A 115,343-nucleotide genomic window follows, 5' to 3' on the forward strand; every position below is an offset into this window, starting at 1 on the left:
GGCGTTTGATGCGTCTGCTGCCAGATCTGATGCAGTCAGATCCCATCTTCGCCCAGTTACAAAACTATGTCGCCGATGACAGTGATCAGCGCAAGCTGTTCCAGCTCAGCGATAAACTGGCCGACCTACTTGACCAGTACCAGGTCTACCGCGCTGAATGGCTCGACGCCTGGACCCGTGGTGACGACGTGTTGCTGGAAAAAGGGCAGGCATTGCCTTTAGACCAAAACCAACGCTGGCAACCCGCACTGTGGCGTGCGTTGGTTGCGGATATCGGCATTGAAGAAATCTGCAGCAACCGGGCCGCCTTGCACCGTCGCTTTATAGAACAGGCTCAGGCGCTGGATGCCTGTCCGGCGGGCTTGCCGCCGCGGGTGATTGTGTTTGGTATCTCCTCGCTGCCGCGGCAAACGCTGGAGGTGCTGCATGCGCTGAAAGGGGTCTGCCAGGTGATGCTGTGTGTGCATAACCCGTGTCAGTACCACTGGGCTGATATCATTGACGGCCGTGAGTTGTTTGGTAAAAACCTGCTGGCGCGGCATGCCAATAAAGGCGCCAGTTTAGATCAGGTGGAGGGTGACCAGTTGCATTTGCATGCGCACCCGCTGCTGGCATCCTGGGGTAAACAAGGGCGGGACTACATTCGCTTGCTTGATGAGTTCGACGAAACCCGTCAGGTTGAAGGCGAGTTTGCTGACTTGCGCTTTGATCTCTTTAGCGAAAGCGAACCGCAAAATCTATTGCAGCAATTGCAAAGCGACATTCTGCATTTACGTCCGTTGCATGAGACTCAACAAATGTGGGGCCAGCAACTGGCTGCTAACGACCGTTCGATCGCCTTCCATCGCTGCCATAGCCCGCAACGCGAGGTCGAGGTACTGCATGATCAGTTGCTTGCAGCCTTCGCCAGCGATCCGCAGTTACAACCACGTGATGTGATGGTGATGGTGCCGGACATCAATAACTACGCCCCCTATATTGATGCAGTGTTCGGTCGTTTGCAGCGTAACGATAAACGCTACATTCCGTATACCATTGCCGATCAGGGCCAGCGCCACCGTAACCCGATGTTGATTGCACTGGACCTGGTGCTGGCTGCGCCACAGCAACGCTTTACCCATAGTGATATTTTTGATTTGCTGCATGTACCGGCCTTGCAGCAACGCTTTGGCCTGCAGCACAAAGACGTCGAATTGTTGCAACAGTGGTCTGCTGAAGCTGGGGCACGCTGGGGCTTACAGGCTTTGCACCGACAGTCACTGGGACTTGAAATCAGCTATCAGGAAAACAGCTGGCTGTTTGCATTAAAACGTATGCTCTATGGCTATGCCGCTGGTGATGTCGAGGGTGAACCCTGGCAGGGCATTGAACCCTACAGCGAAGTGGCCGGAATGCAGGCCCAGGCCGCCGGGGCGCTGGCTGAATTAGTACGCGTGCTTGAGCATTACTGGCAGGCACTGGCGCAAAGTCGCAGTGCGGCAGAATGGCACCCGTTATTACAGGGCCTGCTGGATGATTTGTTCCGTGCCAATGAAGACAGCGAACGGCTGTTGCTGAACCGGCTGCGAGATGGCCTTGATAGCTGGCTGGAGAGCGTTAACGAGGCCAGTTTCAATGGCGACCTCAGGTACAACATTGTGCAGGAAGTGTGGTTGTCGGGCATCGATGAAGGCAGTCTCAATCAGCGTTTTATGGCCGGGGCGGTGAATTTTTCGACCCTGATGCCGATGCGCGCAATTCCCTTTAGCAAGGTCTGTCTGCTCGGTATGAACGATGCCGACTACCCACGCAGCGTGACTAAAGCCGACTTTGATCTGATGGTTGGCCATTATCAGCCAGGCGACCGGTCCCGTCGAGAGGACGACCGCTACCTCTTTTTAGAAGCCTTGTTGTCAGCCCGTGAACAGCTGTATATCAGCTGGGTCGGCATGAGCGCGCAGGACAATACTGAACTGCCGCCTTCGGTGCTGATAGGCCAGTTGCAGGACCATCTGGATCTGGGCTGGTCGACTGCGGCTGACGTAGGGGCGGACGGTGAGCAGTCATTGCCAAGCCAGCAACTGACGCAAAGCCATCGCTTGCAGCCGTTCTCGGCTGCTTATTTTGCGCGCACTGAGCCTGCCGGCGACTATTATTTTACCTACGCACGGGAATGGGCGGCTGTTCATATGACCGGTAATCAGAATCCTGCGTTAGTAAGCGACAACGCTGAGAAAATGCCAGTGCTACCGCCGTATCAGGCTGAATCATCGTTCAGTCTGTTCGAGCTGGAACTGCTCCTGAAACAACCTGCTGAGCTGTTTGCGCGCAAACGGCTCGGGGTGCGACTGGACAACTTAAGCAGTGAGTCATTTGATGATGAAACCTTTAGTTTTAACAAACTGGATGAGTGGAAAGTAAAGCACGAGCTGGTCACTACATTGCTGGCAACAACGCCGATGGGAGGCGAGAACAGCGAACACAGTGCGCAGGTGGTGCGCCAGTGTTTTAGCCGTATTCGTCGGCGCGCCCAGCTGCCACTCTCGTTTGAGGCCGATTTATTGCAACAGACGCTAAGTGACAAGGCAGACGCTATTGCTGAACGGTTGCGTGGGTACTGGCATGCGGGCTTTAAGCCCTTAGCCGCGCAGCCATTTGATATGATGCTGGGCAATTATCAGTTGCAGGGTGAATTGGGTCAGTTGTACCAGAATCCCGATCAACCCGCGCAGGTGACCCAACTGCTGGTGAAAGTCAGCAAAGTGGCGGATATCAAGAAAAAGAGTGCGACTGCAATACCACGCCATGCTTTGCCATTATGGCTGCAGCACTTAGTTGCTCAGGTTGTTGTGGGCGATAATGTGCAGCTTAGCAGTGTATTAATTGGCGATGGCGCCAGTATTAGCTTACCGGCTCAGTCTGCAGCGACTGCTCAGGCGCAATTGCAGGCTTTGGGTAAGCAATTGGACCAGGCGTTGCTGACGCCATTACCGGTTGCTTTATCGCTGGCCTGGCAGTGGCTGAATACGGAGCGGGAAGAGGAAAAGTTACCACTGGCCGAAAAAGCCTTGCTGCAAGCCTATGAGGGAGGTCGTTATAGCGCCGCCGAACGTGACAGCTTGCCCTATCTGGCGCGCTTTTTCCCGCAAGGTCAGGATTTGCTCGACGCGGGCTTTGCCAGCGTTGCCGAGGAACTTTATCTGCCCTTTATTGAAGCAATGCAAGGCGCGACGATCCAGGGGGATGCCGAATGAGTGCGACTGTGTCCAGCAAACAGCTTTCCAGCCCAATGCAGCTGCCATTAACTGGTAGCGCACTGATTGAGGCCAGTGCCGGAACCGGTAAAACCTACACCATTGCGGCGCTCTACGTGCGCTTTATTCTTGCTCATATTGACAGTAAAGACACGGCGGCGGTGCGGCCTGAACCCTTGCTTCCGCCGAATATTCTGGTGGTGACCTTTACCAAAGCGGCGACGGCAGAGCTGAAAGACCGTATTCGCCGGCGTCTGGTTGAATCGGCCCACTGGTTTCGTCAGTCGGCTGGTGGCAGCAGCGACGACCCGGTACTGGATGCGTTGCGTGACAGCTATGCGGAAGAAAAATGGCCGGCGTGTGCTCAGGCGTTGCAGGTGGCCAGTGAGTGGATGGACGAAGCGAGCGTTAAAACTATTCACAGCTGGTGTCAGACCTTGTTGCGCGAGCATGCCTTTAGCAGTGGTAGTTTGTTTAGCCAGGAGCTCACCACCGAGCTAAGTCAATTTAAACTGGATGCGGCCCGTGATTACTGGCGCAACTTTGTCTACCCACTACGCGAACAGGATTACCTGGCGGTGGCGGCGGTGGCGAACTCACCAGAGTCACTACTGAGTCTGATTTACAGTGTCTGGGGGCAGGTTGCTGATGGCCAGCCAGAGCCGATCGATATTACGGCGCTGCGGGGGCAAAAGCAGGCCGACTACGAGCGCGCGGTAGGCGAGGCCTATAAGGCGTGGCAACAGTATTTACCGGCCCTGTATGACTATGTCGACCAGGCCGAGGCCAATGGCTGGCTTACTAACAAGCGCAAGCTCAGTAGTAAACTGGTGCGGACGCGAATGCATGCCATTGAAAGCTGGCTGGACCTGGATGAACAGGAGGCATTGAACGCTTTGCCCCCGGTTAGTGATGCGCTGGTGACCAATTATTCGAGTGCGGGCTTTGCTGAACTGATCAGCGAGCCTGTGGCTGATTTGCCATTTCTGGACCAGACGGTGGCGCTGGCGGAATTAGCCAAAGGGGCGGCCGGCATTCGCGAAGAATTACTGAGCCATGCTGCACAGTGGGTCAAGCAGCGCTTTAGCGATAAGCTGCAGCAGCTGGCGCTGATGGGCTTTGATGACATTATCGAGCAGTGTCGCAAAGCATTGCAGCGGGACGCGGGTGACACCCTGGCGGACTTAGTCCGCACCCAGTATCCGGTGGCGATGATCGATGAATTTCAGGACACGGATCCGGATCAGTACGCGATTTTCAATGCGGTGTACCAGCTTCGTCAGCAACGCGAGGATGTTGCGGTGTACCTGATAGGCGACCCTAAACAAGCGATTTATGCGTTTCGGGGCGCTGACATTTTTACCTACCTGCAGGCACGGCGGGATACTGAAGGGCGCCACTTCACCTTGGCACGTAATTTTCGCTCGACCAGCAGCATGGTGGAGGCGAGCAATCAGATTTTTCTGGCGGCGGAGGAACGCCAACCGAAGAAGGCGTTCCTGTTTAATGGCGAACGCAACGGGAAACGAGATAACGAGGTGCCTTTTGTGGCGGTCGAGGCTCAGGGTCAGACATCACATCTGGTGATTGATGGGCAGCCTGCAGAAAAAGCGTTGACCCTGTGGACCAGTCTTAATAGCCAGAACGAGCAAAAGGCGTTAAGCAAAGAAGCCTACGGCACTACCCAGGCGGAAAGTTGTGCCAGCTATATTGTGCATTTGCTCAATAGTGCGAGCCAGGGACAGAGCGGCATTGAGGATGAAAGCAAAGGCTTTCGTCCGTTACGTAGTGCTGATATGGCGGTGCTGGTTAACAGTCGCGTGCAGGGCTACATGGTGCAACAGAGCCTGCGTCGTCGTGGCGTTGCCAGTGTATTTCTGTCCGATCGAAACTCAGTATTTGATACGGCGGTAGCCAAAGATGTGCTGAGCATTTTGCATGCCTGTGCCCATCCGGGTCAGCGCCAGGCACTGACGAATGCACTCTATAGCGGCTTGCTCGCGGTACCGTTGGAAGAGCTGGAACGGTTGCAACATGACGATCTGGCCTGGGACAGACGGGTCGAACAATGTTATCAGTTGGCGCAGGTGTGGCAGCAGCAAGGGGTCCTGGCCATGCTGCATCAGCTTATTCATGACTTCGATATTGCCAGCCGCCTATTGGCTCAGGTGGGCGGCGAGCGTGACACCACCGACCTGTTGCATCTTGCTGAGTTATTGCAGCAGGCTGCCAGTCGGTTAGACGGTGAACAAGCCTTGCTGCGTTACCTGCAGGATAAAATTTACCAAAGCGACGACGATGGTGCCGATGAGCAAACGGTGCGTTTGGAAAGTGATTCCGAGCTGGTCCAGATAGTCACCGTGCATAAGTCAAAAGGACTCGAATATCCACTGGTCTTTTTACCGTTCAGCAGTGACAGCAAGCCGATCAGCAAGAAACGGCCGGTGGTTCATTTTCACGATGACGACGGGCGGCGCCTGCACAGCAGCAAACCAACCGAGCAACAACTGGCTCGTGCCGACGAGGAGCGTTTAGGCGAAGAGATCCGCCACCTGTATGTGGCACTAACACGGTCAAAATATGCCTGCTGGGCTAGCTTGGCGCCGGTCAGTGAATGGCAGAAGAGTGCGTTGGCGTACCTGGCATTAGCAGATCAAGTAGATGCATCAGATGCGAACAGTCTACTGCAACAAGCGGCGAAAACCTGGGGGAAATCAGACGCAGTGGCCCTGATGACTCAACCTGAGGCTAGCAGTGAGCATTGGCAGGCACCGGCCGCAGAAATCAGTGCCCCTTCGTATTGCAGGATGCCAACCAATCATCGTTTCGAACCCTGGTGGATCGCCAGTTACTCGGCACTGAAATACGGCGCGTTGCGCGAGCCGGAAACCGCGCTCGAAGCAAATTTATTGGACGATGCCGATGACCTTGAGGGGGCAGGTTCGCTGGCAGGGCCGGTTCAGCCTGGTAGCGACCAGCGCCATGTTCAAATCCACGATTTACCGCGTGGAGCAGGGCCGGGGACCTTCCTGCATAACCTGTTCGAAGATGCCGCGGAGCTGGGGTTTGCCAATGTGGCGCAGAATGCAGAGGTGCGTGAAGCTTTGCTCGACAAACGTTGCAGACATGGTCAGTGGAAAGAGCGTCGTCAGCAGCTGGATGGCTGGTTGCAACAGTATTTGCAGCTTGAGTTTCCGTTACCCGCGGAAAGTACGTCGGTTTCTGCTGCATCGAGCGTACGACTGGCTGATTTAACAGCCTACAAAGCGGAACCTGAGTTTTGGTTTGGGGTGCGCGGGGTTAGTGCCGAGCGCCTCGATAACTTGGTCTCGAAACACGTACTAAGCGAATTTGCGCGCCCGGCGCTGCAGCCCAACTACCTCAACGGCATGCTAAAAGGCTTTATTGACCTGGTGTTTGAGCACGAGGGGCGTTATTACGTGGCTGATTACAAATCCAATTACCTTGGCGCGGATGACAGCGCCTACACCGACGAAGCGATGCGCGAGAAGATACTCGGGAGCCGTTATGATATGCAGTACGTGCTCTATAGCCTGGCTTTACACAAGCTGTTAAAAACCCGGCTAGGTGATGCCTATGATTACGACAGCCATGTTGGCGGTGTGCTTTACCTGTTCCTGCGTGGGCATAACGCATTATCGCGAGGGGCGTTTACCGACAAGCCGTCGCGGGAACTGATCGAAGAGCTGGAGCAGTATCTGCTGGCGGTTAATGAGACGGAGCCGACCTTATGAATAAGGTGGTAAGTAATGATGTATATAACGAGGGGACTGCGTTGACTGAGCTTGAAGCCTGGTACAACGCCGGCTGGATCCGCGCACTGGACTTGAATCTGGCGCGGTTTTTACAGTCTGAGCAGGTAGCGGATGAGCGCGTGCTGGTACTGGCTGTGTTGTTGTCGCATCAGGTCGGGCGAGGCCATGTTTGCCTGCCGCTCAAAGAACTATTCGGCAGTCCGCAGCTGTTATTAAATTTACCGCCCGCGCACAGCCGCTTCACTGATGAGGAGCACGAGCTTGTTTCGCCATTGCAGTTGTTGACCCGGCTAGGCGTGACCACCGAAGCCGACCTGGAGGGCGCACTTAGCGCATCTGAAGCCGTCGCAGATAGCCCGCAAACTGACGTGACACCGCTGGTTTATCAGCATGGTGCGCTGTATCTGCGTCGCTATTGGCATTATGAAGCGCGCATAGCGTCAGCGTTGCAGGAGCGTATGCAGCTATCCGGACAAGGATCGCGGGCCCCTGATATCGCTGCAGAAACCCTGCAACAGGCGCTGGATGAGCTGTTTCCGCACGCTGCTGATTCGACTACCAGCAGTCCGACAGGCATAGAGCGGGTTAACTGGCAGAAGCTGGCGTGTGCTAATACGTTGCGCAGTCGTTTCAGTGTAATCACTGGTGGCCCTGGTACCGGTAAAACCTATACTGTGGTGCGTTTGTTGGCGATGTTGCAGCGTTTGGCCGCCGAGCCATTACGGATCCGACTGGCAGCGCCGACCGGAAAAGCTGCGGCGCGCCTTAAAGAATCTATTAGTAACGCATTGCACGAGATGCAGCAAAGTACTGAACTGAGTGAGTGGCAACAGGTACTGCAGCGCATCGAGAGCGATAGCTCGACCTTGCATAAGTTGCTTGGCGTGCAGCAGGGTACGCGAAAATTTCGTCATCACCGGGGCAACCCGTTAAGCCTGGATGTACTGGTAGTCGATGAGGCGAGCATGGTCGATATCGAACTGATGGACGCGACTCTGGAGGCCTTACCGGCTCATGCTCAGCTTATTTTGCTTGGTGACAAAGACCAGCTGGCGTCAGTGGAAGCGGGAGCGGTGCTGGGCCAGCTTTGTCAGGGTGCCGAGCAGGGCGGTTACAACCAACAAAGCTTCGACTACCTGCAGTCATTCAGCGACACCCCGTTACCTGATTTTTTGCGTGCCGCTGACGGCCCGTCCTATCTGCAGCATGTCGTCATGTTGCGGGTCAGCCGGCGCTTCGATGGTCGTAGCGGCGTTGGCCATCTGGCGTATGCGATTAACGCTGGCGACAGTAAACGGGCGGCGCAGCTATTGCTGGGTTCGCAGGCGGCTGAGGCGGCAGGGGCTTCCCATGAGCAACAGACCGCCAACTCATTCAGTGACATTGCGGTATTGCAGAGCACGGGGACGGAAACTGTGAGTCAGCGACAACTTTTTGCTCAGCAGCAACCAGCATTGACTGAAGACCTGCGCCGTCTGTGTGTGCAAGGTTTCAGTGGTTATTTGCAGCAAATTAAACAGCGTCCGGATGCGCAGGCCAGCGACGATGACATCGACACCTGGGCGCGCTCAGTACTGGCCGGTTACAGCAATTTTCAACTGCTAACCCCGGTGCGCGAAGGTGAGTTTGGGGTGGCTGGTTTAAATGCGCAAATCGAACGCTGGTTAAAATCGGCATTGCAGACGCTTAAAAAGACAGCTGCCGGAGAATCTGAACCACTTCAGCCCGCACTAGCGACTGAGAAGGGGAATGGGGCTAACCAGGCGAGTGAGCAATGGTATGAAGGACGCCCGGTGATGATCACTGAAAATGACTATAGCCTCAATTTGCGTAACGGTGATATTGGCATGGTACTGGTGTCGCCGCGCGATGGACGAAAACGGGTGGTCTTTGTCGATAGCGACAACACCTTGCGCTGGATCCTGCCCAGTCGGTTACGCGAAGTGCAGACGGTGTTTGCGATGACAGTGCATAAGTCTCAGGGCTCGGAATTCACTCATACGGTGATGGTGTTACCAGAGCAGGACAACCCAGTGCTTTGTCGGGAGCTGGTCTACACCGGCGTCACCCGCGCCAAAAAGCAGCTGACCATGGTCGTGCCCGACTGGCACGTCTTCCACCAAAGCGTCCAACGCCGAACCCTCCGCGCTGGCCGTCTCCACCTCTGATTCAACATTCAAGCGCGGGGCTCGATCATTGAATGGTCTTACCAATTCAACGTTCAAGCCCCGCGCTTGAATGTTGAATGTGGTAAAATAGCGCGATGAAAACTTTGCCACCTACCTATTATCTTGACCATTTCTATGAATTTCTGGGCTATCTGGAAGGGCCCTGTGCGCACCTGTTAAATGCTGCTGATAAAGACTTTATTGCAGAATTCAAAGCGCTTAGTCACGATGCGCAGTTGGTCCTGGTGCGTATCTATAATCGACAGTCGGTGTATGTGCGGCGAGACTCGCTGAGCTATGAAGAGATTGATAACCCTCGCGCGGGTCTGAATGAGCTGTTTGCTGCCGGATTAGTCAATGATGTTTCTGAAACTGGTTTTGCACGCTTACTCGAACAGCTGAACAAAGCTGAACTGCAGAGTTTACTGGCTGAGAGCCCGCAAAAAGCACCAGCAAAGTCGGCGAAGAAAGCGCTCTGGTTTGAGTTTGCTCAGGCACATGCGGTGTTTAGTGCTAGTGAAGACTGGCTGAACGAACAGTATCTTGAGCAGCAGCAGGAACAACGGCTGGCCTATTTCCTGTTTCTGTATTTTGGCAATGTGCGGGCGCGGCTGAATCAGCTATCGATGCGCGATTTGGGCGTCATGCGTACCCGTCAACTGTCCCATGAGGCCCAGGCACGTTTTACTAGCGCTGACGAAGCGCGTGGTCAGTTTTATTATCGCTGGCTTGGGTTGAGTCTGAAAAACACCCAGGATCAAGCACTGGATGAATTCATTGCCATGCTGGAGGAAAATCCGGCAACGACGAATCGTATAGCCAGTGTACTGGAGGCGCGGGATCGTTTTTACTGGCAACTGGCAAAACGTCTGCTGCAAAGCCCGCTTGAGCAGCATGATGATCATTACTCAATTCAGATCCTCAAGCACTCGCGGGCGGCCGATGCAGTGGAAAAGCGGCTGCGTCTTGAATATCAGCAAGGTTGGAAAGAACAGGTCAAAAGCGAACTCGAAGCTATTATCGATGACCCCGACAGTGAAACGCTGTATGTGTTTGCGGTGGATTTTTATCAACGTAAGTTCCATCGCAAACGGACCAGCATGCTGACCGATATGCTGCGCGACAGCAGCGCGCCTATCCCGCTCGATGAAGCCTATGTCAGCCATGTCGAGCAAGGCGTTTGCGCCTATTACGAGCGTCAGGGCATCACAGCTCTGCGCAGTGAAAACGTGTTATGGCGGGCGTTGTTCGGACTGACCTTTTGGCCGGAGTTATATCAGAACCCGAAAGCGGGTGTCAGCAATGAATTCGACTGGCTGCCGCGGCTACTGAAACAGAATACCTTCTACGCTGAGCTGGAGCACGAGATAGAAGCCAGGCTGGCGCAGCTGCAAACGCCGCAACAGTGGCTTACCCATGTGCTGCAGGTTAGCACCCGGCATTATGGTCAGGTCAATGGTGTCTTTAGCTGGCACCAATCACTGCTTGAACTAATAAAGCCCTTACTGACGCAAGCACCTGTTGTGCAAACCCAGGCAGTGTTGCGCGCGATGGCTCGGGACTACCATCAACTCAGTGATGGCTTCGCGGATTTAATGGTGCTCGATGAGCAAGGTTTGCGTTTTGAAGAAATAAAAGCACCCGGCGACAGCTTACGACGCAATCAGCTGATTACGTTGCAGTGCCTGAAAAAGGCGGGCTTTGAGGTTGCGATCCGGCGGGTAGAGTGGATGTATAACCCCGACCAGGCTTACGTTGTGGTTGATGTGGAAACTACGGGTGGTAACCATAGCAGCCATCGGGTGACAGAAGTTGGCATGGTGAAGGTCATTAATGGTCAGGTGGTCGACCGCTGGCAATCGCTGGTCAATCCACAGCGTTACATTCCCGCACGGATTACTGAACTGACAGGCATCAGCAACGAGATGGTGGCGGATGCGCCGGTGTTTGAAGCCGTGGCTGAGGCGATCGATGAGTTCTGTCAGGACGCTATTTTTGTCGCCCATAATGTGAATTTTGATTACGGTTTTCTGAAGCGGGAAATGGAGCGGGCAGGACGCCGTCTTAATCTTCCGAAACTGTGCACGGTGCGAATGGCGCGAAAACAATTCCCAGGGTTAGCATCCTACTCACTGGGGCGCTTGTGTGAGCAGTTGGGAATCGAACTGGTTCGCCATCACCGTGCCTTAGACGACGCCTGCGCCGCGGCGGGAATACTGCGTTTGGTACAACAGAGTCAACTACAACAAAATCTGATACAACAAGCCAGAAGCTAATTCAGTAAGGTTATAAAAGACCCTAAGGCCTCGTTTGCCTGAGCATCTCGCATAAAAAGAACCAATGCGAGCAGAGTTAACATGCCATAGAGTACGTTACTCCATGATAACCAGCTTGAGCGAAGCCGTCCGTGTGTCATCTTCATGGTTAGTCTCCTTTCTGAACACCATTTGTGTTGCCAGAGCTACCATTGCTTTGAGCCGTGCGAAGGGTAAAAACAAGGGCACTCTACGGGGAAGTATAGGTGCCCTTGTGGGGATCAACTGTAAAGAAGTTGCGAAGGTTTGTATCTAACTGACAAGTCGCAAGAAATACTTCCCGCGTTTATTGTCAGCGTTTAACGACCCAGTCTCCATCGACTTCAATATAATGCCCCGCGGATGTGCGTTCGATCGCGCGTTTGCCCGCCATTGCCTCAACATCGGATACTGCAATGTTATTTTGCTCTGCGATGCGAGTATACTCGGCACGACGTGCATCATTAATCAAATCTGCTATCTGCTCCGCATTTTCGCCTGTTTGGACTACACCAAGATACCCATTTTGGCGTTCACCAAGGAAGCCCTGTTCTTTCGCTGCGCCCAGTTCAGACATTGCTTCCTGCAGGCTCATCTGGCCCTGTGCTGACGCAGACAAACTAGCCATCACTACTAATAGTGATAGGAAAAAAGTGCCAAACAGGCCGTATTTACTCGTGGTCATGACAAATGCTCCTTAAAATAACCCGCTTGAACCGCTGAAGATTGAATCCAGTTCTTCAGCTACACGAATATAAATCTCGTGTTCAATACGTACATTAAGATTGATATGAATGGGTTCGCTGGGGGCAGCAACCTGAACCGTGGGTGTGCAGCCTGACATCATCAGCACGCCCAGGCAGGCCGGGGCCAGACTTCCTAGTGCAAGTTTTTTCATGCGTCCTCTCTTGTGTAAACGCCAGTTAAAGCGGTGAGTGCTTAGCGCAGGCTTTCAATTAAGCGCTGTTGCACACGTTCCTGTATCAGGTTATTGAGCTGGTTGGTCAACTGCAGGCTGGCCAGCAGCGCCGGTAAATCCTCGGCAATCGTGATATCAAGGCGCACCGGGCGCCCACCTTCTAACTGAGGGTTCTGACCCTCAATCGATAAGGCAAGTTCCAGCGTTCCATCTTCATTGTAGCTAACGCCGCCTTCGAGCACAGAGTAATGGAAGTCATCCAGAGCGTCCATTACGATGCGCAACGCCTGGTTGGTTTCACGCAGCTGCTGCGCCCGTTCAGCACGGTACTGAATAACGCCCCCGGGTGCCAGCGCATGAATACGCCCGTCATCGACCATAAAGCCTTGCCCGGCACGCCAACGGATTGGAATAGCACCGGAAATCAGACCCTGACCGTGAATATCAGTAGCGGGGTACTCGCTTAGCAGCTGTTGCAGGTCAAGCTGAGTAATGTCTACCTGCAGCGTTATTTCATCACGGCTTAAATCGTAAATCCGGTTTTCAATGCCAATATCACCACTTAACAAGCTCAGCTGGTTGTCGGTGAGTTCGAGCTGACCAGCCAACAGCTGGTCAATTGAGGCACTGTAATTGAAGGCAAATCGCGCAGGTCCCATTGGCAGACCGAACTGAATGCGCTGCAGGGAAGCGTTGGAGAGGGCCACCTCAAGGGTCTCAAAATCGGTGCTTAGTTCAAGATCGGCATTGGCGCCGCCAAAGTCAATGGTGTCATAAATGCCGGCGGTGTCACTGAGCGCCGCAGTAGCGGTGAGCTGTGGCGCGCTGCCATCCAGTGGCAGGGTCAGCTGGCCAGCCGCACGGCCGCGTCCACGTTCGAGGCTAACCAGTTCTGGCCAGTCTGCAAGAGTCCCCGCAATCGGGTTGCCGGCGAGCCAGAATATATCGGTCAGCTGCCAGTCGACGACTAGATTCTCGGCAGCCAGATCAGATTGATTGCGCAGTACCAGGCCGGCGCTGTTGGTCAGGCGCCCGTCAAGGTTGGCTAAGGGAGCGGGCGCTAAAGGCTGGCTCTGCAGTGCGCCATACCAGCGCCAGTTAATCGCGTTGATACCCGGAGCAACCACAGCATCAGCATTGAGATCGATGTCAGACTGAAAGCTGCTCTGGCTCAGCCCTTCGGCGTCACCTAAGTCGCTACGCCAGATCCAGTTAGCGAGTTCAAGGCTCACCGCAGGTAATTCAATGTCATCGTCCTGCAAGGGAAGGCGCAGCGAAGTCGAGCCAGCGGCGGGTGTCTCGCTGCTCAGTTGCAATACCAGCTCAGGGCTAAGCTGCAGGGTAAAAGGAACGCGCAAGGTAAGCTCGGTTAGCTGTGCATCGCCTATTTGCATCGCGGCCTGACGCAGTGACAACAAACCATGCTCGCTATGGGCTGCCAGGGTACCATTGTCGCTATCAATATTAAGCAGCAGCCGGCTATCGAGGCTGACATCGGTAGCCCCTTGACTTTGCAGTTCCAGCAGCACCGGAAGAGCGTTTAGATCGAGCTGGTTTTCGCTTTGAGCATGCACACTCCAGTTCAGGGTACCGGGTTGCAGGCCTAGTTCAGCCAGGGCATCGGTCATCTCAGTCGCTTCAAATTTACCTTCAGCCAGTAAATCGAGGTGAGCCAGTTGGCCGGCGGTAAAATGGACTTCACCTGAGGCCTGCGGACGAATTCGACCGATATTATCCAGCTGCAACCAGTTAGCCGGGGTCAGGTTGAAATCTGCCTGACCATCGGCTTGCCGGTGCCAGCTGGCGGGTATGGTGCCCGGAGGAAACTCAAATTGCCAGCTAAACTCACCCCGCACCGGTTCGCTGAGCTGCGCGGCATAGCTATAGAAGGTGTCCCCCGGCGAATCGCCAAGTGAATCCGTAAGATAGCCGCGCAAGTTGGGGTACAGGTCGGGCAATAGCGTAAGCGTGGTGTCGCCACTGAACTGAATCTCAGCGCCGCGCTCAAGTCTGCTCTGGACGCCGATAATCACCTGGTTAGTCAGTTCCAGACTGCCTTGCAAAGCGCCAGTGAGTTCGTTTTGCCAGCGCGATAGCTGTGTATTGGGCAGCTCCGCCTGTATATCCAGATCAATGTTGACGCTGTCACTAAAAAGCTCAAGGGCGGGGGGCAGGGAATGCTCAAGCTCAGGATACCAGAGGCTCAGATGGTCGCTTATCCACACCGCCGAGGGCTCAAACTGTGCCTCGATTTCTCCCCGCAGGCGATTGGAGCGGTCAAGGTGCTGGGTCATGACCACCTGCAGGTGACCTGGACTATGTAGGTTGACTGCAAGTGAGGGCAGTTCTCCAGCTACCTCATAATTGATCAACAGGTCAAGCTGCTCCATTTCTGCGAAGTCCTGATACGGGCTTAGCTTGAGGCGCAGGTTGGTAACCTGAGGTTCATCGGGCACGATCAGGCGTTCTTTGTTGGTGCTTTCAAAATAGAGTTCGCCGCTATACTGACAGCGTTGTTCAGCACAGGGAAGATCCAGCGACAGTTGTTCAATTTGCAGCAGATGCGGGATGTCAGCGGTAATGCGCCAGTCATCCGGCAGCTGCCACTTTTCGAGTTCGAAACCATCTTCAGCATCTGTTTCCACGAGTTCGCCAACCACTTCATTGGCCAGGGTAGGCCACTGGTTCAGCGATGCTTGCAACTGACCGACTTCGATAATCTGGAAATTAGGCCTGAAGGCCTGCCACTCCCAGGTAATGAAGACATCGTCCAGCCGCACTGGGGCGCGCAGGGCCGGTTCCTGAGTGTTGTCGATATAGGTAAACTCGAGGTGATCAAGACGAACATGCTTATAGGCAAAGCCAGCGATGGAGAACTCTAAGTTTTCCACCGGCAGTTTGCTTAGCATCTGTTTTACATAGACATAGCCAACCCCGGCAGCAAGCGCTAACAGGGCAACTAAGATACTGATCACAATAAAAAATCGGCGCATGAGGTCAAGCATAATCAGGGTTGCCGCTAAGGGCAACGTGGTTTACGTAAAAGTTGGCAAAGGGTCATGAAGGGGCCACAATGGGCAAATGGGTTTGCGTCACTCGCTTTTGCATTATTTGCATGGCCTGATTTGCATGGCGTGATTTACATAGAAAGGTAAGCTGTTGAGTCGTTCAGAACATATCCCTCGGTACTGGCTGTCCCGCGCGCTAATTAGCACCGTAAGCAGTGCGGTCATCCTGTTTTTATTCGCCCTCTATCCGCTGGCGACGATGTCGGCGTGGGGCTTTGCGCTGGTGGCAGCGGCAGCGAGCTACTTAGTGTACTGGCATCTGGCCGATGTCATGTTGCTGCGGCGCCGAGCGTACCTGGGCTTTGTGACGCAGACCGACAGCCACTGGCGACAGCGGCTGTGGAGCAGTGTATGGGTACAGTTGCTGACCGCATTTGCCTCGGTGGCAGTAGCACTGGCTGCATTGAGTGCTGCAGCGCGGCTAAGCTGGCCGGAATGGGCGGTGCTCGGTGCGTCTATTCTAACTTTTCAGCTGATCCAACGCCTGGTACGCCCTTCGATTGAACGCCATATCACCAGCGAACACAGTGCCAGCGTATTACTGCGCCTGAGCCACCTGCTGAATATGGTACTGGTCGTGATTGCGATGCTGGCAGTCCACCTGTGGCTGACCGAAGTACCCGATACCCGCCATCTCAGTGTGGCGGAGGTTATGGCCCAGGCCTATCAGGTGGAAAGCGCCCGTGCAGACGTGCAGTTAATCGGATGGCTGCTGGGCATTAACGCCGCCTTGTATAGCCTGTTCTGGCATGCCATTCAGTTGCTTTCGCTTGGTGCCGCCTGGTGGCTGACGCTGGCTGTATGGCTGGTGGTGATGCTGGGCATCGCGGTGCAGGTGAGTTTTATCTGGCTGGTATTGCTGGGTAGTTACGCCTGGTTGAATCGATTTTTATATGTAAACGAACACAAAAAGACATACAAGCGAGCGCATTTAAGCTGGTTGTTTGTGGTGATAGCCGCAGGCATTGGCTGGTTTGCTCTCGAGCTCAACAGCGAAAATGCACAAAGCTGGTTTCAACAAAACGAACAGGCACGTCAGCAGTCGCGGGAGACTGTCGATCCGTGCGCCCCGGAGCGTTTAGCCGCCGCAGAAACGGCGGTACAGGGCCAGAGCGAGCGAGTTCGTAGTGAACAGGAACAGGCAGCATTGCTGCAAATTGAGCAAGATATTGACCGTATAGTTGATGATGCCTATGCCAATATCGGTCAGGCAGCGGACGACTTTTTAGACTGGAACTTCTCCCTGCTGGGCCAGTACACCCAATTGGCCTACTTAATGCGCGGCAGTTTTGGTGAACAGGGGTTTAATGAGCTGATGGCTGAGCAGATCAACAGCTTTGTCGCGCTGAGTCAAAGTGACGCCATGTTGGAAGCCGAAAATAGCCTCAATGCGGCCTTGTTGCGACGCATCGAGCAGGGCGCCCGGGCGTATCAACGTAGTTTAGGTCAGGAACTTGAGGCAGAGGGCCTTGGTGCACAGCGTTTTTGCCTGGCGTTGCAGCCGGTGTCAGTGGATGTCCCAGAACTGATGCAAAAATCAGGCGTTGGTGCTGGCGTGGCGCCCGGACTGCTATTAATGAGCCGAGCATTAGCCCCGGGCAGTGCGGTTGCTGCGCGAAGCGGTATGCGCCGTATGTTTGCCGCGATAATGGGACGCCTTACTGCCCGAGCTGGTACCGCAGGTAGTGCCGCTACTGTGGGCTCTGTGTGTGGACCGGGCTGTAGTCTGATTGCTGGTGGCTTGGTCTGGTTAGGCACTGATTTGGTGATCAACTATGGCGATGAGAAGCTAAATCGCGACGCCATGCGTGAAGCACTGCTGCTCTCGCTGCACGAACAGCGTGACACACTCAAAGCGCAGTTAAACAACGAGGCAGCAGTGCTGGTGTTAGCCAGTTTTGCCGAACTTGAAGCGCGCCAGCTGGAGCAGTTCAATTTGTACCGGGAACTGCAGCGGCAACAGTAATCAGTGCTCAGTCTGAATCGCGGCGAAACGGCAGATAGGTCGTAGCTTGTTGCAGCGCCTGTTGATGGGCAGTACGTTCGCGCTGACAGAAATCCTCTATGGCGAGGCGCAAGTCCCGTGATGTAGGATCAGACGCAGACAGTGCAAAACTGAAATAGCCATGCCGTAACATCGGCTCGAAGCCGCGCGCCAGTTTATGCTCACCCTGGGCTCCGGCGTCAAAGTAGCGCAGGCCATGCTCAATGCAATAATCGATGCCCTGATAATAGCAGCACTCGAAATGGAGGAAGTCGAACTCGTCTAAACAGCCCCAGTAGCGCCCGTACAGGGTGTCGCCGCCAACAAAAAAGAAGCTCATCGCCACTGGAGTCCGCGAATCACTCTCACTAAACGCCATCAGCACTCGAATGCTTGAGCCCATGGTTGCAAGCCAGCGGGCAAAGGTTTCCGGGGTTAAGTAGCCATGGTGACCGGAACGCTTTAAGTAGGTCAGCTGATAGAAAGCAACCAGATGCCGCTGCAACTGGCTTAGCGCTCCGTCTGAGCTATGAGTTGAGTTATCAGCCTGAAGCTCCTCACCGGTGAACCAGACACAATGGATGCCTTGTTCGCGCACTTTCGTGCGCTCTTTACGTAACTGTTTGCGTTTGCGCGAGGTGAGGGCAGCCAGAAAATCATCAAACTGACTGTAGCCGCGGTTGTGCCACAAAAATTGCAAATCGGTGCGGTGCAACCAGGGGGCTGCTTGGTTAGATTGAGAGCTTTGTGTGTCTTCAGCTGCTCTAATCGATGAAAACTCAGCGGGCGGCAAGTACATCAGCTGCTGCGAGGCAAAGGCATACTCATCCTGCAGCGCAGCCAGGGCTTCAGTGATTACCGGCCAGAAAGGCTCCAATTCCTGCCCGCCAGTGCCAAGCCGTGGCCCTTCGCAGGGGGTAAAAGGAATCGCGCAAATCAGCTTAGGGTAATAATTGAGACCAAGCTGGGCGTAGGCATCAGCGATACCCCAGTCAAAAAAGTACTCGCCATAGGAATGTAGCTTAATAAAGAAGGGCGCCGCGGCCACTAACCTGGCGTCAGTATCCTCATAAATACACAGGTACCGAGGCAGCCAGCCCGAACGTCCACCAATACTCGCGCCATCTTCCAGTGCCTGAAAGAACGCGTGGCGGGTAAACGGGTAATCATTGGGCGCAAATAGAGCGTCCCAGGCGAGCGGTTCAATGTCGCTAATACGGGTTACAAATTCAAAGCGGTGCGCCATGGATTAGCCTGATTCTCTACTAACGTCGCCCGTCCACTGTTAGCAATTGATTGCAATCGATTGATTGCTACCTACGAAGGGCGCTCTTAAAACGGGTTAAATCCACTGCCGGTTTGATATCGCCAGCACCCTCATCGGGTAACCAGTCGGCGGTTTCATCCGGCACTGCATAACGTAAGCGACCAAGTTTGCTGGTGCTGTGGTAGCCATCTAAACCTGAAATGGCGACTAAGTCCAGTGCTTCGATATCAACGAAGCCATCGGTTTGAATGACATCCCGGCGAATCTCCAGCCAGCTTAACTTACCAATGACAAAACGGGTCTGGTTGTGATGAACAGGTACAATCTCGACCAGTTCAATACCCATACTCAATGGTGATTCAGCCACTGCCGGCGCTGCAAAACCATGCAGCCAGTCTGCTGTCAGGCCCACTGCATCAAATTCAGACACATCGGCGTCATAGCTGGCCGAACTTTGGTGTGCTTGTTGCAGAATGGGCTGGCTCACCGAGTTCAGGGTCCATACGCCATGCTGTCGAATATTACTCAGGGTGTCACGGCGCACCGTCTCCGGCCGCATCACCATGCCGAACAAGGGTGGGGAAGCGCCCAGGTGAACCACAGAGCTAACCATCGCCAGATTCGCCACCCCAGCATCATCGGCAGTGCCAACCAGGTTGGCACTTTTAAAGCCGGACAGGCTATTGATCAAGCGGGCACGAAAGCGGCTCGGTAGCGTCTCAAGATCATCACGGGTAAAGGTGGAAACCGTCATACTGACATCAAATCCACAGTAAACCAGATGGCAGCCCCCACCGTCAGCGCCACATAGGCAATCTGACTCAGTGAAATGCGGTTTGCTTTGTGCTCGTTCTGCATGCTTTGCATGGGCAGGCTCCTTGTATCTCATTCCCTAACAGTCTCAGGATATACGCAGCAAATTGCAGAACAGATCGGTCATTCAAGCAGAGTATGTCTTGCGCTCAGATGAGCACGGCAAACCAACAGAACTTGACTAGTGTGCAATTTTCAGCCTTGCAGCAGGAAAGTAAATTTAGTAACGTCGATAACATAATATTAACGTTCGCCACGGGTATAGGCATAGCGACGCAGTAAAACGAGCACGCTCAGTTTGTTTTCCAAGGGAAAGAGCCACCTCAGTACGCTTCTGAATTGCCGCGAAGCGCGGCGAGACCCAGAGTAGAGGAAGGTAAAAACATGAATCCAATAGTTGCAAATAATATACCCACAAAAGTAGTTCTCTCGAAAGATACAGAGTATTACTTTTGCTCTTGTGGCCGCTCTGGCGCTCAACCATTTTGTGATGGTTCGCATGCAGGTACAGACTTTAAGCCTAAATCATTTATCGCTGAAAAAAGCGAAGATGCGTATTTATGTCAATGCAAGCATTCTGCGAATTTGCCTTTTTGTGATGGCACTCATAAACAGTTTGATGATACTGCGATTGGAAAAGAAGGCCCTGGGATCCAAACTAATGCGGACAATATTCCCGTTGCGAGTGCAACGAAGGAAGAACCCACCGTTGAATTCATTCACCAGTTAGCCCGGGACGGCTTATCCAGGATGGGGCACCATGGTCCGATGACGTCAATGGGCGTGCCACGTTATCAGTTGCCGCTCTGGGATGATATTCAGGTGATGGTGGCACAAATGGCAACCAAACCATTGTTTGAAGATGCGATGGTTAATACCGAACTGGTGATAGGACCGAAAGCCAGAAAGCCTCTGACATTAAAGATCCCACTATTTGTTTCTGACATGAGTTTTGGGGCGTTATCTGAAGAAGCTAAATTGGCTTTGGCGAAAGGTGCCGAATTAGCTGGTACAGGTATTTGTTCCGGTGAGGGCGGCATGCTGCCTGAGGAGCAGCAGGCTAATTCTCGCTACTTTTATGAACTTGCCAGCGCTCAGTTTGGCTATGAGGAATCGAAACTGAGAGATGTTCAGGCTTTTCATTTTAAGGGAGGCCAAGGTGCTAAAACCGGAACAGGCGGGCATCTTCCTGGCAATAAAAACATCGGGAAAATTTCTGAAGTTCGTGGCATTCCGGAGGGAGAGGCAGCGATATCGCCGCCAACCTTTAAAGACTTGCATACCGCTGAAGATTTTAAAAAATTTGCTGATCGCGTTCGCGAAGTGACTGGCGGCATCCCTATCGGTTTTAAGCTGAGTGCCAACCATATTGAAAAGGATATTCAGTTCGCTTTGGATGCGAGCGCAGACTATATCATTTTGGATGGTCGCGGCGGTGGTACTGGTGCTGCGCCCGAAATGTTTCGGGACCATATTAGTGTGCCAACTATCCCCGCTCTGGCGCGTGCAAGACGCTACCTTGACGCACAAGGCATAGGTAATGAAGTCACTCTTATTATTACTGGCGGTCTGCGTGTACCGATGGATTTTGTGAAAGCAATGGCATTAGGAGCTGACGGCGTTGCTATATCAAACAGCGCCATGCAATCCATAGGCTGTGTAGCTGCACGCATGTGCAACACAAACAACTGCCCGGTGGGAATTGCCACCCAAAAAGCAGATTTGCGTCAGCGACTCAATGTGGATAAATCGGCAGGACAACTGAAAAATTTCTTTGCAGCCTCAGTTGAGCTTATGCAAGTAATGGCGCGGGCCTGTGGCCATGACGCTTTGGCCCGTTTCAATAAAGAAGATCTGGCCACGTTCAATCGCGAGATGGCACTCTTGTCTGGGATAAAATATTCAGGTTTTTCGGACCTGGAGAAATAGGCTGATGTCTTTGAGGTTGATTCAAACAAAGCGTTTCACGAAGGGCATTGTGCGAGCTGACTACGTTAGTGCCTAAAAATCGCAATTGCTTATAAAATTTTCTGAAGCCTTTAAATTAAGCTTTAAGAGCCGCAAGGACAACTTTCAGAGAAGTTTTTTATGCTGGCATGCTATTGGTGTTGCTGGAAATAAGCCGGGCGAAAGCGCAGAACATTCAATTTCGGAGACATACTATGGAATTCGAAGGCCGAGTGGTATTGGTAACGGGAGCTGGCACTGGAAACGGCGAGGCAATAGCAGAGCGTCTATATGCTGATGGGGCGTCAGTTGTACTGGTGAACCGTCGCCTTGAACCTGTTGAAATGGTTTGTAAAAGAATTGATCCAAAAGGTACGCGGACGTTGGCGCTGACGGCAGATGTGCGTGATCCGGAAGCTATGGAAACCGCAGTAAAGCGTGCAGTTGATCAATTCGGAAAGCTCGACATGGCTGTGAACAATGCCGGTGTAACTGGTCCAGCCGGAGTGCCTGTCCAGGACGTCGAAGCAGAGACATGGCGCGAGGTCGTTGATACCGATCTGACTGGTATCTTCTACTCCATGAAATATGAAATACCAGCCATGCTTACCAATGGTTCGGGGGCGATCGTTAATATGTCGTCAGCGAATGGCGTAGTCGGCTTACCGGGCATGGCTGCATACACCGCCGCGAAACATGGAGTCATCGGGTTGACTCGATCCGCCGCCCTGGAGCTGGCAGAGTCAAATGTCCGTGTATGTGCAGTTGCGCCCGGCTACGTGGCAACCCCTAGGATTATGGACGCTGGAAAAGAGGTTACGCACTGGATGGCGAGCGTACATCCTATGCAGCGCCTCGCCAGCCGGGAAGAAGTTGCTGATTTGGTTGCATATCTGCTAAGTGACCGTGCGGCCTTTATGACCGGGAGCGTTCATTCAATCGATGGTGGTTATACTGCACAATAATGAGATTGCGTATGGCACAGCCTTGACTGACGATGTTAAGCATACTCGAGTGGCTCACCCTGGTCTCTAAGGTAAATATTGTGGCAGCGCTTTGCAGCCTTTGAATAAAGCGTTTACCTTTAATAGGGCGCTTAATCGGAAGGGAGTACAGCATTGCAGCATGCCTTGTTAATTGTCAATCCGCAGAGCCGGAATGGCCAGTCTGAGGCGCTAAATGAAGCCATCGACTTGCTTAGAAGCTCAGGTATTGAGGTCGACGTTTGTGTGTCTGAAAGCGCATCTCAGATGGCTTCAAGGATTGCGGATTACCATCAGCAAGATGGGGTGGTTATTGTTGCCGGGGGCGATGGAACCATTAGCTCGGCGTTGGAGTCGGTTTATGAGAACCAGCAAAGCTTAGCAATTTTACCGATGGGAACGGCAAACGACCTGGCTCGTTCGCTGGGGGTTCCGCAGGATATTGTCGAAGCCGCGCAGATTATTGTTGATGATAAGCGAGAACAGATAAACCTGGCGAAGGTGAATGGTAAGTACTTTGTGAATGTTGCTCATGTCGGCTTAGGGGTCGATGTAACTCATGAACTGACGTCAGAAACGAAAAAGTACTTTGGCGTGTTTGCGTATCTGGGCGCTTTTATAAGTGTATTCAAGCGTAACAAAAGCTTTAGAGTTGATATAAAAGCCGATGATTGGGGCTGCTCTGTGAGAGCCATTCATCTGGCAATCGGTAATGGGCGCTACTATGGTGGCGGAAATATTGTGGATGACGACTCCACGTTACTGGATGGACAACTGAACCTATTTTGCTTAAAACCACAACGGTGGTGGCAGTTGCTCTTACTGGGCGCGAACTTGCGCAGCGGTAACTTACGCACTGCAGAGCGGGTGATATGTAAAACTGCCAAAAAGATTAGTATTAAAACCTCTAAACCAAGGCAACTTCATGCTGATGGTGAATTTAAAACGGATACGCCAGCTGAGTTCGAAGTGATACCGAAAGCGATAGAAGTGATCGTTGGTGATATGCCTCTGCCAAACATAAAGAAGGATTAATATGTCGATAATGCGCACAGACAATGAAGCCGATGCTGTGGAAATTCTAAAGTTAGTCATGGAGACAACGGATTACTATCGCGAGATGGCGAACGTGGTCGAAGACGATAGTCTTGCTGGTAAGCTCGATAACATCGCCAGCGAACGAGCCACTTATATTGAGCCATGTCGAAACATGGTCAAAGAGCTCGGCGAGCTGCCAGCTAAACCAGATCCTGATAAAGAACTCCTGCAAAAAATCGGCGGCGAGCTTACTCAGTTTTTTTCCGCTGATTCGAAGAACGCTATTCTGGATAAATGTCTGCAGGAAGATGAGAAGCTCGCTGAGTTGGTCAAAGAGACTAAGCTGGGTGAGAAGTCAGCGGAGTTTCAAAAACTACTGGACGCACTGGCTGAAAATCTTAGCACCACCCAGAAATCAGTTCAGGCGTTAAAGGATTAGTAAACCAAGGAGATAACGATGAAAGGACTACTACTAGGCCTTACCGCTGCGCTCGCAGCAACTGCCGTCAATGCGCAAACGGCCAGTACCACCGCCGAACTGGATGCTAACTTAACGGACAATACTAAGTACTGTTACTACGCAAACGAAGAGTACTCTGAAGGTTCGCTCATGGAGCAGGAAGATAGCTTGATGCAGTGCGTCGATACGACGGATAGCGAGAGTCTGGTGTGGCGGGCATATGAGCCTGAACAGTCGTAGAGCGCTATGAAATGGATCTCAAAAGGAGCTCAAAATGAAACTTTATATTCTCATCTTAGCCACGTTGGTATTCGCGGTTGGTTGTACAGCAACTCCTGAAAAGCACTTAACCCAGGAGCCGGTGGAGATTTCGGGGCCTGAGCTAGATGAATACTGGGTGCTGGAGAATAATCAACTTAGTTTTAGGACAGGTAACGTGGATGAGCCGACTGAGCCTGGCGTTGTCACGGTCCGGTATTTAATCGATTCGAATGGCCGCGTGTTTGAACGCGAAATCGTCGAGTCGACCCCGGCAAGAATGTGGGATAAGTTTGCGTTAAACGCGATGCAGGCCGCCAGCTATCGCCCGGCAGCGAGCAACCCTAACAGCACACCAGTCTACGTCACAGTAGATTTTGAGTTTAGGAACCCTTTGCAAGAGACCCGTTAACCGACCATTGTAAAAATCTCACTAGGTAATTCTAGCTGTCGATTGCGGCACGACGCGAACGACTATGCTGTCAGAGCGCGCCGTATTGGTTGCGCCAAATTAACCAATTGAGGAGAAGACAATGGATTACGTAGACGGTTTTGTGGCCGCAGTGCCCAATGAAAACAAAGAAAAGTTTATCCAGCATGCCCGTGATGCGGCGAAGATCTTCAAGGAGCATGGCGCAACCCGGGTGGTGGAGTGCTGGGGTGATGATGTACCGGACGGCACAGTGACTTCGTTTCCGATGGCGGTGAAATGCGAGAAAGGGGAAACGGTAGTGTTTTCCTGGATTATCTGGCCATCGAAAGAGGCGCGCAAAGCGGGCATGGAAAAATCAATGAATGATCCGCGCCTGAGCAAGGAGAATAATCCGATGCCATTTGACGGCAAGCGGGTTATTTTCGGCGGTTTTCAGATAGTGCTTGAGGAATAGCGATTTTAGCTTAAAGTTAAATGTGCATGCCATAAACTAAGGACAGTCATATGAAACCCCGCGTAATAGTATCAATGCTCGCTATGGCGTGCACATTTCCTCTACTTGGTTGCAACTCGTCTGACGACCCGGCTGTATCACCTAATATTGCTGATACAAAAGACCTTGTCGAACAGGCCCAGCTTGACTGGCAAGCTGCAGGATTGCAGAACTATGCATTTACCCGCACCTTTATGGTTGGCGAGTGTGATGGAGGGATTGTCGCGGATGCTCCGCCTCCCATGGTTAACGTGGTACTGGACACAGGCGAACCCTACGCGATCTCACCTTGGTATAATGAAGCCCGGTTGATTGGTGACAACTATCGCTACGATGGCTATGAGCGCCTGCATGAAGCGCTGATGGATATTCTTGATGAAGGACCTGTGTTGCTGGGCCGCAACCGCAATAACATCGACGAACTGCCTACTTTTGATGATCGCGGCGTGGTCACTGAATGGTTTCATAAAGAGAATAGTCGAGAGAATAATGGCTGTACCTATACGGCATCGACCCGGCGCCTGGTAGGCCTTGATGAATTGAGCTACCCGCTGACTAACTATGTTCATGAATTCAACCAGGGTGCGCAAACCTGGATTGAGGCAGATCTGCAGGACTACACTTACCGGGTGCGTTTTATTCGCGGCAGCTGTGCAGAGCCGCAGACGTCGTCGCTGACCACTATTCGGGTTGTTGATGGTAGGGTCGATGAATCAGCGACTGAGTGGGACGGCGATGAAGATCGAGACTTGTTCGAGGCTACTCTGGGGATGGTATTTTACGAGCTAACCTATGCTATGGCACAACTGCCGGACACCCTGGTTGCAGCGGCTGAAAGTGATACTCCTATTGCTTATGACCCCAACTTTGGTTTCCCGCTGAGTTTCTATGCTGAATATGGTTCTGAATCAACAGAATCCTGCGGTGCTACCGGAATAATTGTTGAGTCGTTTGAGTAAGTAGGTCCCTGAATCAGGAAACAGAAAGGAGGCATTATGCGTCCTCAGCATATTCCGTGGCTGGTATTCTGGGTGCCGGTGATTGCGGTACACGGCGCCTACGGTATTGGTTGGTGGGAAGGGGTAGCCTACCAGTGTAACCCGTATATTCAGGGGTGCACTACGATCAGCCGTGCCGCCCGTGAGGGCAATGCTATTTTCTTCTTTCGTGCGCTGATGATGCCTCTGGCGGCGGTGTTGGTATTGTTTTGGTGCCTGCAGTCGGTGTGGCTACATCGGATCACGGGCAAGTCGCACTGGCTGATTTTTATTCTGGGCAGTATCGGTGCGCTTTTCCTGATCCTCTATGTTGACTTCCTGGGTACCGACGGCGATTTTAATCGCTTTTTGCGGCGTTATGGAGTGATTTTCTATTTTGGCCTCACGGTGCTTGCTCAAGTTATGAGCATTGCTTCCCTGCATAAAGTACGCAACACGCTAGAGCCCGCTATTCAGCGTTATATGCAGCTGCAACTGGCGCTGATTATGCTCTGTTGGGTGCTGGCGATGGCGAATCTGGTGATTAAAGGCATCGGCTTCAGTTGGGCCGACATGATGGAAAATAACATCGAGTGGTTCTTCGCCCTGTGCATGTCTCTGCATTTTCCGTTTGTAGCGCTTATGTGGAAGCGCACAGGGTTTCGCTGGCACTTCAGCAACGAAGCCTGACTTAACGGTCAGGCTTCGTTGCTTTGTGTTTACTTATGTTCGTGTTTTTTCAATGATGGATGTTTAGGCTTATTTTCCTCAGTTACCCGTCTCCGTTTATCTGTCTTGCCGGTAGATTCTGCTTTGGGTTTTGGACCTGGTTTTATTGTCATAACTAGCTCCTTGATTTTATCAATGTGCATGTTTAGATTAGTTGCTAATATCAGAAAGTGATAATTTTTAAGTTGAGTTTTTGCCTTGGCGGATTGAAACGGGCCGATCTGACCGTTTGCTGAGCGGGATGCCTGATGACATGGAAAATAATGAAAGGGATTTATGCAAGCAGTAAGCCAGCGGACGCTAGATGTTAACGGCACAGCTATCGAAGTCAGCTACAACAAGCTGACCTCGAAACTTACGATTAGCAGTGGTGGCATTCAGATATACAGAAAGTATTTGTGGTTGCCCTATGGCAACTACCGCTTTGAGCTTGCTAATGAGCGTTACACCCTGAGGGTTTGGATGCTGCCGTTCTGTCAGTTTTCCCTGTATGGCCCAGACGGGGTAGTCTGCAACAATGTCTTTCCCAAGCTAAAACGCTACTCATTGGTAATGATGGCGATGTCGCCCGTGCGACACACATTGATGCTGCTGGCCTGGGCGATTTCATAGAGGTGTAGGATCTGATGAAGAACAAAGATCATTGGGAAGATGTTTATTCTACCAAAGCGGCGGACGAGGTTAGTTGGTTTCAGCCGCAGGCTGAGCGTTCACTGGCGTTGATCCATGCGTGTGTTTGCGAGGGGCCACGACGGATTATTGATATTGGTGGCGGCGCCTCGCGGCTGGTGGATGATTTAATTGAGGATGCGGATAACCAGATCACGGTGCTGGACTTATCCTCTGCTGCGCTGAGAACAGCGCAAGCTCGTCTGTCGAAATCTGGTGAGCCAGCACAGGCGATAGAGTGGGTTGAGGCGGATGTGCTGGATATCGATCTGACCACACTGAAAGGTGCGCCGTTTGATATCTGGCATGACCGTGCAGTCTTTCATTTTCTTACCAATGCCTCTGACCGTGTGCGCTACGTAGAGCAGCTTAAAAGTGCGCTTAAGCCGGGTGGCTGGTTGATTATTGCAACCTTCGCTGATGATGGCCCCAGTAAATGCAGCGGCCTGCCGGTTGAGCGTTATGACGCCGACAAGCTGGCACAGGTTTTCGCCGAGGGCTTCACTCTGTTGCAGCAGCAACGCGAAACACATCTTACCCCAGCTGGCGCAGAGCAGAAGTTCATTTATTGTGTATTTAAACGTGACTGAATTGAAACCTTCCTAGGCTGACTTTGCTCTGTTTTTCTCTCACTTGTTAATATTTTGTCAACGTGCTTTTATAGGCGTAACTTGCTATTGCAGTGCGACGCAGGTCCACATAAGCGGTTAATTGACTCAATCATTAAGTGAGGCGGGTATGGTTCGAACAATGTTCATCTCTATAGCAATGGGAATTCTGTTAATAACAGCAATGCCGGCAGCAGCCGATTCAGGCTATCCGGTGGTATTAATTCATGGCTTCCAGCCGCATCAGTTGCAGGCGCAGCCAAATGCAGATCAGGTCGAGTTGGACGGCGCTGCGTACTGGGACGAGTATTGGGGCCCACGGGCAGCGGCGCGGATTGACTGGCCGTCGCATCAGCGGGTTACCCAGCAGATTTCTACGCAGTATGTTTGGCCGAAGCTACAGGAACTTTCTAGCAGCGGTCTCTGCCGCGATGGTTGCTTATTGGTGACCCACTCAACAGGCGATCTTATTGCACGCCATATCCTTGAGAATCAGCGTAACTGGCTCGAAAATGCAGGACTTGAGCCGCTTAACTTTGTCGCCACGATTGATTTTGCAGGTGCGGGTGGTGGCTCTGAACTGGCCGATATTGCTATTAATGTCGCCGAAGGCGGTGGTTTAACCAATGCAGCCATGCGTTATGCCATTTCGCTCTGGCTTGGAATTACTCCTACTCAGGGCAACCTTGGTGTGCTAAGTGATTTGCGTGTTGCTAACGCGCGTCAACTTGCCCGTTTACCTGACGAACGGGTACCACGGCTGCGCTTTGTGGGCGATGCCACCGACTTCTGGAGTGTTACAGCGCCATTTTTACCGGGCCATGATGACGGTGTGGTGTCTGCTCATTCGACCTGTGGTGCGGCGGATGTCAGTAACTTTAATAGTTGTTCACCAACCATGAACTTCAGTGGTCGCCTGACCAGCATGTCGAATGGTGTTGAGCAATTTATGCCATACCATTATCCGATTGCGATGGGCTCCGGTTACAGTCATAGCGGTACAATCGCGGCGCAGCACGAGGGCCCCTTAGGCTCGGTGCAGCGTTTACTGAATTTGGCCAACGGCGAAACTCTGTCGGTGGCCTATGAACGCGAGTCGGGCTGGTTTGGGCGTCGCTTTGAATACATTCAGGGGTCGCAGCAACAAACCATGTCGGAAGTGGCGCAAGGCTTGTTGCGTTAAGTCCAAAGCAACCTAGCAGGTAACTCGAACAGTGAAAAAGTATTGGTTGATAGGGGCGGCGTTCGCTGCCCTTTTGATTATCGGGTTGACCACTTGGTCAGCCCGCTTAGATATCGCCGTAGATGCTGACGAACCGCTTGCGACCGAGCCAAAGCTTGCTCAGGTCTTATCTGTTCAGGCGCAACCCGCAGCGACCCCTGGGTCGATAAATACCGCGTCGACGGATGACGATCCAGCCTACGATGGCGGTTATGACGATATTGCAGAAACCCCAGCCGCGGAAGCGATGCAGGCAATGGCCTCGCAGCAGCAGGCTATTTTGCAGTACCCTTCGTATTCACAGCCTTATGAGTATATTGGCGCGGCGCACCGCAACTGGAATCGAAGCTATCCGGTGGACATTCCAGTTCTCGACGGTGACGAAACGCTGTCTTTGCAGTTACAGCGTTATCACCATATCTACCCGCAAGCTCTTGAGGGCCAGTTGGTAGCTAGTATGGCGATTGATGTGATGCGGCTGGAGCTTGTAGATGCCGATAGCGGTACGCTGCTGTACAGCGAGAGTAGCGACGAGCAGTCATTTGCAATTGCGCTTGAGGCGGATTGGCCGCGTAACCTGCGTTTACGTGCGGAAGTAAGTTTTGCCGGTGGTCGAGAGCAGCTCAGCACTGATTTAACCTTTCATTATCCGGCCGCCAGGGTAACCGCGGTGGGTCAAGCGAGAGTAGAGGGCGCTGATGTAGTCGCAGAGGTCACGGCTGAAGTAGAGCAGGCCGGCATTTACCGTTTACGAGCGGTGTTGTCCAAAGACGAAAGCCAGCCTTTGGCTGTGTTAACAGCACGGGAGAAGCTGGCCAGAGGGCAGCAGCGATTCCTAACCAGGGCTCACCATAGTGTCTTGCCTGAGCACGCAGCGGAGCTGTATTTAACTGACCTTGTGCTCGAGCGAATGTCGTCCCACCCGGGGGATGAACAGGGCTTTGGGCAAAGTAATCGTACTAGCTGGCCTCTTGGTATAGTTAATCCTGCCGATATAGATACCAGTCCCTATCAACCGGACGCTCAGGAACAACGTCAAATCGAGTTCCTGCGCAACTGGCAGGGATAGTGACCGTTCGAAAAATTAACAAAACTTAATACTAGTCAAGCGTATTTAACCGTGTTAATTATTTGTAAATGAGCGGTGTAGAGTATAGAAAAATCGTTAGAAGTAGAGAGGGAAGCCCATGAGTGAATTTATGAAATCGGTTGATGCCAGAACCAATCTGGCTGGTCGAAACCGGTTGGAAATGTTGATGTTTCGCTTACGGGGCCAGCAACGATTTGGTATCAACGTGTTTAAAGTACGTGAGGTCATTCCTACAGTCGCATTGGCAGAAATGCCAGGGGCCAGTAAACAAATTAAGGGGGTGGCACACTTACGCGGTGAAAGTGTTCCAGTCATTGATTTGGATTACGCCATGGGTGGTGCCGGGATTCCTGATGATGCGCCGTCATTCATTATTGTGAGTGAGTATAACCGCCATGTGCAGGGTTTCCTTGTGGGCGGTGTCGAGCGAATAGTGAACCTTAACTGGGAAGAGGTGATGAGCCCACCAAGTGGTGCAGGGCGCGGCCATTACTTAACGGCGGTGGTTAAAGTCGACGACCAGCTGGTTCAGATTATCGATGTCGAGAAAGTCTTTTCTGAGGTTTCAGGTGAAGAAGCCCATGTCAGCGATGAAGCGCGGGCCCGCCATTCTGAAATTGATAAAGACAGTATTGTTGTGCTGGCGGTGGATGATTCCATGGTGGCCCGCAAACAGGTCGAACGGGCGCTGAAAGAGGTGGGTTTGAAATGTCACCTCGCCAATGACGGCAAGCAAGCATTGGAATGGCTTGAGCAGCAGCTCGAAAACAACGATGACTTGGTGCAAAAAGTACCGGTGGTACTTTCTGACATTGAAATGCCGAAAATGGATGGCTACACCCTAACCGCTGAAATCAAGGCTCACCCTCAGTTGAAAGACCTTGCCGTGGTGCTGCATTCGTCATTGTCGGGTGTATTTAACGAAGCCATGGTGAAAAAGGTTGGGGCCGACCGTTTTATTGCCAAATTTCACCCCGATGAGCTGGTAGAAGCAATTCAAAGTGAAGTCGAACGCGTACTGGATGGGGTCGTCGTGCGAGACGAGTAGAAGGTGCGACTAAGTTTGCCACTTTTTGCTAAGGCAAGCTCACAAAAAATTTATTCTACAAACGGCCTTGGGGGAAACTATGGCTAAATACTCTCTTCGACAGAAGCTGATAGTCGGTTCAGCGTTGTCGCTAACGCTTAGTATGCTAATCATGACATGGTTTAGTTGGTCGTCAATGTCACGTAATGGACAACAGGCGGTAAGCGATATTTCACAGCCGTTCGAGAGCCTAATCTTTGAGTCAATGCAGGAAAATGCGGCATTGATAAGCCTGGATACTCAGCTACTGATCGAGCGGGGTTTTGATATCGCTCGTTCCCTTTCTTCTATGGCGGCTTCTACCGCGCATGATGTTAGTGACCAGACGTTGTCCCGTCAGGAACTGCGCACGCTGTTAGGCGCCACATTACGTGCTAATCCGCATTTATCGTCTGTTTATAGTCATTTTGAGCCAAATGGTTACGATGCTCTTGATGCTGAATATGAGCAAACCGATGCATTGCATAGTTCTCTCGAAGGTTCCCTGGAACTCTATTGGGTACGTGAGCAAGGGCAGATTAACTTTCATAGAATGGAAGACCCGTCAGAAAAGTATTCTGAAGCACTGGATGAGAATCAAATTCGAGAATCTGAATGGTACCTTTGCAGCAGAGAGAGTCGTCGGCCGTGCCTGATTGAACCGTATCTTTATGAAGTATCAGAAGGTTATGAAGAGTTACTAACGTCATTGGTATACCCAATTGTGGTGAATAATCAGTTTCGCGGGGTGACTGGAGTTGATATTAATTTGCCAGTGTTGCAAGAGCGGCTAAGTGAGCGTAGCGAGCAGTTTTTTGATGGTCGCGGGCAAATGCATTTGTTGAGCGCCAGTAACATTTTGGTCGCCAGCAGTGAATATGCTCGGCAACTGGGGCAGCACGCTGGGGAAGTTAATGCAGATTTGGCTCGACTTACCAATGGCAATCGCTCGATTGAAGTGATTGGTGATCAGATTGTGCTTACCTATCCAATAGAAATACGCAGTGTGGGTACATCCTGGACGCTAGTTATGACGGTACCTCAGAGCGTGGCTATGGCTCCGCGCGATAATCTGGCGCAAACATTAGAGGATAGTAGTCAGGCAACAGGGATGATGATGATTGTCATCGCGTTGCTTTTAGTTGCCGTGTTCGTTGCGATAACTGTGGTATTTGTTCGTTCCTCGACGAATCCACTAGTCCGTTTACGTGATTTAATGCAAGAACTTGCTACCTCTGAGGGAGACTTAACCCGTCAATTGGAGTCTTCCAACCATAAGGAACTGAATGAGCTTGCTGAAGGCTTTAATGCTTTTACCGGCAAGCTTCGTGAAATGGTTCGAACGCTTAAACGGGTGGCTGATTCGCTCGGCAAAGATAGCCAGCAGATGTTGGCGGCATCTGCAGATGCATCCAGTTCAACACAGGTGCAAAGTGAGCAGGTACAGCAGGTGGCTACGGCAGTTACAGAAATGAGCGCAGCCGCTAGTGAGGTCGCAAACCTAGCTGAGAGTACTGCGCGTGGTGCAGAAGAGTCTGCGGATTCACTCAGTATTGCTAACGGTATGGTTTTAAAAGCGGTGGAAGAGTTTCGAGAGGTAAGTACCCGGATTGGCGATGTCGCTCAGCAGATAGAAGCCGTTGCGGAAAGTACGCAACGAATTAGCACCATCACTCAAACCATTGACGCCATCTCAGAGCAAACTAATTTACTTGCTTTGAACGCAGCTATTGAAGCTGCGCGGGCCGGTGACCAGGGGCGAGGTTTTGCTGTCGTTGCTGATGAAGTCAGGGCGTTGGCTCAGCGCACGAGCCAGTCGACTGAGGAGATCAATGAGCTGATTGTGACTCTTCAGAAGCAAGTGCAGGGTGCGGTTGGACAAATGAATGACAGTGCTTCCCGAGTTAGTGAGACACTGAAACAGGCGGAAGAGGCATCAGGACAGTTAGGTGTGGTGACAACAACAGTCAACTCAATAAAAGATAATGCGTTTCAGGTTGCATCGGCTGCCGAAGAGCAGAACCAGGTTACGGAGGAAATCACGCGCAATATTAACGCGATTAGTGATGCGACCTTAGAGTTAGAACAGCTTGCTGTGAAAACAACTGGTATTAGTGAGGCATTAGACCGCGCGACACAAACGATGAGCAAGGAGTTAGGAGGGCTGAAATGTGACTAAGGTAAGCTATTTAGTGTTAGGCCTCTCGTCGCTTTGCTACGGCTCACCTTTGTTGGCAGGGACAGCTCCTGTCACGTGGGACAATTCGGTGACGGTGACTAGTGACTATTTATTTAATGGTGTATCACAAACATCAGGCAACCCGGCTTTCCAACTTGAGAGTACAGTATCCGCTGAATATGGTGGCTATGTTGGTATCTTCGCTTCCAATGTCGATTTTGGTGATGAAACTGACCTTGAGTTTGACGCCTATGCTGGTTGGTTTACTCAGCTAAACGAGTCATGGTCGTTTGATGTGACTGCGCTATATTACACTTACCATGGGGCGAACTATAGCTCTGATGGCAACTACCCTGAAGTCATGATGGCACTTGGTTACCATAACCTGCGCTTTGCGACTTGGTATAGCTGGGATTACTTTGGCACTGGTGCTGGTCATATGATTGGCTCGGTTTCCTACCATATTGCAGTGAGCGAGCCAGTATCGATTGAGGTTGGCTATACTCGTTCAACCAGCCTGGACAGTACAGACTATCAATGGGACGACAGCCGGGGATATGATCATGTGTATGCTCAGTTGAGCCGAGACTGGGAGCAGTTTAGTATCGGTGGGAGTATTAATCATGCCACGTTGAGTTCTCAATTGGAGGGCGGTACCCGACTGAATGTTTATGCAAACTACCAGTTTTGAATCAATGGTCGACTGTCAGAGTTGTATTAATGTGAGCAGAAAAGACTCAAAGCACTTGTCTGCTCTCTTTACTCTTCCCCTTTACGTCAAAGTCAGCTAGCCTCTTTGTCAGAAAAATTAGAATAAGGACGACAGCGTTTTGACTTCCCGCAGTAAAACTATTGGCAGTATTTTTATTCTTGCCGGTACCACTATTGGTGCCGGTATGTTGGCCCTTCCGTTAACGTCAGCTGGATTAGGCTTTGGTACTTCGGTCGCGATTATGGTCGGGATCTGGATCTTGATGGCCTATACTGGTTTGTTGATGCTTGAATTGCACCAGCATGTGCCGATTACCGCGACACTGCACGGCCTGGCGGAGCAGTTTCTGGGCTGGAAAGGGCGGGCGACTGCGACCGTGGCGATGCTGTTTTTGCTCTATGCGCTGTGTGCGGCTTATATTGCCGGTGGAGGCGCCTTGATGCAGGAGCGCATAATTGGCCATCTGCCAGGCATGCCCGCCTTTAGTGGCGCACTGGTATTTACCTTAATTATTGGTCTGGTGGTATCACTGGGAACCAGCAAGGTCGATTTTATTAATCGCATTTTGTTTGTGCTTAAGTTGATTGTGCTGGTTGTGACTATGGTTATGCTGACTCCTCAGGTCAGTGGGGGTTACCTGCTGAATTTGCCAGTCGAGCAAGGCCTTCTGGTTGCCGCATTGCCAGTTATTTTTACCTCGTTTGGTTTTCATAGCTGCATTCCCTCGCTGGTTCGTTATACCAATAAAGATATGGCGTCGCTGCGTAAAATAGTACTGATTGGCTCGAGCCTGCCGTTGGTGATTTATATCATTTGGCAAGGGTTAAGCTTTGGCGCGGTTGGCCAGGCTGGACTGATGCAAAATAATGACCTGCCTGACTTTGTTAACTCGATTGCTGCTGTGGTGCAGTCAGAGTGGGTAGTTGCGGCTATTACTCTGTTTGCCGATCTGGCTTTGGCAACTTCATTTCTAGGGGTCAGCCTGGGCCTGTTTGATTTCCTGGCTGATAAATTCCAACGTCCGAACAATAAACGCGGACGGATGCAAACGGGTTTGATTACCTTTCTGCCGCCTTTGGTGTTTGCGCTTTTCTATCCGCAGGGCTTTATCATTGCGCTCGGCTATGCAGCGATAGCGCTGGTGGTGATTGCGATTATTCTGCCGGTATTGATGGTGCGCAAAGCTCGTTTAGACTACGACGAGGCGAGCTATCAGGTTGCCGGTGGTAACCTTGGCTTGTATCTGGCGATGTTTATCGGTGGGCTGGTCATTCTGGCTCAGTTGGCGGTCGCCTTTAAGCTGGTGTAAGCAGATAGCACTTTATCTCCCGACTCAGGACCAGGCGCTGCTCTTCTGGCAGCCCTGGTCGCGGTCGTTGTTACCCTGATGGTATTTTTCATACTCCCTCATATAAACATCTCTACTACTAATGAACCCAGACGGGCCGCGGTCTCAATACTTGAGTGAAATACTCGGGTACTATATAATCAGGGCATGTTTAGAATAAACCGAGTGAGTTTGTCATGAGTGAACAAATCGAGCAGGCGATAGCACGTAAGTACGATGCCGGTTTCGTGTCCGAAGTTGAGTCAGACACCTTTGCGGTGGGTCTGGACGAGTCGGTTATTCGTCGTATTTCAGCCATGAAGAATGAGCCTGAATGGATGCTGGAATGGCGTCTGAAGGCATACCGTAGCTGGCTGAAAATGGATGAGCCGGATTGGGCCCATGTCGATTACCCGAAAATTGACTTCCAGTCGATCTCTTATTATTCAGCGCCGAAGAGCATGAAAGACAAGCCGAAGTCGCTGGATGAAGTTGATCCTGAATTACTGCGCACCTATGAAAAACTTGGCATTCCACTGCACGAGCAGGAAATGCTGGCTGGTGTTGCGGTTGACGCGGTTTTTGATTCAGTCTCAGTAGTGACCACCTTCCGCGCTAAACTTGAAGAAGCGGGAGTCATATTCTGCCCGATCTCAGAAGCAATTCAAAAGTACCCGGACCTGGTAAAAAAATACCTGGGTACTGTGGTGCCGCAACGCGATAACTACTTCGCTGCGCTGAACAGTGCTGTGTTTACGGATGGCTCCTTTGTATACATTCCAAAAGGCACCCGCTGTCCGATGGAGCTTTCAACGTACTTCCGTATTAACGAGCTTAATACTGGTCAGTTTGAGCGTACGCTAATTGTGGCTGAAGAGGGTAGTTACGTAAGCTATCTGGAAGGCTGTACCGCCCCGCAACGCGATGAAAACCAGCTCCACGCCGCTGTGGTTGAACTGGTGGCGATGGATGACTCAGAGATTAAATACTCAACAGTGCAGAACTGGTATCCGGGCGACGAAAATGGCAAAGGTGGTATTTACAACTTTGTGACCAAACGTGGCTTAGCAGAAACCAATGCGAAGATTTCCTGGACCCAGGTTGAAACCGGTTCGGCGATTACCTGGAAGTATCCAAGCTGTATTTTAAAAGGGGACAACAGTGTCGGTGAGTTTTACTCAGTCGCACTGACCCGTGGTCGCCAGCAGGCGGACACCGGGACCAAAATGATTCATATGGGCAAGAACACCCGTTCGACCATTATTTCCAAAGGGATCTCCGCCGGGCATAGCAGCAATGCCTACCGTGGTCTGGTGCGGATGGGGCCAAATGCCGATGGCGCGCGGAACTTCACCGAGTGTGATTCGTTGCTGATTGGCGATAAGTGTGGCGCACACACCTTCCCGTATATTGAAAGCCGCAACCCGTCAGCCATTGTTGAGCACGAAGCAACAACCTCGAAGGTTAGTGATGACCAGTTGTTCCTGTGTCGTCAACGTGGTCTTGATCCGGAGAAAGCGGTGTCGATGATTGTGAACGGCTTCTGCAAAGAAGTGTTTAAAGAATTGCCAATGGAATTCGCTGTGGAAGCGGGCAAATTGCTAGAAATTAGTCTTGAAGGTTCAGTGGGGTAATGATGTTAAGTATTAAAGATTTACATGCCAGTATTGACGGCAAAGAGATTCTTAAAGGGCTGAACCTGGACATTAAACCTGGCGAAGTGCATGCCATCATGGGGCCGAACGGCGCCGGTAAAAGTACTCTGGGTTATGTCTTGTCAGGTCGTGACGGCTACGAAGCCGATAGCGGTACTGCCCAGTTCAATGGTGCAGATCTATTTGATTTAGAAGTTGAAGAGCGCGCCCAGGCGGGTCTGTTTCTGGCGTTTCAGTACCCGGTAGAGATACCTGGCGTTAGCAACATGGAATTTATGAAAGAGTCGGTCAACGCCATTCGCGAAAAGCGCGGCGATGATCCACTCAGTGCCTCAGAATTTTTAAAGAAAGCCAAGGAAGCCTGTAAGCAGGTGGACTTGCCATTGGCGTTCCTAAAGCGCGGTGTCAACGAAGGTTTTTCTGGTGGCGAGAAAAAGCGCAACGAAATCATGCAGATGATCTTGCTTGAGCCAAACCTGTGTATTCTTGATGAGTCCGACTCCGGGCTGGACGTGGACGCGCTGCAGGTTGTGGCCAATGGTGTCAACAGCCAGCGTGACGGCAAGCGCAGCTTTATCGTGGTAACTCACTACCAGCGTTTGCTGGATTACATCGAACCGGATTACGTACATATTCTGGCGGACGGAAAAATTGTTAAAAGTGGCGATGCGTCACTGGCCAAAGAAGTGGAAAAAACCGGCTATGCCTGGTTGGGCGCAAAAGCCGAGGAGGCGGATGCATGAGCCAGTGGTTAGCAGATGTTATTGACCGTGCCGGCTCAGTTCAGGATTGGTTAAGCCCGGTTCGCGGCGAAGCCCTGGCCACGCTGCAGAACCAGCAGTGGCCGGGACGGCGCACTGAAGCCTGGCGTTATACCTCGCTGCACCCGTTTGATGCGTTGCTGGCTCAACCTGGCAGCACATCAGCGCAGGTGGATAGCAGAGAGTTTGCGATTGAAGGTTTAGACAGTTTAGACCTGGTGTTTGTAAACGGTGAACTGCAAACCGATATTAGCAGCTTGTCATTGCCTACCGGGCTGAGTATCAGTGCTCTGGACGAACCGACTGACAATGCACGCAGTGTCGCCGGTCAGGTCTTTACTCAGGTAAAACCAGAGCGCCATTTGTTTGGTCTGGTCAACGATGTATTAGCCACCTCAGGCGTGATCATCGATATCGCTGACGGTGCCAGCATTGAGACGCCAGTGCGGGTGATTAACCTGGTAACGGATAAAGTTGAGTCACACAACCGTGTACTGGTGCGTTTAGGTAAACAGGCAACGGCGACTGTGATTGAACATGGCAGCGGTGACGGCGCGAGCATGAACACGGCCTTTGCTGAATATCAGCTGGGCTATGAAGCCAGGCTTGAGCATTATCGCTTTGCTTTGCACAGTGCGGATGCCATTCATATAGGTGGCAGTCACTTTCAGATGGGCGAGAAGTCACGTCTGAATAGTACTCTGGTGGGCTATGGTAGCCAGCTATCGCGGCTGGATGTCGATATTCACCATGCCGGTGAGCATGCCTTTGCCAAGTTTAACAACATTTACCTGTTGGCTGAAAACGAACACTTTGATCTGCACAGTACTATTGAGCACGCGGTGCCCAATGGCACGACTGAAGAAAACGCGCGCGGTATTGTTGGTGATAATGCCAAAGCGGTATTTAACGGTCGGATTCACATTCACCCGGATGCACAGAAAACACTGGCTGAACTGAATAACCGCAATTTGTTGCTCTCGCGTCGTGGTCAGATCAATACCAAGCCTGAGCTCGAAATCTATGCCGACGATGTTCAGTGTGCGCACGGTGCTACGGTCGCTGAGATAGACGACGAAGCTCTGTACTACATGCTGTCACGTGGTATTAGCCGTTCTCAGGCCTTGGTCATGCTGAATTTCGGATTTGTTCAGGAACTGATTGAACAAATGCCAAATAAGGCATTGCGCGACTGGTTACAGCCTAAGCTGAAGACTCGCTTTGAAGGCATGGAGGTCAAATGAGCGACCAGCCAGTGGCATTTGATGTAAACCATATCCGCGAGCAGTTTCCGATACTGAAGCGTGAGGTTAGCGGTAACCCGTTGGTGTATCTGGATAACGCAGCAACGACGCAAAAGCCGCAGGCGGTGATTGACGCTATTGTCGAGTTTTATACTCAGTGCAATTCCAATGTTCACCGTGGCGCGCATCAGCTGTCTGACGAAGCGACTCGTCGCTATGAAGAAGCGCGTGAGGTGGTTGCGGCCTTTATTAATGCGCCGGCGAAAGAAGAAGTGATCTGGACCAGCGGTACCACCGAAGGCATTAATATTGTTGCCAAAGGCATGGCGCAACAGCTACAAGCTGGTGACGAAGTGCTGGTTACCGAAATGGAACACCATGCCAACCTGGTGACCTGGCAACAGGCTTGTAAACTGTCAGGTGCAACCCTTAAGGTGGTACCTATTCACGATACTGGCGAGCTCAACGAGCAGGCGTTTACGGAATTGTTATCGGAACGCACACGGATTTTATCGATGCCGCATGTGTCTAATGCATTAGGTACGATTAACCCGATTCAGTCGCTTACCGCGCAGGCTAAAGCCAAAGGAGCGCTGGTTCTGATCGATGGCGCGCAGGGCGTTGCCCATGGTGATGTCGATGTGCAGGCGATTGGCTGTGATTTTTATGCCTTTTCCGGCCATAAGCTGTTTGGGCCTACCGGGATTGGTGTACTCTGGGGCCGTAAAGAGGTGCTGGAAAACTGGCCCGTGTGGTTGACCGGTGGCGAGATGATTGAAACGGTAACCTACCAGGATGCAACCTGGGGCGCGTTGCCGAACCGGCTTGAAGCCGGTACACCAAATATTGCTGGGGCTATTGGCATGGCCGCTGCGATTAAGTGGTTTCAGGCGCTCGATGTGGATGCGGTGAAAGCCCATGAGCAAGCCTTGCTAGATTATGCACTGGAGCTGGCGAAAGATATTCCGGGCATGCGTATCGTTGGCAATGCACCGAAAAAAATTGGTATTCTGAGTTTTGTAATTGAAGGTGCACATCCGGCCGATATTGGCTTTTTACTGGACCGCCAGGGCGTAGCTATTCGTACTGGCGACCATTGTGCGCAACCTCTGATGAAGCGTTTAGGTGTCCCCGGCACCGCACGCGCGTCGTTTTCCATTTACAACACATTTGAAGATGTTGAGGCGCTATTTAAAGGCCTCAAGAAAGCATCCATGATGTTAGCCTGAGGGCAGGAGGTCATTGTGTCTGTAGAAACATTTGTACCGCAATCGCAGGTCGTAAGCATGACAGATACGGCTCAACGCCATTTTGCGGCGAAACTGGCGGATCAGCCAGGTAAGATCATCCGCTTTTCAACTAAGCTTAGCGGCTGCACTGGTTTTGCCTATGTGCTTGATTATGCAGAAGCACCGGCTGAAAATGATGTAGTAGTGCCGATTAATGATGAGATCACAGTCGCGGTGGCGGGCGATGCACTGGATGTAGTCCGTAATACCGAAATTGACTATGTCAAAGAAGGTGTCAACGGGGTGGTTAAGTTTAACAACCCTAACGTGCTGGATGAGTGTGGCTGTGGCGAGAGCTTTAATGTGAAATCGGCGGTGTAGTTGATGTCGATGCAAAAAATGGTTAATACGACGCGGGAAGTGAAGTCGCGTCGTGTCCCAACCGGCGACGTTAAGATCATTCCCAAAGGCGAGTTTGTAACCATTACCCAGGACTTAGGTGGCAATTACACAGTCACCTGGCAGGGTAATATGTTGCGTATTGATGGCACTGATGCAGATGCACTGGGTCGCAAGCCGACTGAGCTTAGCTTCGAGGCGCCAAGCGATGGCCAGATCAATGAACAGCAGGTGTGGGATGCTCTGGAAACCGTGTATGACCCGGAAATTCCAATTAATCTGTTGTCACTTGGACTGATTTATAAAGTCGACATTGATCAGGCCGCGAAAACGGTGCGCATTGATATGACCCTGACGGCACCTGGCTGTGGCATGGGTCCGGTGCTGGTAGGTGACGTGGAATACCGCGTGGGTATGGTCCCAAACGTCGAAGAGGTGAAGGTCGAACTGGTATTTGATCCACCGTGGTCGCGCGAGATGATGAGCGAAGAAGCCCAGCTTGAAGCCGGCGTGTTTTTCTAGAAAATTGTAGTTAAAGGACAGAAGGTCACATGAGCCTGCCTAGCACTGAAGAAATTATCGATGACTTAGAGTTTCTTGATGACTGGGAGCAACGCTACCAGTACATCATTGATTTGGGTAAGCAATTACCTGGCTTGCCGGATGAGCAAAAGAAAGATGAGTATCTGGTACGTGGCTGTCAGAGCAGTGTATGGATGATTAGCGAAGCTCGTGGCGATAAACTGTTTTTCAAAGTTGATAGCGATGCGATCATAGTGCAGGGGCTACTTGCCCTGGTGCTGGCAGCCTACGATGGTAAAACCAGCAACGAAATCCAGCAGTTTGATATCGACGGCTACTTTAAGCAACTTGATTTAGAGCGTCATATTTCACCCACGCGGGGCAATGGCCTGCGCGCTATGGTAGCCAAGATTAAACAGCTGGCGTAGTGCCAGCTAGCAACTCTCTTTACGTCTCTTTCTATGTCACTTTGAGCTGCTGGAACAGCGATGATTCCTGACGGCTGGCAACTGCTTTGACGTCGCCTTTGGCCATCAGCTCACCGAGCGTGATGTTATCCAGAAAGTTAGAGATACGGTCGCTTAAGTCAGACCATAAGCTGTGGGTCAGGCAGCGTTCGCCTTGCTGACAGTTGGACTTACCCTGACAGCGGGTCGCATCGACTGACTCGTCGACGGCACGAATAACCTCACCTATCGCGATTAAGTCAGCACTGCGGCCAAGCCGATATCCACCACCCGGGCCTCGTACGCTGTCTACCAGCTGGTGGCGACGAAGACGAGAAAACAATTGTTCGAGGTAGGACAGGGAGATTTCCTGGCGCTCGGATATATCCGCCAGTGGTACCGGACCTTTGTCTGCATGTAAGGCCACATCAAGCATTGCGGTTACTGCATAACGTCCCTTCGATGTCAGTCTCATAGCCTTTACTCACCGTCAAATAACAGGTCAATACTATGGCATACCCGAGTGTTTTACTCAAGTATTGCCGCGTTGGCTTTGGCGCAAAAAAAAAGCCCTGGACCGGGTTGGGACGGTCCAGGGCAATGTTTAAGGCAAGTTGGTAACCTGCCGTTCGCCTAATTTGTGTTAGCTGCAAGCAAATCAATCATATTGAGGAGCCTGAAAGGATAACTAATAGTAACTCAAGCTTATTGATTATTAGCTATCTGATAATCACAGGGGTTATTATACGTGACTTGCTTAAGAGGTACAGAGAAGTTCGGATGAGAACTATTTATTCGAGCATGGCCTTTGCTAGGGCGATTCAAGCTTTGCAGGGGGATGTCGATACTATATATAGCGATTCATCAAATTGTCATCATACTGCCTGATAAGTGACATTTAACCTAGGTAGCATGTCTGACATTGAAGTTTGGCTCGCAAGCTTTTTAACTGTGTATCCCTAAATCTCACTTCCCTGGAATTTAGGATTTGCCCCCAGCGTACTTACACTGGGGGCTTTTTTTTTGCGCCAGACTTGAGCTGTACGCGTGCGCTGTCAGATGGCTATTGCTGGGGGTAATCAACCACCCAGTTAATAAATAGCTCAACGCCGACTTTGAGTGCGTCTTCGTCTGCGTAGAAATATGGCGAGTGGTTGCTTGGTGCGCTGGCGGCATCCTGATCCGGCGGAGTGATACCTAAGAACACAAACATGCCCGGTACTTCGTTGGCAAAGAATGAAAAGTCTTCGGCCCCGGTCACCAGTGCGTTCTCATGTACATTGTCTTCACCTGCTACGCGCAAGGTTGTTGGCATCAGTCGGTCCACTAAGGCGGCATCATTCGATGTTACCGGATACCCTTCATGAATGGTGACTTCAGCCGTTGCACCACTGGATTGGGCAGTGTGCTCTGCGGTGTGAGTCAGCTTTTCGAAGATCTGCTGGCGGTTATCCATGTCAAAGTTACGAATGGTGCCTTCCAGGTAAACTTCATCCGGGATAATGTTATTGCGTACACCACCTTCGACGATGCCAAAGCTAAGCACCGCTGGAGCTTTGGTAATATCAATCTGGCGACTGACGATGCTTTGCGAGTTGGTAATAATCTGACCAGCAGCGACAATAGGGTCAACCCCGCCCCATGGCCGCGAGCCATGAGTCTGTTGGCCCTGAACACGGATCTCAAAGCGGTCTGAGGATGCCATCAAGGGGCCACGACGATAACCAATCTGCCCGGTATTTCCGGCCGACCAAACGTGGATACCGAGCACGGCGTCCGGGGTATGCTCAGCGAAGATTCCTTCTTCGAGCATTAATTCTGCGCCACCTTCTTCGTCTCCCGGCGCGCCTTCTTCAGCAGGCTGGAAGATAAACATGATATTGCCTGCGAGATCGTCCTGAATACCAGCGAGGTACTCAGCCGCACCCATTAACATCGCGACGTGTAAATCATGACCACAGGCATGCATTACACCCACTTCATTACCACGGTATTCGCCCACAGCAGTCGACGCAAAGGGGACGTCAGTGCGTTCTGTGACCGGCAGTGCATCCATATCGGCGCGCAGCGCGATAGTCGGACCAGGTTTGCCACCGCGTAAGAAGCCAACAACACCGGTATGGGCTATTTCGGTCTGAACCTCCATGCCCAGTTCGCGCAGATGTTCAGCGACCAGGGCAGAGGTGCGAAATTCCCGGTTACTTAATTCAGGGTGTTGATGAAGGTCTCGTCGCCAGTCGATAACGCGTTGTTCTAACTGAGCTGAAATGGAATGGCTGGCGTTATTGGCGGATGCGGGCAGGCTGGCACTTAAGCCGACACTAAGACCTATAGTCAGGGCCAGTGTGCTGGTTAACGATTTAAACATGAACTACCTCGTGAGTGGCAAGAAAGCAACGGCGCGAGTGACTTAGCACTTACGCCATCCGGACTTTCACAATGATAAAGTTAACGGCATCTGTCAATCACTTGCTGAACTAGCAGCGGCAGAATGTTCAGAGCCAGTTAGTCAGGATAATACCGACGCCGATGCTTTGGGTATGGTAATCGTAATCGATCAGGGACTCGCCATAGCCGTTGAAGTATTGCACGTAGCCCTGGAAGTTCTCCCATAACGGAAAGCTGAAGCCGACGCGTAATGCTCCGCGATTGTCGTCGCTGCGAAAGTTGTTACGCAGCGTGACATCGACCGACAGTTCATCCCAGGTGTAAACAAAGCTGAAGTCACCATAACCTAGATACTTATGAATATCCGGGTTGTCGTCCTCACTGTTTTCGGGAATGCGCCACCAGGGACGGAAGGCGAAGACAAGGTCGTCTCGCTCAAAGACGAGTTCTGCAATTACCCGGTTCCAGGACCTGGAGCCTGGTTCGGAGCGTCCGTTTGACTGGTGATTGAGGCTAAGATTCAGAAACTTCGGGTTAACACCGAGGAAGGACCAGTCACCAAGGTCAAAAGCAACAAAGACTTCAGGTTCATAGTTGGTTTCACGAAACGGTCGTGATGCAGAACCATTGTAGGCCTGCCAGTAAGATTGCTGGGTATAAGCTACCCAGAGCGAGTGCTTGGTACCAAATAAATTGGTATCAATGGGGTATTTAAAGCTGAACTGCAGCTGCAGTTCAACATTTTCAATGTCACGGGCATTTGGAATACTATCAAATGCATCCGGGTTGGTGCGCGTGGTGTACTTCGCCGGCAGCACATAGTTTTGTCGGTGCGGGGTTAGTACATACGGATTGTCTGCACTGTCACGTTCTGCTTCAGCGCGTCTATCAACGCGGCTTTCTTCTTCGCCATTTTGCTGTCCGCGGCGGCTTTCCTCGTCCTGACTGTTCGAGTCGGCAGCGCTGGTTGACAAGCTGAACCCCAGTAACAAGGTAAACATGCCCAGTTGTACTGGGGGTAAACGGTTAATCATGGTGACTATCCTTTTTTACGAAAATAACGCTAAAGCCTCTATGGTGTTTGCTTAAGGCAGACCCAAGTGACCAGATACTAATCGGAATAGCGATCACGAAATTGCCTATCAGGGCGAGATTTTGCGCGCTTTCAGGGCTGTCACTGACGATCCCGAACACAACACCGGCAACTAGACCAATGGCTATGCTGATAACGGTAAAGCGCCAGGTAAACGACCACCAGATGGAAAGCACTATACCGAGGTTGTTATCAGCGTCTGTTCGTTCGACAGGTTGTGCCGCATGGTAATCAGTGGGTGGGGTAGGGGTACGCTCGTTCGAACTGCTGGCTTGTTGACTGACATACTCATGATCAGACATTTCAACTCCGTTTGGGCTACTTATTATTGTCGCTTAAGCCTAGGCTTAGTTGGCTATTTTCTCAAGTAAAAGAAAAGGCGCCTGCATGGCTGCAGACGCCTTATTGCTTGCTTTTTGGCTGAGTTCGCTGGCTATGAATTAGCCATTGGCGGGGTCAGTCCTCAGCGTGTTTGACGAACTCATCTAACCATTCAATGGTTTCCCATAGCATATGGAGCACGGACTCGCGTGCACGGTAGCCATGTGACTCCAACGGCAGCATAACCAAACGGGTGGTCCCGCCAAGCCCTTTAACCGCCTGGAAAAGACGCTCGCTTTGCATCGGAAAGGTTCCTGAGTTGTTGTCATTCTGGCCGTGGATTAACAACAGCGGAGTCTTAATCTGATGGGCCGAAAAGAATGGCGACATGGTCTGATACAGCGCCGGGTCATCCCATACGGTGCGCTCTTCACGCTGGAAACCAAAAGGTGTCAGGGTGCGGTTATAGGCACCACTGCGGGCGATACCAGCCTGAAAGAGATCAGAGTGAGCCAGCACATTGGCCGTCATGAAGGCACCGTAGGAATGCCCTCCAAGGGCGACCCGTTCTGGATCAGTAACGCCGCGCTCCACACCTGCCTGAATGGCTGCTTCAGAATTCATAATCAACTGGTCGATAAAGGTGTCGTTCGGCAATGCGTCGCCTTCACCAACAATTGGCATGGTCGCATTGTCCATCACGGCATACCCTTGGGTAGCCAGGAACTGCGGACGCCAGTAACTGATCCGGTTGAACTCGTAGGGCGAGCCGGAGACCTGAGCCGCATCGGCATTGCTGCGATATTCGCGCGGGTAAGCCCAGATTATGGTTGGCAGGGGCCCATCGCGCTCAGCGTCATAGCCATCGGGTAAAAACAGGGTCGCTGACATTGCAAGGCCATCTTCACGTTCGTAGTGAATCAGTTCACGACTGATGCCCAGGGTGTGTGGCATTGGATGCGCAGTTTCGGTGAGGGCAACCAGGCTGTCATTGGTAAGGCTGCGTTTGTAAAAATCAGCCGGTTGATCAACGGCCTCACGCTGGGTCAGAAAGGTCATGCTGGTGGCGTCGAGCAGAGCGCGAGGCATTTCGTAGTACGGCGCCTCTGAGCGCCATAAACGCTCACTACTGGAGTCCTGCAGTGAGAAGCGATCGATAAACGGCCGGTCACCTTGGTCTGAGGCACCGTCACCAATCATTAGCAGGTGACCGTCTTCAATGCGTAACACCGAACGACCAAACTCATTGCGGCGCATAACAGGGTCGCCCGGGTCACTGTATCTGTCCTGCCAGGAGCGTTCCCACAGCATTGTAGGATTCTCAGGATGGTTTGGGTTGAGGTGCCAGACCCGCTCTTCACGGCTGGCCCACCAGCGCTCGGAGATAATCGCGTTTTCATCATCACCAGCGTGTATACCGGCAAAACGGTTACGCAACTGAATAAGCTGCTCAGGGTCATCCTCAAAAGGTGCACTGAGCTGATAGACAGCGTCCCGATAGTCAGTCTCTTCGTTTGGGTTCCCGCTATCCAGAGCTTGTGCCCACACCAGAGTCGCTGCTGCATCATTGCGCCAGCTGATACTACGACGTTCGGGCACGACTGCGTCAAATGAAATTGGCAGATTGTCGGCTAATGCCTGATCAACGACCTGATAGACGCGTTCGCCATCGAGGTTCCAGACGTCACTGCGGCGAGCAAAACGAAAATGCGGAACCGAGTATGAATAAGGCCGCTGTAGCTCGGTCACCAACAGGTAATTGCTGTCTGGAGACAGAGCGAGATCATTGTAAACAGCTTCCTCACCCAGGTAACTTACGTCACCGTCTAGACTGATGCGGGCGATACGACTGCTAAAGTAATGGTCGAACAATGCTTCGTCGTGGCTGTTGGCGAGCAAGTCCTGATAGGTCCGGGCAGGGGCGGTACGGCCCCTGCTTTCGGTAATCACAGGTCCGCTGGGGACTGGACTGGCTGCCGGTTCGTCACCGCGTTCAGGGCTTACGGCCATGGTATAAACGGCATCACTACTACGGTTCCAGTGCACATTCGCTCCCCACACAGCATTCACTTGCACATCGCTCCAACGCGATGCCTCGCCGCTACTGGCATTAACGCGATAGAGCTCAACCTGTTCGTCTGCCATATTCAGTAGGGCAAGGTGTTCAGCGTTCGGTGACCAGCTACTGTCCACAATACGGGCGTCGTCAGGCAGCCCTGTGATCTCGACTCGTTCACCGGAATCAATGGTAAGAATTTCCAGCCGTTCGGCGTAACGTGCCTGACTGATGCTATTGTTCGCCGGGTTGATACGTCGCCCAGCTAAACGGTATTCGGGGGTCGCTAAATCAGTCAACGAGGGCAGGGCAGGAAGATGCTGGATCAGCATATAATCGCCGCCTGGCGCGACACTGGCATTTGGCGCGGGGGCTGCATCTACTATATCGATGACTGCCTGCGGTGGTTGTTGATAGCCGGAATCAGCCTGGCTGGCCAGGCTGACACTGCTGGCTGCGACGAGCAGCACACAGCAACTCAGGGTTGAACCCTGTATTGTATAATTCATGACATTGCCTCATTGGTTTTTGCTTTCACAGCAAGGTACTCCCTACAGATACACGGAGGAAGTAGTTGATTCATACTGATAGTGGCTGTCGGGGCAGGTAAGCTCAAGGGCAATGCGATGGAACGCCCAACAAAAAAGGCACCTTTCGGTGCCTTTTCGTGGATGCGGGGAGCAGATTAGTGCTCAACGCCTCCTTTACCGTGAACGTGACCATGGTCAAGTTCTTCAGCTGTTGCTTCACGAACGTCTACTACTTCGACGTCGAAGCTCAGGTTAACGCCTGCCAGAGGGTGGTTACCGTCAACCGTTACAGTGTCGTCATTGACTTCGACGACAAGCACTGATTGCTCACCCTGGTCGGTGCTGGCACGGAACTGCATGCCAGGCTCAACTTCATTTTCGCCAAACATTTGACGAGGAACAGCCTGGATTAGGCCGTCGTGACGCTCACCGTAGGCTTCTTCTGCTGCTACGTCCGCTGAGAAAGTGTCGCCCGCGGTCTTGCCTTCCAATGCTTTTTCCAGGCCTGGGATCAACATGCCACGGCCAAAAATAAAGGCCAAAGGCTGTTCTTCGCTGGATTTGTCTAACACCTCACCTGCTGGGTTTTTTACAGCATAATGGATGGTTACGGCTTTATCTGCGGTTATTGCTTCACTCATTAGAAATTTCCTGGTTGTCGAATTTTGGGCGCGGGGTCAGTCGACTCGCTTCATCGCCCTTGATGCGAAGGGTTGCGTCATTTTCCAGATCAGCCGGCAGAACGGCTAATACAGCAACTTCGCCACTATCATAACGCACTGCGTTAAGAACTGCACCCGCACGGCGCCAGCTTTCACCTAGACTACGTTCTAAGTCGGCGCCTGCTGCGGGAATTTTATCTGCTGAGCCGACCAGGTAGCGGGCGGCTCGTTTATTCTGCCCAAGGTAATGCATGCGGGCGATGGTTTCCTGGCCGATATAACAGCCTTTTTTATAATTAATGCCAGCAAGTCGGTCGAGCCCGACCATTTGTGGCACAAACTGCTGTACGGTAGCGTCCGTCAGGCAGGCGATACCATGTTCAATCTCATAACGGAGCCAGGCTTCGTCGTCGATTTCAAGCTCATCAGTTGTGGCATCGTCATCGGTATCGATGCTAACCGGTCGGATACGCAGCTGTGCATCGCCTAAGCCGAGACTGAAGTGAGCATCATCTGCTGTCTCCAGTGCAAACAACGGCGAACTGACGGGGCTTAGTTCAACCTCAAATTCACCACTTTGCTCAGCTAATTCGACCTTGCTGAAGACACTGAATTTTTTTAGTTGCCCGAGTGAATGTTCAATACTCGCCCGCGGCATCAGCAGGTAGAAATTCCCTCCGCTGCGCCATAGGCGCATCACCGCCAGCAGTTTACCTTTGGCGTCACAATGGCCGGCATAGCTCCACTGTTCAGGCGGCAATTTCTGCACATCAGCAGTTAACTGGCCCTGAAGAAAACTTTCGGCGTCGGCGCCGCTGGCGACAACAACAGCAAGCTGACTAACGAGGTATGATTGCATAGCGTTATAGTTACCTTGAGTTAGCGTTAAGCTAACAGCCTGAATATAAGTTATATCCCGCACCGAAGCGCAACGATATTGCGTATACAGCTCTAGTTTGGGGCAAAAATCTGAATTACAAGCTGCAGGGGAAATTTTTCCCATGGTATCATGGCGACACAAAATAGCGTCCAAACCAGGCACCAGCCTGGAGTGACATGAGGAGTACCCATGGAGTACATCAAACAATCTGCCGATCTGTTGATTGACAAAAAACGCCTGCGTTGGGCCTGCCGTCGCGGCATGCTTGAGCTGGATGTGCTTTTTCTGCCCTTTGTTGAAGAGGCGTATGACGAGCTGTCAGATGAGCAGAAGGCCGTCTTTCGTCGCTTGATTACCTGCGATGATCCGGATTTGTTCGGCTGGTTCATGGGCCACCAGGTGTGTGAGGATGCAGAGCTGGATGGAATGGTTAAGCTGATGCTAAGTCGGGTTAAAGTCTAATGTGGAGCCTGCGCATTCAACCTTCGGTGATGCGCAGGCAACTTATTCTGGGGTGTGCCGCCGTGACCGCGTGTACAGCAGCCTGGGTTTTCTGGCGAAGCCTGCAGACTTGGTGGCTGGACTGGTTATGGTGCTGGCCTTTGCTGTTGGTAAGTGCATTCTGTTGCTGGCGACAAAGCAGTCAGCCGCAGTACAGCGACACCTTGCGCCTCAGCGAGCAGGGCCGTGGTTACTACGTCTCTGATGCGCAGCAGCGGTTGCAACTTAAACAGGGCTTACTGACACCTTTTGTGGTGTTTGTTCAATTCAGTTGCGAGCAACAGCCATTGCCGTGGCACTGGCTGTATCGGGATCAACTGGATAACGCTGCCTGGGCTCGCCTGCGCCGGGTCTGTCTGAATTGCCAGCAGCAGGGTGTTAAGCCTTATGGCCCGGGGCAACGACCGTAGGTTGTGGGTTGGGCTGTAAATCCGGATAGTCGAGATTATAGTGCAGGCCGCGGCTTTCCTTACGCTGCATAGCACTCATCACAATTAACTCTGCAACCTGAACCAGGTTGCGCAATTCCAGCAGGTTGTTAGAGACGCGGAAATTGGCATAATAGTCGTGGATTTCCTGCTGCAACAGTTCAATCCGCCGTGCTGCGCGTTCCAGCCTTTTATTGGTGCGCACAATTCCGACATAATCCCACATAAACAGGCGCAGTTCGTGCCAGTTGTGCTGAATAATGACTTCTTCATCTGAGTCTGTGACCTTGCTTTCATCCCAGGGGGCCAGCTCAGGGGGCCGCGTAACGGTGGCATGCTCCGTTAACATATGTTCTGCCGCCGCATGAGCAAACACAATGCACTCCAGCAATGAGTTGCTGGCCATACGGTTGGCGCCATGCAGACCGGTGTAAGCCACTTCACCAATGGCATAAAGCCCGGCCAGATCAGTCTGGGCATTTTTATCGGCCATCACCCCGCCACAGGTGTAATGTGCAGCTGGCACCACCGGCATGGCTTCCTTGGTAATATCGATGCCTAAATCGAGGCAACGCTGATAAATAGTGGGGAAGTGTTGCTTAACAAAATCACTGTCCTGATGCGAAATATCGAGGAACATGCAGTCGGCGCCAAGTCGTTTCATTTCGTAATCGATAGCACGGGCGACCACATCCCGAGGGGCCAGCTCATTGTCCGGGTGAAAGTCGGCCATAAACGCTGAGCCATCCGGGCGTTTCAATATCGCACCTTCGCCACGCAAGGCTTCGGTCAGCAGAAAGTTCTGTGCTCTGGGGTGGTACAAACAGGTCGGGTGAAACTGATTAAATTCCATGTTAGCGACCCGACAGCCCGCACGCCACGCCATAGCTATGCCATCGCCGGAGGCGACATCCGGGTTGCTGGTGTACTGATACACTTTACTCGCACCGCCTGTGGCAAGGGTCACAAAGGGTGCACTGATGGTGTAGACCAGCCGTTCTTCACGGCTCCAGGCATAGGCCCCAACACAACGGCGTTGGTTGCCTTCGCCGGCACTAATCAGGTCGATGGCGTTGTACCCTTCGAGCACTTTGATTCTGGGGTGGCGTTCGATCTGACTGATCAGGGTGGTTTGTACAGCGCGCCCGGTGGCGTCGGCCGCATGCAGAATGCGGCGATGGCTGTGACCGCCTTCACGGGTGAGGTGAAAACGGGCTTCACCTTTGGCATCGGTTTCCTGATCAAACGGAGTGCCAAGTTCTATCAGCCACTGCAAAGCGGTTTTGGCACGCGATGCGGTAAAGTGCACGACCTCGGCGTCACACAGGCCTGCGCCAGCTTTTAAGGTATCGTTGACATGAGATTCAATGCTATCATTTTCATCGAATACCGCTGCGATACCGCCTTGCGCATAGTAGGTCGAGCCCTCGACCAGAGGACCTTTACTCAGTACTATTACGTTTAGGTGTTGGGCAAGTTTAAGAGCCAGTGACAGGCCGGCAGCGCCGCTGCCGATAATCAGCGCATCGCATTGGAACGCGTGACGAGAGGTCATAGTATCCATAGACTGTTGTGAAGATTGAAAATGAATTTTACCCTTGTTCGTGCAGTAAATGCGAACTTTTTAAAAGGCTGTCGGTCTAGGTAGGTGACACGCAGCTCGAGCCAGTGCTACTTGTAGTACGAGCAAGGGAACGGGAGAGATGGCTCGGATGAGCGAACAGGACATAGATCAACAACTTGTAGAACGAGTACAACAAGGTGATCAGGCTGCGTTTGATATTCTGGTAAAGAAATATCAGCACAAGATCATGAGTTTGATTTCGCGTTACGTAAAGCAGCAAGGTGATGTGCCAGATGTAGCGCAGGAAGCATTCATTAAGGCGTATCGTGCGTTGCCGAACTTTCGTGGTGATAGCGCATTTTATACCTGGCTGTATCGTATTGCGGTGAATACCGCGAAAAATTACCTGGTATCGCGTGGTCGTAAGCCACCTGGTACCGATATTGATGCTCAGGATGCAGAGTTTCTGGATGACGGTCATGGTCTGAAGGACATTGCTTCACCTGAGAGTCAGATGTTATCTGATGAAATTAAAGCCGTGGTGCTCGACGCCATCAATGCCTTGCCAGATGACCTTAAGCAGGCAATTACCCTGAGGGAGCTGGATGGCATGGGGTATGAAGAGATAGCAGTCACCATGGATTGTCCGATTGGTACCGTACGTTCTCGTATTTTCAGAGCACGCGAGGCCATCGATAAAAAGTTAAAACCCCTTTTAGAAGGTTAAACTGTTGAGGAAACGCGTATGACTGACAAGCATAATGAACATCTGTCAGCACTGCTGGACGGTGAAGATGTTAATCATAGTTTGCTTGATCGCATGCTGAAAGACGACGAACAGAAGTCGACTCTACAGCGTTACCAGCTGGCAAGCTCTATTATTCGTAACGATGTGCAACCGGGTATGGCCATTGATATCTCGGCGGCCGTTGCCGCTCAGGTAGCCGCTGAACCAGCTCACCGCAAAGCTGTGGCAGCTACAGCCAAGGCTGGCTGGTGGAAACCTGCCGCAAATGATGCCTGGTGGCGCCCTGCAGCAAGCTTTGCGGTCGCCGCAAGTGTTGCGTTAGTGACGGTGATTGGGGTAACCAATTACCAGCTCGAACCGGGCAATGATATTCCACAATCTGGTTCGTCGCCGGTGTTTGAAACTGCCCCTTTTGATGGCATGGCAAACCCGGTGAGTTTTAATGCAACGGAAGCGCCTGCGTTACCATCCAGTGGTAGTGATCAGCGCCGTCAGATCCAATCATTCTTCCTTGATCATCAACAGCAGACTCAGTTAAGTCAGCAGGAACAGGAAGAAGCCGAGGACGCGGCGTCGCAAGACCTGATACCAGACAATAACGGACGGTAGTGATGAAACAAGCGGTACAGTATGCGCTCGCATGTCTGGCGTTGACGCTGAGCATGCACGCAGTGCAGGCACAGACAAGTAACCAGAGTGACAGTAGCGAGAGTGCACAGGGTGCCGCGTTATTTGACCGTATGCAGCAGGCGTTGCGTGAATTAAATTTCGATGCCTCGTTTGTGCATGTTCGCGGGCAACGTATTGAGCCCTACCGCTGGTTACACAGCCGTTCAGAGAACGGCAATGAAATTGAAGTTCTGGCTGCGCTTAACGGACCTGAATACCGTGCGCTGCGTCACAATAATCACGTTTCCTACTATCACTCGCTTGGTTCCCCTTATAGTTTGCGCGCAACCGTGCTTAATGGTCCGTTGCCCGCCGGTTTTTTTCAGCCCTTTGAAAAAATAGCAGGGGCCTATAACGTGATGGCTGTCGGTGGTGGCCGGGTGATGGACCGCGCCGCAGACCATATTCGGGTGATTGCCCGGGATCGTCAGCGTTATGGCTACTCGATCTGGGTTGACCGCGAAACTGGCATGTTATTGCGTACGGCAACCTTGTCAGTTCATGGCGATGTTCTGGAGCAGGTGCAGTTAACCACATTATTTACCAGTGACAGCTTTCTGGATAACTTACGCGACGTAAGCGAGGTGTCACGGCCACCTCTGGTTGATGACAACTCGAATCGACGGCCTCTTGCCCAGCAGTGGCAGATAGGCTGGTTGCCACAGGGGTTTGAGCTGATCCGTTCAAATAATCATCGTATGGCGGTAACCGGACAGCCAGTGGATTACTACCTCTATACTGATGGTCTGGCCAAATTGTCTATCTATATCAGCGCCCGCAATCAGGCGACTTCGGCGATGCAGATAGAAGGTGCCGAATCACTGCATTCGACTGAGCTTGGTGAGTACCAGGTGACAGTGGTTGGCGGAGTACCGGCTGAGACCGCACAACGAATTGCGCAGTCAGTTCGTACGCCGCGATGAGGGGCTCACAATGATCCGTGAAATAGGCACAGTCACCGCAGTCAACGGACGCAGCGTTGACATTCACACCCAGTTAAAAAGCGGCTGTTCCGGCTGTAGTAAACAAAATACCTGTGGTGCAGGCTTGTTATCGAAAGCGTTGCCAGGGCGGCGTGGGCATTTCAGTGTGATGACGGATGAGCCGCTAAGCCCGGGGCAGGACGTCGAGCTGCAGTTGCCGGAAGAGGCGCTGACTCGTTTCTCACTGGCGGTTTACATGTTGCCACTGCTGGCGTTATTTGCCGGCGCTGTGCTTGGGCAATGGTGGTTTGCGGACCATGAAGGTGGTTCCATCGGGCTCGGGTTTGCCGCATTTGCCTTTAGTTTTTACCTTCTTCGTCGTTATTTACGTCACAAAGATGTCAAAGTTCAGGCCTTATTACAGGTTAGAGGATTGTCGACGACGCCTTAAGCCTGCCGACTTTCGTTGTATGGATGGTGAAAAGCGAGTAAAATTTCGCGTTATCACTATTTCTGGCGCCCCCATGACTGGCGCCAGAGGAACGAATTCAGCGGTTCTATAACGAGGTTTGAATGAGCCAGCCAGGCATTGCCAAGAAGAATATTCGCAACTTTTCCATTATTGCCCACATTGACCACGGAAAATCGACACTGTCGGATCGTCTGATCCAGCATTGTGGTGGTCTGGCTGATCGCGAAATGGCAGAACAGGTGCTTGATTCGATGGATATCGAACGCGAGCGCGGTATCACCATCAAAGCGCAAAGCGTTACCTTGTATTACGACGCCAGAGACGGTGAGCGTTACCAGTTAAACTTTATCGACACTCCAGGTCACGTCGACTTTTCCTACGAAGTTTCACGCAGCCTCGCCGGTTGTGAAGGTGCCTTATTGGTCGTTGACGCGGCACAAGGGGTGGAAGCGCAAACGCTGGCAAACTGCTATACCGCGATCGAAATGGATCTGGAAGTAGTTCCGGTCCTGAATAAAATCGATTTGCCGCAGGCGGACGCGATGCGCGTGGCGCAGGAAATTGAAGACATTGTCGGTATTGAAGCAATCGATGCGGTGCAATGTTCAGCGAAAACCGGGATTGGCATTGAAGAGGTGCTGGAGCGCATTGTTACTCAGATCCCTTCACCGCAAGCCGAAGCAGATGACGATGCGCCTGTGCAGGCACTGATTATTGATTCCTGGTTTGATAACTATCAGGGCGTAGTATCGCTGGTGCGGATTAAGAAAGGTGTGTTACGTGCCGGTGACAAAATGAAAGTGATGAGTACCGGCCAGGTTCACCAGATTGACAAGGTTGGTATTTTTACCCCGAAACCCCTTGATACTGGGGTGCTGCATGCGGGTGAAGTTGGTTTCGTGATTGCTGGTATTAAAGATATTTTGGGTGCACCGGTCGGTGATACGCTGACCCTGGCGAAAACCCCGGCTGAAAAACAATTGCCTGGCTTTAAAAAAGTGAAGCCACAGGTTTACGCCGGTATGTTCCCGATCAGCTCAGACGATTATGAGAACATGCGCGATGCGTTAGGTAAGCTTAGCTTGAATGACGCGTCACTGTTCTATGAACCGGAAAACTCGACCGCGCTTGGTTTCGGTTTCCGCTGTGGCTTTCTTGGTATGCTGCACATGGAAATCATTCAGGAGCGCCTCGAGCGCGAATATGATATCGATCTGATTACCACGGCACCAACGGTGATTTATAAAGTTACTACCACCAAAGGTGTTGAAGTTAAAGTCGACAACCCCTCTGCGTTACCACCGGTAAACGATATTGATACGATTTACGAGCCGATTGTTGAAGCCAATATTCTGGTGCCGCAGGAGCATTTGGGTAATGTTATTACGCTGTGCGTGGAAAAACGCGGCGTACAAACCAAAATGGAGTACCATGGCAATCAGGTAGCATTAACCTACGAATTGCCGATGGCGGAAGTGGTCATGGATTTCTTTGACCGTCTGAAGTCAACCAGTCGTGGTTACGCCTCGCTGGATTACCAGTTTAAACGTTTTGAGCCGTCACACATGGTTCGCGTTGATATTATGATTAACGGCGATCGGGTTGATGCGCTGGCATTAATTACGCACCGTGATAACGCAGAATTTCGCGGTCGTGAAGTGGTCGACAAGATGCGTGAGCTGATCCCGCGGCAGATGTTTGATATTGCTATTCAGGCGGCGATTGGAAACCACATCATTGCTCGTAGTACGGTCAAACAATTACGCAAAAACGTTACCGCGAAGTGCTATGGTGGTGACGTAAGTCGGAAGAAAAAGCTGTTGCAGAAGCAGAAAGAAGGTAAGAAACGGATGAAGCAGGTAGGTAACGTGGAAGTTCCTCAGGAAGCGTTTCTTGCAGTGTTAAAAACTAGCAAGTAGGGCAACAAGGATGACAGTATGACTGTGTATTTTTCCATTTTTCTGGTTTTGCTGACGTTAGCAACTGGTATTATTTGGGCCATCGACCATTTTGTCTGGAAGCCAAAACGGAACGACAAAATAACCGCGCTGGAATCGCAAACCGGCACCCCATTTACGGATGACCAGAAAGACCAGGCGGCACCGCAGTCAAGCATTGCGGAGTTTGCTCAGGCGGCATTCCCGATCCTGGCGTTTGTACTGATCATGCGTTCGTTTATTTATGAGCCATTTCGTATTCCGTCCGGTTCGATGATGCCGACCTTGCTTGAAGGCGATTTCATTCTGGTGGAAAAATTCCGCTACGGCCTGCGCGATCCCGTGTGGCGCAATGAATTTATCGAAACAGGTCGCCCTGAGCGTGGTGATATTGCAGTCTTCAAGTATCCGGAAGAACCGGATGTGGACTATATTAAACGTGTGGTAGGCCTACCCGGTGACCGGGTTATTTACCGTGAAAAGAAGGTCTATGTGCAGCCAGCACAGTGTGAAGCGCCTTGCGAGGAACCAGAGATTCTGGTCGCCGAGCGGGAAATGCTGAGCCAGGGTGAGTTTTTTAAAGACCGTTACCCGCTTACCCGGTACCGCGAAGCACTGGATGGGCGCGAGCATGATATTTTGATTAACCATGCCAGCCGTCCGCATTTGGGCATTTATGCGCGTCAGGACGGAACCCGTGATGACGAGTGGATTGTGCCGGAAGGGCATTATTTCATGCTTGGCGATAACCGTGATAACTCCATTGACAGCCGCTTTTGGGGCTTTGTGCATGAGGATTTACTAGTCGGCCGGGCAACCTTTATCTGGATGAGTTTCGAATTTGACCGTGATCGTAATAGCTGGATGCCTGATTGGGTGCCCAGCAAGGTCCGTTTTGACCGTCTGGGAGGCATTGAGTGAGTTTAACGGCAACAGCCATTCGCCAGTTAAATAACGTTATTGGTTATGAATTTAAAGACGTCGCGCTGCTTAAGCGTGCGTTGACGCACCGCAGTGCATCGACCAAGCATTATGAACGACTCGAATTTCTTGGCGACTCCATTTTAAGCATGGTTATTGCCGAGGTCCTGTTTCAGCGCTTTACCAAGCAGGATGAAGGTGACTTGAGCCGGATGCGGGCTACGCTGGTTTGTGGCCCAACACTGGCGAAATTGGCGCAGCAGTTTGAACTGGGTGACCATTTACAGCTTGGTCCCGGCGAATTGAAAAGTGGTGGTTTTCGGCGTGAGTCTATTTTATCGGACGCGGTGGAAGGCATTATTGGTGCGGTCTATTTAGACAGTGATCTGGATACCTGCAAGGCAATGATCCTTAACTGGTTTGAGCCGATGCTAGAGACGATTAAGCCAGGCGTTAGCCAAAAAGATCCGAAAACCCGTTTGCAAGAACATTTACAGGCAAGGCAGTTGCCGTTGCCGTTGTATGAAGTGGTGGCCCGGCAAGGCCAGGCACACAATCAGAAGTTTACCGTGAGTTGCAGTTTTGACGGTCTCGAGACGCCTGTAAAAGGCACCGGGACCAGTCGCCGCAAAGCGGAGCAATCAGCGGCCAGTGCCGCACTGCAACAGATAGAAGGTAATGTATCATGACAGAAGACACACGCAGTGGTTTCGTCGCCATTGTCGGCCGCCCGAACGTGGGTAAATCGACCCTGCTGAACCAGATCCTCAAGCAGAAAATCAGTATTACCTCGAAAAAGGCCCAGACTACACGCCACCGTATTCTTGGTATTGAGACCGAGGGTCAGGATCAGGTGGTGTATGTTGATACCCCTGGCTTACACAGCGACGAGAAAAAGGCGATAAACCGTCTGATGAACCGTGCTGCAAGCTCATCAATAGGGGATGTTGACCTGGTACTTTTTGTGGTCGAGGCAACCACCTGGGGGGAAGAAGATGAAATGGTGCTGCAAAAAATCCGCCGCAGCCAGCGACCCGTGGTACTTATCCTCAATAAAATTGATCAGCTGAAAGACAAATCCAGCTTGTTGCCGCATATTCAGATGCTGAGCGAAAAGCACCCCTTTGCTGACATTCTGCCGATGATTGCCCGTTCTGGTGAGCATATTCCGGTACTAAAAAAGATTGTTAAAGGCTTTCTTCAGGAAGGCGTTCACATGTTCCCGGACGATTATGTTACCGACCGTTCAGTGCGTTTTATGGCGGCTGAAGCGGTGCGCGAAAAGCTGATGCGCTTAACCGGTGACGAGTTGCCTTATTCAACGACCGTTGAAGTGGAAAAATATGAGACCCATGAGTCCGGCACCACCCATATTCATGCCTTGATTCTGGTTGAACGGGATTCGCAAAAGCGCATGGTTATCGGCCAGGGCGGCTCGAAATTGAAAGAAGTGGGTCAACAGGCGCGACGCGATATTGAGAAATTGATTGGTGGCAAAGTTCACCTGAACTTGTGGGTCAAAGTGAAGTCCGGTTGGGCTGACGATGAACGCGCATTACGAAGCCTAGGGTACGGCGAGGACTAAAAGGTGCAGCCAGCTTATGTCCTGCACCGCTGGCCGTATCAGGAACATAGCCTGATCGTCGAGTTATTCAGTGCAGAGCAGGGCCGCGTTCGCGTGGTTGCACGCGGCGCAAGACGCAGTAAGAAAGGCCAGGCAGCGTTGCTGCAGCCGTTTCGTCTGTTGCAGGTTGAATGGCGGGGGCGCAGCGACTTAAAAACGCTGACCAGCGTCGACACCGGTGAATACGTCGCTAACCTGGCTGGCGACTATCTTTACTGCGGCTTTTATATCAATGAACTGCTGCAACGTTTAATGCCGGAACACGCGGCGATCCCCGCCTTATTTAATGATTATCAGCACACCATTGATTTGTTGCGTCAGGGGCTTCCCATGGAGCCTGTGCTGCGTAAATTTGAATGGCGACTGTTGTGCCACCTGGAACTCGAGTTTGACTGGCAGCATGAGGTTGAACAGGGCGAGCCGATGGTCGCTGACGGAGTGTATTACTTTCGTCCCGGTGAAGGCTTTGCACGGGTCTGGCACGGACGCGAACCGACACCCCATTTTAGCGGTGCAGATATTGCCCGTATGGCCGATTTTGCCTTGCAGGACCCGCAGCTTCTTAACCAGTTCAAGTTTGTGATGCGCAGAGCGCTGGGCGCCTATTTAGGCAACAAACCATTGCGCAGCCGCGAACTTTTCCAGGGTAAACCGGCGCCAGGCAACTCCGGAATAACGCTCGAAAGCAATGCCGGAACAGCATCCGCGGACGATCAAACAACCGATACTAACAGCAAAGAATAAGAGGAGCATGCAGCATGCAGGGACCTTTATTAGGGGTAAATATTGATCATGTAGCGACACTGCGTAATGCACGTGGGGTAGCCTATCCTGATCCGGTGCAGGCAGCTGCGGTAGCCGAGCAGGGCGGCGCAGATGGAATTACCATTCATTTGCGTGAAGACCGTCGCCACATTGTTGACCGCGACGTTGAGATGTTGGCAGAAACCCTGCAAACCCGAATGAATCTGGAAATGGCGATGACCGATGAAATGGTTGCCATTGCTTGCCGGGTGAAGCCGGTTTATGTGTGTCTGGTACCGGAAAAACGCGAGGAGCTGACCACGGAAGGCGGGCTCGATGTGGCCGGTCAAATTTCCCGTACCCGCGATGTGGTAACCCAACTTACTGAGGCGGGTATTCAGGTGAGTCTGTTTATCGATGCTGACACCCGTCAACTGGAAGCCGCACGTGAAGTGGGTGCGCCGCTGGTTGAACTGCATACAGGCCATTACGCCGAGGTCTCAGGTCAGGCTCAGCAGGATGCTCTGATGCAACTGAGAAAATCGGCACGTGAAGCGAAAGCGCTGGGACTGACAGTGAATGCCGGGCATGGTTTGCATTATCACAACACTGCGGAAATAGCGGCGATCCCTGAGTTTTATGAACTGAATATCGGCCATGCTATCGTAGCCCGTTCTGTATTTACCGGACTGGAGCAGGCGGTGCGGGAAATGAAACACATTCTGCAAAGTGCGCGAGCTTAACCATGAGTGTGCTTGGGATCGGGACCGACATTGTCAGCATTGAACGAATTGCTGGGTTACTGGAACGCAACCCGGCATTTGCTGAGCGGGTACTGACCCCGACAGAGCGTGCAACTTTTGCTGAACACCGCCAGCCGGTAGCCTTCCTGGCCAAACGTTGGGCGGCAAAGGAAGCGACAGCGAAAGCGCTGGGGACTGGCATTGGGGAGGTTTCCTTTCAGCATATCGAAGTCACCCGCTTGCCGAGTGGGCAACCTCAGTTGCAGTTGCATGGTGCTGCTCAGGCGCAGGCGACCGCCCTTGGGGCGACCCAATTTCACCTTTCCCTCAGCGATGAACGCGAATTTGCCATAGCTTACGTGGTTTTGTCTGCTATTTGATTGACAGGGCAGGCCTGATTTCGCACATTGTAGCTACGGCAGTCGCTTTTTCAGATAGCAGGTAGGAATAACATGGTTCAGGTTCGCAGTATTCACGTCGACAAAGGGGTTCAGCAGCAGGGTGGCTGGCTGGCCGCGATTAAACGTGACAAGGTGCGCGACAACCTGAAAGCGCTGGCCGCAGCGTTGCAACGCCTTCCGGCGATTGAACAAAATCCTTCATTGTTGGTTAAAGGCGAAGAAATGGTTGAGATCCTGGCCGATCTCAACCTTGATAAGCTGGGGTTGCAGGCGGCGTTGTGCCTGCCGGCGTTTGAAGATGCAGCCATAGACAACGACTGGCTGCACGAGCAGGGCGGTGACAAGCTGGTGGCGATGGTCGATACCGTGCATCAGATGCAGAGTATCAGTGAGTTGCAACACTTCCAGCACGGTAAACCCAATGCCGCTCAGATCGACACCGTGCGCCGCATGTTACTGGCGATGGTGGAAGATGTCCGCGCGGTGCTGATTAAGCTGGCCGAACGTATTTGCCAGCTGCGCTTACTAAAAAATGCCGATGAAGAAGAGCGTGTACTGGCGGCGAAAGAATGCAGTGAAATCTATGCGCCGCTGGCCAACCGTTTAGGCATAGGTCAGCTTAAATGGGAGTTGGAAGACCTCGCGTTTCGTTACCTGCACCCGCAAACCTACAAACAGATCGCCAAACAGCTGGACGAAAAACGTCTGCAGCGGGAAGCCTATATCGATGAGTTTGTCACCGATTTACAGACCCACCTTGATGCAGAGCACGTCGATGCGAGCGTCTATGGGCGGCCCAAACATATCTACAGCATCTGGCGCAAGATGCAAAAAAAGAACCTCGGTTTTGATGAACTGTTCGATATTCGGGCGGTGCGGGTTGTCACTCAGTCATTGAAAGACTGCTATGGCGCGCTTGGGGTGGTCCACACCAGATGGCGCCATCTGGCGTCGGAGTTTGATGACTATGTGGCGACCCCGAAAGCAAACGGCTACCAGTCTATTCATACGGTGGTGATTGGGCCGGAAAGTAAGAATGTCGAGATCCAGATCCGTTCAGAGCAAATGCACGATGACGCCGAGATGGGGGTCGCTGCGCACTGGGTGTATAAAGAAGGCGCCCCTGGCGGTCGAGGTCAGGGCTACGAGGAGCGCATTGCCTGGCTGCGTAAGCTGTTAGCCTGGCATGAAGACATGGCGGAAAACGAGGATCTGGTGCAGGAGATTCGCAGTCAGGTTTTCGAAGACCGGGTCTATGTGTTTACCCCAAAAGGGGACGTGATTGATTTACCGGCAGGCTCGACGCCGCTGGATTTTGCCTATTACATTCATAGTCAGGTTGGGCACCGTTGTATTGGTGCCAAGGTCGACGGACGCATTGTGCCTTTTACCTATCATCTGCAAAACGGTGAACGGGTTGAAATACTGACGCAGAAAGAACCTTCTCCGCGGCGTGACTGGATGAACCCGGGTTTGGGCTATCTCAATTCCGGGCGGGCGCGGACCAAAGTTGCCACCTATTTTAAAAAGCTCGACCGCGATAAACATATTCATGCGGGCAAAGAACTGCTTGATGCGGAGCTGGCCCGACAGAAGCTGACCATGGCCGATGCGGATAAAGCGGTGTCGCGCTTTAATATGACCCATCCCGATGACCTTCTGGCAGCAATTGGTGCCGGTGATATAGGGTTGCACCAGGTGGTCAATTACCTCAAGCCGCCGTCGGAAACCGAAGACCAGTCGGCCGAACAGGTGCTAAAAAAGGTCATAAAACGGAAAACCTCGAACAAAAAAGGCAAAGAAGGGGTTCAGGTTGAAGGAATAGGCAACCTGATGATGAGCTTTGCCCGCTGTTGTCAGCCGTTGCCGGGCGATCCCATTATGGGCTATGTGACCCAGGGGCGAGGCGTTTCGGTGCACCAGAAACATTGTGAACAACTGCAACAGCTTCTCGAGATAAGCCCTGAACGGGGAATTGACGTGCACTGGTCAGGTGGCACGCAACAACAATATGAAGCACGCATTGAAGTGCAGGCGATGGACCGCAGTGGTTTACTGCATGAAATTACCACCATTATGTCGAATGAAAAAGTGAACGTCAGCGAGGTTAATTCTAAACTGGACCCGCGATCGTCGCAGGTAAGCCTGCTGCTGACACTGTTTGTTCGCGACCACGACGAGCTGCAGCGTGTGCTGGGGCGTATTCGCCAGTTAACCGACGTTATCAGCGTCCAACGGATGCAGTTATAACAGACCTGAGGAAAGGGTAATGCAGGTATCAGTACCGACCGATTCATCTCCACTACAACGCTTGCTGCAGATTATGGCGGCGTTGCGCGACCCAGAGTCCGGCTGCCCCTGGGATCTAAAGCAGGATTTTGCCAGCATAGTGCCGCACACCATTGAGGAAGCCTATGAAGTAGCGGATGCCATTGCCAAGGGCGAACCGCAGGCGATTCAGGATGAACTGGGTGATTTGCTATTTCAGGTGGTTTTTTATGCTCAGTTGGGGCGTGAACAAGGCTGGTTTGGCTTCGATGACATCGCCGCCGGTGTCGGCGATAAACTGATTCGACGTCATCCCCATGTCTTTGCCACGGGCGCTGATGGCATGACCGCCGAGGCGGTTAAAGAGCAATGGGAAGCGATTAAACGCGAAGAACGCGCAGAAAAAGACGCCTCGGCGAGTGTATTTACCGATGTGCCGGCCAACTTACCGGCACTGCTGCAGGCAGTGAAAATTCAGAAGCGCTGCCGCAGTGTTGGTTTTGACTGGGACGATATTCGGCCAGTGCTGGATAAAGTGCGTGAAGAGGTCGATGAAGTCCAGGCTGAGCTTGATGCAGCGCAGTTGGATGAGGACAAACTGGCGGAAGAAATTGGCGATTTGCTATTTTCAGTGGTCAACCTGGCGCGCCATGCCAAAGTGAACCCGGAATCAGCGTTACGGGCTGCGAACCAGAAGTTTATTCATCGGTTTAACGCGGTGGAGCGCCAGGCGGAGGCCGCGCAACGTTCTCTGGCCGACTTTTCTTTAGTTGAATTAGAGACTTTCTGGCAGCTGGCGAAACAATCGTGATTGTTGCGGGTGCGGATAACGGGTATACTATTTCCCCGTCTTAAGTACTTTTCCTAAAAATTCCCTGACTCTACAGGTTATGCATGGCAACAAAATATATTTTCGTCACCGGCGGTGTTGTATCCTCGCTGGGAAAAGGTATTGCGGCGGCTTCTCTAGCAGCAATTCTCGAGGCCCGTGGCCTTAACGTTACAATCCTTAAACTGGACCCGTACATCAACGTGGATCCGGGCACAATGAGCCCGATTCAGCACGGTGAAGTATTCGTCACCGTCGACGGTGCTGAAACGGATCTGGACCTTGGTCACTACGAACGTTTTATTCGTACCCGCATGACCAAGAAAAACAACTTCACTACCGGACGTGTGTACGAAGATGTTTTGCGTCGTGAGCGCCGCGGAGACTTCCTTGGTGCAACCATTCAGGTTATTCCGCATATTACCAATGACATTAAGCGTCGTGTTATTGAAGGCGCTGAAGGCTACGATGTCGCGTTGGTTGAAATCGGTGGTACGGTTGGTGATATCGAATCGCAGCCGTTCCTTGAAGCGATTCGTCAGTTAGGCACTGAAATAGGCCGTGAGCGGGCGATGTTTATTCATCTGACGCTGGTGCCATTTTTGGGTGCCGCCGGCGAAGTTAAAACCAAACCTACTCAGCATTCGGTAAAAGAACTGCGCAGCATCGGTATTCAGCCTGATGTGCTGATTTGTCGTTCAGACCGCACCGTGCCTGCGAATGAGCGTTCTAAAATTGCGCTGTTCACCAATGTACAGGAACGCGCGGTTATTTCACTGAAAGACGTCGATAGCATCTACAAGATCCCGGCGATTCTGAAAGCGCAAGGGCTTGATGAGCTGGTGATCGAACGCTTCGGGATTAAATGCAAAGAAGCGGACCTGGCGGAATGGGAGCGAGTGTTATACCTCGAGTCGAATCCTAGTGGTGAAGTGACAGTTGGTTTCGTAGGTAAGTACGTCGAGTTGCCGGATGCCTACAAGTCGGTCAACGAAGCACTGGCTCACGCCGGCTTGCATAACCGTTTAACGGTTAATATCCGCTATATTGATTCTCAGGATATTGAAAGCAAGGGCTTAACCAAACTGGAAGGCTGTGATGCGATTCTGGTGCCGGGTGGCTTTGGTGGCCGCGGCATTGAGGGCAAGATCATGGCGGCCCGCTATGCCCGTGAGAACGACATTCCTTATTTGGGTATTTGCCTGGGTATGCAAATTGCGCTGATTGAATATGCGCGCGATGTAGCAGGTCTGGAAGGCGCGAACAGCTCAGAATTTGATGAACAGTCAGCGCATCCGGTGGTCGGCTTAATTACTGAATGGATGTCCGAAAGCGGACAGACCGAAATGCGTGATGAAGGCTCTGATCTGGGTGGCACAATGCGCTTAGGTGCACAAAGCTGTCACCTGATCGCCGGAACTAAGATCCATGAGATGTACGGCAGCGAATTGATTGAAGAGCGCCATCGCCATCGCTATGAGGTCAATAATAACTACCGTGACCAGCTTGAAAAAGCAGGTTTGGTGGTGTCTGGCCTGTCCCACGACAAACGTCTGGTGGAAGCGATTGAAGTTAAAGATCACCCTTGGTTTATTGCTGTTCAGTTCCATCCGGAATTTACCTCAACGCCTCGCGATGGGCACCCGCTATTTAGTGGCTTTATTGCAGCGGCTGGTGATTATCAGAAAAAACAACGTAGTAAATAAACAGGACGTTCAAGATGAGCAAGATTGTAAAAGTTATTGGTCGTGAAATTATGGACTCCCGCGGAAACCCGACGGTTGAGGCCGATGTTTACCTTGAATGCGGTGCGATGGGTCGGGCCTGTGCACCAAGCGGTGCCTCGACCGGCAGCCGTGAGGCACTGGAACTGCGCGATGCAGACGCAGGTCGTTACCTGGGTAAGGGCGTATTAAAAGCGGTGGCTAACATCAACGGTGCTATTGCCGAAGCATTGAAGGGTCATGATGCGATGCATCAACAGGCCATCGATGATGTGATGCTGAAGCTGGACGGTACTGATAACAAAGAAAAGTTAGGCGCTAATGCGATTCTCGCGGTGTCTCTGGCAGTTGCCAAAGCGGCAGCGATTAGCAGCAATACACCGTTGTACGCGCATATCGCCAAACTCTATGGTCAGCAAGATACCTATAGCATGCCGCTACCTATGATGAATATTGTCAACGGTGGCGAACATGCTGATAACAACGTCGATATTCAGGAATTCATGATCCAGCCCGTCGGCGCGAAGAACTTCGCCGAAGGCCTGCGCATGGGCGCTGAAATTTTCCATGCGTTGAAAGCGGTGTTGCGCAGCCGTGGTTTAAGCACAGCGGTCGGTGACGAAGGCGGCTTTGCACCGAACCTGGCGTCGAATGAAGAAGCACTGCAGGTAATTGTTGAAGCGGTTAAAAACGCAGGTTATCGGATGGGTGACGATGTCACGTTGGCGCTTGATTGTGCCGCGTCTGAGTTTTATCAGGATGGTGTCTACAACCTCAAAGGCGAGGGCAAGACCTTCAATGCTGAAGAGTTTGCAGATTACCTTGCTGGCTTGTGTGAACGCTACCCAATTATCTCAATTGAAGACGGTCTCGATGAAAGTGACTGGGCGGGCTGGAAAGTATTGACCGAGAAACTGGGCGATCGCGTACAGTTGGTCGGAGACGATTTGTTTGTGACCAATACGGCGATTCTAAAACGCGGTATCGATGAGAAAATCGGTAACTCGATCCTGATTAAGTTCAACCAGATTGGCAGCCTGACCGAAACCTTAAATGCGATTCGTATGGCGCAGGATGCGGGCTTTACCGCGGTTATTTCACATCGCTCTGGTGAAACAGAAGATGCCACTATCGCTGATCTGGCGGTGGGTACCAGTGCCGGGCAGATAAAAACCGGTAGTCTGTGTCGCTCAGATCGTGTTGCTAAGTACAACCAGTTGCTACGGATTGAAGGTGAATTGGGTAATGCCGCGCCTTATAACGGCCGTAGCGAAGTGAAGGCGGCCAGTTAGGCCACCCGGCACCAGTGATGAATCAAGCGGACTTTCTCTCCGGTTATGGGCAAAGCCAGTTTGCTGAGCTTTGCAATGCGCTGTATGAGCGGGAGCTGCATGATTTAAGCTGGAATGGGCCAGACAACGCGGGCTTTTTGAAGCGCCGTCTGGCCAGTCTGCCTTCGTATGTAAAGCGTGCCTCGCACGCTTTACTTCGTTTAGAGCAAACGCGTGTGCAGCAGCACCAGGACGGCGGCTACCAGGGTTTGTTGTTGGATGTGCAGAATGCCAGCTGGCAAGGCAAACAAGCCGCCCACGCACCAGCCAGGAAGCATCAGGGCGAGAAACTGCAACACTGGTTGCAAAAAAATGCTGCCCTGGGTCTGGTGATGCCGGTGCAGGTTGAACACCAGCAGCTACAAAGTGTGTACCTGGATAGCATTGATCAGTTAGATCTGGAGACCAGTGAAGCGGGCCGCGTGCATCTGAACCGCTATGGATGGTTCTCACTTGATGGTAGACCGTTAGATGAAGCCGGGGCGCTGTTACTGAAACCGACCAGGCAGAGCATGACGGCGGCCTGTTGCGGTCATCAGTGGTCGGTGGCTGGACGTAAGCTGCCGCGTACATTAAGCTTGCGTGAGGTGTTGCTGGCCACCACATTACAGTGGCCGCGTTTTACTCAGGTTGTCCCGTTACCTGCTTAGGTTGAATATGCGTTTATTAACTTTGATTACTCTTGCCTTGTTGCTGGCATTGCAATATCGGTTCTGGGCTGGTGACAATGGCCTGGCTGAATTGCACGCAATGCAACAGGATATAGAACGTCAGCAGGCGTCCAACGAGCAGCTGGAACAACGCAATCAGCTATTACGAGCTGACATCCACGACTTGCGCAATGCGCAGGAAGCAGTTGAAGAGTTCGCCCGCAATGAGCTGGGACTGATTAAAGAAGACGAGACGTTTTTTCGCCTGGTTCGTTTGCAGCCCGATGAATCGTTGCAACCCGTTAATACCAATTAACTCCCCGCACTGAGCAGCATTATAATGACGACCCGACAAACCCCGGCGACATCCTATATCGCAGTGGTTCCGGCTGCCGGTATTGGTAGCCGAATGCAGTTGGAACAGCCTAAGCAGTACCTGCAACTGGCTGGGAAAACGATTCTTGAACACAGCATCGCGACTTTGCTCGCTGAGCCTCGCATTCAAGCGGTGGTAGTGGCCCTGCACGCCGATGATGATCAGTTCAGCCAACTTCCGCTGGCTCAGGACCCGCGCCTGCATACCGTCGTTGGCGGTGCCAGCAGAGCCAGTTCAGTAACCTCCGCTTTGCGCTATCTGGTGCAACACTGGCCGCATGCACATGCCGTGGTGCATGATGCGGCCCGGCCTTGCTTACAAGGTTCTGATCTGGCCTGCTTACTGGATACGGCGGCTGAGTATCCCGACGACGGAGCGCTGCTGGCGTATTCGGTGCGCGATACGATGAAGCGCAGTACGGTGCAACAACGGGTTCTGCAAACCGTGTCACGGGAGCATCTGTGGCATGCGTTAACGCCCCAGGTATTTTCAGCGACAGCATTGCTCGAGGTGTTACTAAAAGCCGAACTGGCAAAAGTTGAGATCACGGATGAAGCCTCTGCGATGGAATGGGCCGGGGGGCAGCCACATTTGGTTAGTGGGCGGTCGAGTAATATTAAAGTAACGCAACCTGACGACTTGGAATTTGTCGATCTATGGCTGCAACAATTCATTGGTAACCAGTAATCGTTTACCATCTGTAAGGTTTACTCAGTATGATGAGAATTGGTCAGGGCTTTGACGTTCATAAATTTGGTGGGGATGGCCCTGTATATTTAGGCGGCGTGGCGATTGAGCATGCACGCGGTTTGCTTGCGCATTCCGACGGTGACGTGCTGCTGCATGCGCTGTGTGATGCATTGCTCGGTGCGTTAGCCATGGGTGATATCGGTCATTTATTTCCGGATACCGATCCGGCTTACAAAGGGGCTGACAGCAAAGAACTGACCCGCGAGGTTTACCGTCGGGTGCAGGAGGCCGGTTATCAGCTGGTCAATGCTGATGTTACCGTGATGGCCGAAGTTCCCAAATTAAAACCGCATAACCTGGCGATACGCCAGTCGATTTGTGCCTTACTGGACTGTGCAGTGGATGCAGTGAGTGTGAAGGCGACGACAACTGAAAAACTTGGTTTCACCGGCCGTGAGGAAGGCATTGCCTGCTCTGCGGTGGTGCTCCTGGAAAAAATGGCGCTGCCTGATGACAATTAATTTTGATTTTGCCTATGCCGGTGGCGCGGCTCCGACCGCCCACGCATTGTTTAAACAGCAACCTGACGACTTTCAGGTGCGTGAAGTATTGGGTTTTGAGATTGAAGACGACCCGAAAGGTCAGCACCATTGGCTGTGGATCGAGAAAAGCGGTGCCAACACTGACTTTGTTGCCAAACAGCTAGCCCGCTTTGTTGATGTTCCGGCTCGTGAAGTGAGCTATTCCGGGATCAAAGATCGACAGGCACGGACCTGGCAATGGTTTTCGGTGCAGTTACCGGCGACTCGAGAAGTGGACTGGTCGGCACTGGTTGATGACGAATTTCGTATTGTTGAGGTCAAGCGTTGTGGGCGAAAGCTACGCCGCGGCAGCCACCAGAGCAATGAATTTGTCATCACCCTGCGCGATGTGTCAGATGCGGAGGCGGTCAACGAGGCATTGCAGCAGGTGAAGACGCAGGGGGCGCCGCATTATTTTGGCGAACAGCGTTTTGGCCATCAGGGCAATAATATTAGCAAGGCGCTGACCATGTTCGCTGGTAAGCGGATCAAAGACAGAAACCTGCGCAGCCTTTTAATTTCAGCGGCACGCTCCTATATATTTAACCATTATCTTAGCGAGCGGATCCGGCAGGGCATGTTACAAACGCCAATAGAGGGCGACGTGATGACGTTGCGCGGCAGCCACTCTTATTTTATTGCCGATGAACTCGATGATGCGTTACTGCAACGTTTTAGCGAAGGCGATATTGATATTGGCGGGCCATTATGGGGCCGTGGCGAGCGGCTCAGTCAGGCAAGCGCAGCAGACTTTGAGCAGCAGGCATTGATCGCGATGAGTGAATTGCAGGATGGCCTGGAAAAAGCAGGTTTAAAGCAGGAACGGCGGCCCTTGCGAGTCGTGCCGGCCGGGTTGCAGTGGCAGTGGTCAGGCGCGGATTGCGAAGTGCGCATGAACCTTCCAGCGGGCGCGTACGCCACCAGTGTCTTGCGTGAAGTCGCACAATTACGCTCAGCCCCCGTTAGCACAGGAGATGAATAGGTGAAAATACTCTTAAGTAATGACGATGGCGTGCGTGCGCCGGGTATTACGGTACTTTATAAAGCACTCAGTGAGATTGCAGATGTTCGCGTGATCGCACCGGAGCGCAACTGCAGTGGTGCCAGCAATTCATTGACCTTGCATGACCCGCTGCGGGTTGAACAACTTGAAAATGGTTTTATTTCGGTCAATGGGACGCCCACAGACTGTGTTCATTTAGGCACGAATTCGCCATTAGCGGAGATCCCTGATCTGGTCGTTTCAGGTATTAACGATGCGCCGAATATGGGTGACGATGTACTCTATTCCGGCACCGTTGCTGCGGCGACAGAGGGCCGTTTTATGGGCTTGCCGGCGATTGCGGTTTCGATGGGGGCGCCGGGTCATGACTACTACGAAACGGCAGCAAAAGTGGTCACTGATTTAGTCCTGCGTTTGCAGCAGAAACCGCTAAGCGCGGACTTTGTGCTCAACGTCAACGTGCCATATTGCAGCTTAAAAGGGATAAAAGGGACGCGGATTACCCGTCTTGGCCGTCGCCACCGCGCCGAAGGTATGGTTCGTGGGACTGACCCGCGGGGCCGCGAATTATTCTGGTATGGGCCAGTAGGCCAGCACCAGGATGATGGGCCGGATACCGACTTTGCTGCGATTCGCGACCACTATGTTTCGATTACACCATTGACCGTGGATATGACTGCGCCAGTGACTCAACAAGACAACGTCAGGGATTGGTTAACAAACGATTTATGATGGTAACAAACTTTCAAGGGGTCGCCCGCCGTTTAACCGAGCAGTTGCGCGCACTGGGTATTGACGATGAACAGGTACTGAAAGTCATTGAGCAGACGCCGCGGCATGCCTTTATGCCCGAATCGCTGGCACATAAAGCGTACGAGAATACGGCACTGCCGATTGGCAACGGGCAAACTATCTCACAGCCTTATATGGTTGCGGTGATGACCAGCGTACTGACCAAAGCAGGGGCTCGCAGCGTGCTTGAAATTGGTACCGGCTCCGGCTATCAGACTGCGGTTCTGGCGGCATTGGTCGATCAGGTTTACAGTGTCGAACGGATCTCACATTTGCAGTATCAGGCGAAACGTCGCTTTAAGCAGCTCGACTTGCACAACGTGCGCACCCGACTTGGCGATGGGTGGCAGGGCTGGGCCTCTAAGGCACCGTTTGATGGCATCATTGTCACTGCGGCGGCGGCCCGCATTCCGGAAGCCTTGCTCCACCAGTTGTCGCCGCAACATGGGGTGATGGTGATTCCAGTCGGTGAAGAACGGCAGCGTCTGTTAGTGATCGAACGAGACGGGGACGATTTCAGTTATCGGGAACTGGAAGACGTTCGCTTTGTCCCTTTAATTGAAGGTGACACTGAATAGTGTCATCCATTACGAGAAAAAGGTGATCAGACTGAGGGCAACGCTGTTTTTTTCAATTTTTGCCATGGTAACGCTGAGTGGATGCGCTCAGCGTGGTGAGCCTGCGCCAGTAGACGCTGTCTACCAGGGGCGCACGGTGCACGACTTTGCCCGTGGCTCACTCAGTAGTAACACCTATCAGGTGCAGCGTGGTGACACCTTGTACTCGATTGCTTTTCGCGCTGAAATGGATTTACGCGATGTCGCACGTTTGAATAGTTTGCAGGAGCCGTATCAAATTTTTCCAGGTCAGGTGCTGCGCCTTGACCGACAAGCTGCGTCCCGCCCGGTCGCGACTGCTCAGTCAGCGGGTCGCCAGACAACCAATAGTTCGAATAGTAGTAGTGAGCGTAAAAATAGCGTTAATAATGATCTAAACGGCTCCGTTGCCAGTAATATCGAACAGGAGTATGGTGAAAATCGAACAGTACAGCAAAATAATGCCGCTCAACGTTCGTCTTCTTCAGCTCAAACGCCTTCACGGCAAATGGCTGAAAATGGTGATATTGAATGGCAGTGGCCTTCACAAGGGCGCATTGTACAGCGATTTTCAACCAACCGACCCGGCGCCAATGGGATTCAATTTGCAGGACTTAAAGGCGATCCGGTGACAGCCGCGGCAGCGGGTAAAGTGGTTTATGTTGGGAGTGCTTTGCGTGGATTTGGCCGCTTAATCATTCTGAAACATAACGATGATTATATAACGGCATATGCTCACAATGATGAACTCATGGTTGAGGAACAACAATGGGTCTCAGCAGGGCAACAAATAGCCACAATGGGTGATTCAGACGCGGACGATGTTCGTTTACGCTTCGAGTTACGCTATCAAGGCAGTTCGGTTAACCCTGAGCAGTATTTACCGAGGTCTCGCTAGCGCTGTCATCCGGTCTCACAAGAAGGAGAAAGGTACATGCGTGAAGAACCTAAGAATATTATTAACGATATAGCATCAGTTGAAGAAGTTGAGTCAACAGAAAATGCGGAACGCGCGCAGGACGATGCAGAGTTAACTGACGCGCTGGCTAGTAGCAGTAGCAAGTCACAACGGAAGTTGGACGCCACGCAAATGTACTTGAGCGAGATTGGTTTCTCGCCACTGCTTAGTGCAGAAGAAGAAGTTTATTACGCGCGTAAAGCACTGCGCGGCGAAGAAGCGGCCCGCAAACGAATGATAGAAAGCAACCTTCGATTGGTTGTGAAAATAGCCCGCCGCTACAACAACCGCGGCCTTGCGCTGCTAGACCTGATTGAGGAAGGTAATTTAGGTCTAATCCGTGCTGTTGAAAAATTTGACCCGGAACGTGGTTTCCGTTTTTCAACTTATGCAACCTGGTGGATCCGCCAGACCATCGAACGTGCCATTATGAATCAGACACGGACTATTCGTCTGCCGATTCATGTGGTCAAAGAGTTAAACGTATACTTGCGTGCGGCGCGCGAACTGGCGCATAAGCTGGATCATGAGCCGACCGCTGAAGACATCGCAAAAAGCCTTGAAAAGCCGGTTGAAGATGTCACTAAAATGCTCCGTTTGAACGAGCGTATTTCCTCCGTTGACACTCCAATTGGTGGCGACTCTGATAAAGGTCTGCTGGACATTATTGCAGATGAAAAGGCCTCTGGACCTGAAGTAGAAGTGCAGGACGAGGACATGCGCGGAAATATTCTGCACTGGCTGGAGACCTTGAATTCAAAACAGCGTGAAGTACTGGCACGTCGTTTTGGCCTGCTCGGCTACGAACCTTCGACGTTAGAAGATGTCGGTCGTGAAATTGGTTTGACTCGCGAACGGGTGCGTCAGATCCAGGTCGAAGCGTTACGTAAGTTGCGTGAAACATTACGTCAGCAGGGACTGTCACTGGAATCTGTATTTGCTTCTGAGCAATAACAGCAGCATGGTTACAGAAAAACAGCGCCTTTTGGCGCTGTTTTTTTGTTTCACAAATTAGGTCTGGTTAAGTTTCTTCTTCCACCGATAGAGCAGGTCATGCGCTTGTCGCGGTGTTAGCTCATCAGCATCCAGCTCACGCAGTTCATCGGCAATTTGCACCGCTGCCTGGTCCGCTTCGCTCGGCACGGTTTCGGGTTGCGCGGCGAACAATGGTATTTGTTTGTCATTGCGGGCGGCAGACTTTTCCAGTTCGCTAAGTTTGACCTTGGCATTGCGGATTACTTCGTGCGGAACTCCAGCCAGACGCGCCACCTGTAAACCGAAACTACGGTTTGCTGCTCCGTCTCTGACATGGTGTAAAAAGGCGACGGTATCGCCGTGCTCTGAGGCATCCACATGCAGGTTTACGGTGGCTGGCAACTGCTCAGCTAATTCGGTCAGTTCAAAATAGTGGGTTGCAAACAGCGTCATACACTGACGATCCGAGGCTAAGGCATGGGCACAGGCCCAGGCCAGCGACAGCCCGTCGTAAGTGGAAGTACCGCGCCCGATTTCATCCATTAAAACCAGACTGCGGGCGTTGGCATTATTCAGAATATTAGCGGTTTCAGTCATTTCGACCATAAAGGTCGAGCGTCCTGAGGCCAGTTCATCCGAGGCGCCAATACGGGTAAAAATGCGTTCAATGACGCCAATTCTGGCCCTCTGTGCCGGCACGAAACAGCCGATATGAGCAAGTAGCGTAATCAGCGCTGCCTGGCGCATGTAGGTTGATTTACCACCCATGTTGGGGCCGGTGATTATATTCAGCCGACGCTGCTCATTTATTTGCAGATCATTGGCGATAAACGGACTCTCGCTATAGAACTCGACGACCGGATGGCGGCCTTGTTCGATCTGAATGCCCATGCCGCTATGCAGTTCAGGGCGGCAGTAGTTTTGTTCGTCGGCGTGCAGAGCAAAGGCAGCCAGGACATCGAGCTGGGCCAGCGCGGCGGCGCAGCGCTGCAGAGCCGGGACAAACGGCAGCAGATCTGTAAGTAGTTGTTGGTAGAGTTGTTTTTCCAACGCTAACGCCTGGCTTTGACTGCGCAGCACCTTGTCTTCAAACGCTTTTAGCTCTGGAATAATATAGCGTTCAGCATTTTTTAGCGTTTGCCGGCGCTGGTAATCTGCAGGCACATCCGCTTGTCTGGAGGTTTCAATATAAAAGCCATGGACCCGGTTGTAACCGACTTTGAGGCTGCTAATCCCGGTCCGCTGGCGTTCCCGTTCAGCCAATTGGTCCAGTTGATCGGTCGCGCCCTGGCTTAACGCCCGCAGTTCGTCCAGCTCAGCATGATAGCCGCTGGCCAGCACGCCACCGTCACGAATAACCACCGGCGGGTTATCGATAATAGCGTCGCTTAACAAGCGTTCAAGCTCAGTGAAGTCGTCCATGGCTTCAGCCAGAAAGGACACTGGCTTAGCTTTGAGTACACTGCGAATAGCCGGAACCTGCTGCAGGGCCTGACGCAGGCGGGTGAGATCACGCGGCCGCGCGCTTTGTAGGGCTACACGAGCCAGTATACGCTCCATATCGCCGACGGCTTTCAGACTATCCTGCAGACTTTCAGCCTGAAATTCACTGGCCAGCCAGCTGACCGCGTCCAGACGCTGATTAATAAGCTGCTGGTTACGCAATGGACGATGCAGCCAACGCTTTAACAGGCGACTGCCCATGGCGGTGACACTGCGGTCGAGGACCGCGCTTAAGCAGTGTGTTTTACCGCCTGACAGATTTTCGGTTAATTCTAGGTTGCGCCGTGTCGCCGCATCCATGGTAATGGCATCATCATGGTGTTCAAACTGGATGCTCTGGATATGCGGTAAGCTGCTTTGCTGGGTAGCTTTGACGTAGTGCAGTACTGCACCGGCGGCCGCGATAGCCGCCTCTGCCTGCTGTAAGCCAAAGCCGGTCAGATCCTGAGTAGCAAACTGGCGGCACAGCACCTGGGTGTTTGAATCGGCTGCAAATTCCCAAGCGGGCCGAGAGCGAAGCGGGGTCGAGGCAGCGATGAAGCCTTTCGCCAGCGCCTGCACGTCACTTTGCTCTGCAATCAATAGTTCGGCGGGCTGAAGGCGTTGCAGTTCCGCTTGCAGATTCTCGGTACTGGCATGCTCGGACACACTAAAACGTCCACTGGATAACTCCAGCGAGGCAACGCCAAAGGTATTGTCGTAGTCGCTCACGGCAACCAACAGACTTTCCTGATGGGTATCGAGCAGTGCTTCGTCACTCAGCGTACCTGGTGTCAAAACCCGCACTACTTTGCGTTCGACCGGTCCCTTACTGGTAGCGGGATCGCCAATTTGTTCACAGATAGCAACGGATTCCCCCAACCTTAATAAACGGCCAAGGTAGCTTTCTGCCGCATGGTAGGGCACCCCAGCCATTGGAATGGGTTCGCCCGCAGACTGACCGCGTTTAGTCAGGGAAATGTCTAATAGCTGAGCCGCTTTCTTTGCATCGTCAAAAAACAGCTCATAAAAATCTCCCATACGGTAAAACAGCAGGGTTTGCGGATGTTCAGCTTTGATACGCAGATATTGCTGCATCATTGGGGTATGAGTACTCGCCACCATGGTCGTTGTCTTGTTATCCTTTGCCCAGAAATAGTGCGTTCGATACGAAGTCTGTATGATCCCGTTTTCGTCCGCAAAAGCCAACCCTCAGGGTGAATTAAACGAAGAGAATTTACCATGTATAGCGAGTTAACAGGCGTACTTGATGAACTAGCAAGCTGGCTTACTGCAAAGGGAGCGAGGCTGGCTACGGCGGAGTCCTGCACGGGTGGGATGATTGCAAGCCGAATTACTGATCGGGCGGGAAGCTCCGAGTGGTTTGAAGGCGCGGTGGTCAGTTACAGCAATGCGATGAAAAAGCAGCTGCTTGGGGTCAGCTCATTTACTCTGCAAAGCCATGGCGCAGTGTCGCAAAGCTGCGCTGAACAAATGGCAGCAGGGGTGCGGCGTTTGTGTGGATGTGAGTACAGTATTGCAACGACCGGAATTGCCGGTCCGGGTGGCGGCTCAGATGATAAACCTGTGGGAACGGTCTGGCTTGCCTGGCAGGGACCTGACTTTACCCGTAGTGAGCGTATTCTGCTCGCTGGAAACCGTGATAAGGTCCGTGTTGAGACCACTTTTCACGCCCTGAATGTGTTATTAAAGCTAATAAAATCAAAGTAATACGCATTTATATCGGGCGATTTTGTAAGAAATCAGCACTACTGGGTTGATACTGTATGTATCTACAGTATACTAGGTGCAAATGACCTCCCATCATTGTTTGGAGCAAGAATATGAGTGATAACAGATCAAAAGCATTAGACGCAGCATTAGGCCAGATTGAACGCCAGTTTGGTAAAGGCGCTATCATGCGCTTAGGTGATAACAAAGCAATGGACATCGAGGCCATTTCGACTGGTTCTTTAAGCCTTGATATTGCGTTGGGCATTGGTGGTTTACCAACGGGTCGTGTGGTTGAAATTTATGGCCCTGAATCAAGTGGTAAAACGACCTTAACGCTGCAGGTTATTGCAGAAGCACAGCGGGTAGGTAAAACCTGTGCCTTCGTCGATGCTGAGCATGCTTTGGATCCTGTTTATGCCGAGAACCTTGGGGTTAAGGTCGATGAATTGCTGGTGTCACAGCCGGATACCGGTGAGCAAGCACTGGAAATTTGTGACATGCTGGTACGTTCTGCTGCCGTCGATGTGGTCATTATTGACTCGGTTGCCGCGCTAACACCAAAAGCTGAAATTGAAGGTGAAATGGGCGACAGCCATGTTGGTTTGCAAGCTCGTCTGATGTCTCAGGCGTTGCGTAAATTAACCGCGAACCTGAAAAAATCCAACACCATGTGTATTTTCATCAACCAAATTCGGATGAAAATCGGGGTGATGTTCGGGAATCCTGAAACCACCACCGGCGGTAACGCCCTGAAATTCTATTCATCCGTTCGTCTTGATATTCGTCGTACCGGCGCATTGAAAGAAGGTGATGAAGTGGTTGGTAATGAAACCCGCGTTAAGGTCGTGAAGAACAAAGTTGCACCTCCCTTTAAGCAGGCTGAATTCCAGATCATGTACGGCAAAGGTATTTCGAAAGAAGGCGAGTTGATTGACCTGGGGGTTAAACATAAGCTGGTAGAAAAAGCGGGCGCCTGGTATAGCTATCAGGGCGATAAAATTGGCCAAGGTAAAGCCAATTCAATGAATTTCCTTGCTGAAAATCCTAAAATCGCTAAAGATATTGAAGCACGCTTACGGGAAATGTTACTGCTGAAACCTAAGCTGGATGATGTAAATGCCAACGGAGAGCCAGTAGTAGCCAAAGAAACAAAAAGCACTAAAGCGTCAAAAGCAGCAAATGCTGCCAAAGAAGAGCAAGACGACCTGCTATAAGCCTTTTCTGAAATTCAAAGTTAAAAACCCACGGTCAGTTAAATAACTGACCGTGGGTTTTTCTTTTCTCGATGACAAATTTATGTAATGGTTAGGATCCGGAACCGTAAAAATAGATGTCGAGTAAAGTGATGAAGTATTCTATCTTGAAAGTGGCTTTGGTTGCTGCGCTATCCCTTGGGGTTGCAAGTGCCTGTAGCCAGGCTGAAAACCCGTCTGCGCAACAGCAAAGCGAACAAAAGTCAGCATACCTTGAGACCATTTATGCGGAGTACTTTACCGCTAATCTGCAACTGAATCCTTTGCAGGCGACCTTTGTTGGCGAACACAGGTTCAATGATAAGCTGGCAAACTCTCTTTCTGAAGAACATCGTACCCGACAGCGAATGCTGGAAGAAGAATACCTGAGCCTGGTAAGGGAAATCGACCCAGATGATCTGGCAGAGCAAGACAGACTGAGTTATGAAATTTTTAAGCGTGACCGTGAAACAACTCTCGAGCAGTTAGAACACCCAACCCATTTATTACCTGTTGATCAGTTTTATAATATCGCTGGCCGCTTTGCAATGCTCGGCTCCGGTCAATCCGCACAGCCTTTTAATAGCGTCGAAGATTACCAGAACTGGGCCGCTCGTCTGCGCCGTATTCCGACTATATTTGATCAGGCTATCAGCAATATGGAGCAGGGCATCGAGCGTGATATCGTGCAGCCCCGTATATTGATGGAAAAGGCGTTGCCGCAAATCGATGCACATGTTGTTGATGATTTGGAAGACAGCATGTTTTTCGCGCCTTTGCAGGAATTTCCGTCAGACTTTAGCGATGAGCAAAAGCAGGAGCTGAGCGCTCAGTACCAACAGATCCTGACCGATGAAGTGTTACCTGCTTATCAGCGTTTAGCTGATTTCATCCGCACAACCTACCTTGAACATACTCGAGCCGATAGTTTTGGGCTGGGCGCCTTACCAGGTGGTGAGGAATGGTATGACTTCAATGTTCGCTGGCGTACCACCACTGATTTGAGTGCCAACGAGATCCATCAGATCGGGCTGGATGAAGTGACCCGCATTCATGGTGAAATTGAAGACATTATGCAGCGTGTCGAGTTTGAGGGGTCGCTGCAAGAGTTCTTCGACTTTACCCAGAGTGACGAGCAATTTATTTATGCCAGCCGCGACGCTATGCTGGAGGATTACCGTACCTTCGCCGCGCAGGTGGATGAAGTGACGCCCCAGCTTTTCCATCAGGATATGTTTCCGCAAGCTGACTATGAGATCCGTAAAGTAGAGGAATTTCGTGAGCAAAGCGCAAGCTCAGGAAGCTACCAGGCACCACCGGAAGATGGTTCACGCGCTGGTATTTTCTATTTAAATACCTATGACTTGTCGGCACGACCAACCTGGGCGAAAGGGGCGCTGGTTCTGCATGAAGCCGCTCCGGGTCACCATTATCAGATAGCGTTGCAAAGAGAGATGGAGAACCTGCCACGGTTCCGTCGCTTTGGCGGTGAAACCGCGTTTATCGAAGGCTGGGGGCTGTATGCAGAATCACTTGGCAACGAACTCGGCGTGTACAACGACTATGACCAATTTGGTGCGCTGGTAGCTGAGCTATGGCGTTCTATTCGCCTGGTCGTCGACACCGGCATTCATGCAAAAGGCTGGTCGAGAGACGAGGTACTTGATTACATGCGTAGCAACGCCCCTGTAGCGGATGCTCGGGCGATTTCTGAAGCCGAGCGTTTTATGGCGCTGCCAGGTCAGGCCCTTGCCTATAAAATAGGGCAGCTGGAAATTCGTAAATTGCGCACGGAAGCAGAGCAGGCATTGGGCGACTCGTTTAATGTACGCGACTTCCACCGCGAGGTTCTGCGTAACGGCTCATTACCGTTGTCCGTGTTACGCCAGCAAATCGAGCGTTGGGTGGCTGATCAGCAAGCATGAGCGGATGGCAACTTGCTAACCCCGTGCGACGGGTTAAGGCCAATCTGAAAGGCCGTGACCTGGTGGTCGGCGATATTCACGGCTGTTTTGATTTGCTTCAATCGGCACTGGATTCACTGGCGTTTGACGAGCGTGTTGACCGCTTGTTTAGCGTCGGTGACCTGATTGACCGCGGACCTGATTCAATAGCCAGTATGGGCTGGCTTGGTAAGCCCTGGTTTTACGCCTGCCTGGGAAATCACGAGTCGGTATTACTGGATTACCTTTACAGCCAGGACGAAGACCTTGCGGATACCTGGTGTCGTTTTGGTGGTGAATGGTTTTTTGACCTGTCATTTAAAATGCAGACATCACTGGCTCAACGAGTGCTGCAACACTGCAGCTACGCAGTCGAAATCAGCGATCAGAAGGGCCATGCAGAAACAGGTATTGTGCACGCGGATGTACCCGTTGGAATGAGCTGGTCACAATTTACCAGCGCAATTGGCGATAACAGCCGACTGCAATACGACACCCTGTGGGCGCGTGAACGTGGCCGGGGCCTGCGGTCTGATCGGGTTGAAGGGGTACGCCAGGTCGTAGCTGGGCATCAGATAGTGCAGGGCGCTCATCAAAGCGGTAATGTCTGGCTTATTGATACAGGAGCTTACCGCGCGGAGCAGCAAGGCGGCGAGTTAACGGTACTGGAACTGCCTGACCGCCTGCATCACTTCTCTGACTCTGCGTTGCGATAATCTGTTGGAATAATTTCCTGTGCCCATTCGCTGGCCTGCAAATACATTCTGGCGATCTCGTTGTGGGCAATTTGCAAACGACGGGCAATGGCTTCAACTTTACGCCAGTGCGCCTCTTCATAACAGCGAATCAAGCCGAGATAGAACGCCAATAGTCCGCGCCGTTGAGTCAGCGCCTGGGTAATAGCAGGGCTGAGGTTAATACGCCGGATAGCCGTTTCCAGGTCCTCGTCAAACATAGCGTCCAGCAACGAAAACATCCCGACCAGAAAGGCCTGATTGGGCTGTACTTTGGGTTGTTGATGGTACTCAGCGACTAATTCGCAGAAACGTGCTCGGGTAATACTAAGGCGGATGAGTTCATTGGGCTTGTCATCGGTCAGTGCGGCAGTGACAGCCATGGTCACAAAGCGGTTAACCTCGGCAGCGCCCAAAAACACCACCGCTTGCTGTAAGGAGGTAACTTTTTCGCGTAAACCAAAGGCCGCCGCGTTGACGAAACGAAGCAGACGGTAGGAGAGGGCAACGTCCCGCTGCAGGATGACCGTCATCCGGCGAAAATCAAACTCTTCGCGGGTGGTTTCCGCCAGTAATTCAGTGCAGGCTGCTTTGGTCGGATTAATTCGCCGACGTTTAATTAACTCAGGCCGTGAAAAAAAATAGCCCTGAAAATAGCTGAAACCATCTTCCAGCGCATCGTTGAACTGTTCCTGGGTTTCTACTTTTTCAGCCAGTAATTCGATATTGTAATCGCGAACCTGGTATTTTAGCGCCTGCAACTGACGGAAGGTGTACGCCTGCAAATCGACTTTGATAATAGAAATGCAATCGAATACTTCAAGCCATTCGCTTTGAAAACGGTAGTCGTCCAATGCGATATGATAACCAAGATTACGCAGCTCGCGGATACGGGTGAGTACTTCAGGGGTTGGTTCAACATTTTCCAACACCTCAATATACACTTCCATTGGGTTCAGCAGGGTGGGTAGTGAAGTTAACAAGCCGCCCCTGGCAAAATTAATGAAGGCAGGGCAATGATCGGTGATCTCGCTTAATGTATGCTGCAACTCACTGTCCTGAATTAAGGTGCTGGTAGCAATATCAGCATCAATATCAGGAAATGCATTGCTTTCGCCATCACGGAAAAGCAGCTCATAACCGTATAGCTTTTGATGGCGGTCAAGAATTGGTTGTCGCGCTAGATAAAAGAACATAGCATCTTATATTGTTATCGATTTTCGGATGGTAGCAGATAAAAGCAAAGGAGCCTAGAAGTGAAGAAGGATATGAAGGTTGGAATTGCGTTAGGCTCAGGCGCGGCAAGGGGATGGGCCCATATTGGTGTGCTTCGGGCGTTGCATGAAATGGGTGTAAGGCCCAATGTGGTGACCGGAACCTCGATCGGCTCCCTGGTCGGTGGCGCGTACTGTGCTGGTCGATTAGATGAACTGGAAAAGTGGGTTCGCGATATGGACCGTTGGGAGGTGTTTAACCTGCTCGACTTTGGTTTTAGTAACGGTGGAGTCGTCTCCGGCGAACGTGTTTTTAATTTCGCGCGGGAGCAGTTTGGGGCCATTTGCATCGAGGATCTACCGATTCGCTTTGCGGCCGTTGCCACTGACCTGTATACCGGGCGCGAAATTTGGTTAAAAAAAGGCGACGTCTACGATGTCGCGCGTGCCTCATGCGCCATGCCCGGCCTGTTGTCGCCGAAACCAATGGACAATCGCTGGCTGGTTGACGGCGCGTTAGTGAACCCGGTTCCGGTCTCGTTATGCCGGGCGCTGGAAGCCGAGTTTGTGATTGCCGTACACTTAAACTCTCAACTTAATACGTCGCCGCCGAAACTGCCACCTCAGGATATGAACCCTCAGGGGCTCAACGAGCAGGTTGAGCAGGAAGAAGGCAAGCGCAAAGGACCGTCGGCTGAGAAAGCGAGTCCTGATGACACCAACCCGTTTAAAAGCTTCCTCGCGCAAGGGCAAACCTACTTTGACAATGTGAAGCAGAAATTCAAAAAAGACCATCAGACGCCCGGAGTGATGGGAGTCATGGCGGGAGCGATTGATATCATGCAGGAACGGGTCACCAAAGCGCGGATGGCAGGCGATCCACCGGATATTTTATTGCAGCCTAAACTGGGTCACATTGGTATTCTTGAATTCGAACGTGGCCAGGATGCGATTGATGTCGGCTATGAAACCACCAGACGACTGAAAGATTTGATCGAAGAAGACATTAAAATGCTCCGCTTCCGGCGTGGCGAACGGGTGGTTGATTAACCTGTCGCGATTTCATTAAGCGCACTAAATGAGTGGAAATGGACAATAAAAACCCCCGGCACGGATAACGTGGACCGGGGGTTTTTTAGCTTTATCTACGGACAGAAAATGAGCTAGCTCGTTTTATCCATCTGTGTCTGCAGTTCGTCTTCCATATCGTTGAATTCACTGTCAACGGCTTTGGTTGGTTTGATTGTCATTCGGCTGACCACCACAATTGCCAGGGTGGCTAACAAGACACCAGGGACCATTTCATAAAGCACTGAGCTGAGCGTAGCGCCCTCTTCGAGCACCGGGACGTATATCCAGAACAGCACTGTTACTGCGCCTGTCAGCATGCCAGCCAGGGCTCCCTGCATGGTCATGCGCTTCCAGTAGAGGCTCAGCACAATCAATGGACCAAATGCGGAGCCGAAACCAGCCCAGGCGTTACCGACCTGGTCAAGAATAGTCCCTTGCGGTACCCAGACAATGGCAATTGCTACAATCGCGACCAGGAACACGGACAAGCGGCCAACGGCAACCTGCATTTTGTCACTCGCATTTTTATTGAGGAAGCTTTTGTAGAAGTCCTGAGTCAGCGCGCTTGAGGTTACCAGCAGCTGCGATGAAATCGTGCTCATAATCGCTGCCAGAATGGCTGCCAGTAAGAAACCACCGATAAACGGATGGAACAGGGTTTGCGACAGAACGATAAAGATGGTTTCTGCGTTATCCAGGGTGCCGTCGGTGACATAGGCGCCCACTTCGACGTCTTCAGCGTTGATTGACATGTAGGCTGCGCCCAACAAACCAGTCAGCATGGCACCAATGATAGCGACCGTCATCCAGGTCATACCAATACGGCGCGCGGCTTTGAAATCACGAACTGATTTGATTGCCATAAACCGAACGATAATATGCGGCTGACCAAAGTAGCCGAGACCCCATGCCAGCAATGAGATAGTTCCTAAAAAGGTAATGCCATAAAATGGATTGAGCATCGCCGGGTCGATCTCGCGCACCTCAGCGGTGACGGGCTCGATACCACCAAGCACGCTAAAGCCCACCAGCGGCACCATAATGAGGGCAACGAACATAATACAACCCTGCACAAAGTCGGTCATGCTGACGGCGAGAAAGCCGCCAAGCAGGGTATAAGCCACCACGACCGCAGCGGTCACGATAAGGCCAGTGTGATATTCCATGCCAAAGGCGTTTTCGAACAGAGTGCCACCAGCATACACCCCGGAAGCGGTGTACAAAGTGAAGAAGATAATGATCACCACCGCGGATACCAGACGCAGTACGCGGCTTTTATCCTGGAAGCGGTTTTCAAAATAATCAGGAATGGTGATCGAGTCTTTGGCGACCTCAGTGTACGTGCGAAGCCTTGGGGCTACTAACCGGTAGTTTACGTATGCACCGATAAGCAGGCCTAAAGCCAACCATACTTCTGCGAACCCTGACACGAAAAATGCACCGGGCAGACCCATTAACATCCAACCACTCATGTCCGATGCACCAGCTGACAGTGCTGTGACACCAGGACCGAGACGGCGACCGCCGAGCATGTAATCACCCAGATCACTGGTTGATTTGAAATAGCCATACACACCAATGCCGAGCATGGCAATGAAGTAGAGCGCTAATGAAATCAGAGTACCTGTTTCCACAAAAAACTCCTGTAACAATTAAAAGTTACCGCATCGTTTAAATGCAGCGCTTACTGAAAGCGGATTACGCTAACAAAATCTTTACTAAGCATCAAGCTGCCGCTGTTTAGCTGAGCGTGTAGGTCTGTTGCAGCAGGCTTTCGGTATAACCGTCTGCCGGCTTGTTAAACACGCTGGCGGTATCTTCATAGGTCACGATCTCACCATGGCGCATGATCATTACTTTGTCGGCGACGTGACGAATAATCTCCGGGCTGTGTGAAACAAACACATAGGACATTTTCATATCACGCTGCAGATCGAGTAATAAGTTAATAATCTGAGCCCGAATGGAGGAATCCAGTGCTGCCAGGGCTTCATCGGCGACAATGACATCGGGGTTAAGCATGATAGCACGGGCAATGCAGGCGCGTTGCTTTTGTCCAGTCGACATCATGTGGGAGTGGAAAACCGCGTGTTCAGGAAGCAAACCGACCTTGAGCAGGGCTTCGGAAACGGTTTCGCGACGTTGCGCACTGCTTAAATGTGTATTAAACAGCAGAGGTTCTTCCAGCTGTCGGCCAATGGTCAGATGCGGGTTGAGCGATGCATCGGTGTCCTGAAACACCATTCGGATATGGCGGCAGCGAAAGCGATAGTCCTGCGCTTTGAGTGGCTCCCCGCGCAGGTAAACGGTTCCGCTGCTGGGGCGTTCTGCACCGGCAATTATTTTTGCCAGGCTACTTTTACCAGAGCCGGTTTCGCCCATAATGGCCAGGGTTTGACCGCTTTCGAGGTCAAACGACACATTATTGAGCGCACGAATTCGTTTGGGCGCCCACCAGCGTCCTTTGTGCAGGTACGCTTTACTGAGGTTCTCAACCCGGAGCAGACTAGTCATTGCCTTGTACCTTAGCTGCGCTATTTAATGGATAGTGACAGGCGTAAAAATGCGAACGCAATTTGCGCGTTTGCGGGGTGGTTACGCATTTACGCCGGGCGTTTGGACAGCGTGGACCGAGCCGACATCCAATTGGTAAATGCTGCATCGGTGGGGAGGCCCCGGTCAGTGTTGGTAAGTGTGTTTTTGGTTCACAGCGACTCTGTTGGTACAGCGAGGTCGAGGTTAATGCCTCGGTGTACGGATGAAAGGGTTCTTTCAGCAATGCCTGAGCCGGACCGGATTCCATTATCTGACCACTATAAAGCAATGTCAGACGTTCGCTCTCAGGCATAATGGTTCCCATATCCTGAGACATCAGCAGGATCGACATCTTATGACTGGCATGAAAGCGCCCAAGTAGCCGATAAATTTGCTGCCGGGTCGAGGGCTCCATCGCGGTTGTGGGTTCGTCAGCAATTAACAGCCGCGGACGGTGGGCGATGGCGGATGCGATCATGATTTTTTGCGCTGCCCCTTCGGACAGTTCAAACGGAAAGCTTTCCATCACCGCCTGATGCTCTTTAATTCCAACCCGATGAAGCAGTTTAATCACCTTATTGCGACGTTCTTTGCGTCGGCTCCACCAGTGTTTGCTGGATAGGTCGCTGTCGAGAATCGCTTCGCCCAGTTGCGCTTCGACGGTGTCGTTGGGGTCGAGGTAGCTGCGCGGGTCCTGGAATATCATGGCGATATCGACGCCGATAATGCGGCGCCGTTCGGCTGCAGGCATGCTCAGAAGATCCTTGCCGTCAAACCAGAGGCGATCAGCGCGGACTGTCCATCGCGGATCAAGAAAGCCCATAATGGCACTGGCAATCAGGCTTTTACCCGAGCCTGATTCGCCGACCAGGCTATGCACTTCGCCTTCAGCAACACTGAAACTGACCCGGTCAATCACATCGATAGGGCCATGGTCGCTATCGCCGGTGATGGTCAGGTTTCGCACATCGAGCAACATTAGCGTTTTATCCTTTCATCAATGGCCGATTTCAGGCTGTCCCCGACTACATTGACACTGACCAGGGTAATAAACAATGCAAATCCGGGTAACGCCATCACCCATGGCGAGCTATAAGCAACCTCGACTGATTTCGCCAGCATGCTGCCCCATTCGGGCGCGGGTGACTGTGCCCCGAGACCGAGAAAGCCTAGTGCCGCAATATCCAGAATCGCCGTAGACAGAGCCATGGTCAGCTGTACCACCAGCACCTTGACGGTGTTTGGAAAAATAACCACGCTCAGCAGGTACCACTGACTGACACCGTTTAAGCGCGACGCAATAACGTATTCACGATGGCGTTGGTCATGCACGGCGTTGCGCGTGGCATGCAAAAATTGCGGAATCAATACCAGCCAGATGGCAAGCAATGCGTTGTCTAGGCCAGGCCCGAGAATGGCAACAATGATAAGTGCCAGCAGCAACGAGGGGATACTTAACAGCACATCGAGCAAGTGCTTAAGAGTTGAACTTTTAACACCCACACTCATCGCCGCCAGGGCGCCCAGTGGAATGCCGATGGCCGCGGCCGCCAGTACCACCAGAAACGGCAGTCCAAAGCTAAGTCGGGCGCCGTATAAAAGGCGCGATAACATATCGCGACCCAGCTCATCAGTCCCTAACAGAAAGCGGATAGTACCTTCTTCGGTCCAGGCCGGCGGCATCGACAGTGCATCAGTAAACTGGGTGTTGGGTGAATAGGGTGCTAATACCGGAGCAAACAGGGTAAACAGGACGATCGCGCCGAGAATATGGAGCGCAATCATAGCCCACATATTGTGCCGGAACTGGACCCAAACCTGCTCCAGAGGCGATGGTGTCCGCTCTTCGTAATACAGCTTAGGCGTTGGCATAGAGTTCCTGCCTTATTTGAGGGTATCGCCAGGCGTGGAGCAGGTTTAGCAATACGTTAACCAGCAAAATCAGTGCTGCCAGGGTTAACAGGCCTGCCTGCATTACCGGATAGTCGCGCTCGTAAATACTGCGTATTAACCAGCTGCCAAGGCCTGGCCATGAAAAAATCACTTCGGTGATCATGGTATTGGTGATCAAAAAGCTAAAAATAACGCCGAGGTCACGAGTCACTGACTGCATGGTATTGGGAACCGCGTGCTTAAAGATTACCTGAGAGGCCGTAAGCCCTTTGGCTCGTGCCGATTTAATGTAATTGCGCCGCAGCACATCATGCATGGCAGCCCGGGTAAGGCGAGCTAACAGGGTTGCTGGCATGACCGCGAGGACCAGTAATGGAAGTAGCAGATGACGCAGTACGTCAAGCAGCGCGGCCGATTTCGCCGGATGATCAGCACGTGCCAGATCCAGAACAATGGAACCAGTCACGGGTTCAATATTGTAAAGCGGGTTGATCTGACCGGCTATCGGAAACCATTGCAAATTGACGGCGAACACCAGAATAAACAGCTGAGCGAGCCAGAACACAGGAATAGAGTAAGCTGACAAGCTAAGTCCCATCAAAAAACGATCTGGCCAGCGGCCGAGATTGAGGGCACTGATAATTCCCATCGGAATGCCAAGCAGCAGGGCAAGAATACTGGCCAGTACAGCCAGTTCCATGGTCGCCGGGAAACGCGCTTTGACTTCATTCCATACTGGTGTTCCATCCTGCAGCGAAACGCCCCAGTCGCCTTGCAGTAAATGGCCGAGGTAACGGAAATACTGGACCAGGATATTGCTGTCAAAGCCACGACTGCTGGCGACCTGCTGATAGAGCGCCGAGTCGAGGGTCTGAATACCGCTTAAGTTAACCAGTGCATCGCCGGGAAACCAGTAGCCCAGGCTGAATGACAGCACTGTAAGCAAAAACAAGGTCACCAGTAACAGGCTAAGTTGACGCAGCAAGTACCTTGTCATGGCTGCCCCTTATGCGTATTCAGCAGGCGGGTGCCACCATAGGGTTCCAGATGCATGCCCTCAATATAGGGCTGGGTCGCCTTATAACGCATCGAGTGCACGATAGGCATTAATGGCACCTGATTATTGAGCAGCTCCTGTGCTTCGCGATAAAAGGCAAGACGCTCGTCGCGGTCGGCGGTTCGAATGGCACTCATCACCAGGCGGTCGAAGCGCGGTTCGCACCAGCGTGCGCGGTTGCTACCCGAGAGCACGGCGGCACAACTTAACAGTGGTCGAAAGAAATTATCAGGGTCCGGGTTATCGCCTGACCAGCCAATTAACACCGAGTCATGGTCGCCATCAGCCAGGCGGCGACGGAAGGTGCTCCATTCATAGCTGACAATATTGACCTGAACCCCAATATTCGCCAGATCCGACTGCATCAGTTCAGCCATTTTGCGCGCATTCGGGTTGTAGGCCCGTTGCACTGGCAAGGCCCAGATGTTCATAGAGAAACCATTCGGGTAGCCCGCATCGGCGAGCAGTTCGCGTGCCGCGACCGGGTCAAAGGTGTAGGCGTCTTCATCACTAAAGTGGGCCCAGGAAGTATTGGGTAAAATACTTTGAGCCAGCGCCGCATGGCCAAAGTAGACGGCTTTAACAATGGATTCACGGTCAATAGCATGGATAAGTGCCTGACGTACCCGGACATCGTCAAACGGTGGCTTTTGAGTATTAAAGGCCCAGAATGCGGTGTTCGGACTAACCGTTGAGTATAGATTTATATCGTCGCGCGCATCGAGATCATCTAAATCGCGTGCCGGAGGATACGGCACGATATCGCAGTCTTTGGTCAGCAGCATCAGAATGCGTTTGTGGTCGCTGGGGATGATCCGAAAAACCACGCGTTCTGACTTCGCCGCACCTTGCCAGTAGCCCTGGTGGCGTCGATAGCTCAGGCTGACGTCTTTGCGAAAATGCTGGAATTTAAAAGGGCCGGTGCCGACCGGGAGATTATCCAGCGCCACGCGATTGTCTTCTGCGACCAGCTGTTCGCCGTATTCGGCGGATAAAATGACTGCAAAGTCGGTGGCTAAATTGGCGATGAAGGAGCTGTCAGGTTCGTGCAGGTGGATAGTGAAATTATGATCATCTTTCACTTCAATGCGTTGAATAAGGCGATCCAGACCCACTGCAGAAAAAAACGGATACCCAGTCATCGAAATCAAATGGAATGGATGATCGGTATTGAGCCAGCGTTCAAAACTAAACTGAACGTCGGTCGCCGTCAGCGGCCGGGTGGGAGTGAAATAGCGGGTCTGATGAAACTCGACCCCTTCGCGCAGGGTGAAGCTGTATTCGGTGCCATCTTCGTTGATCTGCCAGGATTCGGCCAGTGCCGGAACATATTCTTTCGCTTCGTCACTGTATTCAATTAAACGGTCATAGAGCAGGTTGGCGGTCATATCGAGGGTTGTCCCCGAGGTCACCAACTGTGGGTTAAACGACTCGGGGTTACCTTCAGCGCAGTAGAGTAGCCCCTCGCTAAGCATTTGCGGGTCACTCTCCGGCGATGGGCTACAAGCCATCGCTGTCAAGGCCGATAAGACGATGCTGACGGCCTTTATGGCGTGGTTGAATGGGGTCGGTTTATTCACTTTGAGCATCCAGCAACGCATATTTTTTAAGGTAACCACGCAGCTGATGATAGGTCAGCCCAAGCTTTTCTGCTGTTTTCTTCTGATTAAACTGCGCTTTTTCCAGTGCACAACGTAGCATTTTGATTTCAAAATCCTGGGTGAGCTGTTTAAAGTCGCAATTGTCGTTTAAATCAGGCAGCACGAAATGCTCGTCTGCACCGTTGCCATTCATTCGTGGTGACGGGGTATCTGCAGAACTTGTCGCATTCGCATCCTGTTCAACAATATGGCTGGCCTGGCGGCTCAATGAGCCAGTTTTAGGGGGGCGTGTGCCTGGTCGGTAAGGACTTTCAAAAGGGTCAGTGACGATTTCACTGACTGGTAAATGGGCGTTATTCAGCCGATAGACACTGCGTTCGACGACATTTTTAAGCTCACGCACGTTGCCCGGCCAATGGTAATCAAGCAGATGCTGCTTTGCTTTGCTGGTGAAGCCACTGAACAGCTCCAGATCAAGTTCCCGCGCCATCTGAATCGCGAAATGCTCTGCTAATACCATAATATCTTCACGCCGCTCGCGTAGCGGGGGCAGGGTAATGACATCAAATGCCAGCCGGTCGAGCAGATCGGCACGGAACTCATTGCGTTCCGCCAGTGTCGGTAAGTCTTCATTGGTGGCAGCAATCAGACGGACATCGGTTTTAATCGTTTTACTGCCACCGACCCGTTCAAATTCACCATACTCAATGACTCGCAACAGCTTTTCCTGGACCAGCGACGATGTCGTAGCCAGTTCGTCAAGAAACAGCGACCCGCCATTGGCACGCTCAAAGCGACCTTCATGACGCTTGCTGGCACCGGTAAAGGCGCCGGATTCATGGCCAAAAAGTTCGGTTTCAAGCAGCGTTTCGTTCAATGCCGCGCAGTTGAGTTTGATATAAGTCTGGTCCCAGCGCTGGGACAAATAGTGCAGTCGCGCTGCAATCAACTCTTTACCAGTACCGCGTTCTCCAATGATTAACACAGGTTTGCCGAGCGGAGCCGCCTGGGAAACACGATCGAGAACTTCGAGAAAACTATTCGCCTGACCAATCAGATTGTCGTTGCGTCGGGGACTCATGATCTACCTTAAGGTTAGTGTTTTTGACTAACTTTTAGTTGTTTTAGTTAATGTAGCAGTCAATGACCTACTCAGCCTATTATTTAAAATCTTTTATTTTCAACGTATTATAAATAATTCACAAGTTGGCTCAATTCCTGAATGTTCTTCACTGGAAGCATACACTGAGAAACAGAGGTAAAGGTCATGAGTATTTTTTCACGCTTTACAGACATCGTAAACGCTAATTTGAACTCCCTGTTGGATAAAGCTGAAGATCCGCAAAAAATGGTGCGTCTGATTATCCAGGAAATGGAAGACACTCTGGTTGAAGTTCGTTCAAATTCGGCCCGAACCCTGGCCGAGAAGAAAGAACTGGCACGCCATCTGGGACAGATCGAGCGGGAAGCTCAGGACTGGCAGAGCAAAGCGGAACTGGCACTGTCCAAAGATCGGGAAGATTTAGCACGTTCAGCTTTGTTAGAGAAAAAGAAGTTACAGGAAACCATGGACAGTGTGCAGCGCGAAATCGACCGGGTCGATGAGCATGTTGACCGTCTGAGTGAAGAGATTGGCCAGTTGCAGGAAAAGCTGTCAGACGCCAAAGCTCGCCAGAAGTCGATTCTGATGCGCCAGCGTACCGTGTCGTCGCGGTTATCGGTGAAGAGCAAGCTGGATAGTGGCAAAGTGGACGAAGCACTGCAGAAATTTGACCGCTATGAAGCTAAAATTGATGGTATCGAGGCACAGGTTGATGCCTATGACCTGGGTAAGAAAACGCTCGCTGATGAATTCAAAGCGTTAGAAAACGACGCTAAAGTTGAGGATGAACTGGCTGCTCTGAAGGCGAAGGTGAACGAAGCGAAAGGTAAACAGAGCAACGACGCGTAAGCAATGCACAAGAGAGGTGGTCAGGCCATGCTGAGAAGCATCGCAAGGCCAGCCGATCTACTCTCAGGTGAGGATTGAGACAATGGAAGGATTAGTAGCCATCATGGCGGCCCCAGTTATTATTTTTATGATTTTCGTGGCTCCCATCTGGTTGATACTGCATTACCGCAGCCGCAATAAAATCAATGCCGGGCTGAATGATGATGAACGGCAGTCGTTGCAGGATCTGGCGCGGACTGCAGAACGTTTGCAGGACCGTATTCAGACGCTGGAGTCTATTCTTGATGCGGAGCACCCTAGCTGGCGCCATAAGCATCAGGGAGGTGGAGCATGAGTGATGAGAAGAAACGATTCTACCGCGATGTTCAACGCGGCAAGTTAGGCGGCGTCTGTGCCGGTATAGCGCGCTATTTCGGCTGGGAAGTCTGGGTGGTTCGTATCGTGGCCGTGACGTCCGCCTTGCTGCTGACGAAATTTATTGTGTTGGGGTACATTATTGCCTGGGTGGTGCTTGATCAGGGCCCAAAGTCTGCCAGCGGTGAGCCACGAGTGGTGCGAGAAACAACCACGGTTGAGCGCACCGAAGATGGCCGCTCAATAGAAGTAAAGACCCGGGTATGGGAAGCCGGTGAGGTTCCTAAAGAAGCGATTAAAGATATTGCGGGTCGTTTCGCGACCATGGAACAAAGTGTACGTGCCATGGAAAGCTATGTAACCTCGAGTGAATACAAGGTTCGGCAGGAGATCAACCGCTTGTAACCTGATTGGCAAAAAAACGTTACATAGGTAACTGGTCCGAGAAGATGGCGCATATTGCGCCATTTTTTATGTCTGCATACTCTAGCCGCAAATAACTATAACTATGGCTTCTAAGATATGCATAAACCGACCGCTGGCTGGCACGCCGATACCATCGCAATTCATGGTGGCGAAGCGCCGCAGGATCCACACGGTGCGTTAGTGGCGCCGCTGTATCAGACTTCGACCTTTGTTTTTGACAGTACCCACCAGGGTGGTCAGCGGTTTGCCGGCGAAGAAGCTGGTTATATTTATTCTCGTTTAGGCAACCCCACTGTCAATCAGCTGGAGCAGCGTATTGCTGAGTTGGAAGGCATGCAGGCGGGGGCCGCAGCGGCGACTGGTATGGGCGCAGTCGCGGCGACGATGATGGCTTTTTTACAGCAAGGTGACCATGTGGTGGCCTCGGACGCTATCTATGGTTGTAGTTTTGCTTTGTTTGATCATTTGTTTCGTCGCTTCGGTGTCGAGGTCAGCTTTGTCGATATGAGCGATCTGGAGCAAACCAAAGCGGCCTTTCGTGACAACACCCAGCTGGTGTTTCTGGAAACCCCTGCCAATCCACATCTAAAGCTGGTTGATATTGCCGCGGTCAGCAAACTTGCACATCATCACAAGGCCCGTCTGGTGGTCGACAATACCTTTATGACCCCGCTACTACAGCGACCGGGTGAGTTCGGCGCGGATCTGGTAGTGCACAGCGCGACTAAGTACCTCAATGGCCATGGTGATGTGGTTGCCGGACTGGTTACCGGGCGTAGCGAAGACATTGAGCTGATTAAGTTCACCACCTTAAAAGACATGGGCGCGACCATGTCGCCGCATGATGCCTGGCTGATTTTGCGCGGCCTGAAAACCTTGCCCGTGCGAATGCAGCGGCATTGCGAAAATGCGCTGGCAGTGGTGGCCTTTCTGCAGGAAATGCAGCCGGCCGGCATGATTAGCCGGTTGTATTTTCCGGGGGTTAACCAGGATGAGCAAAGCAGTCATGAGAGTGACTTGCTACAGACCCAGATGAAAGCCGCTGGTGCGGTCATCGCCTTTGATATGAGCGATGGCTTTCGCGCCGCGACCCGACTGCTCGACCAACTCAGCATGATCAAGTTAGCGGTTAGCCTGGGCGACGCCGAGAGCCTTATTCAGCACCCCGCATCGATGACACATTCGCCGCTAACGCCGGAAGCCCGCGCTGCCGCAGGTATCGGTGATGGCCTGGTGAGGCTGTCAGTCGGCTTAGAGCACGCGGACGATATTATTACGGATTTGCGTCAGGCCTTTACTTCGCTGAAAAAGGGCGCTGAAAACACCGCACTGAATACCGATTAATGGAACTTTAAGTTTACAGCACTCCGCCGAGTGCAGTTTGCCAGGGTGCAGCAGACTCGGCTAACGTGAGTTCTAAGTACAGCGACAGCACGCGACTGTCAGCAACAACAGACAACAAGGTGCAACATGGCTAAGAAGCAAACTCAGTATGTATCCCGTGAACCTGACGAGCAGGGCATCATTCACTGGAGTGACGAGGAAAATGCCGTTTGGCGTGACCTGGTGGAACGCCAGCTGAAACTCATGCCCGGTAAAGCCTGTGATGAGTATATGGAAGGTCTGCGTTTAATTGATTTCCCCCGTGATCGTATTCCTCAACTGGGTGAAATCAATAAAGTGCTGGGCGAAACCACTGGCTGGCAAGTGGCGCAGGTACCTGCGTTGATCCCGTTTGACGAGTTCTTCCGTTTGCTGGCGAATAAGCAGTTCCCGGTTGCGACTTTTATTCGTACCCGTGAAGAATTTGATTACCTGCAGGAGCCGGATATATTCCATGAGATCTTCGGTCACTGTCCGCTGCTAACTAACCCTGCGTTTGCCGAATTTACGCATATGTACGGTAAGCTGGGTTACGCGGCGACGCCGAAAGAGCGGGTTTATCTGGCCCGGCTGTACTGGTTTACAGTTGAGTTCGGCTTGCTGAAAACGAAAGATGGACTGCGTATTTATGGCGGCGGTATTCTTTCTTCGCCGGGCGAAACCGATTACTCAGTTAACAGCGACACCCCTGAGCGTCACCCGCTAACGGTGCTGGATGCACTGCGCACGCCATACCGAATTGATATTATGCAGCCGCTGTATTACACCATTGAGTCCGTCGATGAGCTGTTTAAAATAGCCGATATGGACATCATGAGTATGGTCCATGAAGCGATGGAGCTGGGCTTGTACGAGCCGAAGTTTCCGCCGAAAGAAAAAAATGACGCCGCGTAAACAAGCAAACTATTTATTTAAACAACAGGACTACCAATGAGCGATTTAAAGAACCAAACCTGTGAAGCCTGTCAGGCTGATGCTCCCGCAGTGTCTGACCAAGAGCTGAAAGAACTCATGCGCGAAATCCCGGAGTGGGCACCAGTCAGCCGCGATGGTGTGATGCAACTTGAGCGTGCCTATAAATTTAAGAACTTTAAGAAAGCCTGGGCGTTTCATGAGCTGGTGGCGCAGATGGCCGAAGATGAGTTTCACCATCCGACCCTGACCCTGGAATGGGGTAAGCTGACCGTGACCTGGTGGACCCATGCTATCAAAGGGCTGCACCGCAACGACTTTATTATGGCAGCGAAAACCGACGCTTTACTGGAAAAGCTGGATAGTTAACTCCGCCTTTCTACATTTATCGCAAGCAGCAATCTGTCGGTCGACAGTTGCTGCTTTTTTGTTGCTGCCCCTGTATAATTTTTTTTACACTTTTTAGCCGCGCTGAGAACCTATGCGTTTAGAGATTACCTGCCAGGACCGTCTTGGCTTATGCCAGGAAGTCCTTGCCATTTTGCGAGAAAATGAAATCGATTTGCGGGGCATTGAAGTCGACCCCATCGGTAAGATTTTCCTTAATTTTCCAGCGATGGAGTTTGCTGATTTCCAGGCACTGATGCCTAAGATCCGCCGTATTCCCAACGTCGAAGACGTAAAAACCACGTCATACATGCCATCAGAGCGAGAGCACTACGAGTTTAATCTGTTGCTAAGCACCTTGCCCAACCCGGTTATTTCGGTCGACGCAAAAGGACACATTGACGTTATCAATGCAGCGGGTGCAGCCTTGCTGACCACCGATAAGAACGCATTAAAAGGCGAATTGGTGGATGACTGGCTTGGCGGCTTTTCGATTCAACGCTGGCTCGAGCGTAAACCGACCGAGGCCGATAACGCACAGGTTAAATGTGGTCGCTCCAGCTACTATGCCAATCTATTCCCGATCTGGCTTACCGACGATGAAGGTGAACCCATTTTTGCTGGTGCCGTGATTCATTGTCAGTCCGAACCGATTGCAGTGCCGTCACTGAGTAGCCCGACCGCTGCCGCCTTCGCCGGGATCCTGACCCAGCACACGGGGATGCGCAAAGTGCTCAAAGATGCAGAGCGCATGGCCAGTCTGGATGTTCCGCTGTTGATTGAAGGCGAAACCGGGGTCGGTAAAGAACTTCTCGCGCGGGCCTGCCATAAAGCCAGTCGGCGTGGCGATAAGCCCTTTTTGGCGGTGAACTGTGGTGCTTTGCCTGACAACGTGGCAGAAAGCGAATTATTTGGGTACGGCGCGAGTATTTTTGATAACCATCCAGATGGTAAGAAAGGGATTTTCGAGCAGGCGGCAGGTGGTGTCGTGTTGCTTGATTCGGTCGCTGACATGTCGCGCGAGTTGCAGGCAAAGCTGTTGCGTTTTATTCAGGATGGCACCTTTCGCCGGATTGGCGAAGAGGCTGAAGTGACAGTTGATGTGCGGGTTATTTGCTCAGCGCGTGGCGCTTTAATTGACCGCGTTGAGTCCGGTGATTTTCGTGAAGACCTGTATTATCGTCTGAATGTGCTGAACCTGATGCTGCCGCCATTGCGCGAACGCCGTGGTGATATTCTGTTACTTGCAGGGCACTTCCTGCAACAGGCCTGTCAGCGCCTGGGGAGACCTTTAGTCGGTCTTAGCAGCGGGGCGCGTAACCTGCTTAATCAGTACAGCTGGCCGGGCAATATTCGTCAGTTAGAGAATACTCTGTTTCGCGCTGTATCCATGCTTGAAGGGGAGCAGCTTGAGGCCAGTGATATTCAGTTGCCGGAAGCACCGCCCCTGGCTTCAGGGATTGATATCGATCTTGAGCAGACCTCACTGGAAGAGGCGGTTAAAACGTTCGAAGCAAGCCTCTTGCGACGCCTTTATCCGAATTACCCCAGTACCCGCCAGCTGGCACGAAAACTGGGCTTAAGCCATACCGCCATCGCCAATAAACTGCGCGAGTACGGAATTGGCAAACAACGAAAAAGCTGACCTGTAAAGATTTCAGAACAGCCATGAAGGGGTAGTGTAAACTAATGCGTACACTACCCCTGATTACAGGCTACTCTCCTCGTATGTAAACATATCTATCCAGTTAGCCTTTTTTTTGCGCGTCTGGTAGTACCTCCTCAGTACTGGCACTTCCTACCTACAGAAGATACAACTAGGCTGACTATTCGAATTAAAAACGGCTTGGCTAAGGCCAGTCCGCACAACTGATATGTGACAACAAACGTGACAACAATCGTGACAACAATCGTGACAACAAAGAGGTTTCCCCATGAGCGACAAGACTATTAATCCATTAGGCACTGACGGATTTGAGTTCGTTGAATACACCGCAGCTGATCCTAAGGGTATTAACGATTTAAAAGAGCTGTTCACCTTGTTCGGCTTTACCGAGGTCGCTAAGCACCGTCGTAAAGATGTCTGGCTGTACAAGCAAAATGACGTCAACTTTATCGTCAATGCACAACCGTCATCACAGGCCGAAGAATTCGCCCGTGAACACGGACCAAGTGTCTGTGGTATGGCATTCCGCGTTGCTGACGCCAATGTTGCGATGAAGCATGCACTGGCCAATGGCGCGAAAGAGTTCCGCCCCGATGTCGGCGCAATGGAGCTGAATATTCCGGCGGTCTATGGCATCGGCGAAAGTGCGCTGTATTTTGTTGACCGTTATAAAGACGGCAAAAGCATCTACGACGTCGACTTCCAGTTCTATGACAACTGGGAAGCAGAGATGGACAAAAACAGTGCCGGTATGGACTACGTCGATCACCTGACCCACAACGTATTCCGTGGCAACATGGACGTATGGGCTGGTTTCTACGAGCGTATCGGTAACTTCCGTGAAGTACGTTATTTCGATATCGAAGGTAAGCTGACTGGCTTGCTGAGCCGCGCTATGACCTCGCCATGCGGGAAAATCCGCATCCCAATCAACGAATCACATGACGACAAATCACAAATTGAAGAATACCTGCGCGAATACAAAGGCGAGGGCATCCAGCATATCGCTCTGAGCACAGACGATATCTATAACACGGTACGCAGCCTGCGTGACAAGGGCATGGAATTCATGAGCACGCCAGATACTTACTACGACAAAGTGAACGAGCGTGTTGAAGGCCATACAGAAAGCCTCGACGACCTGCGTGATCTGCGTATCCTGATTGATGGCGCGCCAATGAAAGACGGTATCCTGTTACAGATCTTTACTAAGACGGTGATTGGCCCGGTATTCTTTGAAATCATCCAGCGTAAAGGCAACGAAGGCTTTGGCGAAGGTAACTTCAAAGCGCTGTTTGAATCGATTGAAGAAGATCAAATTCGTCGTGGAGTGTTAAGCGATGCGTAAGTGGATTTCATTTCCTCAGAAACAGGGGACTGCATCGCGCCAGGCGCATGCAGACTTCCCTGAGGAAGCGATATATGAGCGGGAAGCGGGCCGTAGTGGCTTCTTCGGTCCCGCCACCCACTTTCATCACCAACATGCACCAACTGGCTGGAGCGACTGGCAAGGCCCGTTGCGTCCGCGCCTGTTTGACTTTAACCAGCTCAAAGACATCAACCCGGCGTCACCCTGGGCGGTGCCAACCTTGCTGCACAATGCGCATTGTAAGTTCCGCCTGTGGGACATCAGCGAGCCGATGAAAAAGCTCGCGCGTAATGCCGACGGTGATGACCTGTTGTTTATTCATGACGGTAGCGCTGAGCTGTTTTGTGACTATGGCCACATGAGTCTGCGCGATGGGGATTACGTGGTCATTCCACGGTCTACCAACTGGCGTTTGGTGCCGAATGAGCAAATGCGGATTCTGATGATTGAGGCCACCAACAGTGCCTATCAGCTGCCCGATAAAGGCTTAGTCGGTAACCATGCGATCTTTGATCCGGCGGTGCTTGATGTGCCGGAAATCAATGAGGCCTTTAAAGCACAGTACAGCGAAGACGAATGGCAGGTGGAAGTGAAACGCCATGGTGAAGTGTCCGTCGTGACCTTCCCCTACAACCCACTGGATGCCGTTGGCTGGCATGGTGATTTAGCCCCGGTGCGTGTTAACTGGCGTGATATCCGACCGCTGATGAGCCATCGTTATCATTTACCGCCGTCGGCGCATACCACCTTTGTCGCCGACCGTTTTGTGGTTTGTACCTTTGTACCGCGGCCTATCGAAAGCGACCCCGGCGCGCTCAAAGTACCTTTCTATCACAACAATGACGACTATGATGAAGTCTTGTTCTATCACGCTGGGGATTTCTTCAGCCGCGATAATATTGATCGCGGTATGGTAACCTTTCACCCAGCGGGCTTTACCCATGGTCCACACCCGAAAGCCTTTCAGGCAGGGCGTGAGCACAAGAAAAAATTCACTGACGAAGTCGCTGTAATGCTGGACACCCGTGATTCATTGTCAGCCGGCCAGGCCGCTGATGGGGTGGAGAATCCAGACTATGTCTACAGCTGGCAGGAGAAAAAATAGTTTATGAAGTTAGCAACCTATAGAAATGGCAGTCGCGATGGTCAACTGGTCGTTGTCAGTAAAGATCTAAAACGGGCGGTGATGGTGCCGGAAATCGCACCGACGATGCAGTACGCGCTGGATCATTGGGATGACGTTGAACAGAAGCTACGTGAAAGCTACATGGCGCTGAACAACGGCAAATTCAGTGACGACATCGCCTTTCATCAGGACGAGTGTGAGTCACCGTTACCGCGTGCGTACCAATGGGCTGACGGCAGCGCGTATGTAAATCACGTGGAACTGGTACGTCGGGCACGTAATGCCGAAATGCCAGAAAGCTTCTGGGAAGACCCGTTAATGTACCAGGGCGGTTCTGACTCGTTTTTAGGCCCGCGTGATAATATCGAGATGCCATCGGACGAGTGGGGCATCGATTTTGAAGGCGAAATCGCAATTGTTACCGGTGACGTGCCAATGGCCGTTAAATCCGACAACGCCGAGAAGTACATTCGCTTGGTAATGCTGGTGAATGACGTCTCGCTGCGTGGCCTGATCCCGGGCGAACTGGCCAAAGGCTTTGGCTTCTTCCAGTCTAAGCCCTCGTCAGCGTTTTCACCGGTCGCGGTAACCCCGGATGAGTTAGCGGATGCATGGAAAGAGAGCAAACTGCACTTGCCACTGCGCTCAACCTACAACGGTGAGCTGTTTGGTGAACCGAACGCCGGCGTTGATATGACCTTTAACTTCTCGCGCCTGGTAGAACACGCCGCGAAAAGTCGCCCATTAGCGGCAGGTTCAATCATCGGTTCAGGCACTGTGTCCAACAAACAGGGCACCGATCACGGCAGCGCTATTTCAGAAGGCGGTGTCGGCTACAGCTGCATTGCCGAAGTGCGCATGATTGAAACCATCCGCGATGGCAAACCAGCTACTGGCTTCATGAAATACGGCGACACCATTCACATGGAAATGCTCGACGCCAGCGGCCAAAGCATCTTCGGCTCCATCGAACAAAAAGTCGTCCGCTACGACGGGCCTGAATAACCGGGCATTGGGGGAGCATGCAGGGATTGGCTTCTGTGGCGGCTGGCATATTCCCTGGCGGGGACGCCGTGAATACATCCCTGTAGGCTTGACGACAGCATCCATGCTGCCGACACCCCGCCAGGGAAACATGCCATCCGCCACGCGCCAATCCTGCATGCTGCAAGCATCGCGATCAGCCTTGAGAGCGCTTGCGTGGATTGTTGACAAGTTCGGGCAAGATAAACAGGACAGTGACAGGCTGGCGTGTGGGAGACGGCAGGACTCGTTGTTGGGGCGTTGAGCGCATGGATGCGCGAGCCGAGCCTACAGGGATGTATTTACGGCGTCCCCAGCAACGAGTCTGCCGGCGCCCACGGAAGCCAGCCTTTTCCTCAATGTCCAACTGCGACGCCCGTTCGCGCCGAGTGCGCAACTAGGAGGTTTTATGGAACTTTATGGGTATTGGCGGTCTTCGGCTAGTTATCGGGTGCGGATTGCGTTGCATCTGAAGCAGTTGGCGTTTGACTACAAGCCGGTGCATCTGGTCAAAGATGGCGGCGAGCAGAAAAGTGCGGAGTATGCGAAGCTGAATCCGGCTAAGCTGGTGCCGACGCTGGTTGATGGTGAACTGGAGCTGAATCAGTCGCTGGCGATTATTGAGTATCTGGACAGCAAAGCTGGGCCGTTGCTGGTGCCGGAGGATCCGAAAGAGGCGGCGATTGTGCGCATGCTGGCGTTGGATATGGCGTGTGATTTGCAGCCGATTACCAATTTACGGGTGCTGCAGTATGTCAGTGGCACGCTGGATGCGGGTGATGAGGGCCGTCAGGCCTGGATCGAGCATTGGGTGTCGTCGGCGTTTGCGGCATTTGAAAAGCGCCTGGAGAAACATGCGGGTGCATGTTGCGTGGGTGACGAAGTGAGCCTGGCTGATGTGTGCCTGGTGCCGCAGGTGTACAATGCATTGCGCTTTAAGATTGATTTGTCGCCGTATCCACGGCTGTTGCAGGTTTATGAAAACTTGCAGCAGATTGACGCATTTCAAAAAGCGCAGCCTGATCAACAGCCCGACGCTGTGCTTTAACCAGCCTAACCTGCGACTCAACGCAGCAGCGCTCGCCATTGGCGGGCGCTTTTGTTTTAATAGGCTCACGATTAACTGGAAGGATCAAGCAATCCATGCAAGTAACTCATTTAAAAACAAAATTAGCCATTGCGGTCGCGGCGACCCTGATGACTGTTTCCTGTGCCAGCACGGAGCAAGGTTCAGCTCAGCCGACGGAACGAGCGACCACTGAATATCAGGCGCAGGCACAGCAAACGGGCCCACGCAGCGAAACAAGCACGCTGACGCTGGAGCGTATTATGGCTGATCAGGACTGGGTGGCACGTTCACCTGAGTCTGCTTACTGGTCCTATGATGGCTCGCAAATTTTGTTTGAGCGTAAACGTCAGGGTTCGCCGATGCGCGACCTCTATGTTCGTGACCTGACTGCAGATGGCAACGGTGAGCGGGTGGCGCTGGCGCAACTACACGGCTATGCGCACCCTGATGCGGTGGTTAATGACGACCAGAGTATGCATGCGTATGTATTTGAAAATAATATATTTGTGCGCGACCTGCGTAGCGGTGAGCTAAGTCAGCTGACGGGTGACGCACACAGTAAAACGGCGCTGCAATTTTTGCATGATGGTCGCTTAAGCTATCGCGTTGAGAATCGGTTGGTCGCGATTGAGCCAGCCAGTGGACGCCGCCAAACTTTGTTGACGCTGGCGTTTAGTGACGAACCTGAGGCCACTCAGGAGCCTGCGGATTTGATTGCCGAAGAAGAAATGGAGCTGATGGAGTACAACCAGATCCAGCGACGTCAGCGGACGGAGCGTTTTGAGCATCAACAACAGCTGGCTGCACAGAATTCAACGCTGGCACCACAGCCATTTTACATGGGTGAGGGCATGGAGCTGGTTGATCTGAGCCTGTCGCCGGCTGGTGATAAGGCGATTGTGGTGATTACTGAACCGCAAAGCTGGCGTGCGGATGGCGATCTGATGCCACGATACGTCACTGAAACTGGACGCATTCAGAACCAGGATGTGCGTCGTCGGGTGGCTGATGCTGAGCCGGTTGAACATCAAATGTATGTGCTCGATCTGAATTCAGGTGCGAAGCAGGCGTTAGGTTTTGATAGCCTGCCGGGCTTTGATGAGGACGTATTGGCGTCGGTGCGTGAAGAGAATTATGCGGCACGCGGTGAGAATTACCGCAGCGAGCGCAAGCCGCGGGCGATTAACCTGATGGCGGCCTGGTCTGCACCACAGGGTAATATAAACTGGAACCATGATGGCAGTCAGGTGGCGGTGATGCTGCGTGCCTGGGACAACAAAGACCGCTGGATTGCGACCGTAGACTTCGACAATGCGCGTCTGGTAAGCCAGCACCGGTTGCATGATGAGGCCTGGATCAACCGCGACTACAATGATTTTGACTGGGTACCGGGGCAAAACGCGTTGTGGTATGGCTCGGAAGAAGACGGCTATGGCCACCTCTATGTGCGTAACCTGAACAGTGGTCGCAGCCGTCAGTTAACTCAGGGCCAGTATGTGGTTAACAATGTGGTGTCAGGCCAGGATGGTGACTACCTCTACTACACGGCGAACCAGCCACACCCTGGGGTGTATGAAGTCTATCGGGTTGCTATCAGCAGCGGTGACATCGAACAGTTAACGGATCTTGGCGGTATTAATACCTTCGCTCTGAGCCCGGACGAAAGCCAGTTGTTGATAACGCATTCTACTGCGGTGCAGCCCCATGAGCTGTATCTGCAGGAGCTGGGTTCGTCGAACGCTGAGCGTCTGACTCACACGGTTAGCGATGAATTTAACTCGATTCCGTGGAAGAAGGGTGACATCGTTGCTGTGCCATCCAGTCACGTGGACGAACCGATTTACTCGCGGGTGTATTTGCCAGATGATTTCGATCCAAACCAGGCTGAAGGGTACCCGGCAGTGGTCTTTATTCACGGTGCGGGTTACCTGCAGAACGCGCATTCGGGTTGGTCAAACTACAGTCGCGAATTCATGTTCCATAACATGCTGACCCAGCAAGGTTACGTGGTACTGGATTTAGATTTCCGTGGCTCGAAAGGCTATGGTCGCGACTGGCGGACTGCTGTTTACCGTCAGATGGGTACCCCGGAAGTTGAAGATCTGGTCGATGTAGTGAGCTGGATGGGTGATCAGGTCAACGTGGATACCTCGCGTGTGGGAACCTACGGTGGTTCGTACGGTGGCTTCCTGACGTTCATGTCGCTGTTTAAAGAACCTGACCTGTTTCAGGCTGGTGCTGCACTGCGTCCGGTCACGGACTGGGCTCATTATAATACAGGCTACACCTCTAATATTCTCAACTTACCGCAGGACGACATGATTGCGTACCGTCGTAGTTCGCCGATTTACTTTGCCGAGCAGTACCAGAATACGCCGTTACTAATCAGCGCTCCGATGGTTGACGACAACGTCTTCTTCCAGGACTCGGTACGTCTGGTGCAGCGCTTGATTGAGTTGGAAAAAGAGAACTTTGAAACGGCTATTTTCCCGGTCGAGCCGCATGGCTTTGTGCAGCCAAGTAGTTGGCTGAACCAATATCGGCGAATTCATAAGCTGTTTGAAAGCAACCTGAAGTAAGGGATACCTGCTACAAAATCCCTGCTAAAAAACGCGCCATTTGGCGCGTTTTTTTGTCGCTATATTTTATCGCTTTCGATTGCCAGCAAGCAAGGCCAGGAGGGACAAGCCGCCGCCGAGGGCACCACCGAGATGGGCTAAATAGGCGGTCGGGCTGCCAAGCCAGGCAATGACAAGCTGGCTGTCGCTGAAGTAGCCGAGGCAGAGTTCCGCTAGTAACTTGGCAGTCAGTAATGCGAGCATGGCAAAGCCAAGCCAGTGCTGCTGAGCAACGCGAACGCAGGCAAACAAGAGCAATCCGTGCAGCACACCGGAGAAGCCGGCAAAATGAAGGTCCTGGTTAGCCAGCCAGGGCACTAAGGATGCACAAGTCGCGCTTACCAGAACTACGCCAAGAAGCACAAAACCGCGTAGCCAGGGAGCGAAGATTAGACAGACTGCGGTGAAGGCCAGCAGGTTAGCCACCAGATGAGTCGCATTGAGATGGACAAAGTGGGCGCTCCACCAGCGCCAGGGGTCGCTGCTCAGTCGCTCAGGTGCGTAGTCGAGGACATCCAGTGCAGCAGGCCATTGCTGCACGTACAGCATGCCGACAACCAACACCAGCGGCACTACCCAGGCAGCATGGCTTTGCATAAGGTTTGCACCGGGCCTGGCTGAAAGCATATGTTTTCCTTGGTTGACTTTGGTATGCTCAATTGAGGCTGATTGTAGCCTGCTTTGATGACAATTCTCAAAAGGAAGATTATGCGCCCGATGACAACCCTGGTGCTGGCGATTAGCAGCACACTGGTGATCGCCTGTAGCCCGGCTACGACTCAGTATGAAGCCTACGAACCTGAAGCGGCCACTGGCACTCAAGAGCATCAGCTGGTCAAAAGTTCGAACTATATGGTGGCAGCAGCGAACCCGTATGCCGTCGAGGCAGGCCGTGAAATTCTGGCGCAAGGCGGTAGTGCCATTGATGCGGCGGTCGCCGTGCAAAGCATGCTGACGCTGGTTGAACCGCAATCTTCGGGGATTGGCGGCGGTGCATTTATTCTGTACTGGGATGCCGAAGAAAAACGCCTGTATAGCTTGGATGCCCGGGAAACAGCGCCGATGGCCGCGGACGCTGAATTGTTTCTCGATGACAGTGGCGAGGCGGTCAGTTGGATAGATGCGGTCGTCGGCGGTCGCTCGGTGGGCGTTCCTGGCCTGGTGCAAGGGCTGGAAGATGCCCATCAACGCTGGGGGCAGCTTGAGTGGCAAGAGCTATTCAGAGCCAGTATTGAACAAGCAGAGCAGGGCTTTGTGGTTTCACCGCGGCTGGCCCGGCTGGTCGAACTGGAAATTAATCCCGGTGTGCGTCGTCTGCCAACTGCCCGCGACTATTTCTTTCCTGGTGGAGAGCCGTTGCAAGCCGGCGATACTAAATACAACCCTCAATTAGCGGCCAGTTTACGCATCATTGCGGAGCAGGGTGCACAAGGATTCTATCAGGGGGAATTAGCCGAATCCATTGTCGCAGCGGTCAACAATGCAGCGATTGAGCCGGGGCAGTTAAGCGTGGAGGACATGGCCAGTTACTCCACTCAATGGCGTGAACCTGTGTGTAGTGAGTATCGTCAACGCGATGTATGCAGCATGGGACCACCGAGTTCGGGGGGCGTTACCTTATTGCAAACCCTGAGCATGCTTGAGCAGTTTGATTTTAGTCAGTATCAGGTCAGCGATGCGGAGCCCTGGCATCTGTTTACTCAGGCGTCACGGCTTGCCTTTGCCGATCGCGACTATTATCTGGCCGATCCGGATTTTAGCAATGTCCCCGTTGCTGCAATGCTTGATCCTGAGTATCTGCGACAACGCGCCTCGCTGATAGGCGAGCAGGACATGGGCCATGCTGAGCCCGGATCGCCGGCGTCCTTTAGCCAGGCGTACAGCGCTGGAATTAGCTATGAACAACCTAGTACCAGCCATATCAGTATCATCGATGCCGAAGGCAACGCCGTATCGATGACCAGCAGTATCGAAATGGGCTTTGGTTCGGCGGTGATGGTCGGCGGCTTTCTGCTCAATAACCAGCTGACGGACTTCGCGCGGCAGCCTGAAAATGGACAAGGCCTGGTGGCGAACCGGGTTGAACCGGGTAAACGGCCGCGTAGCTCAATGACTCCGGTGATGACCTTCAATCCGCAGGGTGACGTGGAACACGTGTTGGGCTCGCCGGGCGGACCGAGAATTATCAATTACGTGGGTAAAACACTGATCGGCCTGATCGACTTTGAACTGGACATGCAAAGCGCAATTGAGCTGCCGAATGTGACTAATTTAAACGGTGGCACTGCAATAGAGCTGGAAGTCGTGCCTGGCTCGTGGCAGGATGAATTTGAAAGCCGTGGCCATACGCTGGATATACGTGATTTAAACAGTGGTGTGCATGGAATAACCCGTGGTCAAGGGTACCTGCTCGGAGGTGCTGATCCGCGTCGTGAAGGCGTCGCGCTTGGGGACAAAACCGAGCAATAAAATAGAGAGAGCATTATGAAGCTACGCAACACATGGGCGGCAGCGCTGACAGTCATGGGGGCATTATTACTGACTGGCTGCTGGGAACAGAAAATTCAGGAACCAGAGGCGCACGAACGAGCCATTGATTACTTTGAATTACTTTACAATGAACGCGATATCGAAGCGGCGGCAAAGCTGGCCACTGAAGAGCATCGGCAACTGATCATGCGTTACGGCTCGGTAGCCTCGGTGGGCCGTTATCTCTACAACATGGATTTTGACCACGTAGAAGTCAACGCCGACCGCCAGGGTGTTACCTTGTTCAATGAACAAGCTAATACCGCGCGCGTTCAGGTCAGTTTAGGTGGTGTTTCCGGTTCGCGCCGGGTGGAGACCATCCGCGATGTGTTGATGGTGCGCGAAGGTGGAAAATGGTACCTGGCGCGGATCCTTGACGGTCCAATGAACTAAATTAATCAGGCCTGCTTTTTACGGTCCTGATAGGGCGGCCAGCCAAACGCTTTACCAGCCAACAGATGAACATGGATATGGTAAACGGTTTGGCCGCCATTCTCATTGCAATTCATAACTGTGCGGTAACCCTCCTCGGCAAAACCTTGTTGCCGTGCAATTTCCCCGGCAACCCAAAACAAATGGCCAACGGTTTCCCGATCATCCTGTTGAATATCATTGCTGGTGGCGATGCGGCGCTTCGGAATAATCAATAAATGAGTCGGCGCCTGTGGGTTAATGTCCTCAAAGGCAAGTGCTATATCGTCCTCATAGACAATGGTAGCGGGGATTTCGCGATTGATGATTTTATCGAAAATAGTTTCGTTGCTCATAATATGCCCTTGCTTGTACCAATAACTGATCTTACTCTAGATATTTACTAGCCTATACTCAAGCACTTGCAGATGTTTTCCTGACAAATGAGGTTTCTATGCGATATCAAGATCAACGTAACTTCCATCGAATGGCGATAAATGCTGAAGCAATGGTGATTTATGCGGACAACGATGAGATGCATAAAGTAAAAGCGATTTGCCGTGACCTAAGCGCAACGGGCCTGTCGCTGGAAGTAGAGAAGCCGATCGCAGTGGGTGAATCAATAGAAGTACTGATTGAAGGCGTCAATGTTAAACCTCTGGATGCTAAAGCTGAGATACTCAGAGTCGACGAAAGCGACAATGGGCGAGTATTGCTTGGCTGTAAAATTACCTCGCTAACCTGATTGGTTCGTTCTATTTTTCTTGCAGTATCCATCAATTTCTTCACTAGTTGGTCCAGTTTTCTGAAACTCGCGTAGTTACTGGATTGACAGTCAGTTTTTGCTGACTAAAATAGCGCGGACTGGCTGGTCCGCCTTGAAATTTATGGTTACTGTTGATGACTACCGAGAAAGCGAAACTTAAACGTCCACAGAAAAGTGCAGAAGAGCGCCGCCACGATATTGTGGCAGCCGCCTCTGAACTTTTTGCTGAACATGGTTTTCAGTCGACCGATACGCAAACGGTTGCTGACAAAGCCGGTGTCGGCAAAGGCACCCTGTACCGTAATTTCAAATCTAAAGAAGAGTTGTTCAAAGCCACGCTTGATATGCACCTTGACGAGTTGCGAGCGACCGTTGTGCGTGCCCGTGAGAGCGAACAGGATCCGCTGGAGAAGCTAAGAGCCACCTGGCTCGCCTATATTGGTTTCTTCGAGCAGAACAACAATATTATTGAGCTCTTTATCGAAGAGCGTCTCTACTTCCGTGATCAGGAACGTAGCCTCTACTTTACCCGTCTGGAACGCTCACGCGATGAGTGGCGAGCGTTGTTTGAAGATATCCTGCGGGTCTATCCGAACGATGAAGTAACGGCGTCGGAGCTGATGGACATTAGTGGCCAGTTAGTGCATGGCGCTGTCTTATTGAGCCAGCACACAGCGATTACTCAAAGCACCCAGCAACGGGTGGATTTGATGATGAGAATTTTTATGCACGGTTTTATTAAACCGGGCCAAGACAATATCTAGTTTAATAGTTGATGGAGTATACACCGATGGCAACAAAAATATGGCCAGTCCCTTTGGCTCTGGCAGTCAGTTTGGCCGCACTGGGCCTGACTGCATGTGGCGGCGATCAGCCACAACAGCAACAGCAAGGTGGGATGCCGCCTGCGCCAGTGACAGTAGCCGAGGTGGATAGCGAAAACGTAACCTATTTTGGTGAATATGCCGCCCGGGTACGCGGCGCGCGCGAAGTGGAAATTGCTGCTCAAGTCTCAGGTATTTTGCAGGAACGCCGCTTCGACGAAGGCACTGAAGTTGAAGAGGGCGAAACGCTGTTTCAAATCGACCCTGAACCTTACGAGATTCAATTAGCTACCGCACGTGCTGCGTTAAGCGATGCGGAATCAGCGAACCGTCAGGCGCAAAGCGAATGGGATCGTGTGTCGGGACTGTTCGAGCGCGATGCGGTAAGCCGTCGTGATTTCGAGCAGGCTCAGAGCAACCGTGATACGGCGCAAGCTAGTGTTGCCCGTGCCCGGGCTGCGCTGCAGGATGCCGAACGTAATCTGCGTTACACCCGCGTTGAGTCACCCGTTAATGGCATGGCAGGCAGCGAGCGTGTCACCGTTGGTAACCTCATTCAAAGTGGCATGACGTTAACCCACGTGACCCAGGTAGATCCGATTCGGGTGCACTTTTCAATGCCCGAAAGCGATGCGTTTCGTCACCGCAGTGCTCATAACAATGAAAGCGCCGATGATGTGGTGAATAAAGCCTGGGCTATCCTGCCCGATGGCAGCGAATATGCTGAAGTTGGCGAGATCAACTTTATCGATCCGCGAATTGATGAGCAGTCGGGAAGCGTGGCGATTCGAGCAGAATTCAGCAACGCCGAGCGGCAACTAATCCCGGGCCAGTTTATTCGTGTTCGGGTTGTGGTTGGTCAGTACGACGACGTGTTTATGATTGAGCCAACTGCTGTTAGCCAAAGCCGGGACGGTGCTCAGGTGTTTGTCCTTGACGGCGATGCCAAGGTCCGTGCGCAGCCGGTTGAGCTTGGTCCAGTTATTGATGGCCGTCAGCTGATTATCAACGGTTTATCGAGCGGTGACCAACTGGTGATTAATGGCCATGTCGCCTTGCGTGATGGTGCAGATGTTCAGGTTACCAACCAAGGTAACGGGGAGAGCTAGATGCTACGTTTTTTTATTGACCGTCCGCTGTTTTCGACGGTCATCTCAGTGATTATTATGCTGGTTGGTATTGTCGCCTTGCGCGCCTTGCCAATCGAGCAGTATCCGGATGTGGTGCCACCGCAGGTGGTGGTTTCTGCAACCTACCCGGGGGCAAGCTCGCAAGTCATAGCCGACTCGCTGGCAGCTCCGTTGGAGCAGGAAATCAACGGCGTTGATGACATGATTTACATGGAATCGACTAGTTCTGATGCCGGTATGCTGCAAATTTCGATCTCCTTCGCCATGGGCACGGACCCGGATCAGGCACAAATTAACGTCAATAACCGGGTTCAGGCGGCGTTATCGCGCTTGCCCCAGGTTGTTCGTCAGTTAGGGGTGCAGGTAGAAGCCCGTTCGACCAACATTCTGATGGTGCCAGTGCTGTATTCACCTGATGCCAGCATGGAAACGCTGGAAATCAGTAACTATGCGCTGATCAATGTGCTCGACGAGTTGTCTCGTTTACCTGGCGTAGGTGATGCGTCCTTGTTCGGACCGCAGGACTATTCAATGCGGATCTGGACTGACCCGGCCAAACTAGCCGAAAATAAACTGATCCCGCAGGATCTGGCGGCTGCTGTTGGTGCACAAAACGCGCAGTATGCAGCAGGCCGTTTCGGTGGTAACCCGGCTCCGGAAGGACAGGCGTTTACCTACAGTGCAACCACGGATACTCAGCTTAATCAGCCCGAGCAATTTGAAAATATCATTTTGCGTACCGACGGCGATGGTGGTTATCTGCGCTTGCGCGATGTGGCGGACGTAGAACTGGGGTCGCAAAACTATGACTTCTCAGCCATCTACAATGGTCAGCGTGCGGTGCCAATGGGGATCTTCCTGCAACCGGGTGCGAACGCGTTAGAAACAGCGTCGGTGGTGCATGAAGCACTGGACGATATGCGCAGTCGTTTTCCGGAAGGCCTGGATTACTATGTGCCATATGACACCACAGAATTTATCGAAATTTCAGTTAAAGAGGTAGTTACCACCTTACTGATTGCGGTATTGCTGGTGGTTCTGGTGACCTTCCTGTTCCTGCAACGTTTCCGCGCTACGCTGATTCCGGTGGCAGCGATTCCGGTCTCTCTTATCGGTACTTTTGCTGGTATGCAGATGCTTGGCTTCTCGATCAACATGCTGACCTTGTTTGGTCTGGTCCTGGCGATTGGTATCGTGGTTGATAATGCCATTATCGTAATGGAAAACGTCGAGCGGCTGATCTCTGAAAAAGGAATGAAAGCGCGCGATGCCTCTGTTGAAACCATGCAACAGGTAACAGGTGCGGTTGTTTCTTCAACTCTGGTACTGGTGGCAGTATTTGCCCCGGTTGCCTTCCTCGGCGGCTTAAGTGGTGAACTGTACCGTCAGTTCGCAGTCACCATTGCGGTCTCGGTGGTGGTCTCTGGTGTGGTTGCGGTCACCCTGACACCCGCCATGTGTGCACTGTTCCTGGATGGACAGAAAAAAGAAGTGGCCAAGCCATTTCAGTGGTTTAACGCCGCTTTTGAGAAGCTGACCAATGGTTTCGTAGGGACGGTAGCCTGGTTGGTTCGTCGCTGGGTGATTGGTATTGCGCTCTTTGCTGGCTGTACGGTGCTGGCTATCTTCCTGTTGACCCGTTTGCCATCGAGCCTGGTGCCGGCAGAAGATCAGGGCGTGGCTATGTTGTACGCCCAACTGCCTGCAAATTCACATCTGGCTCGTACCGAAGAAGTGCGCGATCGGATTGCTGAGATGCTGCTGGACATGGACGAAGTGGATAACTTCACCTCGTTTGCCGGATTCGACATCATTGCCAGTTCACTGCGTAGTAATACCATGGCCGGCTTTATTGATTTGGCTGACTGGGCGGATCGTACCGCACCGGAGCAACATGCGCAGGCTTTAGCTGGCCGTATTATGGGCATGGGTTTTGGTATTCAGGAAGCCAATGTGATGGTGTTTGTACCGCCACCGATTCAGGGCTTGTCGCTGACAGGTGGGGTTGAAGGTTACCTGCAAGTTCGTGAAGATTTGTCGGTCACCGAAATTGAGCAAATCGCTCAGGGCATTGCACAGGCAGCGAACGAAAGTCCGCAATTGACCGGAGCGCGAACCACGCTGGATACCAGCATGCCGCGTTACCAGATCGAAGTGGATCGCGACAAAGCCTACGCCATGGGTGTCAACCTGGAAGCCGTGTTCAGCACCTTGCAGTCGACCTTAGGTAGCCTCTATGTGAATGATTTCACTTACTTAGGGCGCTTATGGCAGGTTAACGTGCAGGCGATGGGTGAGTATCGTACTCAGCCGGAAGACTTACGTCATGTCTTCGTCCGTTCGCAGGATGGGGTCATGGTGCCGATGAGCTCGCTGGTTACTGTCGAGCGTCAGCGTGGTGCTGATATTATTAACCGCTTCAACATCTATGCGGCAGCGAAAATCATGGCTGATCCGGCGCCGGGTTATACCACTGGCGAGGCCAAAGAAGCACTAGAGCGTATCGTTAACGAACGCAGCCGCGATGTTAACATGCAGCTGGGCTGGATCGGCGAAGCCTATCAGCTGGATGAAGCGGCCGGTGCTGGTGGTGCTGCGTTTGGGCTTGGTTTGTTGATGGTGTTCCTGATCCTGGTTGCCCAGTACGAGCGGATTACGCTGCCACTGGCAGTGGGCACCGCGGTACCGTTCGGCGTTCTGGGGGCGGCACTGGCGTCCTTGTTACGTGGCTTCCCGAATGACGTGTATTTCCAGGTTGGTTTGCTGGTACTGATTGGTCTGGCAGCGAAGAACGCAATTCTGATTGTTGAATTCGCAGCGCAAAACCGCAAAGAAGGCATGTCTTCATCAGAAGCGGCTATTACTGCTGCTCGTCAGCGTTTCCGTGCGATTCTGATGACCGCTATGACCTTTATAATTGGTACCTTGCCATTGGTCTTCGCGACTGGCGCAGGTGCTGCCAGCCGTCAGGAAATCGGTACCGTGGTAGTAGGCGGTATGCTAGCTGCCTCAACTCTGGCCCTGTTGTTCGTGCCGCTTGGTTACAAGCTGTTCGAAGACATCTCAACCTGGCGCAGTGAGCGCAAAGAGCGCAAAGGAGAGACACAAAATGGGTAAGACAATATTGGCCTTCAGTTTGAGCGTAGCCCTGGCGGGCTGCGCCATGGGCCCGGATTATCAGCCAGTTGAGCTGGACTTAACTGAAGACTGGCCCGCTCAGGTGGAGCAGGCCGATGCTCAGCTTGGCGACTGGCAACAATGGTGGAAGCGTTTTGATGATGAGGCGCTGAACAGCCTGGTTGATCGAGCGCTGGATGACAGTCTGGAGCTGCAGTTGCAACTCCAGCGTATTGAACAGGCGCGAGCTCAGTTAGGGTTAAGTAACGCCGCATTCTGGCCGACCTTAGGTGGCCAGGCCGAAGCAACCCGAACCCAGCAGGCCGGCGTTTTATTACCTGCTGAATTTGGCGGTGGCAGACCACGCAATCAGTTTACCGTCGCTGGCAGTCTAAGCTATGAGCTGGATATATGGGGCCGCTTACGGCGTGAACGTGAAGCCTCGGTTGCGCTGCTTGAAGAGTCCTTGTACGGGACTCAGGCGATTCGTCTCAACCTGGTGACAGATGTGGTTTCAACCTACTTCACCATGCGTGCTTTAGAGCAGCAGGTTGCGGTAGCACAAAACACCATTGGCAGTTACGAAGAAAGCCTGGAACTGATGGAAATGCGCTACGAAGGCGGCGCGGTTGACCCGCTTAGCGTGCGTCAGGCGCGAGCCATGACCGAAGGTGCGCGGGCCATGTTGCCTGACTTGCTGGAGCAGTTGGAGTCCACCCAAACTGCGTTAGCCATGCTGGTTGGTTACAGCCCGCGTGAAATGCTCTCAGTGCTGGATTTCGGTGATGTCCGGTTAACAGACATCAAGGTACCGGATGTACTGCCTGAGGTATTACCATCCGAGCTTTTGCAGCGCCGTCCGGACGTGCGTGCCGCTGAGGCCTATATGGTTGCAGCCAATGCACAGATCGGCGTGGCGCAGGCGGCCCGTTTTCCAAGTCTGAACCTGAGCGGTATGTTTGGTAGTACGGCACTGGAGGCCGGTGACTTGTTTGCTGATGGCACCGAAACCTGGAGTCTCGGCGCCAATCTGGCCGGACCGATTTTCGACTTCGGCCGCAACCGTGCGCGGGTAGAAAGTGCTGAAGCAGCCTCAGCTCAGGCCGAAACGCAGTACCGCCAGGCGGTTTTGAGTGCCTTGCGTGATGCACGGGATGCCATCAGTATGCACGGCTATGCACAACAACGCGTCGACGCTGTGCGCAGTCAGACTGAAGCTATCAGTGAAACCGCCGAGCTGGCTCAGGTGCAATATGACGCCGGTGCTATCGGTTACTATGAGCTACTGGATGCGCAGCGCGAAAAGCTGAACGCCGAGCTTAATCTGACTCAGGCCTTAAGCCAGCGTTTCATTGCCTCGGCGAACCTGTTCAAAGCCATGGGCGGCGGCTGGGACGGGCAGGGCCCTTACCTGATAAGTTCGGAGAACGCGGAGTAAA

At 52.2% G+C, this 115,343-nt stretch carries 103 protein-coding genes (1 of these 103 cut by a window edge); 79 read left to right on the plus strand and 24 right to left on the minus strand.

The window, feature by feature from the left end:
• From recC to CWE14_RS01455, 4 genes are all read left to right on the plus strand, one after another.
• Window positions 1-3,233, plus strand: partial view of an exodeoxyribonuclease V subunit gamma gene (recC, locus tag CWE14_RS01440; protein ID WP_126797745.1) — the 3' portion only. Its footprint begins 295 nt before the window's first position; the window shows 3,233 of its 3,528 coding nt (coding positions 296-3,528); its start codon lies off the left edge, out of view; it ends in the stop codon at window positions 3,231-3,233.
• Window positions 3,230-6,988, plus strand: coding sequence for an exodeoxyribonuclease V subunit beta (gene recB / locus CWE14_RS01445; RefSeq protein ID WP_126797746.1), 3,759 nt, complete (start codon window positions 3,230-3,232; stop codon window positions 6,986-6,988). Before recC ends, recB begins: the two co-directional genes overlap by 4 nt.
• On the plus strand, window positions 6,985-9,177 hold the full coding sequence (recD, locus tag CWE14_RS01450; protein ID WP_126797747.1) for an exodeoxyribonuclease V subunit alpha: 2,193 nt from the start codon (window positions 6,985-6,987) through the stop codon (window positions 9,175-9,177). Before recB ends, recD begins: the two co-directional genes overlap by 4 nt.
• A 95-nt stretch (window positions 9,178-9,272) precedes the next feature.
• The gene (locus CWE14_RS01455) at window positions 9,273-11,453 is read left to right on the plus strand and encodes an exonuclease domain-containing protein (RefSeq protein ID WP_126797748.1); all 2,181 of its coding nucleotides are present in this window, start codon (window positions 9,273-9,275) and stop codon (window positions 11,451-11,453) included.
• A 331-nt stretch (window positions 11,454-11,784) separates the two neighbouring features.
• On the opposite strand, the gene CWE14_RS01460 is transcribed toward CWE14_RS01455, so the two are convergent.
• Genes CWE14_RS01460 through CWE14_RS01470 form a run of 3 tightly spaced genes read right to left on the minus strand, consistent with a single transcriptional unit; the run spans window position 11,785 to window position 15,383 of the window.
• On the minus strand, window positions 11,785-12,156 hold the full coding sequence (locus CWE14_RS01460) for a YdbL family probable chaperone protein (RefSeq protein WP_198676508.1): 372 nt from the start codon (window positions 12,154-12,156) through the stop codon (window positions 11,785-11,787).
• A gap of 12 nt (window positions 12,157-12,168) precedes the next feature.
• Window positions 12,169-12,369 carry a YnbE family lipoprotein gene (locus CWE14_RS01465; protein WP_126788209.1) on the minus strand — a complete coding sequence of 67 codons (201 nt, stop codon included), beginning with the start codon at window positions 12,367-12,369 and terminating at the stop codon, window positions 12,169-12,171.
• A gap of 41 nt (window positions 12,370-12,410) precedes the next feature.
• The gene (locus tag CWE14_RS01470; RefSeq protein ID WP_157981763.1) at window positions 12,411-15,383 is read right to left on the minus strand and encodes an intermembrane phospholipid transport protein YdbH family protein; all 2,973 of its coding nucleotides are present in this window, start codon (window positions 15,381-15,383) and stop codon (window positions 12,411-12,413) included.
• Between the two features lie 166 nt (window positions 15,384-15,549).
• Here CWE14_RS01470 and CWE14_RS01475 point away from each other — a divergent pair, with 166 nt between their 5' ends.
• Window positions 15,550-17,424: a hypothetical protein gene (locus tag CWE14_RS01475; RefSeq protein ID WP_126797750.1), complete on the plus strand. Its 1,875-nt coding sequence runs from the start codon at window positions 15,550-15,552 to the stop codon at window positions 17,422-17,424.
• A 7-nt stretch (window positions 17,425-17,431) separates the two neighbouring features.
• Here the strand turns inward: CWE14_RS01475 and CWE14_RS01480 are convergent, their stop codons facing one another.
• On the minus strand, window positions 17,432-18,688 hold the full coding sequence (locus CWE14_RS01480; RefSeq protein ID WP_126797751.1) for a GNAT family N-acetyltransferase: 1,257 nt from the start codon (window positions 18,686-18,688) through the stop codon (window positions 17,432-17,434).
• A 67-nt stretch (window positions 18,689-18,755) separates the two neighbouring features.
• Window positions 18,756-19,463 carry a flavin reductase family protein gene (locus CWE14_RS01485; RefSeq protein ID WP_126797752.1) on the minus strand — a complete coding sequence of 236 codons (708 nt, stop codon included), beginning with the start codon at window positions 19,461-19,463 and terminating at the stop codon, window positions 18,756-18,758.
• Between the two features lie 443 nt (window positions 19,464-19,906).
• Between CWE14_RS01485 and CWE14_RS01490 the strand changes: the two genes are divergently transcribed.
• The 24 genes from CWE14_RS01490 to CWE14_RS01605 all read left to right on the plus strand — a co-directional run bounded on the left by CWE14_RS01490 (window position 19,907) and on the right by CWE14_RS01605 (window position 41,951).
• On the plus strand, window positions 19,907-21,451 hold the full coding sequence (locus CWE14_RS01490) for a glutamate synthase-related protein (protein ID WP_126797753.1): 1,545 nt from the start codon (window positions 19,907-19,909) through the stop codon (window positions 21,449-21,451).
• A gap of 233 nt (window positions 21,452-21,684) precedes the next feature.
• Window positions 21,685-22,434, plus strand: coding sequence for an SDR family NAD(P)-dependent oxidoreductase (locus tag CWE14_RS01495; protein WP_126797754.1), 750 nt, complete (start codon window positions 21,685-21,687; stop codon window positions 22,432-22,434).
• Between the two features lie 153 nt (window positions 22,435-22,587).
• Window positions 22,588-23,487, plus strand: coding sequence for a lipid kinase (locus CWE14_RS01500; protein ID WP_126797755.1), 900 nt, complete (start codon window positions 22,588-22,590; stop codon window positions 23,485-23,487).
• Window position 23,488: 1 nt separating this feature from the next.
• Entirely contained in the window at window positions 23,489-23,929 is a 441-nt protein-coding gene (locus CWE14_RS01505) for a hypothetical protein (protein WP_126797756.1), read from the plus strand.
• Window positions 23,930-23,947: 18 nt separating this feature from the next.
• A complete protein-coding gene (locus tag CWE14_RS01510) occupies window positions 23,948-24,190 on the plus strand; it encodes a DUF1496 domain-containing protein (protein WP_126797757.1) in 243 nt (80 codons plus the stop codon).
• A 34-nt stretch (window positions 24,191-24,224) separates the two neighbouring features.
• Window positions 24,225-24,620 (plus strand): energy transducer TonB, encoded by a 396-nt coding sequence (locus CWE14_RS01515; RefSeq protein WP_126797758.1) that lies wholly within the window; start codon window positions 24,225-24,227, stop codon window positions 24,618-24,620.
• Between the two features lie 121 nt (window positions 24,621-24,741).
• Window positions 24,742-25,095, plus strand: a complete 354-nt coding sequence (locus CWE14_RS01520; protein ID WP_126788194.1) for a DUF1428 domain-containing protein — start codon at window positions 24,742-24,744, stop codon at window positions 25,093-25,095.
• A gap of 50 nt (window positions 25,096-25,145) precedes the next feature.
• Window positions 25,146-26,093: a DUF6174 domain-containing protein gene (locus CWE14_RS01525; protein ID WP_126797759.1), complete on the plus strand. Its 948-nt coding sequence runs from the start codon at window positions 25,146-25,148 to the stop codon at window positions 26,091-26,093.
• 36 nt (window positions 26,094-26,129) lie between these two features.
• Window positions 26,130-26,801 carry a hypothetical protein gene (locus CWE14_RS01530; protein ID WP_126797760.1) on the plus strand — a complete coding sequence of 224 codons (672 nt, stop codon included), beginning with the start codon at window positions 26,130-26,132 and terminating at the stop codon, window positions 26,799-26,801.
• A gap of 315 nt (window positions 26,802-27,116) precedes the next feature.
• Window positions 27,117-27,452, plus strand: coding sequence for a hypothetical protein (locus tag CWE14_RS01535; RefSeq protein WP_126797761.1), 336 nt, complete (start codon window positions 27,117-27,119; stop codon window positions 27,450-27,452).
• Between the two features lie 14 nt (window positions 27,453-27,466).
• Complete coding sequence (locus CWE14_RS01540) at window positions 27,467-28,099, plus strand: class I SAM-dependent methyltransferase (RefSeq protein ID WP_126797762.1); 633 nt, start codon at window positions 27,467-27,469, stop codon at window positions 28,097-28,099.
• A 160-nt stretch (window positions 28,100-28,259) separates the two neighbouring features.
• Window positions 28,260-29,300 (plus strand): hypothetical protein, encoded by a 1,041-nt coding sequence (locus CWE14_RS01545; protein WP_198676510.1) that lies wholly within the window; start codon window positions 28,260-28,262, stop codon window positions 29,298-29,300.
• 31 nt (window positions 29,301-29,331) lie between these two features.
• The gene (locus CWE14_RS01550) at window positions 29,332-30,408 is read left to right on the plus strand and encodes a hypothetical protein (RefSeq protein ID WP_126797764.1); all 1,077 of its coding nucleotides are present in this window, start codon (window positions 29,332-29,334) and stop codon (window positions 30,406-30,408) included.
• Between the two features lie 118 nt (window positions 30,409-30,526).
• On the plus strand, window positions 30,527-31,477 hold the full coding sequence (locus CWE14_RS01555) for a chemotaxis protein (RefSeq protein WP_126797765.1): 951 nt from the start codon (window positions 30,527-30,529) through the stop codon (window positions 31,475-31,477).
• Window positions 31,478-31,556: 79 nt separating this feature from the next.
• The gene (locus tag CWE14_RS01560; protein WP_126797766.1) at window positions 31,557-33,674 is read left to right on the plus strand and encodes a methyl-accepting chemotaxis protein; all 2,118 of its coding nucleotides are present in this window, start codon (window positions 31,557-31,559) and stop codon (window positions 33,672-33,674) included.
• 13 nt (window positions 33,675-33,687) lie between these two features.
• Window positions 33,688-34,365 (plus strand): TorF family putative porin, encoded by a 678-nt coding sequence (locus CWE14_RS01565; protein WP_275065548.1) that lies wholly within the window; start codon window positions 33,688-33,690, stop codon window positions 34,363-34,365.
• A 139-nt stretch (window positions 34,366-34,504) separates the two neighbouring features.
• Window positions 34,505-35,695 (plus strand): aromatic amino acid transport family protein, encoded by a 1,191-nt coding sequence (locus CWE14_RS01570; protein WP_126797768.1) that lies wholly within the window; start codon window positions 34,505-34,507, stop codon window positions 35,693-35,695.
• A 215-nt stretch (window positions 35,696-35,910) separates the two neighbouring features.
• Entirely contained in the window at window positions 35,911-37,347 is a 1,437-nt protein-coding gene (gene sufB / locus CWE14_RS01575; protein WP_126788186.1) for a Fe-S cluster assembly protein SufB, read from the plus strand.
• Between the two features lie 2 nt (window positions 37,348-37,349).
• Window positions 37,350-38,111, plus strand: coding sequence for a Fe-S cluster assembly ATPase SufC (sufC, locus tag CWE14_RS01580; protein WP_126798144.1), 762 nt, complete (start codon window positions 37,350-37,352; stop codon window positions 38,109-38,111).
• Window positions 38,108-39,373 (plus strand): Fe-S cluster assembly protein SufD, encoded by a 1,266-nt coding sequence (gene sufD / locus CWE14_RS01585; RefSeq protein WP_126797769.1) that lies wholly within the window; start codon window positions 38,108-38,110, stop codon window positions 39,371-39,373. The genes sufC and sufD overlap by 4 nt, the downstream gene beginning before the upstream one ends.
• Entirely contained in the window at window positions 39,370-40,602 is a 1,233-nt protein-coding gene (locus CWE14_RS01590) for an aminotransferase class V-fold PLP-dependent enzyme (RefSeq protein WP_420837088.1), read from the plus strand. Before sufD ends, CWE14_RS01590 begins: the two co-directional genes overlap by 4 nt.
• A gap of 15 nt (window positions 40,603-40,617) precedes the next feature.
• The gene (locus CWE14_RS01595; RefSeq protein ID WP_126788184.1) at window positions 40,618-40,983 is read left to right on the plus strand and encodes a HesB/IscA family protein; all 366 of its coding nucleotides are present in this window, start codon (window positions 40,618-40,620) and stop codon (window positions 40,981-40,983) included.
• A 9-nt stretch (window positions 40,984-40,992) separates the two neighbouring features.
• Complete coding sequence (sufT, locus tag CWE14_RS01600) at window positions 40,993-41,523, plus strand: putative Fe-S cluster assembly protein SufT (protein ID WP_126798146.1); 531 nt, start codon at window positions 40,993-40,995, stop codon at window positions 41,521-41,523.
• Window positions 41,524-41,552: 29 nt separating this feature from the next.
• Window positions 41,553-41,951: a SufE family protein gene (locus CWE14_RS01605; protein ID WP_126797770.1), complete on the plus strand. Its 399-nt coding sequence runs from the start codon at window positions 41,553-41,555 to the stop codon at window positions 41,949-41,951.
• 31 nt (window positions 41,952-41,982) lie between these two features.
• Here CWE14_RS01605 and iscR read toward each other — a convergent pair whose 3' ends face one another.
• From iscR to ygfZ, 7 genes are all read right to left on the minus strand, one after another.
• The gene (gene iscR / locus CWE14_RS01610) at window positions 41,983-42,444 is read right to left on the minus strand and encodes a Fe-S cluster assembly transcriptional regulator IscR (RefSeq protein ID WP_126788182.1); all 462 of its coding nucleotides are present in this window, start codon (window positions 42,442-42,444) and stop codon (window positions 41,983-41,985) included.
• Window positions 42,445-43,032: 588 nt separating this feature from the next.
• Complete coding sequence (locus CWE14_RS01615; protein WP_126797771.1) at window positions 43,033-44,337, minus strand: amidohydrolase; 1,305 nt, start codon at window positions 44,335-44,337, stop codon at window positions 43,033-43,035.
• Window positions 44,338-44,464: 127 nt separating this feature from the next.
• The gene (locus CWE14_RS01620; RefSeq protein ID WP_126797772.1) at window positions 44,465-45,391 is read right to left on the minus strand and encodes a phospholipase A; all 927 of its coding nucleotides are present in this window, start codon (window positions 45,389-45,391) and stop codon (window positions 44,465-44,467) included.
• A complete protein-coding gene (locus tag CWE14_RS01625; protein ID WP_126797773.1) occupies window positions 45,384-45,752 on the minus strand; it encodes a hypothetical protein in 369 nt (122 codons plus the stop codon). The genes CWE14_RS01620 and CWE14_RS01625 overlap by 8 nt, the downstream gene beginning before the upstream one ends.
• 154 nt (window positions 45,753-45,906) lie before the next feature.
• Complete coding sequence (locus tag CWE14_RS01630; RefSeq protein WP_126797774.1) at window positions 45,907-48,336, minus strand: S9 family peptidase; 2,430 nt, start codon at window positions 48,334-48,336, stop codon at window positions 45,907-45,909.
• Between the two features lie 176 nt (window positions 48,337-48,512).
• Window positions 48,513-48,998: an FKBP-type peptidyl-prolyl cis-trans isomerase gene (locus tag CWE14_RS01635; protein WP_126788177.1), complete on the minus strand. Its 486-nt coding sequence runs from the start codon at window positions 48,996-48,998 to the stop codon at window positions 48,513-48,515.
• On the minus strand, window positions 48,991-49,878 hold the full coding sequence (gene ygfZ / locus CWE14_RS01640) for a CAF17-like 4Fe-4S cluster assembly/insertion protein YgfZ (RefSeq protein ID WP_198676512.1): 888 nt from the start codon (window positions 49,876-49,878) through the stop codon (window positions 48,991-48,993). The genes CWE14_RS01635 and ygfZ overlap by 8 nt, the downstream gene beginning before the upstream one ends.
• Window positions 49,879-50,088: 210 nt before the next feature.
• On the opposite strand from ygfZ, the gene CWE14_RS01645 reads away from it, so the two are divergent.
• Together CWE14_RS01645 and CWE14_RS01650 are read left to right on the plus strand one after the other, a co-directional pair.
• Entirely contained in the window at window positions 50,089-50,361 is a 273-nt protein-coding gene (locus CWE14_RS01645) for an FAD assembly factor SdhE (protein ID WP_126797776.1), read from the plus strand.
• On the plus strand, window positions 50,361-50,810 hold the full coding sequence (locus CWE14_RS01650; RefSeq protein ID WP_338022816.1) for a protein YgfX: 450 nt from the start codon (window positions 50,361-50,363) through the stop codon (window positions 50,808-50,810). Before CWE14_RS01645 ends, CWE14_RS01650 begins: the two co-directional genes overlap by 1 nt.
• Here the strand turns inward: CWE14_RS01650 and nadB are convergent.
• Window positions 50,779-52,383 carry an L-aspartate oxidase gene (gene nadB, locus CWE14_RS01655; RefSeq protein WP_126797778.1) on the minus strand — a complete coding sequence of 535 codons (1,605 nt, stop codon included), beginning with the start codon at window positions 52,381-52,383 and terminating at the stop codon, window positions 50,779-50,781. The two genes, CWE14_RS01650 and nadB, sit on opposite strands and share 32 nt — an antisense overlap.
• A gap of 157 nt (window positions 52,384-52,540) precedes the next feature.
• On the opposite strand from nadB, the gene rpoE reads away from it, so the two are divergent.
• From rpoE to rpoS, 24 genes are all read left to right on the plus strand, one after another.
• Window positions 52,541-53,119 (plus strand): RNA polymerase sigma factor RpoE, encoded by a 579-nt coding sequence (gene rpoE, locus CWE14_RS01660; RefSeq protein WP_126788172.1) that lies wholly within the window; start codon window positions 52,541-52,543, stop codon window positions 53,117-53,119.
• A gap of 18 nt (window positions 53,120-53,137) precedes the next feature.
• Complete coding sequence (locus CWE14_RS01665) at window positions 53,138-53,749, plus strand: sigma-E factor negative regulatory protein (RefSeq protein WP_126797779.1); 612 nt, start codon at window positions 53,138-53,140, stop codon at window positions 53,747-53,749.
• Window positions 53,750-53,751: 2 nt separating this feature from the next.
• Window positions 53,752-54,732, plus strand: coding sequence for a MucB/RseB C-terminal domain-containing protein (locus CWE14_RS01670; protein WP_126797780.1), 981 nt, complete (start codon window positions 53,752-53,754; stop codon window positions 54,730-54,732).
• A gap of 10 nt (window positions 54,733-54,742) precedes the next feature.
• Entirely contained in the window at window positions 54,743-55,183 is a 441-nt protein-coding gene (locus tag CWE14_RS01675; RefSeq protein ID WP_126797781.1) for a SoxR reducing system RseC family protein, read from the plus strand.
• A 122-nt stretch (window positions 55,184-55,305) separates the two neighbouring features.
• Window positions 55,306-57,123 (plus strand): translation elongation factor 4, encoded by a 1,818-nt coding sequence (lepA, locus tag CWE14_RS01680; protein ID WP_126797782.1) that lies wholly within the window; start codon window positions 55,306-55,308, stop codon window positions 57,121-57,123.
• A gap of 18 nt (window positions 57,124-57,141) precedes the next feature.
• A complete protein-coding gene (gene lepB / locus CWE14_RS01685; protein WP_126788168.1) occupies window positions 57,142-58,062 on the plus strand; it encodes a signal peptidase I in 921 nt (306 codons plus the stop codon).
• Complete coding sequence (rnc, locus tag CWE14_RS01690; RefSeq protein WP_198675671.1) at window positions 58,059-58,751, plus strand: ribonuclease III; 693 nt, start codon at window positions 58,059-58,061, stop codon at window positions 58,749-58,751. The genes lepB and rnc overlap by 4 nt, the downstream gene beginning before the upstream one ends.
• Window positions 58,748-59,647: a GTPase Era gene (era, locus tag CWE14_RS01695; RefSeq protein WP_126797783.1), complete on the plus strand. Its 900-nt coding sequence runs from the start codon at window positions 58,748-58,750 to the stop codon at window positions 59,645-59,647. Before rnc ends, era begins: the two co-directional genes overlap by 4 nt.
• A gap of 3 nt (window positions 59,648-59,650) precedes the next feature.
• Window positions 59,651-60,430, plus strand: a complete 780-nt coding sequence (gene recO / locus CWE14_RS01700; RefSeq protein ID WP_126797784.1) for a DNA repair protein RecO — start codon at window positions 59,651-59,653, stop codon at window positions 60,428-60,430.
• Between the two features lie 14 nt (window positions 60,431-60,444).
• A complete protein-coding gene (pdxJ, locus tag CWE14_RS01705) occupies window positions 60,445-61,173 on the plus strand; it encodes a pyridoxine 5'-phosphate synthase (protein ID WP_126797785.1) in 729 nt (242 codons plus the stop codon).
• 2 nt (window positions 61,174-61,175) lie between these two features.
• On the plus strand, window positions 61,176-61,553 hold the full coding sequence (acpS, locus tag CWE14_RS01710) for a holo-ACP synthase (protein WP_126797786.1): 378 nt from the start codon (window positions 61,176-61,178) through the stop codon (window positions 61,551-61,553).
• Window positions 61,554-61,625: 72 nt separating this feature from the next.
• Complete coding sequence (gene relA / locus CWE14_RS01715; RefSeq protein ID WP_126797787.1) at window positions 61,626-63,824, plus strand: GTP diphosphokinase; 2,199 nt, start codon at window positions 61,626-61,628, stop codon at window positions 63,822-63,824.
• A gap of 19 nt (window positions 63,825-63,843) precedes the next feature.
• Window positions 63,844-64,653: a nucleoside triphosphate pyrophosphohydrolase gene (mazG, locus tag CWE14_RS01720; RefSeq protein WP_126797788.1), complete on the plus strand. Its 810-nt coding sequence runs from the start codon at window positions 63,844-63,846 to the stop codon at window positions 64,651-64,653.
• Between the two features lie 83 nt (window positions 64,654-64,736).
• Window positions 64,737-66,377 (plus strand): CTP synthase, encoded by a 1,641-nt coding sequence (locus tag CWE14_RS01725; RefSeq protein WP_126797789.1) that lies wholly within the window; start codon window positions 64,737-64,739, stop codon window positions 66,375-66,377.
• Between the two features lie 14 nt (window positions 66,378-66,391).
• Entirely contained in the window at window positions 66,392-67,687 is a 1,296-nt protein-coding gene (gene eno / locus CWE14_RS01730; RefSeq protein ID WP_126797790.1) for a phosphopyruvate hydratase, read from the plus strand.
• A 17-nt stretch (window positions 67,688-67,704) separates the two neighbouring features.
• The gene (locus CWE14_RS01735; RefSeq protein ID WP_126797791.1) at window positions 67,705-68,376 is read left to right on the plus strand and encodes a hypothetical protein; all 672 of its coding nucleotides are present in this window, start codon (window positions 67,705-67,707) and stop codon (window positions 68,374-68,376) included.
• 7 nt (window positions 68,377-68,383) lie between these two features.
• The gene (gene ftsB, locus CWE14_RS01740; protein WP_126797792.1) at window positions 68,384-68,692 is read left to right on the plus strand and encodes a cell division protein FtsB; all 309 of its coding nucleotides are present in this window, start codon (window positions 68,384-68,386) and stop codon (window positions 68,690-68,692) included.
• Window positions 68,693-68,716: 24 nt separating this feature from the next.
• A complete protein-coding gene (gene ispD / locus CWE14_RS01745; protein ID WP_126797793.1) occupies window positions 68,717-69,439 on the plus strand; it encodes a 2-C-methyl-D-erythritol 4-phosphate cytidylyltransferase in 723 nt (240 codons plus the stop codon).
• 32 nt (window positions 69,440-69,471) lie between these two features.
• Complete coding sequence (gene ispF / locus CWE14_RS01750) at window positions 69,472-69,963, plus strand: 2-C-methyl-D-erythritol 2,4-cyclodiphosphate synthase (RefSeq protein ID WP_275065549.1); 492 nt, start codon at window positions 69,472-69,474, stop codon at window positions 69,961-69,963.
• Entirely contained in the window at window positions 69,953-71,005 is a 1,053-nt protein-coding gene (truD, locus tag CWE14_RS01755; RefSeq protein WP_126797795.1) for a tRNA pseudouridine(13) synthase TruD, read from the plus strand. The genes ispF and truD overlap by 11 nt, the downstream gene beginning before the upstream one ends.
• Entirely contained in the window at window positions 71,006-71,758 is a 753-nt protein-coding gene (surE, locus tag CWE14_RS01760; protein ID WP_126797796.1) for a 5'/3'-nucleotidase SurE, read from the plus strand.
• Complete coding sequence (locus tag CWE14_RS01765) at window positions 71,758-72,396, plus strand: protein-L-isoaspartate(D-aspartate) O-methyltransferase (protein WP_126797797.1); 639 nt, start codon at window positions 71,758-71,760, stop codon at window positions 72,394-72,396. The genes surE and CWE14_RS01765 overlap by 1 nt, the downstream gene beginning before the upstream one ends.
• 22 nt (window positions 72,397-72,418) lie before the next feature.
• The gene (locus tag CWE14_RS01770) at window positions 72,419-73,312 is read left to right on the plus strand and encodes a peptidoglycan DD-metalloendopeptidase family protein (RefSeq protein ID WP_241972290.1); all 894 of its coding nucleotides are present in this window, start codon (window positions 72,419-72,421) and stop codon (window positions 73,310-73,312) included.
• A 36-nt stretch (window positions 73,313-73,348) separates the two neighbouring features.
• Window positions 73,349-74,326, plus strand: a complete 978-nt coding sequence (gene rpoS / locus CWE14_RS01775; RefSeq protein WP_126797798.1) for an RNA polymerase sigma factor RpoS — start codon at window positions 73,349-73,351, stop codon at window positions 74,324-74,326.
• A gap of 57 nt (window positions 74,327-74,383) precedes the next feature.
• Here rpoS and mutS read toward each other — a convergent pair whose 3' ends face one another.
• Window positions 74,384-76,954, minus strand: coding sequence for a DNA mismatch repair protein MutS (gene mutS / locus CWE14_RS01780; RefSeq protein WP_126797799.1), 2,571 nt, complete (start codon window positions 76,952-76,954; stop codon window positions 74,384-74,386).
• Window positions 76,955-77,071: 117 nt separating this feature from the next.
• Here mutS and CWE14_RS01785 point away from each other — a divergent pair, with 117 nt between their 5' ends.
• The 4 genes from CWE14_RS01785 to CWE14_RS01800 all read left to right on the plus strand — a co-directional run bounded on the left by CWE14_RS01785 (window position 77,072) and on the right by CWE14_RS01800 (window position 81,454).
• Complete coding sequence (locus CWE14_RS01785) at window positions 77,072-77,560, plus strand: CinA family protein (RefSeq protein ID WP_126797800.1); 489 nt, start codon at window positions 77,072-77,074, stop codon at window positions 77,558-77,560.
• A 113-nt stretch (window positions 77,561-77,673) separates the two neighbouring features.
• Entirely contained in the window at window positions 77,674-78,777 is a 1,104-nt protein-coding gene (gene recA / locus CWE14_RS01790) for a recombinase RecA (RefSeq protein ID WP_126797801.1), read from the plus strand.
• Between the two features lie 131 nt (window positions 78,778-78,908).
• Window positions 78,909-80,720 carry a DUF885 domain-containing protein gene (locus CWE14_RS01795; protein WP_126797802.1) on the plus strand — a complete coding sequence of 604 codons (1,812 nt, stop codon included), beginning with the start codon at window positions 78,909-78,911 and terminating at the stop codon, window positions 80,718-80,720.
• Entirely contained in the window at window positions 80,717-81,454 is a 738-nt protein-coding gene (locus tag CWE14_RS01800) for a metallophosphoesterase (RefSeq protein WP_126797803.1), read from the plus strand. Before CWE14_RS01795 ends, CWE14_RS01800 begins: the two co-directional genes overlap by 4 nt.
• On the opposite strand, the gene CWE14_RS01805 is transcribed toward CWE14_RS01800, so the two are convergent.
• Window positions 81,427-82,668, minus strand: a complete 1,242-nt coding sequence (locus tag CWE14_RS01805) for an EAL and HDOD domain-containing protein (RefSeq protein WP_126797804.1) — start codon at window positions 82,666-82,668, stop codon at window positions 81,427-81,429. The two genes, CWE14_RS01800 and CWE14_RS01805, sit on opposite strands and share 28 nt — an antisense overlap.
• 60 nt (window positions 82,669-82,728) lie before the next feature.
• On the opposite strand from CWE14_RS01805, the gene rssA reads away from it, so the two are divergent.
• Window positions 82,729-83,736 (plus strand): patatin-like phospholipase RssA, encoded by a 1,008-nt coding sequence (gene rssA, locus CWE14_RS01810; protein ID WP_241972291.1) that lies wholly within the window; start codon window positions 82,729-82,731, stop codon window positions 83,734-83,736.
• Window positions 83,737-83,849: 113 nt separating this feature from the next.
• On the opposite strand, the gene putP is transcribed toward rssA, so the two are convergent.
• The 7 genes from putP to pspF all read right to left on the minus strand — a co-directional run bounded on the left by putP (window position 83,850) and on the right by pspF (window position 91,924).
• A complete protein-coding gene (putP, locus tag CWE14_RS01815; RefSeq protein ID WP_126797805.1) occupies window positions 83,850-85,391 on the minus strand; it encodes a sodium/proline symporter PutP in 1,542 nt (513 codons plus the stop codon).
• Window positions 85,392-85,497: 106 nt separating this feature from the next.
• Window positions 85,498-86,271, minus strand: a complete 774-nt coding sequence (locus tag CWE14_RS01820; protein WP_126797806.1) for an ATP-binding cassette domain-containing protein — start codon at window positions 86,269-86,271, stop codon at window positions 85,498-85,500.
• Entirely contained in the window at window positions 86,264-87,271 is a 1,008-nt protein-coding gene (locus tag CWE14_RS01825) for an oligopeptide/dipeptide ABC transporter ATP-binding protein (protein WP_126797807.1), read from the minus strand. The genes CWE14_RS01820 and CWE14_RS01825 overlap by 8 nt, the downstream gene beginning before the upstream one ends.
• Window positions 87,271-88,164 carry an ABC transporter permease subunit gene (locus tag CWE14_RS01830; protein ID WP_126797808.1) on the minus strand — a complete coding sequence of 298 codons (894 nt, stop codon included), beginning with the start codon at window positions 88,162-88,164 and terminating at the stop codon, window positions 87,271-87,273. Before CWE14_RS01830 ends, CWE14_RS01825 begins: the two co-directional genes overlap by 1 nt.
• On the minus strand, window positions 88,151-89,182 hold the full coding sequence (locus tag CWE14_RS01835) for an ABC transporter permease (RefSeq protein ID WP_126797809.1): 1,032 nt from the start codon (window positions 89,180-89,182) through the stop codon (window positions 88,151-88,153). Before CWE14_RS01835 ends, CWE14_RS01830 begins: the two co-directional genes overlap by 14 nt.
• Window positions 89,179-90,822 carry an ABC transporter substrate-binding protein gene (locus tag CWE14_RS01840; protein WP_241972292.1) on the minus strand — a complete coding sequence of 548 codons (1,644 nt, stop codon included), beginning with the start codon at window positions 90,820-90,822 and terminating at the stop codon, window positions 89,179-89,181. Before CWE14_RS01840 ends, CWE14_RS01835 begins: the two co-directional genes overlap by 4 nt.
• The gene (pspF, locus tag CWE14_RS01845) at window positions 90,815-91,924 is read right to left on the minus strand and encodes a phage shock protein operon transcriptional activator (RefSeq protein WP_126797810.1); all 1,110 of its coding nucleotides are present in this window, start codon (window positions 91,922-91,924) and stop codon (window positions 90,815-90,817) included. Before pspF ends, CWE14_RS01840 begins: the two co-directional genes overlap by 8 nt.
• 186 nt (window positions 91,925-92,110) lie before the next feature.
• On the opposite strand from pspF, the gene pspA reads away from it, so the two are divergent.
• The 12 genes from pspA (at window position 92,111) to CWE14_RS01905 (ending at window position 105,088) form a co-directional block, all read left to right on the plus strand.
• Window positions 92,111-92,794, plus strand: coding sequence for a phage shock protein PspA (gene pspA / locus CWE14_RS01850; protein ID WP_126788139.1), 684 nt, complete (start codon window positions 92,111-92,113; stop codon window positions 92,792-92,794).
• A gap of 82 nt (window positions 92,795-92,876) precedes the next feature.
• On the plus strand, window positions 92,877-93,128 hold the full coding sequence (gene pspB / locus CWE14_RS01855) for an envelope stress response membrane protein PspB (RefSeq protein WP_126788138.1): 252 nt from the start codon (window positions 92,877-92,879) through the stop codon (window positions 93,126-93,128).
• Window positions 93,125-93,553: an envelope stress response membrane protein PspC gene (gene pspC, locus CWE14_RS01860; RefSeq protein ID WP_126788137.1), complete on the plus strand. Its 429-nt coding sequence runs from the start codon at window positions 93,125-93,127 to the stop codon at window positions 93,551-93,553. The genes pspB and pspC overlap by 4 nt, the downstream gene beginning before the upstream one ends.
• Window positions 93,554-93,670: 117 nt before the next feature.
• Window positions 93,671-94,918 (plus strand): trans-sulfuration enzyme family protein, encoded by a 1,248-nt coding sequence (locus tag CWE14_RS01865; RefSeq protein ID WP_126797811.1) that lies wholly within the window; start codon window positions 93,671-93,673, stop codon window positions 94,916-94,918.
• Between the two features lie 126 nt (window positions 94,919-95,044).
• Window positions 95,045-95,851: a phenylalanine 4-monooxygenase gene (gene phhA / locus CWE14_RS01870; RefSeq protein ID WP_126788135.1), complete on the plus strand. Its 807-nt coding sequence runs from the start codon at window positions 95,045-95,047 to the stop codon at window positions 95,849-95,851.
• Between the two features lie 36 nt (window positions 95,852-95,887).
• On the plus strand, window positions 95,888-96,238 hold the full coding sequence (locus CWE14_RS01875; protein WP_126788134.1) for a 4a-hydroxytetrahydrobiopterin dehydratase: 351 nt from the start codon (window positions 95,888-95,890) through the stop codon (window positions 96,236-96,238).
• Window positions 96,239-96,350: 112 nt separating this feature from the next.
• Window positions 96,351-97,901 (plus strand): transcriptional regulator TyrR, encoded by a 1,551-nt coding sequence (gene tyrR, locus CWE14_RS01880; protein WP_126788133.1) that lies wholly within the window; start codon window positions 96,351-96,353, stop codon window positions 97,899-97,901.
• A 289-nt stretch (window positions 97,902-98,190) separates the two neighbouring features.
• Window positions 98,191-99,270: a 4-hydroxyphenylpyruvate dioxygenase gene (gene hppD, locus CWE14_RS01885; RefSeq protein ID WP_126797812.1), complete on the plus strand. Its 1,080-nt coding sequence runs from the start codon at window positions 98,191-98,193 to the stop codon at window positions 99,268-99,270.
• On the plus strand, window positions 99,263-100,396 hold the full coding sequence (locus CWE14_RS01890; RefSeq protein WP_126788131.1) for a homogentisate 1,2-dioxygenase: 1,134 nt from the start codon (window positions 99,263-99,265) through the stop codon (window positions 100,394-100,396). Before hppD ends, CWE14_RS01890 begins: the two co-directional genes overlap by 8 nt.
• 3 nt (window positions 100,397-100,399) lie before the next feature.
• On the plus strand, window positions 100,400-101,422 hold the full coding sequence (locus CWE14_RS01895; protein WP_126797813.1) for a fumarylacetoacetate hydrolase family protein: 1,023 nt from the start codon (window positions 100,400-100,402) through the stop codon (window positions 101,420-101,422).
• Between the two features lie 427 nt (window positions 101,423-101,849).
• Window positions 101,850-102,488: a maleylacetoacetate isomerase gene (gene maiA / locus CWE14_RS01900; RefSeq protein ID WP_126797814.1), complete on the plus strand. Its 639-nt coding sequence runs from the start codon at window positions 101,850-101,852 to the stop codon at window positions 102,486-102,488.
• Window positions 102,489-102,583: 95 nt separating this feature from the next.
• The gene (locus CWE14_RS01905; RefSeq protein WP_126797815.1) at window positions 102,584-105,088 is read left to right on the plus strand and encodes a S9 family peptidase; all 2,505 of its coding nucleotides are present in this window, start codon (window positions 102,584-102,586) and stop codon (window positions 105,086-105,088) included.
• Between the two features lie 66 nt (window positions 105,089-105,154).
• Here CWE14_RS01905 and rrtA read toward each other — a convergent pair whose 3' ends face one another.
• On the minus strand, window positions 105,155-105,754 hold the full coding sequence (gene rrtA, locus CWE14_RS01910) for a rhombosortase (protein ID WP_157981765.1): 600 nt from the start codon (window positions 105,752-105,754) through the stop codon (window positions 105,155-105,157).
• A 90-nt stretch (window positions 105,755-105,844) separates the two neighbouring features.
• Between rrtA and ggt the strand changes: the two genes are divergently transcribed.
• Complete coding sequence (gene ggt, locus CWE14_RS01915; protein ID WP_126798150.1) at window positions 105,845-107,596, plus strand: gamma-glutamyltransferase; 1,752 nt, start codon at window positions 105,845-105,847, stop codon at window positions 107,594-107,596.
• Window positions 107,597-107,611: 15 nt separating this feature from the next.
• Window positions 107,612-108,049 carry a hypothetical protein gene (locus tag CWE14_RS01920; RefSeq protein ID WP_126797817.1) on the plus strand — a complete coding sequence of 146 codons (438 nt, stop codon included), beginning with the start codon at window positions 107,612-107,614 and terminating at the stop codon, window positions 108,047-108,049.
• Window positions 108,050-108,054: 5 nt separating this feature from the next.
• On the opposite strand, the gene CWE14_RS01925 is transcribed toward CWE14_RS01920, so the two are convergent.
• Entirely contained in the window at window positions 108,055-108,423 is a 369-nt protein-coding gene (locus CWE14_RS01925; protein WP_126788125.1) for a histidine triad nucleotide-binding protein, read from the minus strand.
• A 98-nt stretch (window positions 108,424-108,521) separates the two neighbouring features.
• Here CWE14_RS01925 and CWE14_RS01930 point away from each other — a divergent pair, with 98 nt between their 5' ends.
• The 5 genes from CWE14_RS01930 (at window position 108,522) to CWE14_RS01950 (ending at window position 115,342) form a co-directional block, all read left to right on the plus strand.
• Window positions 108,522-108,812: a PilZ domain-containing protein gene (locus tag CWE14_RS01930; protein WP_126797818.1), complete on the plus strand. Its 291-nt coding sequence runs from the start codon at window positions 108,522-108,524 to the stop codon at window positions 108,810-108,812.
• Window positions 108,813-108,967: 155 nt separating this feature from the next.
• A complete protein-coding gene (locus CWE14_RS01935) occupies window positions 108,968-109,597 on the plus strand; it encodes a TetR/AcrR family transcriptional regulator (protein ID WP_126797819.1) in 630 nt (209 codons plus the stop codon).
• A 26-nt stretch (window positions 109,598-109,623) separates the two neighbouring features.
• Window positions 109,624-110,766 (plus strand): efflux RND transporter periplasmic adaptor subunit, encoded by a 1,143-nt coding sequence (locus CWE14_RS01940; RefSeq protein WP_198676514.1) that lies wholly within the window; start codon window positions 109,624-109,626, stop codon window positions 110,764-110,766.
• Window positions 110,767-113,904, plus strand: coding sequence for an efflux RND transporter permease subunit (locus tag CWE14_RS01945; RefSeq protein ID WP_126797820.1), 3,138 nt, complete (start codon window positions 110,767-110,769; stop codon window positions 113,902-113,904). It begins immediately after the preceding gene.
• On the plus strand, window positions 113,897-115,342 hold the full coding sequence (locus CWE14_RS01950) for an efflux transporter outer membrane subunit (protein WP_126797821.1): 1,446 nt from the start codon (window positions 113,897-113,899) through the stop codon (window positions 115,340-115,342). Before CWE14_RS01945 ends, CWE14_RS01950 begins: the two co-directional genes overlap by 8 nt.
• The last annotated feature ends 1 nt before the right edge of the window (window position 115,343 follow it).

Origin of the sequence: Aliidiomarina soli (assembly GCF_003986975.1) — a bacterium.
GTDB classification, from domain to species: domain Bacteria; phylum Pseudomonadota; class Gammaproteobacteria; order Enterobacterales; family Alteromonadaceae; genus Aliidiomarina; species Aliidiomarina soli.

Bases quoted from the DNA above. Each gene is read 5' to 3' on its own strand.
- recB (WP_126797746.1), top strand. From the start codon at position 3,230: ATGAGTGCGACTGTGTCCAGCAAACAGCTTTCCAGCCCAATGCAGCTG.
- recD (WP_126797747.1), top strand. From the start codon at position 6,985: ATGAATAAGGTGGTAAGTAATGATGTATATAACGAGGGGACTGCGTTG.
- CWE14_RS01455 (WP_126797748.1), top strand. From the start codon at position 9,273: ATGAAAACTTTGCCACCTACCTATTATCTTGACCATTTCTATGAATTT.
- CWE14_RS01460 (WP_198676508.1), bottom strand. From the start codon at position 12,156: ATGACCACGAGTAAATACGGCCTGTTTGGCACTTTTTTCCTATCACTA.
- CWE14_RS01465 (WP_126788209.1), bottom strand. From the start codon at position 12,369: ATGAAAAAACTTGCACTAGGAAGTCTGGCCCCGGCCTGCCTGGGCGTG.
- CWE14_RS01470 (WP_157981763.1), bottom strand. From the start codon at position 15,383: ATGCGCCGATTTTTTATTGTGATCAGTATCTTAGTTGCCCTGTTAGCG.
- CWE14_RS01480 (WP_126797751.1), bottom strand. From the start codon at position 18,688: ATGGCGCACCGCTTTGAATTTGTAACCCGTATTAGCGACATTGAACCG.
- CWE14_RS01485 (WP_126797752.1), bottom strand. From the start codon at position 19,463: ATGACGGTTTCCACCTTTACCCGTGATGATCTTGAGACGCTACCGAGC.
- CWE14_RS01490 (WP_126797753.1), top strand. From the start codon at position 19,907: ATGAATCCAATAGTTGCAAATAATATACCCACAAAAGTAGTTCTCTCG.
- CWE14_RS01495 (WP_126797754.1), top strand. From the start codon at position 21,685: ATGGAATTCGAAGGCCGAGTGGTATTGGTAACGGGAGCTGGCACTGGA.
- CWE14_RS01505 (WP_126797756.1), top strand. From the start codon at position 23,489: ATGTCGATAATGCGCACAGACAATGAAGCCGATGCTGTGGAAATTCTA.
- CWE14_RS01510 (WP_126797757.1), top strand. From the start codon at position 23,948: ATGAAAGGACTACTACTAGGCCTTACCGCTGCGCTCGCAGCAACTGCC.
- CWE14_RS01515 (WP_126797758.1), top strand. From the start codon at position 24,225: ATGAAACTTTATATTCTCATCTTAGCCACGTTGGTATTCGCGGTTGGT.
- CWE14_RS01520 (WP_126788194.1), top strand. From the start codon at position 24,742: ATGGATTACGTAGACGGTTTTGTGGCCGCAGTGCCCAATGAAAACAAA.
- CWE14_RS01525 (WP_126797759.1), top strand. From the start codon at position 25,146: ATGAAACCCCGCGTAATAGTATCAATGCTCGCTATGGCGTGCACATTT.
- CWE14_RS01530 (WP_126797760.1), top strand. From the start codon at position 26,130: ATGCGTCCTCAGCATATTCCGTGGCTGGTATTCTGGGTGCCGGTGATT.
- CWE14_RS01535 (WP_126797761.1), top strand. From the start codon at position 27,117: ATGCAAGCAGTAAGCCAGCGGACGCTAGATGTTAACGGCACAGCTATC.
- CWE14_RS01540 (WP_126797762.1), top strand. From the start codon at position 27,467: ATGAAGAACAAAGATCATTGGGAAGATGTTTATTCTACCAAAGCGGCG.
- CWE14_RS01545 (WP_198676510.1), top strand. From the start codon at position 28,260: ATGTTCATCTCTATAGCAATGGGAATTCTGTTAATAACAGCAATGCCG.
- CWE14_RS01555 (WP_126797765.1), top strand. From the start codon at position 30,527: ATGAGTGAATTTATGAAATCGGTTGATGCCAGAACCAATCTGGCTGGT.
- CWE14_RS01560 (WP_126797766.1), top strand. From the start codon at position 31,557: ATGGCTAAATACTCTCTTCGACAGAAGCTGATAGTCGGTTCAGCGTTG.
- sufB (WP_126788186.1), top strand. From the start codon at position 35,911: ATGAGTGAACAAATCGAGCAGGCGATAGCACGTAAGTACGATGCCGGT.
- sufC (WP_126798144.1), top strand. From the start codon at position 37,350: ATGTTAAGTATTAAAGATTTACATGCCAGTATTGACGGCAAAGAGATT.
- sufD (WP_126797769.1), top strand. From the start codon at position 38,108: ATGAGCCAGTGGTTAGCAGATGTTATTGACCGTGCCGGCTCAGTTCAG.
- CWE14_RS01590 (WP_420837088.1), top strand. From the start codon at position 39,370: ATGAGCGACCAGCCAGTGGCATTTGATGTAAACCATATCCGCGAGCAG.
- sufT (WP_126798146.1), top strand. From the start codon at position 40,993: ATGCAAAAAATGGTTAATACGACGCGGGAAGTGAAGTCGCGTCGTGTC.
- CWE14_RS01605 (WP_126797770.1), top strand. From the start codon at position 41,553: ATGAGCCTGCCTAGCACTGAAGAAATTATCGATGACTTAGAGTTTCTT.
- iscR (WP_126788182.1), bottom strand. From the start codon at position 42,444: ATGAGACTGACATCGAAGGGACGTTATGCAGTAACCGCAATGCTTGAT.
- CWE14_RS01615 (WP_126797771.1), bottom strand. From the start codon at position 44,337: ATGTTTAAATCGTTAACCAGCACACTGGCCCTGACTATAGGTCTTAGT.
- CWE14_RS01620 (WP_126797772.1), bottom strand. From the start codon at position 45,391: ATGATTAACCGTTTACCCCCAGTACAACTGGGCATGTTTACCTTGTTA.
- CWE14_RS01625 (WP_126797773.1), bottom strand. From the start codon at position 45,752: ATGTCTGATCATGAGTATGTCAGTCAACAAGCCAGCAGTTCGAACGAG.
- CWE14_RS01630 (WP_126797774.1), bottom strand. From the start codon at position 48,336: ATGAATTATACAATACAGGGTTCAACCCTGAGTTGCTGTGTGCTGCTC.
- CWE14_RS01635 (WP_126788177.1), bottom strand. From the start codon at position 48,998: ATGAGTGAAGCAATAACCGCAGATAAAGCCGTAACCATCCATTATGCT.
- ygfZ (WP_198676512.1), bottom strand. From the start codon at position 49,878: ATGCAATCATACCTCGTTAGTCAGCTTGCTGTTGTTGTCGCCAGCGGC.
- CWE14_RS01645 (WP_126797776.1), top strand. From the start codon at position 50,089: ATGGAGTACATCAAACAATCTGCCGATCTGTTGATTGACAAAAAACGC.
- CWE14_RS01650 (WP_338022816.1), top strand. From the start codon at position 50,361: ATGTGGAGCCTGCGCATTCAACCTTCGGTGATGCGCAGGCAACTTATT.
- nadB (WP_126797778.1), bottom strand. From the start codon at position 52,383: ATGACCTCTCGTCACGCGTTCCAATGCGATGCGCTGATTATCGGCAGC.
- rpoE (WP_126788172.1), top strand. From the start codon at position 52,541: ATGAGCGAACAGGACATAGATCAACAACTTGTAGAACGAGTACAACAA.
- CWE14_RS01665 (WP_126797779.1), top strand. From the start codon at position 53,138: ATGACTGACAAGCATAATGAACATCTGTCAGCACTGCTGGACGGTGAA.
- CWE14_RS01670 (WP_126797780.1), top strand. From the start codon at position 53,752: ATGAAACAAGCGGTACAGTATGCGCTCGCATGTCTGGCGTTGACGCTG.
- CWE14_RS01675 (WP_126797781.1), top strand. From the start codon at position 54,743: ATGATCCGTGAAATAGGCACAGTCACCGCAGTCAACGGACGCAGCGTT.
- lepA (WP_126797782.1), top strand. From the start codon at position 55,306: ATGAGCCAGCCAGGCATTGCCAAGAAGAATATTCGCAACTTTTCCATT.
- lepB (WP_126788168.1), top strand. From the start codon at position 57,142: ATGACTGTGTATTTTTCCATTTTTCTGGTTTTGCTGACGTTAGCAACT.
- era (WP_126797783.1), top strand. From the start codon at position 58,748: ATGACAGAAGACACACGCAGTGGTTTCGTCGCCATTGTCGGCCGCCCG.
- pdxJ (WP_126797785.1), top strand. From the start codon at position 60,445: ATGCAGGGACCTTTATTAGGGGTAAATATTGATCATGTAGCGACACTG.
- acpS (WP_126797786.1), top strand. From the start codon at position 61,176: ATGAGTGTGCTTGGGATCGGGACCGACATTGTCAGCATTGAACGAATT.
- relA (WP_126797787.1), top strand. From the start codon at position 61,626: ATGGTTCAGGTTCGCAGTATTCACGTCGACAAAGGGGTTCAGCAGCAG.
- mazG (WP_126797788.1), top strand. From the start codon at position 63,844: ATGCAGGTATCAGTACCGACCGATTCATCTCCACTACAACGCTTGCTG.
- CWE14_RS01725 (WP_126797789.1), top strand. From the start codon at position 64,737: ATGGCAACAAAATATATTTTCGTCACCGGCGGTGTTGTATCCTCGCTG.
- eno (WP_126797790.1), top strand. From the start codon at position 66,392: ATGAGCAAGATTGTAAAAGTTATTGGTCGTGAAATTATGGACTCCCGC.
- CWE14_RS01735 (WP_126797791.1), top strand. From the start codon at position 67,705: ATGAATCAAGCGGACTTTCTCTCCGGTTATGGGCAAAGCCAGTTTGCT.
- ftsB (WP_126797792.1), top strand. From the start codon at position 68,384: ATGCGTTTATTAACTTTGATTACTCTTGCCTTGTTGCTGGCATTGCAA.
- ispD (WP_126797793.1), top strand. From the start codon at position 68,717: ATGACGACCCGACAAACCCCGGCGACATCCTATATCGCAGTGGTTCCG.
- ispF (WP_275065549.1), top strand. From the start codon at position 69,472: ATGAGAATTGGTCAGGGCTTTGACGTTCATAAATTTGGTGGGGATGGC.
- truD (WP_126797795.1), top strand. From the start codon at position 69,953: ATGACAATTAATTTTGATTTTGCCTATGCCGGTGGCGCGGCTCCGACC.
- CWE14_RS01765 (WP_126797797.1), top strand. From the start codon at position 71,758: ATGGTAACAAACTTTCAAGGGGTCGCCCGCCGTTTAACCGAGCAGTTG.
- rpoS (WP_126797798.1), top strand. From the start codon at position 73,349: ATGCGTGAAGAACCTAAGAATATTATTAACGATATAGCATCAGTTGAA.
- mutS (WP_126797799.1), bottom strand. From the start codon at position 76,954: ATGGTGGCGAGTACTCATACCCCAATGATGCAGCAATATCTGCGTATC.
- CWE14_RS01785 (WP_126797800.1), top strand. From the start codon at position 77,072: ATGTATAGCGAGTTAACAGGCGTACTTGATGAACTAGCAAGCTGGCTT.
- recA (WP_126797801.1), top strand. From the start codon at position 77,674: ATGAGTGATAACAGATCAAAAGCATTAGACGCAGCATTAGGCCAGATT.
- CWE14_RS01795 (WP_126797802.1), top strand. From the start codon at position 78,909: ATGAAGTATTCTATCTTGAAAGTGGCTTTGGTTGCTGCGCTATCCCTT.
- CWE14_RS01800 (WP_126797803.1), top strand. From the start codon at position 80,717: ATGAGCGGATGGCAACTTGCTAACCCCGTGCGACGGGTTAAGGCCAAT.
- CWE14_RS01805 (WP_126797804.1), bottom strand. From the start codon at position 82,668: ATGTTCTTTTATCTAGCGCGACAACCAATTCTTGACCGCCATCAAAAG.
- CWE14_RS01820 (WP_126797806.1), bottom strand. From the start codon at position 86,271: ATGACTAGTCTGCTCCGGGTTGAGAACCTCAGTAAAGCGTACCTGCAC.
- CWE14_RS01825 (WP_126797807.1), bottom strand. From the start codon at position 87,271: ATGTTGCTCGATGTGCGAAACCTGACCATCACCGGCGATAGCGACCAT.
- CWE14_RS01830 (WP_126797808.1), bottom strand. From the start codon at position 88,164: ATGCCAACGCCTAAGCTGTATTACGAAGAGCGGACACCATCGCCTCTG.
- CWE14_RS01835 (WP_126797809.1), bottom strand. From the start codon at position 89,182: ATGACAAGGTACTTGCTGCGTCAACTTAGCCTGTTACTGGTGACCTTG.
- pspF (WP_126797810.1), bottom strand. From the start codon at position 91,924: ATGAGTCCCCGACGCAACGACAATCTGATTGGTCAGGCGAATAGTTTT.
- pspA (WP_126788139.1), top strand. From the start codon at position 92,111: ATGAGTATTTTTTCACGCTTTACAGACATCGTAAACGCTAATTTGAAC.
- pspB (WP_126788138.1), top strand. From the start codon at position 92,877: ATGGAAGGATTAGTAGCCATCATGGCGGCCCCAGTTATTATTTTTATG.
- pspC (WP_126788137.1), top strand. From the start codon at position 93,125: ATGAGTGATGAGAAGAAACGATTCTACCGCGATGTTCAACGCGGCAAG.
- CWE14_RS01865 (WP_126797811.1), top strand. From the start codon at position 93,671: ATGCATAAACCGACCGCTGGCTGGCACGCCGATACCATCGCAATTCAT.
- phhA (WP_126788135.1), top strand. From the start codon at position 95,045: ATGGCTAAGAAGCAAACTCAGTATGTATCCCGTGAACCTGACGAGCAG.
- CWE14_RS01875 (WP_126788134.1), top strand. From the start codon at position 95,888: ATGAGCGATTTAAAGAACCAAACCTGTGAAGCCTGTCAGGCTGATGCT.
- tyrR (WP_126788133.1), top strand. From the start codon at position 96,351: ATGCGTTTAGAGATTACCTGCCAGGACCGTCTTGGCTTATGCCAGGAA.
- hppD (WP_126797812.1), top strand. From the start codon at position 98,191: ATGAGCGACAAGACTATTAATCCATTAGGCACTGACGGATTTGAGTTC.
- CWE14_RS01890 (WP_126788131.1), top strand. From the start codon at position 99,263: ATGCGTAAGTGGATTTCATTTCCTCAGAAACAGGGGACTGCATCGCGC.
- CWE14_RS01895 (WP_126797813.1), top strand. From the start codon at position 100,400: ATGAAGTTAGCAACCTATAGAAATGGCAGTCGCGATGGTCAACTGGTC.
- maiA (WP_126797814.1), top strand. From the start codon at position 101,850: ATGGAACTTTATGGGTATTGGCGGTCTTCGGCTAGTTATCGGGTGCGG.
- CWE14_RS01905 (WP_126797815.1), top strand. From the start codon at position 102,584: ATGCAAGTAACTCATTTAAAAACAAAATTAGCCATTGCGGTCGCGGCG.
- rrtA (WP_157981765.1), bottom strand. From the start codon at position 105,754: ATGCTTTCAGCCAGGCCCGGTGCAAACCTTATGCAAAGCCATGCTGCC.
- ggt (WP_126798150.1), top strand. From the start codon at position 105,845: ATGACAACCCTGGTGCTGGCGATTAGCAGCACACTGGTGATCGCCTGT.
- CWE14_RS01920 (WP_126797817.1), top strand. From the start codon at position 107,612: ATGAAGCTACGCAACACATGGGCGGCAGCGCTGACAGTCATGGGGGCA.
- CWE14_RS01925 (WP_126788125.1), bottom strand. From the start codon at position 108,423: ATGAGCAACGAAACTATTTTCGATAAAATCATCAATCGCGAAATCCCC.
- CWE14_RS01930 (WP_126797818.1), top strand. From the start codon at position 108,522: ATGCGATATCAAGATCAACGTAACTTCCATCGAATGGCGATAAATGCT.
- CWE14_RS01935 (WP_126797819.1), top strand. From the start codon at position 108,968: ATGACTACCGAGAAAGCGAAACTTAAACGTCCACAGAAAAGTGCAGAA.
- CWE14_RS01940 (WP_198676514.1), top strand. From the start codon at position 109,624: ATGGCAACAAAAATATGGCCAGTCCCTTTGGCTCTGGCAGTCAGTTTG.
- CWE14_RS01945 (WP_126797820.1), top strand. From the start codon at position 110,767: ATGCTACGTTTTTTTATTGACCGTCCGCTGTTTTCGACGGTCATCTCA.
- CWE14_RS01950 (WP_126797821.1), top strand. From the start codon at position 113,897: ATGGGTAAGACAATATTGGCCTTCAGTTTGAGCGTAGCCCTGGCGGGC.